We start from the raw sequence: 82784 nt of genomic DNA on the forward strand, positions 1-82784 counted from the left end.
GGTCGTGACCGTATACCAGGCCTCCGGGTCCACCGGCTCTCCGTTTGACAGGCGCACATCGCTGATTTCAGCCTTTCCCCCATATGCATTTTCCTCCACAGGCTCATAGGTAATGGTATAGGTAAAGCCGGAGGGTATCACCATGCCGCCGAACACGCCGGACTGGTCCGACCGCACTGCGTCAGTCAGGTTGTTGGTGGAAAGAATGGATATCAGGTTGGCGCCCTTGCAGCGCACGGTAATAACATGGTTGTTCAGACCATAGAGCATGGATGTGGCCAAATCAGACTCTGTTATCTCCCCTGCCTCCAGCTCCGCTGTCAGGGTGCCTGCATTGATGGCTGCCAGGTCTGCGCCTGTGTACTGGCGCAGGGCATCGGCCAGCAGGTTCCCCAGGGCTGATTCATTGGAACGTGAAAATATGCGCACATAATTGTACGCCTTATCTGTTTTTCCTATGACATGGTCCGGCACCTGGTAACGGTTTTTTCCTGTGGTGCGGTACTCCTCCAGTGCATCCAGCATCCCTTCGGTGCCGCCGACTTTCATGTAGGAGCTGGCTCCCTCCAGACCGGCATAATACTTCTGGCCGCACAGGTAATGGCGCAGGGCAAAGGTAAACAAATCTGAACCGTAAAACTGGTACGGGTTCTTTACAATGGAATTTTCCGTAAGGCACTGGTAAAACTCAGGATGGGTATCCTGAAAATAATCGTATTTTAATGTGTCATCCCGGCGGTAATAGGTGGTTGCGCCCACCGGAACCGTAGCACTGTAATATTCCGGCGCAAACTCCGTGGAGGCCACATATTCCAGATACAGGCGGCAGGCCTTTAGGACAGCCTCGTCTGTGATGTTCGCATTGATTCCCAGGTACCAGTCTCCATTGGTGGCCAGCCAGCGGTCCTCCTTTGTGCGGCCCATATAGGGTATGAATACAAAATCCCGGGCAGGCACCCATACCTGCCTGCCGTTCTTTTCAATTTTATAGCTTGGGACACCGTTCACATCCTTTATTTTTTCCTCAAAATGCATTGCGTAATCAACGTAGCTCACTGAGCACATGACTGCGTTTCCCCGAACCACTTCCCGCAGGTTCTGTTTGCTGCTCATCAGGAAGTCGCCGTTCTGGTACAGCCCAAGGCCTTCCAGCTCCTCAATCCCCCTGAGAACACGGGCAAAGGCCGGATTTTCAAAGGATACCTCCGCCGGATTATTCCGGTACCGGTTCAGCCACTGCACATATTCACTGTCCGTGTAAGCATCCAGCAGAAAGGGCATGGCCACCACTGCCGCAGCGTCATTGTAAAGCATCCCGAACGCATAGGCCCGCACCCCTGTCTCCTCCCTCTGCGCCTGAATCTGGCGGCAGAGTTCCATGAACTCCTCCTGGGTCCGGGGCATGCTGTATCCCAAATCCGTCAACAGCTGCTGATTCACCATCAGCCCTGAGATGTATCCGTTGCCCACAGGCAGCGCATACACCTTCCCCCCTACCTCTGCATCATTCAGGGCGCTAATCATGTAATTCTTCAAAAACGGTTCCGATGTCAAATCCTTCAGATAACCGCTCTGGACATAGGTATAATAATCCTGTGTATAGAGGATTTCCGGTCCCCCTCCGCTGCGCACGGCTGACAGCTGGGCATTTTCCATCTTAGGTCCGATTTCATAGGTGCTTTCTATTTTCACATCCGGCATGGTGCGGTGGATATATGCCTCAGCCTGCTCCGTATTGATGTTCTCACCCATGGTATTGTACACGTGAAGCACCACCGGCTCCTCAGCCGGCGCAGACCCGCTCTGCTGCTTCTTATCCTCTGTGGCCGCAGTATCGCCCGGAGCCCCGCATCCGGTTGCAGCCCATATCAGCAGCAGTCCCAGAAGCAGCCCGATTCCCACCTGTTTCTTCATAATCCTTCTCCCTCTTTCCCGGGTATTTTGTCCATCGCCATGGCAGCCCAGGGACCCATCCCCCATCCGGCTCCCCAGGCCGCCCCTTAGCCCAGCAGGCCCCGCAGCTCCTCCATATTGATTGGCTTTGTCAGAACAGCTCCGAATCCTGCCCTGGCTGCCTCCGCCCGCACCTCATCCTCGCTGCTGGATGTAAATGCAAAGATTGGAATGGTTCCCGCGCTATTCTTGCGGCTGCCCCGGATAGCTGCCGCTGCCTCAAAACCGTTCATGACCGGCATATGCAAATCCAGCAGAATGGCGTCATATGTGCCGTCCATAGCATCAACATATGCCTCCAGGGCCTGGCGTCCGTTCTCCACGGCGTCCACCTGCTGGCCGTCCGCCCGTATCAGCTCCACTGCAATTTCCCGGTTCAGTTCATTGTCCTCTGCCAGCAGCAGCCGCAGACAGCGTCCCTCGCGCCGTACCCGCGCAATCTCCTTTGCCAGGATTGTGAAATCAATTGGCTTTGGAACAAAGCCGTTCATCCCTGCCTCAAGAGTCTCCCTGCGGTCCTCCTCAAAGGCATTGGCTGTCAGTGCGATAATGGGTATGGCTGCTGCCTGCGGGTGGCTGCTTCTCCGTATCCTGCGGGCTGCATCCAGCCCTCCCAGAACAGGCATCTGCAAATCCATGAGAATCACATCGTATGTATGCTCAGGAGCTTCCAGAAAACGGCTGCATCCCTCTTCCCCGTCCCTGGCGGTATCCACCTCTGCTCCCATAAGTCCTGAGAGCATTTCCACTGCGATTTCCAGATTGACTGCATTGTCCTCCACCACCAGCAGATGCATGCCCTTTAATACTCCGGCCAGCCCGCCGGACGTGTTCTCGCTCTGCCCCAGCATTCCGGTGATTTTCCGGTACAGGTTCATCCTGAACAGCGGCAGGCTGATTGTATGGTTAAATCCCTTCTGTCTAAGTTCCTCAGACAGTTCCTGCTCATCCGGTTTCAGTCCCAGCAGCAAAAGGGTGCTGCCGCCCAAATCCCGCCTCAGTCCTTCTCCGGTTAATGCCTGGTCAAAACGCAGCATCTTATAGGGAAGAAATACCAGGGAAAACGGATGCCCTGCCGCCCTTTTCCCGGCTGCCAGGGACACTGCTGCCTGATAGTCTGTCTTCCAGGCTCCGTCCACACCGATTTCCTCCAGCTTTCTCACTGCATCCCGGCATTTTACCTCGCTGCCCGGCTCGCCGATAACCAGCATGGCGCAGCCGGCTGCCAGCGGCACATGGCGGCTGCCCAGACGGATGGAAAGCTCAATGGTAAAGGTGGTGCCCTCACCCGGCTCGCTTTCCACGCGGATGGTGCCTCCCATCAGGTCCACAATGCGCTTGGTGATGGCCATGCCCAGGCCCGTGCCCTGGATTCCCTGGCTGTAGGAATTCTGGTCCCGCGAGAACATATCGAAAATCCGGCTCATATATTCCGGGCTCATACCCACGCCCGTATCGCTTACCTGAAACACGTAGCGGGCAAATGCAGGCTCCGGCGACTGCACTTCCGTGATATCCAGACGGATTTCCCCGTCCTTCGGCGTAAACTTTACGGCATTGCCCAGCACATTGGTAAGCACCTGGCCTAAGCGCACCGTGTCGCCGCACAGCAGTTCATGGGTGATATTCCAGACATTGACGTCAAAATGCTGGCTGCGCACACTTGTCTGGGACTGGGTCACCGTGACCACGCCGGACAGCCATTCGCCCAGCTCAAACTCAGTCTCGGCCAGCTGCATTTTGCCGGATTCAATTTTAGACATATCCAGCACATCGTTAATCAGCCCCAGCAGCAGCTTGGAGGAATTGGCGATTTTCTGAAGGCATTCCGTTACCTTCTTGCTGTCCTCCGGTGAATACAGAGCCAGGTTGGTCAGGCCGATTACAGCGTTCAGGGGCGTACGGATATCATGGCTCATGCTTGCCAGGAACGTGCTCTTGGCGGCATTGGCCCGCGCCTCGCTCTCCAGCGCCTCCTCCAGACGCCTGCGGGACTGTACCCGTTCCGTGATATCCTCCAGCGTCAGGGTGATAAAGCGCTGGCTGCTGTCCTGTTCCGCAATCAGATAGGCATTAAGGGACAGCACGATATCCTTGCGGGTGTCGGGGCGGGTAAAGCGCAGCTTCAGGCTGCCGCTGGCACACTCCCCCTTACGGATTCGGCTGATAAGGTCCAGAACCGCCTGGCGGTCGCTGTCATTGATACAGCATAAAAACTTTTCTTCTATGACATTTTCAAATGCATCCTCAATCCCCAGAACCTGGTCCGTATTGCGGGACGCATACTCAATGGCCCCGCTTGTACTGTCTGCAATGACAATGACATTGGGCACATAATGGGTCATAAGGGTGAAAATCCGGTCGCGGCGCACAGCTTCCCTGGATGCGTTGGCCCGCACCACAAATACCAGCATGATTACTATCACCAGAAACATACCCAGCATCAGCGCAATGATGAACACGGTCAGATGGATGGTTTCCTGGTTAATCTGCACTGCATCTGCCGTAATGTGGTCATAGGAAACACAGGAGATAAAATCCCATCCGGTTCCCGGAACCGGCGCATACACAAGCTCATACCGGGAATCCCCGAAATAAATCTCGGCGCTGCCGCTTTTATCGTTCCTGAAATCCCACAGCACCCTGTCACAGTCCGTCCTGCCCTGGTCATCCGGAGTAAAGAATCCTGCATTTTTAGGATTTTCCTCAAAATATGTAAACAGATTTAGGGATTCCCCCAGCTCCTGGTTTACATGGGTGCGGGAGAGAATCAGACCCGAATCAGTGGTAATCATATAGGACGCATTGTCCCCAAAGGTGGTGGAATCATAGAGGGACCGGAAGGAATCCTGGCTGTAGATGCCAATCAGTATGACTGAGCCCGTACGGCAGGAAAATGCAACCACATCCTTGCCGGAAGCGCTGAACGGGTCTGATATAAAGCTGATTGCCTCCCCGTCCGGACTGGTCAGGCAGTCCACATATGCCTGGCTGGAATACAGGTTGATGGGTTTCACAGCCGTTCCCTCGCTGTACACGCCGCGGCCGGATTCATTCAGCAGCACACAGTAATCGAATACGGACACCCTGTTAAAATCCCGGATATAACTGCGGTCCTCCTCACTGAGTCCGTCCATGGAGTCAAAGCCGTTCTCCTTCAAATCTTCGGACATGCCGATTCCCAGCACGCGTATCTCATGCTGGCAGTGATTGAATCCTTCTGTTGTTTTGGAAATCAGGGTATTGGTTGTCTCCTTCAGCGCAGAGATATTGGAATTAATGATACGGTCATAGATGTCTCTGCGGTATCCTTCCAGAAAATAAGACAATGACAGGTAAAATACAATCGCGAGAGCGATGCAGACCGCTATGGTCGCAGGCAGAGAAAACTTATGTTTTTTTCGTATCTGTTTCATCTGCCGTACCTCGCTTTTCCGGAAACCACATGACTTTGAATAGCTTTAACTATTATTATATTATTGAGCGGCCCATTTGTCAATTTCACAAAACAGAGCCTCCCGCCGGCCGCATACTGCTTCATACTGCATAAAACGGAAAACAGACCTGTGAAGAAAAAGCCTGTTCTCCACGGGTCTGTTTTTGCTGCTCTTATATTTCTACAGCGACTTCACGGCTGCCACAACATTCTCAACCGTAAATCCGAATTTCTTAAAGAGCTGTCCGGCCGGTGCGCTGGCGCCAAAGCCTTTCATGGTCACTGTGGTTCCGTCAAGGCCCACATATCTGCCCCAGCCGAAATCGCCCAGTGCCTCTACTGCAACTCTCTTTCTCACTGCCTTTGGAAGGACCTTCTCCTTGTAGTCCTCAGGCTGCTCCTCGAATACATCCATGCTCGGCATGCTGACAACGCGTACATCCACGCCCTCTTTTGCCAGTTCAGCCTTTGCACCCACTGCCAGTTCCACCTCGGAACCAGTGGCAATGATGATGGCATCCGGAACTTCCTTCGCGGAATCCTCCAGGATGTAGGCGCCCTTTAACGCCTCCTTGCTGGAGCCGGCCAGCTGGGGCAGGTTCTGCCTTGTGAGCACCAGGGCCGTGGGCGTCTTCCTGGAGGACACGGCGCTGTACCATGCGGCTGCTGTCTCCGTGGCGTCGGCCGGACGGTATACATGGAAATTAGGCATGGCGCGCAGCATGGCCAGCTGCTCGATAGGCTCATGGGTAGGTCCGTCCTCTCCCACGCCGATGCTGTCATGGGTAAACACAAAGGTAAGGGGCACGCCCATAAGCGCGGACAGCCTTGCCATTGGCTTTGTATAATCACTGAACACAAAGAAGGTGGACACGAACGCCCTCAGGCCGCCGTGAAGCATGAGGCCGTTTCCGATGGCGGACATGGCCAGCTCGCGCACACCGAAGTGCAGGTTGCGCCCGGCGTAATTGTCCTTGGAGAAATCTCCCATGTCAGCCATGTAGGTCTTGGTGGACGGAGCCAGGTCCGCTGCGCCTCCAATCAGGTTGGGCATCAGGTTCTTAAGCTTCTGAAGCTGCTTGCCCGACAGACTTCTGGTTGCATCCGGCTTGTCCTCAAATGCCCAATAGTCTTCGCTGTCATAAACATCATCAGCCAGATTCGGATTATAGAATTTATCCCATAATTCCTTCATTTCCGGATATTTTCCGCAGTATTCGGCAAATAATGCATTCCATTTTTCCTCTGCCCCGGCGCCTCTCTCAGCGTATGCCTTATAATTGGCATATACCTCATCCGGTACATAGAACGGCTCCATGGACGGCCAGTTCAGGAATTCCTTCATGGCCTTTACATTGTCTTCACCCAGGGGCTCGCCGTGAGCGCTGGCCCTGCCCTGCTTGGCGGGACAGCCGTAGCCAATCTGGGTCTTTACCGTGATAAAGGACGGACGGGAGGTATCTGCCTTTGCCTCCTCAATGGCCTTGCCGATGGCATCCAGGTCATTGCCGTCCTCAACTGTAATCAGCTGGAATCCGAAGGCTTCCATGCGCTTCTGTACGTTCTCTGTAAACGCGATATCCGTGCTTCCCTCAATGGAAATACGGTTGGAATCATAAAATACAATAAGCTTGCCCAGTCCCAGGGTGCCTGCCAGGGAGAATGCCTCGGAGGAAATTCCCTCCATCATGCAGCCGTCGCCGCCCAGCACATAGGTATAGTGGTCAACAACAGGATATCCGTCCTTATTAAACACAGCTGCCAGATGGGACTCGGCCATAGCCATGCCCACTGCCATGCCCATACCTGCGCCCAGCGGGCCTGTGGTGGCCTCAACGCCTGCTGTATGGCCGTACTCCGGATGTCCCGGTGTCAGGGAATCCATCTGACGGAAATTCATCATATCCTCTTTTGTAAGGCCGTAGCCGAAAAGATGAAGCAGGGAATACAGCAATGTGGAGCCATGGCCTCCTGAAAGGATAAAACGGTCCCTGTTCTCCCATCCTGGATTCTCAGGATTATGGTTCATATGTTTTGCCCACAGCTCAAAGGACATGGCTGCGGCTCCCAAAGGAAGACCTGGGTGGCCTGATTTGGCTTTCTGTACAGCATCTGCTGCCAGAACGCGGATTGCATTGACTGACATTGTATCAATCTGATTCATAGTTCCCTCCATTCCGGTGCCCCCAAGGGGGCCCACGCATCATAGATGTTATTTTTTTACCAACTGCCCTTTATTATACCAATTCCATCCATACAGGGCAATACTTTTTCTCGCAAAAATCAGTGCAACATTTTGCGTTTCTATGCGTTATTTTGCAAATTTAAAAACAATTGTTATAAAAAGATTATAATTTAAACACATTTTCATCACATTTTAATTTTAAAACTGTTTGATGAATATGTTTATAAAAAACTGACAGGAGGACACAATCAGTGATTGAAGTAAAAAATCTTGTGAAAGATTACGGCGGCCATCTGGCAGTGGACCATTTAAGTTTCCGGGTGGAAGACGGCCAGATATACGGCTTCCTGGGCCCCAACGGCGCCGGCAAGTCCACTACCATGAATATCATGACCGGTTATCTGGGCGCCACTGAGGGCCAGGTCTTCATAGACGGCCACGACATACTGGAGGAACCAGAAGCCGCAAAAAAACGCATTGGGTATCTGCCGGAGATTCCGCCCCTGTATATGGACATGACAGTGAATGAATACCTGGAGTTTGCGGCCTGTCTGAAAAAGCTTCCCAAAGCAGAACAGAAGGGGGCTATACAGGAGGTAATGGAACTGGTCAAAATCACGGACGTCCGGAAACGCCTGATTCGGAACCTGTCCAAGGGTTACCGCCAGCGGGTGGGAATGGCCCAGGCTATTTTGGGTAAGCCCTCTGTCATTATCCTGGATGAGCCCACCGTTGGTCTGGACCCCAAACAAATCATAGAGATACGGGACATGATTAAGAGCCTGGGCAAGAAACACACCGTTATCCTGAGTTCCCACATCCTGTCCGAGGTGAGCGCTGTGTGCGACCATATCATGATTATTGCCAATGGAAAGCTGCTTGCCAGCGATACCCCTGAAAACCTGGAACAGCGTTTAAAAGGCGCGGCCGGGCTGGAGCTGGTTGTAAAAGGCAGCAGGGAGGCGCTGCAGCCTGTGCTGGAGGAAATTCAGGGACTGGCGGCAGAGAGAATTGAGACGGGAAATGAGGACGGCACCTGTGTTGTGAATCTGCAGTTTACCGGTGACAGGGCAGCGGAAACGGATATCCGCGAAACCATTTTTTATACCCTGGCCCGCCGCCGGCTTCCTATTCTGTCCATGGTTCCCTCCAGAGCATCTCTTGAGGAAATATTCCTGGAACTGACAGAGGATTTAACAGAAAATACCGAAAACCAGGACAGCATTGCCACCAACAGCTGCCCAGACCAATGAAAGAAGGAGGATTCCCAATGAGAGCCATCTATAAGCGGGAGCTGAAATCCTATTTCTGCTCCATGACAGGCTACGTATTCATTGCTTTCATGACCACGTTCATGGGCATTTATTTCATGGTTTACAATATGATTAACGGTTACCCCTATTTTTCTTATACGCTTAATTCCATACTGATGATACTGATGATTGCGGTGCCGATTCTGACCATGCGGAGCATGTCGGACGAACACAGGACCCGGACAGACCAGCTGCTGCTGACCTCCCCGGTATCTGTGTGGGGTATTGTCATGGGAAAATTCCTTTCCATGGTCACTATTTTTGCCATACCAATGGCCATTGCCTGTCTATGCCCCCTTATCATCCGGAGCGCCGGGACCGCTTACCTGACCGAAGACTATGCATCCATACTGGTCTTCTTCCTTTTGGGATGTGTCTATATTGCCATCGGGCTTTTCATCTCCTCCCTTACGGAAAGCCAGCTCATAGCCGCGGCAGGAACCTTCGGCATCCTGCTCCTCAGCATTCTCTGGCCAGGGCTCCTGAACTTCATACCAGTAAGTGCAGCCGGTTCTCTGGCCGGCTTTCTCATCCTGTGGTCCCTGGTATGTTTCATCCTGTACCGGCTTACCGGCCATATTCCGCTTTCACTGGGCCTGGAGGCAGCCGGAGCAGCAGTTCTTGCGGGAATCTATTTTGTAAAGCAGAGCCTGTTTGAACGGGCCCTGACCGGACTACTGGGAAAAATCGTCCTGACAGACGTATTTGACGGCATTGTAAGCAGCCATATGCTGGATGTCAGCGGCCTTGTCTATTACCTCAGCGCAGCCGGTATATTGCTGTTCCTGACTGTTCAGTCAATTGAGAAAAGAAGATGGAGTTGAATCATATGACCAGAAAATGTAAAAAAGGCAGCTATATGGCATTGTTCACCCTTGTGGTCATTGCCGCTGTCATTGTATTGAACCTGATTGTGGGAAAGCTTCCTGCCAAATATCTGAAGCGGGACTTAAGCTCCGGCAAGATTCTCACCCTGGGGGATACCACCCGTGACATCGCCGCACAGCTGGACAGAGATGTAACCATCCACATTGTGGCTGATCCCAACACAGTGGATGAGCGGATTACATCCTTTGTAAATCTGTATAAAGACCTCTCCCCCCGCATTTCAGTGGAGAACAACGACCCGGTGCTTCACCCGGATGTGCTTACCTCCCTGGACACGGAGCCGGGAAGCCTGGTTGTATCCTGTGAATCCACCGGGAAAAAGACCTCTGTTTCGTTTGATGATATCATCCAGTTTGACCCCATGGTTTACTACCAGTACGGGCAAATCAAGGAGACAGCCTTTGACGGCGAAGGGCAGATTACCAGCGCCATCCGCTATGTCACAAGCGATACGGCTGCCGCCGTATATGCACTGACCGGGCACGGAGAAGCCCCGCTCCCCTCAGCCGTAACAGACGCCATGGACAAATCCGGCATGAACGTGACTGAGCTGAACCTGCTCACCCAGGGATTTATTCCTCAGGACTGCAGCCTTCTCATCATGAACGCCCCCGGTAAGGACATATCCGCGGATGAAAAGGAAATGCTGACCGATTACCTGAAAAACGGAGGCCGCATGATGCTTCTGGCAGGCTGCACCCAGGATACCCTGGTCAACCTGACTGAATTCTGCTCCCAGTACGGAATGGATCTTAAAAACGGATTCGTGGCAGACCCGGCTCCCCAGCATTTTTACAACAACAATCCCTTTAATGTCATTCCGGATTATGATTTTGCCAGCAGCCTCCTTACGGGAATCGATTCCTCCGCGGCAGCCCTTCTGGTTCAGCCCTCGGGCATGACCATACAGGAAAATCCCCCGGAGGACATTACAGTCCAGCCCTTCCTGACCACCTCGGACTCCGCGTTTTTGGTGGACCCCGTCACCCAGGAAAAGACCCAGGGCGCCTATGTGCTGGGAGCCACTGCCACGGAAACCGTAAACCAGGAAGAGGGGACCGCCTCCATGCTTACCGTTATCACAGCGCCCGGCATGATTGATGACTCCATCCTGTCACGTTTCCCCAGCATCACCAACCTTCCCCTGTTCATAAATGCCGCTGCCAACGGACTGCCCGGCGTAACACCCCTGTCCATTCCCGGCAAAAGCCTGGATATTACCTATAATATGATAACATCCGCCGGACTGTGGAGCGCGCTGTTCATCATCGTCATACCGGTCGTTTTCCTGATTGCAGGATTTGTAATCTGGATGAAGCGCCGGAAGCTTTAAGCTGAGGAGGTTATATCATGAAGAAACATGTAAGGCCAATGGTTCCCGCTCTGGGAGCCCTGGTCCTTCTCTGCGCCGCCTATGGCTTCATCACCTGGCAGCAGGGAAGGAGTGCAAAGGCAAAAGAACCCGGACCGGAAGACACTGCGGTATATATGACCGACCTTCCGGGGCTCTCGGCCCTGTCCTGGAAAACAGATGATAAAAGCCTGTCCTTTACCCAGGAAAACGGCACCTGGTACTATAAAGGGGATGATGACTGCCCTATCCGCCAATATCCCCTGACCACCCTGGCAGATACCCTGTCCCACTTAAAGGCAGAGCGGAAGCTGGAAGGCGCGGATTCCCCGGAGTCATATGGTCTGGATCATCCTTCCGTGAGGTTTGACACCGTATCCTCCGACGGTTCTTCCCGTTCCATCCTGTTGGGCAGCCAGGTCCCGGGGACCGGCAGTGAAAGCGCAGGCAATGCCCGGACGCCTGCCCGGTACTATGCCGCTGTGGAAGGGGACAGCCGGATTTATATCATAGGCAGCTATCTGGCCGACACAGCAGGCAAGGGACTTTACGATTTTGTGGAAACAGAAACCCTTCCCCATGTGTCAGGCGCGGATATCCGGGAAATAACAATATCCAGGGATGGGCAGACCAGCCGGTTCTGTAAGAAGACAGCGGACGATTCAGGCAATACCGCCTGGTACAGGAACTCCTGCGAAGACGAGGCCAGCCGTCTGGATGACAACGGCGCCCTTAATAATCTTGCGGATGCCATAAGCGGGCTGTCCTTCCAATCCTGTGTATCGTACAAGGCCAGTGATGAAGAATTAGGAAGCTTCGGCCTGTCTGCGCCGCAGATGACCCTTTCATGGACCTATGAAAGCGGAGACATAAACGGAACTGTATCATTGATGATTGGAAGCCCCGATGAAGATGGAAAGGGCTATTATACCAGAAAAGACGATTCATATGCCGTTAACCTGATATCTAAGGATGAAGCAGAACGTTGTCTGAACGCTGTCTATCCATAGTAGTGTGAATCAAATACAAAGTTGCATTAAATTGCGAAAGGGAAACAGCACTGCTATTCTGCCTGCTGTTTCCCTTTTCGCTATCATATCTATTTTATTTCAATTCCGGCTCTGAAATATATATATCTATGCCCCTTCCTTGCGCTCCCCTGCCCCCTGGTCATGGAGCACAAAGTGGTTCTTCTGGAAATCCAGTATGCCTTCCGCCCGCATCTTACCCAGCTCACTGGACATGGCGCTCCGGTCCACGCAGAGATATTCAGCCAGTTCCTGGCGGTTATGGGGTATGTCGAAATCCCTTCCCCCTTTTGCCATGGCCTGCTCCGACAGATAGGACAGGAGCTTTTCCCTGGTGGTTCTGCGGCACACATGCTCCAGCTTGTTTTCCAGCTTGACATTATGCTCCGACACCAGACGCAGCATGTTGTGAATGAACCTGGTATGAAAATCACAGGCCAGGGGACAGAATGTAATCATCCGCTGGTAATTGAGAAACAATGCCTCGCATCCGCCTTCCGCCACCACGCTCACCGGCAGTACCGGCGTCCTGGCGCAGGAATAGGACTGGCCAAAGAGTTCCCCTTCCTTTATATGGTATATGTGTTCCTGATGTCCCCAGAAGTTTTCCTGGACAACACATGCCTTTCCCCTCAGCAGTACCAGCACCTTATTGACCGATTCCCCCATGCGGAAGATGTACTCTCCATCCTCATAGAGCACCTGCTCAGAGGCACAGCATTTTAACAGGGTATAGAGCTCATCATCATTGATACCGTAAAATAGCGGAGATTTTTTCACAAGAGGCAGCCATTCCTCCATATTCGCCCTTCTTTCCGTTGCATTTACAACTCATTTGCTGTAAATATTATATATTCAAGAGATTTTTCCGTCAAGAGGGATTTTATGTGAGATTAAATCTCATTCATTACCGCTGGCTGTCATCCATTTCCAGCTGCTTTTTATATATCCCAATGACTTTCTGCATGGCCTCCTGTCCGGGAGCTCCTATGGTAAGGCGTTTCTCCACGCAGGTTTTCATGCTGATGGCCTCATATACATCCTCCTCAAACACCGGACTGATGGCCTTGTACTCTTCCAGGCTGAGATTATCCAGGGCAATTCCCTTGTCAATGCATGTAAGGACCAGCTGTCCCACAATGCCGTGTGCATCCCTGAAAGGCACTCCCTTGTTCACCAGATAATCCGCTGCATCCGTGGCATTGGTAAAGCCGTTTTTAGCACTGGCCTCCATTACCTCCCGGCGGAAGCTCATGGAGGAAATCATGCCAGTAAACAGGGCCAGGCATCCCTTTACCGTATCAATAGCGTCAAAGGTAAGTTCCTTATCCTCCTGCATGTCCTTATTGTAAGCCAGGGGAATCCCCTTCATCGTGGTCAGCATGGACACCAGGGCGCCGTATACACGCCCGCTCTTGCCGCGAATCAGCTCCGCAATATCCGGATTCTTTTTCTGCGGCATAATGGAACTTCCCGTGCTGTAGGAATCATCAATCTCCACAAACCGGTACTCATTGGTATTCCATATTATGATTTCCTCGCAGAACCGGGACAGGTGCATGGAAATGGTGGAAAGGGCACTGAGAAGCTCAATGAGGTAATCCCTGTCAGCCACTGAATCCATGGAATTAAGGGTTGGCCCGTCAAAGCCCAGCAGCTGCGCCGTGTATTCCCGGTCCAGAGGATAGGTGGTGCCTGCCAGTGCGCCTGAGCCCAGAGGGCAGTAATTCATGCGCCTGCGTATATCCTTAAGGCGTGAACGGTCCCTGGAGAACATCTCAAAGTATGCCCCCATATGGTGGGCCAGGGTAATGGGCTGGGCCTTCTGCAGATGGGTAAAGCCAGGCATAAAAGTATCTGTATTCTTTTCCATGACTGTCAGCAGCTCTTCCAGCAGTTCTTTTACCAGCGCTTCAATGGCGTCAATTTCATCCCTGGTATAGAGCTTCATATCCAGAGCCACCTGGTCGTTGCGGCTGCGCCCTGTATGGAGGCGCTTTCCCGCTTCGCCAATCCGTTCAGTCAGGGTTCCCTCCACAAAGGAGTGGATATCCTCATATCCGGAATCGGATGATATAGTCAACGTCCCATTATCCAGGTCTTCCAGAATGCTTTCCAATCCGCGGATAATATCATCTCTGTCCTGTTCCGTCAGTATTCCCTGCTTTGCCAGCATCTTTACATGGGCAATGCTGCCCCTGATATCCTGACGGTAGAACTTCTGGTCAAAGGAAAGGGATTCATTAAAATTGTGTACCAGCTGATTGGTTTCTTTCGTAAAACGTCCGCCCCATAATTTCATGGCTGTTATCTCCTTATTTCTGATTTTCTTTTGTCCTGTTTTCCTGTTTGCTGCTTTCTTTTTTCTGCCGCTTTCTATTTTCCTTATGGCTCTTACTTATGCTGTATCCGCTTAACGCACCGCTCTTTTTCTTCCTCCGGCTGATTCCGGCCAGCACCGCGGCTCCCAGGACAGCTGCGCTGATTCCGGTAATCCAGGCCCCGTACTTAAGGCCCTCCGGTTCATAGGAAAAACTGATTCGGTGGGTTCCTTCGCTGATATCCACTGCCAGGAATGTGTCAAACATTTTCCTGGGCGCTGCCGGCTTTCCGTCCACCAGGATACTCCATCCCTTATCATAGGGAATACTGGTATACATAACGCCTGCTGCGTCCGCCGTAATGCTGCCTGACAGTTCTGTATCCGTCCACCTGGAAAGCACCAGGGGATTCTGATTCATTTTCCCGTAAACAGCTTCCAGGGCCTGTGGATTAAAGCGCCACACCTCTGCCTGCAGGGTTGGGCTGCCCTCATCCCCTGCCTCCAGATGCACCTGCGCATCCTTGTTGATACGGCCCAGTTCCATGAAATAGCCCCGGTCCACATTGTCAAAGCTTTCTGTCTGCTCGCCGATTACAGCCGTGACCTCCTTCACCTTTTTATTGGTCACATACACATAGTAATCGCCTGTTTCCTCGGCTGTAAATGTAAGTTTCTTTCCCTCTGTAACGCTTTCGTTGGGCAGAAGCACATGCTCTGTATCCAGCACATCGCATAAATCGTTCTGGACATGGGCCGGATTCCCTGAATCCAAAATCCAGTTTCCTTCCACATCCCGGGGCAGCATGAATGCCACGGGAAGGGTGAATTTATTCTCGTACAGCCACATGCTTCCTTTTCTTGCGGACAACTCCCTCAGTCCGTCGGAAGGCTGCTGGTCCCCGTATATGCCGTAGCGCACGGACAACAGGCTGTCCACCAATGGAGTGCTTCCCGTGATGCTGTAAGCATTGGTAGAACTCTCACACCCCATCCTGCGGAAGAAATCCGACAGGGATGCATTGGCAGTGGATGAGAACAGGGATACAGATGGGAAATTCATCCAGGCACCGTCATTCTTTGTCTTTCTGTCTGTCTTTTCCACACGGTAAAAGCTTTCCGCCTTTATATTCCACACCAGTTCTTCCACATCCTGGTTATCCTTAACATAGGATGTCCTGCTGGTGGTGGGAATACTGGTCACTGCAGTATTCACAGCCGCCTCAATGGCAACCAGGGCCAGGGCCGTGAGAAGAATGGCGTCCAGACTCCATTTTCCCTTGTGGTACTGATAAACCAGTCCGCCATACATGGCAATGAATAAAATTGCCACATAGAATACGGAAAAATGGTACTGTTCCGGATTATTCACCAGCTTTTCAGCCAGCAGCACAAAGGTAACAGCTCCCCAGAACGCCAGGCATATATGCTTCCATGGCGTATTCTCCAGATGGATGTAGGCATGGTAACACATAAACAGCATCAGTGCTATATAAATGAAGGACTGCCGGCAGGGAAGGCTGTTGGGATAGTGAAACCCATGCCAGATAAAATTCAGCACATTAACGGAAAAGCTGGCGTAAAACAGAATCAGCATGGTGCAGTACACTGCTTTTTCCCTGAACGTAATCTTCTTACTGCCCAGATAGAGCAGGAAGAACATGAGCACTGCCACACCGCAGTATATATTAGGCCAGTGGTCCAGACCTATTTCGGTTCCCACATTTCCTATGTGGCGGGCAATCATGTCAAAAATGGAAAAATAGGAGGAAAATGTCTTGGGAAAGTCAAAATCCCCTGATGCAGTGACCTGCAGCGCATAAATCTCCGGCAGAAGCACCACCGCGGCAAGACCGCCTGCCAGCAGGGAATAAAAGGCAAACCGCAGCCCGGTTCCCATGAATTCCCCAAAGCTTTTCGGTGGATTGAGTATCATCTGCGCAATCACATAGATGACCATGAAAATGCAAATCATGATGGATATATAGTAATTGGAAAGGATGGAAAGACCCAGGGTAATGCAGTAGAGTGTCCCTCTTTTCTCCTTTACCAGCTGTTCCAGTCCCAAAAGAATCAGCGGAAACAGCATGATGCAGTCCAGCCACATGATGTTCCAGCTATAGGCAGCCATATATCCGCTGAGGGCATAAAAAATACCGAAAAAGCCCACGCCGAAATTCTTGACTCCAAAGTGCTTTTTCAGATACCATGAAAAGCTGAGTCCGGACAGTCCTGTTTTAAGGACAATCAGTATGGTCATGAACTCAATGATGAACTTTTTGGGGCATAGTATAAGGAGCCAGTTCACCGGGCTTGCCAGGTAATAGGCATAAAGCGCCGAAAAATTCACCCCCATGCCGATATCCCAGCTGTAAAGCAGGCTTCCGCCGTGGGTCAGCTTATACTGGAACTCTGAAAAAAACGGCGCATACTGATGATACATATCTGTCCTGAGAAAACATTCTTCCCCAAAGGGAAAGATACCTCTCTGGGCAAATATAATAATCATGGCAACCACCGGGACAAAAAATGCTGCCACCAGACCGTCCGAAGGCTTTAATAACCGAAGTCCGCGCCTGTTTCCTGTCCGTGACATCCCTGTCTTTCTCTCATCGTACTGCTGCCTGTCCTGTCCGGCAGTCTCATTCTCTTCTTCCATTCCGTATTCGTCTTCCTCTGATGTATATTCGTCTGATGCATAATCATCTGATGCGTAATTATCCGATGCGTATCCTCCGGGACTATACTCTCCGTGATTATGCTCTCCGTGACTATATTCTCCTGAAGCATATCTCGCTGAGGCAAATTCCGCCGGCCTGTCATTCACCGGAACACATCCCCGGGAGGCAGCCGCCTCAGATGCGGCCTCTCCGAATAGATATTCCTCCAGCGTACATTCTTCCGGCAAACATCCCCCCGCGCCGCGGGACCTGAGGTCTCCCCTGTCCTCCCTGCGGGAATCTGTCCTGCCGGAATCCGCCCCATATGTTTTCTTATCCTCTGATGTCTTTTTATCCCCGTCGGGAACCGGCTCCTCTGAGAGCGCTTCCTCCCTGGTTTTATCCTGCATGGTCGGTTCTGGCTGCACAAGCTTCAGAATTGCGTCAAGCTCCCGTTCAACCCGTTCTATCTCTTCACGTTCCATCACAGTCACCTTTCTCTATTCAGGCTTATTCTTGAATATCCAGAGTTTGCTGAAAATATAGTTCAGTACCATGTTGATGACAGAGGATGTGAACTTGCAGAACAGCTCATACAGCATTCCCCTGTCACCGCCTAATTTTACCATGACAACCATAAGCACCCAGGTAACTGCCCCTGAGAATGCCCTGGCAGCTACAAATGCTCCCACCTCCTTCACAAGGTAGGAAGGTCTTAGATTGTAATTGCGGAACACAATCAGCTTGTTCACCACATAGGCAAACAGCACAGCCGCCAGCCATGACATGGCCTGGGACAGGCCCACGCCAATCTCAATCTGCCTCAGCAGGGCATATACGGCAAAGTCCACTGCCGTGGTAAGGAACCCGCATATAATGTAGCTTACCGTCTCATAGTTAACACATTTTTCCCATATTTTACGTAACATCTTCTGCTCCTGCTTTGTTCCAGAGTGTACGCAGACCGGCCCTGGAGCAATAATCCCTTCTATTATATGGTAGCATCATGGAATTGTAAAGAACAAACCATTATCTGTACAGGAAATCCTCCGCCCCCCTGGTATAATGGAGTTCCCCGTCATCCGTGAGAAATATGCCGTAGATGCGGTCCATGGACTCTATGAGCCTGGTTCCCTCCTCCAGCCCCAGGGCAAAGCAGGTGGTGCTCAGCCCGTCCCCGTCCACTGACCTGGGTGAAATGATGGATACCTGGGTCAGACCGTTTTCATAGGGATATCCGGTGGCCGGGTCCAGTATGTGATGATAGTTGACGCCATCCTCCACAAAATGACGCTCGTATACACCGGAGGAAACCACAGACATACCGTCTATCTTCAGCGCTGCCACTGTCTCCGTATGGGTTGCATAGGGTCTTTGAAGCCCTATCTTAAAGGGACTGCCGTCCGGGCGTTTTCCCACGCAGAGCACATTACCGCCCAGGTTAATGACCGCGCTTTTCACTCCCTGTTCCTCCAGGTACGCCTTCATCTGGTCTGCTATGAAACCCTTGGCTATGGCTCCCAGGTCAATGGTGGTATCGTCGTTGAGGAAGGTGACCTGGTTCCCATCCAGAATCACATTCTTATATCCCACTTTTTTTAAATCCGCCTCAATTTCCTCCCTGGGAGGTACATGGGGCGTTTCACCGGTAAAATCCCAAAGGGAACTTAAGGGCTCTATGGTAATGTCAAAGGCCCCCCGGGACACACGGCAGTACTCCAGCCCCTCCGCCAGAACCTGGGCTGTTTTCTCCGATACGGTAATGGTTCTCTCCCCCGGTCTGCGGTGGTTCATTTTATAAATCTCACTGCCCTCCAGAGTCTTGCTGAGCAGTTTCTCATAGTCGGAGCACAGAGCCATGCAGCCGTCCAGTATGGTCTGGTCTTCTGAATCATATAAGGTTACAGTTACAAATGTGTTCAACAAAAAAGACGACCTGGTGACAGGATCCGCAACTTTCTTGCTGCATCCTGCCAGCCAAGCCGTGCACACGATAATCAAACCTGCTGTTATTATTGTCTTTAATCCTGTATTTTTCATGCCTTACATTCTAGCACCCGTCCCTGTAAAAGTCAAGGCAGGAGGCTTTAGGCATTGGTTTCTTCCATATACTCATCCATTACAGCGTCCAGAATCTTCTTAATAGTCTCAGGCGCCCTGCCTCCCACCGGAGTACCGTCAATCTCATTGGCAGCCACACACAGTTTGGTGGATGATGTCACCAGAACCTCGTCCGCATCCATCATCTCCTTCAGGGTATAGGGAGTCTCACTTACCGGAATCTCCAGTTTCTTGCAAATGCGAATCAGATGGGCCCTTGCAATACCCGGAAGTATCAGGTTGTCGGCAGGGGCTGTGTAGAGAATGCCGTCCTTTAGGATATGGCAGTTGCTGTGGGCGCATTCTGTTACACGGTCGCCTCTGTGGAATACTGCTTCCTGGCATCCTGCCTCTTTTGCCTTCTGGGCAGCCATAACGCTGGGCAGCAGGTTCAGGGTTTTGATGTTGCAGTGGAAGAAACGGGTATCCTCCTGGGTGAGCAGGCGAATCTTCTTATACAGGTCCGGTGTTCCCATGGGCTTTAGCATAACCCAGAGATTGGCCGGTACGTTATCCGGGAATTCATGGGTCCTGACAGCAGTGCCGCGGGTTACCTGGAAGTAAATGAACAAATCCCCTGTATCCATCTTATTGACCAGGTCCTGAAGCAGGGCCTTCAGCTCTGCCTTTGTACAGGGCACCTGAATCTTGATAAGGCCCGCGCTGTTGAAGAAGCGGTCAATGTGCTCGTCGATTGCGAAAATCTTGTAATTGCGGCAGGGACCTGCATCGTATACGCCGTCCCCAAACCAGCACACCCTGTCATTCATGGGAACACTCATGTTCTCCAGTTCGTCGTACTTTCCATTATAATAGCCAAGCGTTTTCATATATGTAATCTCCTTTTTAATAATAATTCTCATTGAAACATGAAGCTAAAACCGCTTTTTCTCTTCTTCCGGTATGGCGGAATACATGTTTTTGATTTCCTTCAGCACGAAATGGGTCCTGGTGGCTGATACACCGGGTATGCTCTTGATGGTGCGGTGGATACGCTCCAGCTCATCGGAGGAGGCGCATGATATCTTCAGCACAAAGTCATAATCCCCGGTCAGATAGTAACAGTCCAGGATATTGGGATGGTCCATGATGACCTCGGTAAAGGAATCGTGGAACCTGGGATGCTCCAGGCTGATTTCCATCAGGGCCGTGACATCGTTGCCCAGGGCCTTGGCATCCACTCTTACCGTATAGCCCTTGATGATGCCGGACTCTTCCATCTTCTTGATGCGGTCCAGGACGGCTGATACGGACAGGTGAATGGCCTTGCTGATGTCTGAGGCTGTCTCCCTTCCGTTCTCTTTTAGGATATTCAGTATTTTATAGTCAAGTTTATCCATCTTGTCCCCCTGTTATTTTAGCTTTTCAAATATAGTTTCGTAGTATATACTGGTAGGTGGATAGAATGCATTGTCCCCGAATCATCGGCGGCACAGGCTTTGCTTTCCGGCAGGAGCCTTCTCAATGCCTGCGTGGACATTATAACACAAATCATCCAGGAGTTGTACTATGAATCTCTCTTATTTGAAATATGCGGTAGAAGTGGAAAAAACTGGGTCCATCACAAAGGCGGCTCAGAATTTTTATATGAATCAGCCCCATCTGAGTAAAATCATCCGTGAACTGGAACGGGACCTGGGATGCGATATCTTCGACAGAACCAGCCGCGGCATGGTTCCCACCAAAAAGGGCGAGGAATTCCTGCGCTATGCAAGGGCAATCCTGGTGCAGGAGGAACAGATAGAGGCTCTCTGCGTAAAGAACGGCGAAAAGGCCCTGGAGGTGAATCTCTGTGTTCCCAGAGCCACCTATATTTCCTACGCCTTCTCTGAATTCCTTAAGCATATGGACACCTGTCCCTCCGTCAATGTGCATTACATGGAAACCAACTCCAGGGATACTATCCGGGGCGTGTCCGGCAAGACCTTTGATGTGGGCATCATACGCTGTCAGTCCCTGTATGAATCCTATTATATGAAGCTTCTCCAGGATGAGAACCTGGAGTGGAAGGAGCTGTGGCAGTTTTCCTGTAATGTTCTTATGTCCCCCAGCCACCCCCTGGCTTCCAGGAACGGGCTGACTTATCTGGATTTTACGGATTACATTGAAATCGTCCAGGGGGACATCCAGAACCCGTCCTTTACCTTTGAGGCCCAGGACGCCTCTGCCACCGGCGGCAACTCCAAGAAAACCGTTTCCATCTATGACAGGGGCAGCCAGTTTGAGCTGCTGCGCCAGCTGCCCGGTTCCTACATGTGGACCTCCCCGGTCCCCTGCGGCTGCCTCACCACCTCGGGCCTGATTCAAAAAACCTGCAGTTATCCCGGCAACCTCCACAAGGACCTGCTGATTTACAGGAACGGCTACCGTTTTTCCAAGGAAGAGGAGGAATTCCTCCGGTGCCTCTCACGTATGATAAGCCGGCTCTCTGACTGATTATCAGTGATTTGCCTCATTCCTTCCATATATATATTCTATAAGCCCGTCAGCCTCTCACATTGCAGCGGCTGACGGGCTTATAGTATGTGATAACCGGTGTAATCCGGCTTATTATCTAAGGAAATACTCTGTTTCCGGAAAACGCCCTTTATTTCCTATTATATAAGGCAGTCTCCCATATTACCATGACCCGGAAAGAATCCTGGCCAGCTCACTGTCCTCGTTCAGTATAACGGTCTTATTATCCCCTTTCAGGGAAGCCTTCAGGGCATCCAGGGAGCGCACATAATTATAGAAGTCAGCCTTTGCCTCGTCATTGTAGGCATCGCTTAATATCTGCATGTACCTGGCCTCGCCCTCTGCCTTGATTTTTTCCGCCTCCGCATTGGCCTTTGCAATGGTTTCCTTTACTGTCTTGTCTGTCTCGTTCTTAATCAGGGAGGACTGATAATCGCCGTCAGCCGTGTACTGGGCAGCAATGTTGTTTCGCTCGGATATCATTCTCTGGTATACAGACTCCTTATTGGAGTCGGGAAGGTCCAGCTTCTTTGTCTCCACCGCATAAATGTGGATGCCGTAGGAATCCATGGCGTTGCCAATGTTCTCCGTAATGGTCCTGGCCAGGTTCCCGTCCCGGCCGGATATGATATCCGCCTGGTTGGTGGATGAGAGCACATTCTTAATAGAGTTATATACCACATTTCCCAGCCTGACCTCAGCTTTTTCCTTGCTGGCGTTCAGGGAGGCCAGATATTTCACCGGGTCGTTGATATCCCATATAACAAAGGAATCAACGGTCATCACCTTTTTATCCTTTGTGGTGACATCGCTTGGGTACAGGTCGGATATCATTTTATATTTGGGTATTTTCTGCACAGACTGCAGGAAGGGGACCCTGAGGGAGGGACCTGCCGAATCCTCCACCCTGACTACTTTTCCGAACTGGATAATCAGGGAGTACTCATTGGATTTGGTAACCACCAGCGGATTAAAGATGGTGACAGCCAGGAGCACGATAACCAGTATTCCCATGTTTCTCATAAATTTCGTCAATGTCTTCATTACTGTCCGCCTCCGTTCTGGTCATTGTTTTCATCCGTATCATCCTGGTCATAGGCGCCGGACTGGCTGCTTTGGCTGCCTGAACCCTCCTGGCTGGCCTGGTTTGCCTGGTTTGTCTGATTATCCTGGCTGCTGTAGGAACCCTGTGAACCGGTGCCGGTCTGGGGTCCGGTGACAAAGGAATCCAGAGGAAGCATGGTCTGGGTCCCGTCTGAGCCGTTTATGATAACCTTTAAACCCGGCAGGATATCCTCCATGGTTTCATAGAACATTCTCTTCTTTGTGATAAGCGGATACTTTGCATATTCCTGGTACATATCGTTGAACCTGGATACCTGGCCCTCTGCCTCGCTGATTCTCTGCTGGCGGTAGGCTTCCGCATCCCTGGCAGCTTTATCGGCCTTTGCGTTGGCTGCCGGAAGCTGCTGGGACTGGTACTTCCTGGCCTCATTGATTTTGGTATCCATACCCTGCTTGGCATCCTCCACTGCCTTAAATGCATTGTTCACTGCATCCGTTGGAGGCTGCGCGTCCTGGATGGTCACATTGTTGATGCCCAGGCCGATGTCCTCCTGCTCCAGGCGCTCAGACAGCAGCGCCTTGACCTTTGCCTGAATCTCGGATTTTCCGGTGGTTATTACCTCGTCCACGCTGTAGGAGCCGACGGTATCCCTTATATAGGACTGGGCCAGGTTCTTTAAAATAGGAATGGCCGTGTCGCTGTGGATGTATGCTTTAATTGGGTCCACAATCTGATATTCAATATAAAAATCCACATTCACAAAGTTAAAATCCTTGGTTATCATCTCTGACTCGGACGTAACCGAAACAGGATTGTTCTCGCTGTCCGCATGATTCTGCGCATTGTAGTCCGGGTCGTATCCAATGGGCATACCCTTTATTTCCTTGGACATCTTATGTACCTTCTGTATGAAGGGCACCTTGAACTTGGGTCCTGAGGTAGTTACGCTGCTGGGACGTCCGAAGGTGGTCAGCACTGCCATCTCATTTTCAGACAGGGTGTAGAACGAATCAAAGGCCGCTATTGCCAGGACAGCCACCACAATGGCTATCTTTATGGGACGGAGCATCTTCTTCATCCTCTTATTGCTTTCTTCCCCGTTGTCAAATACTACTTCCGGTCCCTGTTTATTGCTGCCTCCTCCAGGTCCCACGAACTTCTTACCCATGAAAAAATTCATCCGGTATTCCCCTTTCTCAGTCATTTTAGAGAAGTATACCATAAGTTTCACATACCGGATAGCATTTACCCTGAGTTTCCAATAATTTTATAATTCCTTTAGGGAGATGCCGGAAAAGGAATACCGGTATTCCTTTTTCATACCTACCCATTCCCGGTCAATGGTGTTAAGATATAATCGTTAAAGAAATAACACACTGACACAATATTTTACATATAATGGGAGGTATTATCATGAGATTTACACTGCCAAGAGATTTGTACCATGGAAAAGATGCACTGGATGCCCTGAAGACCCTGACCGGCAGAAAAGCCATTGTGGTTGTGGGCGGCGGCTCCATGAAACGTTTTGGTTTTCTGGACAAGGTGGTTGATTACCTGAAGGAAGCCGGCATGGAAGTTAAATTATTCGAAGGCGTTGAGCCTGACCCATCTGTAGATACAGTCATGAAGGGCGCTGCTGCCATGCAGGAATTTGAGCCTGACTGGATTGTGGCAGTAGGCGGCGGTTCTCCCATTGATGCAGCAAAGGCAATGTGGGCATTTTACGAATACCCGGAGACATCCTTTGAGGACCTGATTACGCCATTCAACTTCCCAACCCTGCGTACCAAAGCTAAATTCTGTGCGATTTCCTCCACATCAGGAACAGCAACCGAGGTTACCGCATTTTCCGTTATTACTGATTATAAGAAAGGCATCAAATATCCTCTGGCCGACTTCAACATCACACCGGATGTGGCTATTGTGGACCCTGCCCTGGCTGAAACCATGCCCAAGAAGCTGACAGCCCATACAGGAATGGATGCCATGACCCACGCAATTGAGGCTTATGTCTCAACCCTTCACTGCGAGTATACGGACCCGTTAGCTCTCCATGCCATCGAGATGATTAACGAGTATCTGATACCTTCTTATAACGGGGACATGGAAGCCCGTGATAAGATGCACGATGCACAGTGTCTGGCCGGAATGGCGTTCTCCAATGCTTTGCTTGGAATCGTACACTCCATGGCCCATAAGACAGGTGCTGCATATTCCGGCGGTCACATTGTTCACGGTTGTGCTAATGCAATGTACCTCCCCAAGGTTATTAAATATAACTCCAAAGAACCTGAGGCCGCCGCCAGATATGCTAAGATTGCCAAATTCATCAGCCTTCCCGGCACCACGGACGAGGAACTGACCGATGCCCTTATTGCCCGTCTCTTAGAGATGAACAAGGCTCTGGACATCCCCGCCTGTATAAAGGATTACGAGGGCGGAATCATTGATGAGAAGGAATTCATGGATAAGCTTCCACAGGTTGCCGAACTGGCTGTAGGCGATGCCTGCACCGGGTCCAATCCAAGGGCCATCACCCCCAAGGTTATGGAACAGCTGCTGAAATGCTGCTACTATGACGAGGAAGTGAACTTTTAAAAAGCCCCCTTTTGTGTTAATACACTCCATATAAACGGTTTGTTTTTACTGCCCGAAAAGGGTGGGAAAGAATTCGTCTTTCCCACCCTTTTCATTTTGCCGCCTTTACGCTGCCAGAAGCTGTTCCATATAGCGCAGATATCCGCACAGTCCTGTGATGATGAATATTTCCAGAAAGCTGGTGATAAAGCCTGCTTCCAGGAGGAAGAGGACGGAGCAGGCTGCCATCATCCACAAAATTCCCCACGCCCTGCGAAAGCGCATCCGGTCACGGGCGCTGAGAAAGCGGAGGAAACCAATGATGCTGAAGGCCAGAAGCACAGGCGAAAAAAATGCCAGCAGCACATGGAGGTCTGCCTTTAAGGGATATTCCTCCGGCATGTAGGGAATCATAACTGCCATAAGAAGAAAGGCTGCCGCGGTATACATGAGCGTCCTTCCTCCCGGATTCCTGTATCTTCCTATGTGAAAAAGATAACGGACATACACACAGTAATAGATGCCGGTGGCAAATCCCCACACTGCAAACAGCAGCTTATTGCCGGTCCGGTTGCCCAGGACAGACAGGTTGGTACCGGTCCAGCTGTCAAAGGATGCCAGGAATATGGTTACGCCGGGAATCAGATAAATCGTGAAGAGGTCGTATTTTCCTTTAAACCGTATGTTCCGGCCCCACATGGTCCTGCCCCCTTTATCAGATGGTCCCTGCCCTTAAATCTGTCCCGGACCTCCTTATACATGGATATCCGGGACAATGAGGAAGGGAGCGCACGCATCTTTTTCCGATGCGCCGCTCCCTATCATTATCTGATAAAGTGGTGATTTTTACACTTGAATCATTTTCCTTGGAAGGTATCTGCCCTCCAATTATGCCATTGTTTTTAAAAGCTTTTCCACTGAGGAAAGCTTCACGCAAAGGGTGAACAGTTCGGCAGCCATAATCAAATCCCCTAATGTGGGATAGGTGGGGGCGATACGGATGTTGCAGTCATGCGGGTCCTTTCCATATGGATAGGTGGCTCCGGCCGATGTCATGACCACGCCTGCCTTCTTGCACCTGGCCACGATATCCTTTGCGCAGCCTTCCATGGAATCAAAGGAGATAAAGTATCCGCCCTTTGGTTTTGTCCACTGTCCGATTCCCAGCCCTTCCAGCTCCCGTCCCAATATTTCCTCCACTGCCTCGAATTTGGGGCGGATAATGTCTGCATGTTTTCTCATATGCTCTACCATACCATGGATATCCTTAAAGAAACGGGCATGGCGCAGCTGATTTACCTTGTCGTGGCCAATGGTCTGGTTCTTTAACTGGGCCTTGATGTCCTCCAGGTTATTGTGGGAGGTGGCAATGGCCGCAATACCGGAACCAGGGAAGCTGATTTTGGAGGTGGAAGCAAATTTATAAACCAGGTCCGGATTTCCAGCCCTCTTACACTCTGCCAGAATCTCAATCAGATGGTCCTGGTCGTGGTCATACAGGTGATGTACGCCGTAAGCATTATCCCAGAATATACGGAAGTCCGAGGCAGCCGGTTTCAGCCTTGCAAAACGGCGGACCGTCTCGTCTGAATAGGAATAGCCCTGGGGATTGGAGTACTTGGGCACGCACCAGATTCCCTTGATGGAATCATCGGAAGCCACCAGTTCCTCCACCATATCCATATCTGGTCCATCCTCAGACATGGGCACGTTAATCATCTCAATGCCGAAGTATTCGGTGATAGCGAAATGGCGGTCATATCCGGGAACCGGGCAGAGAAATTTCACCTTATCCAGCTTGCACCAGGGTGTGCATCCCATGATTCCGTGGGTCATGGCCCTGGACACGGTATCGTACATAACGTTCAGGCTGGAGTTGCCGTAAATGATAATGGTGGAAGGGTTCACCTCCATCATATCTGCCAGCAGTACCTTGGCCTCGTCTATACCTGTCAGCACGCCGTAATTGCGGCAGTCCGTTCCGTCCTCGCAGGTCAGGTCACTGGCGCTGTTCAGTACGTCCATCATACCCATGGAAAGGTCCAGCTGTTCCACACATGGCTTACCCCTGGACATATCCAGCTTCAGGTCCTTTGCCTGAAACTCCCGGTACTGTGCTTTCAGGTCCTGGCGCAGTGAAAGCAGTTCTTCTTTTGTCATCTCTGCATATGGCTTCATAATATCCTCCTGGCTCACTATATTTTCTATAAAATGTGTCCGTCAGGCAGACATCTGTCAGCCACCGGTCAACATTTTTGTACATTGTACTAAAGCATACACCAATTGAAGCATTCCGTCAATACAAAATTTTCTTATATTGTCAAAAGATATGCTTATGTCTTTTTCCTTCTGCCTCTATCCCTGCTTATACGTCTCTGCTTGTTCATCCCTGCCTAAACATCCCTGCCTAAACGTCCTTACCGGCAAGCAGCTCCTTCACAAGCTTATTTACCATGGCCGGGTCCGCCTTTCCCTTCATGGCCTTCATAGTCCGGCCCACCAGAAATCCCATGGCCTTTTCCTTGCCGTTCCTGTAATCCTCCACGGACTGCGGATTCGCTGCCATTACCGCCTCCGCGGTGCTGCGCAGGGTTCCTTCGTCCGTTACCACCTTAAGGCCCTTTTCCTCCACATACTTCCCAGGGTCAATATCGTGCCTGAATATCTCCTCAAACACAGTCCTGGCAACTGTTCTGTTAATGGTGTTTTTCTCCACCATACCGATAAGGGCAGCCAGATGGGCGGGCGAAAATCTCATGTCCTCCGGGTCCATTTCCTGCTCCTTCATCAGACGCATGGCCTCCACCATAAGCCAGTTGGATACCTCCTTGGGCTGTCCGCTCAGCCGCGTGGTCTCCTCAAAGATATCCGCCATGTGCTTAGAGCTGGTGAGCAGCCTGGCGTCATATTCAGGAAGTCCGTATTCCTCTCTGTAGCGGATGATTTTCTCTGTGCGCAGCTCCGGCTGGCGGGCCTTTACCCGGGCAATCCATTCATCGCTTATGACCACCGGCGCCAGGTCTGGGTCAGGAAAATACCTGTAATCCTGGGCATCCTCCTTGGAGCGCATGGCCTTGGAACTTTCCTTGTTGTCATCCCAGCGCCGCGTCTCCTGGATTACCTTCTTTCCCTCTTCCAGCAGCTCAATCTGGCGCCTGCGCTCCCCCTCGATGGCCCTGGCGATGGCCTTAAAGGAGTTCAGGTTTTTCATCTCTGTCCTGGTGCCAAACGAAGGCGCACCTGCCTCCCTTACGGACAGGTTCACATCCACCCTCATGGAGCCTTCCTGGAGCTTGCAGTCAGAGGCCCCCAGGTACTGGATAATCAGCCTCAGCTTCTCCAGATACGCTATGACTTCCTCGGCGCTGCGCATATCCGGCTCCGATACAATCTCAATCAGAGGAACACCGCTGCGGTTGTAATCCACCAGGGAACAGTCCTCCCACTCATCGTGAATCAGCTTGCCTGCATCCTCCTCCATATGGATTTCGTGGATTCCCACACGTTTCCTGCTGCCGGATTCTGTCTCTATGTCCACCCAGCCGTCATGGCAGATAGGCAGGTAGAGCTGGGATATCTGGTAGTTCTGCGGGTTGTCCGGATAAAAATAATTCTTCCGGTCAAATTTACAGTACTGGTTAATCCGGCAGTTGACAGCCAGCCCCACTGCCAGCGCATACTCCACCACCTGCTTATTCAGCACGGGCAGGGAACCGGGCATACCGGTGCACACAGGACAGGTATGGGTGTTGGGCTCTCCCCCGAAACGGGTGGAACAGCCGCAGAAAATCTTGGTTTTGGTGGCCAGCTCCACATGGACTTCCAGACCTATGACAGTCTCGTACTGTTTACTCATGGCTCATCCTCCTCTCTGCTGTCCCGGTCATGGCGCCGGACAGTACCTCTGCTGTCCCGGCCGTCACAGAAGGCAGCTTCCACTTCCGGGACTGCTCGTAAGCATAGGCGGCCCGTATGATGTTCTTTTCCTTAAAACAGTCCCCTATGAGCTGCAGGCCAATGGGAAGCCCTTTTGAATCCAGGCCGCAGGGAAGGCTGATTCCCGGAAGGCCGGCCAGGTTCACGGAAATGGTATAGATATCCCCCAGATACATCTTCAGCGGGTCCCCCAGGGACTGGCCCAGCCGCGGAGCAGTCCCTGGCGCTGCAGGCGCCAGTATTACGTCGTACGATGCAAAGGCCCGGTCAAATTCCTTCTTAATCAGCGCCTTGGTGCGGAGGGCCTTCAGATAATATGCGTCATAGTAGCCGGAACTCAGCACAAAGGAGCCCAACATGATGCGGCGCTTCACCTCCGGGCCAAATCCCTGGGAACGGCTTTTCTTGTACATGCTGTGAAGGTCCTCGTACTCCGGCGCACGGTACCCGTACTTTACCCCGTCAAACCGCGACAGGTTGGAACTGGCTTCTGCGGAGGCAATGACATAGTAAGCAGGTATGGCATATTCCACCAGCTTAAGGTCAAAGGTTTCCACCACAGCCCCCATTTCCCCCAGTACCCCGGCTGCTTCCAGCACAGCGTCCCTTACCTCCTGGTCCAGACCCTGGCCAAAGTAGGATTCCGGTATGCCGATGCGCATTCCCTTTACATCCGATGACAGGGCCGAAGTAAAACCGCAGTCCCCGCGCTCCATGGACGTGCTGTCCTTTGGGTCGTGGGAGGCCAGGACCTCCAGAATTGCAGCGCAGTCCGACACGTCCTTTGCCACAGGCCCAATCTGGTCCAGAGAAGAACCATAGGCAATGAGCCCATACCTGGACACGGTACCGTAGGTGGGCTTGATTCCCGTGACACCGCAGAAGGCGCTGGGCTGGCGTATGGAACCGCCTGTATCGGACCCCAGGGCATAAAAGCATTCCCCGGCAGCCACCGCTGCACAGGAACCGCCGGAGGAGCCCCCCGGCACATGCTCCGTGTTCCAGGGATTCCTGGTAACCCCGAAGGCAGATGTCTCCGTGGTGCTTCCCATGGCAAATTCATCCATGTTGGTCTTTCCCAGGATGACGGCTCCTGCCTGTTCCAGATTGGCCACGGCCTGGGCCGTATAGGTTGGAACAAAATGTTCCAGTATCCTGGAGCTGCAGGTGGTGCGCATTCCTTCCGTGCACATGTTATCCTTGATGGCCACAGGCACACCCGCCAGGGGGCCGGTCAGCCTTCCTGCCTCAATTTCCGCCTGGACCTTTCCGGCCCGTTCCATGGTCCTCTCTTCGTCCACAGTCACGTAGGCGTGAATGGATGGCTCCACGGCTTTCATCCGTGCCAGGGATGCTTCTGCGGCCTGAACCGCGGTGATTTCCCCTGACTGAATCCTTCTTCCCAGCTCCAGGGCTGTCATATCCAATATGCTCATGCTCCCATTCCTCCTACTCTACGGTCTTGGGCACTTTAAATGCTCCGTCCTTGTGCCGGGGTGCGTTGGACAGGATGCGCTCCCTCTCATCCCCATTTGTTACTATATCCTCACGGAACACGTTATTTAACGGAAATACGTGGGACATGGGCTCCACTCCCTGTGTGTCCAGTTCATTGAGCTTATCTATATAATCCAGCATCCTTCCCATATCCTTCTTTGCTTCCTCCTTTTCCTCCGGAGAAAGTTCCAGCTTAGCCAGGATGCCCGCGTATTCTATTGTCTGGTCGCTTATTTTGTTTGCCATGATTTTCTGCTCCTCTCAGTCATATTCCTGTTCCTATGGCTCCAGCCTGTTCACATCCCTTGGGAACAATGCGGCTTCCCTGACATTCTGCTCATCCAGAAGCCTCATGGTAAGGCGTTCCAGGCCAATGCCCAGTCCGCCGTGGGGCGGCATACCGTATTTGAAAATCATCAGATAGGAAGCAATATCCTCTGGATTCATGCCCCGCTTCTCCATCTTGGCTGTTATTTCCTTGTAATCGTGAATCCTCTGTCCGCCCGTGGTCACCTCCAGTCCGCGGAACAAAAGGTCAAAACTCAGTGTGAATTTGGGGTCTGCCGGGTCATCCATTGCGTAGAACGGCCGCTTTTTAGACGGATAATGGGTAACAAACACAAAATCGCTGCCGTACTCTTCCCGGAAATACCGCCCTATGAGCAGTTCCTCCTCCGGCTCCAAATCATAGGGATTGCGTATCCTCCTGTCATACCTGCGGGACACAAGCTCCTTGGCCTGGTCAAAGCGGACAGCGGGAATCCGTCCCACCTCCGGCAGGGTCACTCCCAGCATATCCAGCTCCTGTTTATACTCCTGCTCCAGCAGCCTCATAACATGCTGGAGCATTCCTGTCTCCATATCCATCACATCCCGGAAACTGTCAATATATCCCATCTCAAAATCCAGGCTTGTATATTCGTTGAGATGGCGGGTGGTATTATGCTTTTCAGCGCGGAACACCGGGGCTGCCTCAAATACCCTGTCGTACACTCCCACCATGGTCTGCTTATAGAACTGGGGACTCTGTCCCAGCTCCGCCTTCTTATTAAAATACTCCAGCTTAAAAACATTGGAGCCGCCCTCTGCCCCTCTTGCCACGATTTTGGGGGTACGTATCTCCGTAAAGCCCTGTCCGGCAAGATAATCCCTGAATCCTCTTACAATACCCTCCTGAATCTTGAATTTGGCCCGTTCCCGCACATTGCGCAGGGAAATGGGACGCAGGGAGAGCTTTGTCTCCAGGGACGTGTTTAACTTCCATTTGCTGACAGCCAGGGGAAGGGGCTCTGCCGGCTGGGACAGCACCTGTATTTCCTTCAGCCGTATCTCAAATCCATGGGGTGCCCGTTCCTCGGCCCTTAGAGTCCCCCTCACCTCCACGGCGCTCTCTTCCTTCAATTCCCTGATATCAAAATCCGTAACCCCTGCCTCGTACACGCACTGCACCAGTCCCTGGGACTTGCGCAGAATGACGAAAGCCACCTCCCCCATATGGCGTATGGTGTGAACCGCTCCGTTCATCCGTATATCCCTGCCCTCATAATCCCCTGCAAGCACTTCCCTGATATCCAGGACCTTCTTCTCCTTAACTCCGCTGATAAATTCCATGGCACTCTCTCCTCGCTATGAGCACTTGACATCTGTGTTTTAAGATGTCTAGTGCGATGCATATCACTGGCACTTGGCAGGCGTATTTTGACTGCCTAGTGCAGTGATTCGCTATGAGCACTTGACATCTGTGTTTCGGTTCCGGTTCATTCTCTTCTCCATGGACACAAGCCGGCTGTCTGGCCCACAAACAAAAAAACGCCCCGGAACACAGTAACTGCATTCCGGGACGGGATTTACTTCAGACATTTCCCGCGGTACCACCCGCATTGAGACCTGGTCCCGTATCACACTGCCATACGTTTCCAGCTCTCCTCTCTATGTACGTAACGTGTACAACGGATATACCTACTATCAGCCGCGTCCTGCCCGGCAGCCTCCGGTTCAGTCCCTGACCGCTTCGATATACCAGCTCCAGAGTGTTCCCTTAGCCCAGTCCTGCCTGGCGGCGCTCTCAGTCGGTGACGCCCCCTTCCTGTCACATTTCTCAGGCCAGAGTCTCTTTCATTGCTGTTGATTATTTATTTACTAAAATAGTACATCGCGGATTCAAAGTCAAGGGCAAATATTTCTCCGGGAAGAATTTTAGATAATTTAACCATAAATTCATACATGTCTGAATATTTATTGTAACAATTGAAAGTGTCAGCCGCCGTCCTATGGCAGGGCCGGAAAACAGGACATGATAGGTCAATGGGTGTCATAGTTTTGCTCTCTCCCTCATAAAATGCTATATGGAAATTACTATACACATAAAGGAGCTCATGATGTTATCCATCCATGATTTTCATTATTCCTCCGATGTACCCTATCCGCCCATCAAGGCTGAATCCGGAAATCCGGCCTATGCAAGGGTGATGTTGGACAACATAGGCGGAAGCAATTCAGAGATGTCCGCCATATCTCTCTATATCTTCAACCAGCTGATTACCGGGTACAATCCCGATATCAGCGCCGTATTTCACAAGGTCAGTATTGTGGAAATGCATCACCTGGAAATATTCGGAACATTGGCGCAGCAGCTGGGGGAGGAACCGCGGCTGTGGACACAGCACGGATGCAAGAAGATATACTGGTCCCCCAGCTACAACCAGTATCCCGAAGACCTGGGGGCACTGATGCGCAATGTCATTGACGGTGAAAAGGCAGCCATCAGCAAATATCAGCACCAGATTTCCTACATACGGGATGAAAATATCACAGAGAATTTACGGCGCATTATTTTGGATGAACGGCTGCACGTGGAGATTTTTGAAAAGGTCTACGGAGCGTATTGTTCCTGAACAGCCTTACGCATGGCGTATATTCGTATACTCCGATATCTCCCTGCTGATGGTGCACAAATCGTCCACATCCATGTGGTGAATGTCGTCATGCCCTGTAATCCTGGCAAATGTCTTAATCTCTTCCAGGGATACCCTGAGGAAATTAGCCACTCTCTGCGCAGCTGCGTCCTCCCTTAAGCGGCTGCGCAGCTTTGCGTCCTGGGTTGCCACTCCTACGGGGCACATACCTGTGCCGCATATGCGGTACTGCTGGCAGGCTGCTGCCATCAATGCAGCGGATGCAACCGCAACCGCGTCCGCTCCCATGGCCAGCGCCTTTGCAAAATCAGAGGATACCCGCAGACCGCCTGTTACCACCAGCTGGGCGTCGCACCCCGCCTGGTCCAGATATTTCCTGGCCCTGTAAAGGGCATAAACCGTGGGCACGCTGGTGGAGTCCCTGATAATCCTGGGACTGGCACCGGTTGCGCCTCCCCTTCCGTCTATGGTAATGAAATCCGGTCCCCCATAGACGCAGAATTCCAAATCCTTCTCAATCCTTCCCGCTGCTATCTTAATGCCAATGGGCCGTCCCCCGGACACAAAACGCAGTCTGTCCACCAGGGCTTTCAAATCCTCTTTGGTATCAATGCCTGGAAAACGCGACGGGCTGATAACATCCTGGCCCAGAGGTTTATTCCTTATGGCGGCAATCTCCGGCGTCACCTTGCCTCCCGGAAGATGGCCGCCCATACCGGGCTTTGTGCCCTGTCCGATTTTTATCTCTATGGCGTCCGCATCCCTCAGGTTCTGGTCAGTGACACTATACTGGTTGGGCACGTATTCAAATATATACTTATAGGCTGCTGCTTTTTCCTCCGGCAGTATGCCTCCCTCGCCGGAGCACATGGCGGTGCGGACCATGGCGCTTCCCCTGGACAGCGCTGTCTTTGCCTCCCTGGAAAGAGCTCCAAAGGACATGTGGGAAATATAAACAGGATGGTCCAGGACCATGGGCTTGGCCGCATGTTTTCCTATAATGGTTTCGGTCTTTACCGGGGCATGTTCATCCAATGGCATGGGATTCAGCTGGGCGCCCAGAAACAGGATATCGTCCCAGCCCGGCATGGGCATCTGTGTTCCCATGGCAGCAATGATGGACTGTCCCTTCACCGCCATCTCGTGAATCTCGTCCATATAGCGGGCATCGGTCTGGGTCCTGGCATACTCCGGGTCATAGGCCTCTGCCTCGCCCGTACCGGCGCCGCAGCCTTCACATTTTTCCTGAGCCTCTTCCTTTTTGGCCGGCGCCTCCATCCCCTTCCCATTCTCCGGGTTCCTGTCTCCGTCCTCAGTCTTCACCAGCTTGTCAGCCGTGACCATGCACACGGGACAGACCTTTAAATCAGATACCGGCACCCCCTCCTTTTCCTCGTCATAAATAGAACCACAAAATCTGCAACGGTATACTGCCATTCTGTTTCCCCCTTCTCTTGGTTTACCTTTAATAATAGTAATTATTACTATTTTAAATATAGCACAAACACACTGCAATGTCCAGTGTTTTATACCTTCATATATCATTGACTTACCTGTATAAATAATGTTACAATATCTTTCATGCACAAACGAGAAAGGAAGTCGCTATACAATGTCCCAAGAAAACAAGATGGGTGTCATGCCCATTAATAAACTGCTGATATCCATGTCCCTGCCCATGATTATCTCTATGCTGGTACAGGCCCTGTACAATATCGTGGACAGCGTGTTTGTATCCATGATTAACCAGGCTGCCCTGACCGCAGTATCCATGGCATTTCCCATCCAGAACCTGCTGATTGCGGTGTCTGCCGGTACCTGTGTGGGTGTCAACGCCCTGCTGTCCCGTTCCCTGGGGGAGAAAAATCCCAAGGCTGCCAACCTGGCTGCTGTCAACGGGCTGTTCCTGGCCTTCTTAAGCTTCCTGGCCTTTGCAGTCTTCGGCCTGTTCGGCGCCAGGCTGTTCTTTGAAAGCCAGACAACCAATCCGGTCATCATTGAATACGGCGTACAGTATCTTCAGATTGTCTGCCTCTTCAGTTTCGGGCTCTTTGGGGAAATGATGTTTGAAAGGATTCTCCAGTCCACAGGCCAGACCTTTTACTGTATGATTACACAGGGCACCGGCGCCATCATCAATATCATACTGGACCCCATTCTTATCTTCGGCCTGTTCGGAGTGCCTGCGATGGGAATTCAGGGTGCTGCAGCAGCCACTGTATTCGGCCAGATTGTGGCCATGTTCCTGGCCCTTGCACTGAACCATACCAAAAACAAGGATGTGCGCATCAGTTTCAGGGGATTTACCCCTAACCGGAAGACTATTTCTGTTATCTACCAGGTGGGCGTGCCCTCCATCATCATGCAGTCCATCAGCTCTGTCATGACCTTTGGAATGAACAAGATTCTGATTGGATTTTCTGAGACAGCCGTCGCTGTATTCGGAGTGTATTTCAAGCTTCAGAGCTTTATCTTCATGCCGATATTCGGACTGAACAACGGTATGATACCCATTGTAGCCTATAACTACGGGGCGCGCAGCAAAAAGCGCATCATGGAGACGGTCCGCCTGAGCATCGGCATTGCAGTCGGCATCATGCTCGCCGGACTGTTGGTGTTCCATCTCATGACGCCCCAGCTGCTGCTGCTCTTCCAGGCAGACGAGGAAATGCTGTCCATCGGCGTCCCCGCACTCCGCATCATCAGCCTCAGCTTCCTGTTTGCAGGTTACTGCATCATCGTAGGCTCTGTATTCCAGGCCCTGGGCAACGGCGTATACAGCCTGATTATATCCGTGGCCAGACAGCTGGTATGTATCCTCCCCCTGGCCTGGTTCTTTGCCCAATCCTTTGGGCTGCACGCAGTGTGGTTCTCCCTGCCTCTGGCTGAAATCACCTCCGTGGTGCTCAGTTCCGTCCTGTTCCGCAAGATTTATCTGGATAAGATAAAGCCCCTGGGACAGCCTGCCGCCTGACGGCGGCCGGATGAGCCATATGATTGCGGATGCTGATTTAAGTCCGCATGCTGATTTAAATCCATATAACTCACAGACAAAAAGCGGGCTGTCCGGGAATGTAAACTGTTCCCGGACGGCCCGTCTCTCTGCTGTGCTGCTGTGTTTCTTAATCTTGTACTTCCATTTTATTCCCTACTCTGCCGCATAATTCAGTCTTACCGTAATATTGGCAGTCTTGTACCTGGAGCTGGTATCCAGGTACCCGTCGTAGCTGTAGGATTCCGACCCGGAATTCTTGGCCGTAATCTGGAACACGCCCAAGGTGGCGCTTAACAGCTTGCCTGCCTTTGCTCCTGAGCCGGCGGACATGATGTCGATGCGCTCCTTTGCATTAGCAGTGGCCTTTTCAATCAGGTCCAGCTTTACCTCATCCAGCTTGGTGTAATAATATTCCGGCAGATTGGACTCAAACTCCACTCCTGATTCAATCAGCTTGGTGATGTCCCTGGAGATATTCTCCACCTTGTCAATATCGTAGGATGATACCGTCAGGCTCTGAGTCAGGTCATATCCCTCCGGCTCATCTCCCAGGTACCTGCCCTCATCGTCGTATCGGGACGTATAGGTCTGGGAAATATTCACGGAGCTGAATATCATCTCATCCTCCGCCACCTGGTTTTCCTCCAGATACCGCCTTACCAGTTCCGCATCCTTTTTGATAATGGCATAGGCATCCTTTGGCGTGTTCCCATGAACCGAAAAGCTGCCTCTCCACACTATCAGGTCCGATTCAAAATCACAGCTGGCTGAACCGGTTGCAGTGATTCCGCTTCCTCCGCCGCTCTTCTTATAATTCACCAGTCCGCCGGTAAAGATGCTGACGCAGATAATGGCTCCAATTGTGGCAATAAGCGCGATAAGCACGGACCTGCCCTGGGCCGGGAAACCTGCCCTTTCCTTTTTCTCCTTGTTCTCTTCCAATCCCTCACAAACCTCCTTTGACATGTTCTTACAAACCTGCGCGCCCTGCGCAGGATGTGATGGTCTTAGTATAGCACGTAAGAGTTGAAAGAGACCTAACGGCTTTCTTAATATTTACGGTCAAAATAGGGGCTTCATCATACCTATATCAAGGCATCCAGCCGTTTAAGGGCTTCAATGTATATCACCATGGCATTGGTAAGGTTCTCAATCCTCACACACTCATCGGGCTGGTGGCCTCCGCCGTGTCCGGGAGGGCAGGGCTTTTTCTGTCCCCTGATACCCGGTCCAAAGGCAACTGCATTAGGCAGCTTCCTGGCATAGGTGCCTCCGCCCATGGAGTAGGCTTTGTCCTCTGTCCCCAGCACCTGGCTGCACAGGGCGGTCAGCTCCTTTACCACCGGGCTTTCCGGGTCAATGACACAGGGCGGGTTATCCCGGCTCCAGTCCAGTATCCAGCCGTATTGCCTGGCTGCTGCGCTCATCTGCTCCACCAGGGATGCCGCATCCGCTGTTACCGGATAGCGGATATTGAAATTCTGGATGAACCTTCCCCTTTCTGTCCGGGCCATGCCTCCCACCAGGGTAAGCCTGCCGGACAGGGAATCCTCAAACCGGAGGTTCATTCCTTCCCCATAATAATCCGCAAATCCCTGGTCCAGAAACCGGAAGCAGGTCCTTTCCTCTTCTGTCAGAAAGGGAGCTCCTGCCAGCATATGGGCCAGCTTCACGGCCGCACTGTCAGACCCCTCAGGAAAGGCAGCGTGGGCAGTCTTTCCTGAGGCCTTTACCAGGATGCCGCCATTGTCCGACACTGTAAAATCCTGCCGGTTCTCCAGGCTGTCCACATAGGCCCTGACCGTCTCACAGGCAACCTGGTCCAGGTATACCCGGGCCTCTGCCGGAACTGCATTGGATGCCACCCCGGCGGAAAACATGGCCCCATGGCCCTCCGGAATCCCGCATGAAAATTCCCCTTCCAGAATTCCCTTTTCCCCGTAGCAGACAGGAAAGGAAGCGTCCGGCGTAAAAGAGAACTCCGGAGTAGGATAATGGGAGGTGTAGTACTCAATATCCTCCATCCCCCGTTCCTCACTGCATCCCAGATACAGCCGTATGGTGTGCTCCAGCCGTATTCCCTGCTCCTTCAGATATTTCATGCTGTAGAGCGCGGCAGCGGCAGGCCCCTTGTTGTCCGCACTTCCCCGGCCGTACAGCCACCCGTCCTTCACCACGGGTACGTAGGGGTCTGTACTCCATCCGTTTCCCTCATGCACCACATCCAGATGGACGAACATGCCGATTTCCTTCCCCGTCCTGCCCGGCATAAGGATGCTTCCGCAGTGGTAGCCATGGTTTTCCGTCTCAAATCCCATGCTCCGTCCAATCTCCAGGGCCCTGTCCAATACCAAGGCGCAGCCCTCCCCGTAGGGATGTTCCCCTGTTCCCGGTTCGCTGACACTGCGGATTTTCATTAGCTCCATGGCAGTATCCAGCATATTGTCTCTCTGGTCCAATACCCATTCTTTTACATCCATATTCTTACTTCCCTCTATTTGTGGCCGTTCGGACGGCGCGTTTATTCGTCATACAGATGACAGGCCACAAAATGCCTGTCCCCCACATCCTTTAATTCCGGCACCTGGGTGCGGCATTTTTCCGTGGCATAACGGCATCTGGTGTGGAACCGGCATCCCTGGGGCGGATTAAAGGGGCTGGGTACATCCCCCTCCAGGTGGATTTTATTGTACTGGATATCCATATCAGGAATGGGGATGGCTGAAAGAAGGGCCTGGGTGTAGGGATGCCTTGCATCCTCATACAGCGCCTTCTTGTCCGCAATTTCCATTACATTTCCCAGATACATGACCATGATGCGGTCACAGATATACCGCACCACGCTCAGGTCATGGGAAATGAACAGATAGGTCAAATCCAGCTCCTTCTGAAGGTCCATCATCAGGTTCAGCACCTGGGCCCGGACCGACACATCCAGGGCCGATACCGGCTCGTCGCACACCACAAATCTGGGATTCAGCACCAACGCCCTGGCAATGACGATTCTCTGGCGCTGTCCGCCTGAAAACTCATGGGGATAGCGGTTCATGAATTCCAGCGGAAGTCCCACCTTATCCATGATTTGGATTACCCTGGCCTCCTTTTCCTCCTTTGTTCCCATGGCAAATACATCCAATGGGGCACAAATCAGTTCCCTGACCGTCATACGCGGATTCAGGGAGGAATAGGGGTCCTGGAAAATGATTTGGAGTTCCCTGCGCATCTGGCGCATCTCTTCCTTGCCGTATCCTGCCAGATTGTTTCCCCGGTAAACCACCTGCCCCTCCGTTGGTTCGTGAAGACGCAGAATGGTCCTGCCCAGGGTGGACTTGCCGCAGCCCGACTCTCCCACCACTCCCAGTGTCTCCCCGTACTCCATGGAAAAGCTGACGCCGTCCAGGGCCTTTACCGCCCTTGGCTCCTTTCCCCTTCGTCTCTTGCCGGAGAAAAAGTATTTCTTTAAATCTTTGACTTCCAGGATTGTCTCATTGCTGCTCATGCCTTTTCCTCCTTAAGATTCTCATACTTCCAGCAGCTCACCTTGTGTCCGTCATCCGTGATATACACCGGCGGCTGGTGCTCCCTGCATTTGTCCATGGAATAGAGACAGCGGGCGCAGAACCTGCACCCCTTTGGCATCCTGTCCAGGGACGGCACCGTACCGTCAATGGAGAACAGGCGGTCCGAATCCTTGTCAAGGCGGGGTATGGAAGCTAAAAGGCCCTGTGTATAAGGATGCATGGCCTCCTTGAATATCTGTCTGGCACTGCCGTACTCCATAACCTTGCCGGCGTACATGACCATGATGTAGTCGGCCATCTCAGCCACCACGCCCATGTCATGGGTGATAAGAATGATGGAAGCATTGATTTTCTTCTTAAGCTCCACCATCAGGTCGATAATCTGGGCCTGGATGGTAACGTCCAGCGCAGTGGTGGGCTCGTCTGCAATCAGAAGGGAGGGATTGCATGACAGCGCCATGGCAATCATGACCCTCTGCCTCATTCCCCCTGACAGCTGATGGGGGAATTCCTTCAGCCTCTGCTCCGGAGAAGAGACACCAACCTTTGTAAGGATATCCAGGGCCTGCCTTTTAATCTCATCCTTAGAAAGGCTGCTGTGTACGGAGATGGTTTCCTCCAGCTGTCTTCCAATGGTGAGCACAGGATTCAGGGATGTCATGGAGTCCTGGAATATCATGGATATCTCCCTGCCTCTTATCCGGCACATCTCCTTATTCCCTTTTTTGGCAATATCCTCGCCCTTATAAAGGATTTCACCGCCTGCCACAGAACCCACTGCATGGGGCAGCAGCTGCAGGATGGACAGGGAAGTGACGCTCTTGCCGCAGCCGGATTCCCCGACAATGCCCAGGGTGTCTCCCTCGTTTACGGAAAAGCTCACATCGTCCACGGCAGTCACAGTCCCCCTTTTGGTCCTGAACTGTGTCTTTAAATGTTTAACCTCTAATAATGGCTGTGCCATATTCTACCTCCTTTGCAGGGCCGGCACCGGGAATATCCCGGTGCCTGTGCTGCGTAATGACTATTCTACATGCCATTCCCAGACGGAACGGTTCAAAAGGCTGTAATCCTCAAAGCATACATTGGAGATTTTCTTGTTGTAGGCAACCAGGTCTTTCTGGAAATAAAGCCATACAAAGGGGCACTGCTCCCTGAGCATCATCTGGTATTCATCGTAGAATGGCTTTCTCTCCTCAAAGCTGAACTGGTTCAGGCCCTTTCTTCCCACCTCGCCCAGGGACGGGTCCTCATTCTGGGAAAAGTTGTTCAGATGGCCAGGTGTCACGTTCATCACGCTCTCGCCCGGGTCCGGTGAACCGCCGGAGCCAATCAGCGCAAAGTCATACTCGCCTTTCCTTGCTGTGGACAGCAGGGTTGGGTGGTCTGTGGTGATGATTTCCACGTTAATGCCAATCTTGGCAAGGTCCTGCTGAATCATGGGAGCTGATTTTTCACGCACCTCGTTGCCCTTTGACACGTTGAGACGGTAGGTCTTGCTGGTATCAAATCCGGCGTCCTCCACCATCTGTTTTGCCTTGTCCACGTCATAAGGGATGGGAAGAAGCGCTTCATTGAAATATCTGTGGCTTGGAGCCAGGGGACCGGGAGCCGGTACGCCTTCGCCCTTCATCAGGTTATTGACCAGGGCGTCGCGGTTAATGGCCATGTTCACTGCCTGGCGTACTTCCTGGGGAATATTCTTGGTGTTGCAGGAAAGATACTGGTAACCCAGGGATTCCACTGCCTCTGTGGTCAGGTTCTCCTGCTGCTGCGCCATATCCCAGTCATTCAGCGGAATATTTCCGATACCAGCGCCTGCCACAATATCAATCTCCCCGTTCATCAGGCCGGACAGCAGATTGGATGCAGGTACAATTTTAACCACAAAACGGTCAAATTCAGGGGCATTTATGTAGTAATCCTTATTGGCTGTGAATTCCACGCGCTCGCCGGATATCTCGGACTCATAGATACATGGGCCGGAACCAATGGGAGCCTTCCAGAAATCAGCTGCCAGCATGTCCCCTGCAGGAATATCCTCCAGGCAGTGCTTCGGCAGGATGTAAAAATCGCGGAACATAATGTCCAGCATATAATCCAGGTTGGTGGGGTCCTTAAGCGTAAATTCCACGGTGTTGGCGTCAATGGCCTTCACGCCGAACTCCTCTCCCTCCACGCGGATTCCGTCCTCTGTACCTGCAAAGGGAGCTACCTTGGAACGGCGGGCCACGCTGATGTCAGGGTCGGACATGAGCATTGCTGTGTATACCACATCGTCTGCTGTCACAGGCTGGCCGTCATGCCACTTGGCGTTCTTGTTCAGGTTAAATGTAATCTTGGTATGAGTCTCATCATCCATGGACCAGGAGTCCGCCAGACGCGGCTTAAAAGAGCCGTCTGCCTTTACCACTATCAGCTTGTCAAAAATCAGTTCCAGCACAGCGTCCGTGTTGGCGTTGGTGGTATTAAAGGGAATCAGGGTATCCCATGGCGCCGTCATGGCCATGGTCACAATTTTCTGCTCCTGGCCGGCCGTATTCTCCTGGGCATTTCCCTCTGCCTTTGCATCCCCGCCCTCTGCGGCTGTTCCTGCTGCGGTTGCTGCAGGCGCCTTGGTATCGCTGGGCGCTGAAGGTGCTGAACAGCCGGACAGCGCCATCATAAGGCACAGGGCAAGAGCTGTCATTTTTGTTGAACGTTTTCTCATTACTATATCCTCCTTTTTAATTCAAGCCTTTGCGGCGTTGATTTTCAACTTATTACTCCAAATTTATTTGATGACCATCTTGGTATCCAGGGCATCCCTGGCCCCGTCTCCCAGGAAATTGATGCAGAGCACGGTAATCAGCAGGGCCAGGCCAGGCGGAAACCAGAGCCACGGTCTCTGGGAAAGCACGCTGATGGACTGGGCATCATAGAGGATGTTTCCCCAGGATGCCTGCGGCGCCTGGACTCCCATTCCCAGAAAGCTCAGGGCTGATTCCGTAATAATGGCCTGGGCTGCACGGAATGTAAAGGAAATAAGCACCGGTGCAAATGTATTGGGCAGTATGTATTTTGTCAGAATGGTGCCGTCCTTTGTGCCGATGGCCCTGGCCGCCTCCACATAATCCTGTTCCCTGGCCGAAAGCACATTTCCGTAAATAAGCCTTGCAAACTTGGGCCAGCCCAGGACGCCGATAACTATGGTAACCGTTGCCACAGAGGGCCCCAGCACGGATACCAGCACCAGAATCAGCACCATGGCCGGAAATGACATGAACACATCCGCGCAGCGCATAATCAGCGTCTCGGCAATTCCCCTGTAATAACCTGCCAAAAGTCCCAGAGGCACGCCCACCGCCATGCTGATAACCGCGGATATGATACCCACGCTCAGGGATACCCGTCCTCCGTAAATAAACCTGGCAAAGATGTCCCTGCCGATGTCGTCTGTCCCCAGCAGATGCAGGGCGCTGGGCGCAGAGCCAAACATCACCTCGTAATCCGATGTATAGGGGTCCAGATGAAGTATGTAGGGCAGGGCAATAACCAGTATGATTTCCAAAGTCAGTACAAAGGCGCTTATCATGGCCGGTTTATGGGCGCAAAATCTCTGAAGTACGTCATGAAAATAAGAATTTGCCGGAATATCCTTTAATCTTTCATCCTGTTTCATGTTCTCACCTTCCTTCTTCTTAGTCATAACGTATCCTGGGATCCAGCAGTCCGTACACCAGGTCCACCAGCAGGTTGCCCAAAAGTACCACAATGGCAATCACCACCGTGATGCCCATAATAACAGGATAGTCCCTGGCATTGATGGACTGGACCATCAGGCTTCCCAGACCGGGCCAGCCGAATATCTGCTCTGTGACCACTGCCCCGCCTATGAGGAAGGGAATCTGCATGCCGAACCAGGATACCAGAGGAATCCATGCATTGCGCAGCGCATGGCGCACCAGCACCGACGGTTCATGAAGCCCCTTTGCCCTGGCCGTGCGCACATAATCATCCTGGAGTACTTCCAGCATGGAGCCTCTGCACTGGCGTATCAGGCTTCCAATCTGCTGGATGGCCAGAACCACGGCCGGAAGCACCAGGTGGTGGAAGAACATGGGCCAGGTCCTGACTCCGGAGGTGTCGTACATACCGGAGGTGGGAAACAGCTTCACCTTGATGCAGAAGAAGTAAATCAGCACCAGTCCCGCAAAAAAGTTGGGCATAGCGGACCCGATGAATGACAGTCCCGACGAAATATAATCCCAGCCTGAGTAGGGCTTATAAGCCGACATGATTCCCAGCGGCAGGGCAATGATGATGGTCAGGGCCATAGCGCTTCCCGTAAGAATCAGCGTGGGGCCTATCCGCTCCAGTATCATATCCAGCACCTGTCCGTTGGTCCGGATGGACATTCCCATGTTTCCCTGGAGCAGCTGCACCAGCCATCTGATATACTGGATGATGACAGGCTGGTCCAGCCCCAGTTCCCTGCTCTTCCTTGCCATCTCCTCTGCCGTGGCATAGGGGTCGTTAAACAGGATTTCCAAGGGCGAGCTGGGCGCCAGGGAAGCCACCACATACACCAGGATGGTGATGCCTAAGAAGGTAGGGATTGCTGTCAACAGCCGTTTCGCAATGTACCTGTATCGTTCCATCTGCATATCCTCCTCATTTCAAATTTTGATGCGGCAGTTCAGGCAGGCGTCCAGGAAAATGCCCTTTCTGAACTGCTGCATTTTGAAAAATCCGTTGCCAAATTTTTTATATTGGCCTATTATAATATTAAAAGCGATTCTCTCCCTCCGCTTATTCCAATGCAAAAGGAGCCATACATGGACAACCAGCCACCGAAATTATCACTAAAGGACACCGTATACCAGCAGTTAATTGAACTAATCTGCCAGGGCCAAATAAAACCGGATACCCTGTTCACGGAAAACCAGATGATATCCTACTTCAAGGTCAGCAAATCCCCTGTCCGGGAAGCCTTAATCCAGCTCTGCCATGAAAATGTGCTGAAAAGCATTCCCAGATGCGGCTATCAGGTGACTTCCATCAGCAGCAAGAATGTCCGGGATGTGACGGAGCTGCGTCTCTACCTGGAACTGTCCAGCCTCCCCAAGGTCATGAAGAACATCACCCTGGCCGACATCGGGGAACTGAAGCGCCAAAACCAGGTGCGCCTGGTAAATCCGGAAAAAAAGGATTTGTGGATAGCCTGGCGCAACAATTACCAGTTTCACATGACAGTGGTGCGCCTGGCAGGCAACGAGCAGGTAAACAATGCCATGGAACAGGCCATGACCACCTACCGCCGGGCCTATGCGCAGCTGTACACCCTGAAGAAGGATGTGATTGCCGCCAACAAGGCCAGTTACCACGACTTTTTTGTGGACAGTCTGGAACGGCATGACATGTTCTCCGCCCATGAATACCTGAAAAAGGATATCCTGTTCATGGAAGACGAACTGCTGGGTACCGGCATCACGACCTGACGGATGCCGGATGTACGCCGGCTTTATGCCGGATGTATGCCGCTGAATTGCCGGCCTTAGTTCTGCTCCAGTTTCTCCACCGAGTCCACCACACACTTAATGCGGTCATAGGCAATTTCTGTCGGAAGGGTGCAGTCAGAGCCAACGATGAACGGCCTCCCCTTCATTTCCTCCAGGACCTCCCTGGTATGCTGAAGGATTTCCTCCTCTGTTCCGGTTACCAGGACTCCGTGCCTGTCCGGGAACCCGCCCAGGATGATGCTGTCACTGAAAAGCCCGGCGCCCTTGGTAAGGCTGTAATCATTTCCGTAAATCCCCCAGTTTACAATGGCCGGATGCAAATCCTTATAACGGTTAAAGTCAATATTGCTCTTGCATATATGTAACACATTGAAATCCGTGCTCTTTTTGATGTGGTCGTACACCATTTTCTCGTATGGGGCCACGAATTCCTCAAATTCCTCATCTGTAAAGAAATTCCGCTCCCCTCCCAGGGCCGCATAAAAGATTCCCTCCGCGCCAGCTTCCAGGGAACAGTCTGAAAATTCCATAAGGGTTTCCGCCACTGTCCTGAACACATGTTTCATCTCAGCCGGACGTTCCCTGCAAAATAAGGTAAGCTGATATCCCATGCTGGTATAATTGCCTGCAAACCCTGTTTCATGGAAGGTGGAGGCAATAAGGCCGTGGATGGTAGACATAATGGGATACTCTCCCTTCGCCTTGTCGGCAATCCTCTTGATAATTTCCATCTGGTCCTGGAAAATGGCGTCCTTTCTGGAAAATCCCCTGAACTTGCTGATGTCTCCCAGACGCTCAATTTTTGTATTCCCATCATATAGGATATTTTCATTCATGATTTTCAGGATATCCGTATCCGTTGCCTTCATAAAGTCCAGATGGGCCTCAATGGCTTTCTCACCATGATGCATGTCTTCCGGAAAATGAAGCCAGAATCCTACAGGTGTCCTGTCCACTGGTTTTCCTTCCAATACATTTCTGATACGTTCCCTCTTTGTCATGGTTTCCATTTTGTTACTTCCTTTCCCTTTTTGATGCATGTATGTATCAATTATTCTCTCCGTTGATATTATCAATAATATTATCAGTTAAGACATATGTCAAGTATATTTTGTATTATTTGGACATTATTAATAAATTAATTCATGAATTTTGTACATATATTCTAAACTTAATATGTTTTATAATATTATCAGCAAAGGGATTATTTTCGAATGTGAGAAAGGGAATTTTATGGATATCTACAACCAGCGTATTGCAAAAGCAAGAAATTTAATGAAGGACACCGGCCTCTCCCTGTTGGTTATCACGCCTTCCTCTGACCTTATGTACCTGACAGGCTACTCAAAACCAGCCACGGACCGTCTGACTGCCCTGCTCCTTACTGAGCATGACTCCTATTTCCTGTGTCCCGCCATGGAGAAAAACTATCTGGAGGAGGTGGTCTGCCAGGCTGAACCCATTCTCTGGGAAGACAGCGGGGACCCGTTTGTAAAAATGGTTTCCGCCCTGTCCGCTGTTGGCATTTCCAAAAAATCCTACATAAAAGCAGCCGTTGGAAACAGGATGCTCAGCAGCTCCCTTCTCCGGCTCATGGAACTGTATCCCGGCATTCTGTGGAGCAATGCGGACCGTGTCCTGATTCCCCTGAGAAAAGTCAAGGCGCCGGAAGAGATTGATATGATTAGGAAAGCACAGGATATGGCAGAAAGGGCGTTTACCAGGCTTCTGGAGCATGGCCTGGAAGGAAAGACGGAACGTCAGCTGTCAGAGCAGCTCATGAAGCTGCGTTTGGAAGAGGGCTTTGACGCAGTGGGGCCCGGCCTGATTGCCAGCGGACCGGGCAGCGCCTCCCCCCATCCTGTGCTGTCAGATAATAGGATACAGGCAGGAGACACGGTAATGTTTGATTTTGGCGGGACCTATAAGGGATACCACGCAGATATGACCAGAACCTGCGCAGTTGGATATGCATCCGATGAATTTAAAGAAGTGTATTCCATTGTCTTAAAAGCCCACATGGCTGTCCTGAGGACAGCCGCCCCGGGTACGGCCTGCCGGGATATGGACCTGGCCGGGCGCAGGGTCATTGACCAGGCCGGCTACGGTGCATTCTTCACCCACCGTCTGGGACACGGCATTGGACTGGATATCCATGAGCCGCCCTTTGCCTCGGCCGGCGGGGAAGGTGTACTGGAAACCGGAAATGTGATTTCCAACGAGCCGGGCATATATCTGCCGGGACGTTTTGGCATCCGTATAGAGGATTTAATTGTGATTACTGATAAGGGCTGCGAATCCCTGAATACCATGACAAAGGAGCTGATGATTGTGTGACGCGAATGCTATTCCCCTTTTTTCCACGCCTTGATTTCCTCCAGACGCTCCTTTATCGGTTCCTCCGCCCCCTGGTCCGTGGGATGGTAATATTCCCTTCCGGCCAGTGAATCCGGCAGGCACTGCATCCGCGCCAGTTTTTCCTTTGTATCGTGGGCATATACGTAGCCGTCACCGTAATGCAGGTCCCTCATCAGCCCGGTGGGGGCATTGCGTATGGTAAGGGGAACCGGCTCAGACAGCATGTCCTGGGCATCTGTCCTGGCGGATTCATAGGCCGTATAGGCAGAGTTGGACTTGGGCGCCATGGACAGGTAAATCACGGTGTGGCTGAGATGTACATTGCATTCAGGCATTCCCAGGAAATGACATGCCTGGTAAGCAGACACCGCCAGCGTCAGCGCCTGGCTGTCCGCCATACCTATGTCCTCGCTGGCAAAACGGACCAGCCTGCGGGCCACATACAGCGGGTCCTCCCCTGCCTCCAGCATACGCGCCAGCCAGTAAACAGCTGCATCCGGGTCGGAATTGCGCATGGACTTGTGGAGTGCGGATATAAGGTTATAGTGTTCTTCCCCCTTCTTATCGTACAAAAGGCTCTTTTTACCGATACACTGCTTCAGCACATCCTCTGTAACCGTGGTCTTATCCGGGCTGATTACCCCGTTTGTCACTGCCATCTCCAGCGTATTCAGGGCGGTCCTGGCATCCCCGTCTGCAAACCCGGCAATCATATCAACCATATCATCCGTGATTTCCACATTCAGATAGCCCAGTCCTTTTGTGCTCGTCAGCGCCATCTTAATAAGGCGGGCCAGGTCGTCCTGCGTCAATGCCTGGAGCACAAACACCCTGCACCGTGACAAAAGGGCGCTGTTTATCTCAAAAGAGGGATTCTCCGTGGTGGCCCCTATCAGTATAATGCTTCCTTTTTCCACATAAGGCAGGAACGCATCCTGCTGTGCCTTGTTGAAGCGGTGTATCTCGTCCACAAATACAAGGGTCTTGATTCCCATTCTCCGGCTGTTTTCAGCCCGGGCCATGACCTCCTTAATTTCTTTGATGCCGCTGGTAACAGCGCTGAAATTGATGAACTGGGCATTGGTCCGTTTGGCTATGATTCCGGCCAGGGTGGTCTTGCCCACACCGGGAGGTCCCCAGAAAATCATAGACGGAATTTTGTCCTGCTCTATGAGCTGGCGCAGCAGCTTCCCCCTTCCCAAAAGATGTTCCTGCCCCACAAATCCGTCCAGGTCATCCGGGCGCAGTCTGCTGGCCAGGGGATTGTATACTTCTCTGTCGTCGAATAATGACATCTGTTCCATCACCTTTTACCCCTCCTTTCAGAAATGGGTTGTGCTGTAATTGTAATGAATATAAATAAATTGGATACGATTACGTTTCACTCTGATTTTACTGCATTTCCCAATCATCCGGAATATTCTCCGTTCCCCACTTGCAAAGCGACTGCAGAATCGGCATCATACTCTGCCCTATTGCAGAAAGTGAATATTCAACCTTGGGCGGAACCTGCGGATATTCGGTACGAATGATAATTCCGCTGGTTTCCAGTTCTTTTAATTGGCTGCTCAGCATTTTATGCGTCACGCTTCCCAATGCGCGTTTTAATTCGCTGTATCGGAGAACCTCCTTTTTCCATAGCCAAAACAGAATATGCATTTTCCATTTTCCGTTAATTAATGAAATGGCATATGCAAATGGTTTTACATTTACCTCTTTACAAAAATCCTTATCTCCCGCCACCTTAACTCTCCTTTTAGATAGTATCTATCAAAAATGTGTGTTCTTTCTTTTTTACTATAACACAGTATAATAATATTACACAATATCAAATTTGCAGGAGGCAATTTTTATGAGTTTAATGAACACACCGATAAAAATAAAAAAGATTGAACTAAAGAATCGTCTGGTGATGCCGCCCATGGCAACCGCTAAAGCTGACCAGACAGGCCAGGCAACAGAGAAGCTTTGCCAATATTATGACGAAAAATCCAGAGGCGGATATATTGGTTTGATTATCGCAGAACATTGTTTTGTAAATCAGGAGGGAAAAGCCGGCAACAGCCAGCTGTCTGTTTCTGAAGATGATGATATAGAGGGATTGAAAAAAATAGCAGCTGTTATTCACAATAACGATACACCCGTCTTTGCGCAAATCAGCCATGCCGGCGGAGCGACCCAAACAGCAATAACCGGTTGCAGGCTTTTAAGCGCAAGTTCCATACAAATACCCGGGATTAAAACACATGATATGCTGCCCAGTGAAATGACGCAACGCGATATTGATAAAGTGGTGAATGATTTTGCAAAGGCAGCATTAAGAGTGAAAAAAGCCGGGTTCGACGGTGTGGAAATACACTCGGCGCATGGATACCTGTTGAATCAATTTTTTTCTCCGTTAACAAATAAAAGGCTGGATCAATATACAGGAAATACACTTCAGGGCAGAATCAGACTTCATTTAGAAATTATCAGGGCTGTCCGTAAGCAAGTAGGCAGTTCCTATCCCATCGCTTTACGTCTTGGAGCTTGTGACTATATAGAGGGAGGGATAACCATCCGGGACAGTGTATCTGCCTGCCAGGAATTTGAAAAAGCCGGTGTTGATTTATTAGATATTTCAGGTGGTTTCTGCTCATATATAAATCCAACAGTAAAACAGCAGGGATATTTTAGTGAACTTTCTGCTCCCATAAAAAATGCCGTCCGCATTCCTGTTATCCTTACAGGAGGCATTACAGAAGCAGAGACAGCGGAAAGGCTGCTGCAAACAGGAAAAGCAGATATGATAGGTATTGGACGCGCCATTTTAAAAAACTCCCACTGGGCAAAGCAGGCAGCTTTGGCCTTAAACCAGAGCGGCCTATAGAGAGCAGGTTAAGATTGATAGTCAGCAATTTATAGTGTATTCTATAAGAAAGAGGCTGGAATTTAGTTTTGAAAGGAGGAATTGAATATGACAACATCTAATATAAAGGTTATTATCCAATGCGATATCCATAAAGTATGGGAAACCGTATTAGCAGTTGAGCGTTATCACACATGGAGAAGTGATGTGAGCAGAACAGAATTGATAGATGGAAAGCAGTTTATAGAATATTCCCCCAATGGCTACCCAACAACCTTTACGGTTACTGTGGTTGAACCGTTCAGACGTTGGGAGCTTGATGTGGAAAACAGCCATACAAAAGGTCACTGGGCTGTTGTATTTGCGTCCAAAACCAGTGCGTCCAATGGCAATGAAACAGAAATCGACTTTACAGCGTGTGTAACAGCGAAAAAACTTTCAATGAGACCCATTGGTAAAAGCGTATTTGAACAAACATATTTGAAAAAAGCGCAGACGCAATTTATAACAGATTTAAAGAAATTTCTCAATTGACAACTTTCAGTTTTGTATAATATCTAAATAGTGAATGACCAGGTCGTGTTTGAAGATTGCTTTTACGTCAGATGCGAGGCTCACTTTGCAGGATATTTGGTCCCGGTGAAGGAGGCGTAATGGGCTGTTCCGACTGAACTTAAGCCAAATATATCGCAAAGCGGGGTGTACTTTATCCTAAAGTGGTCCTAAGGCGGGTACCTCTGGCGGATTCCTTAGGACAGACAATGAACTTCCAAATATGCCCTGATTATTAAGTATGAAGTTAGTACTTTTATATTATGCGTAACATAGAATACCTGATTTAAGGATATTAAATTAAAATACCATTTTTCAGAATGGATTTGAGGGGGCTTTCATATGAAAACGATAGATGACAAACTGCTTGTATTATCTGACATCGGACAGGAATTTAACAGCGCAGGGGTCACCTGGGCCGTGGGCGCCTCTCTATTGCTGTATCTCAATGGAAAAACAGATGATTTTCATGATATCGACCTTCTGATATCAGAAAAAGACGTCCCCCGTGTAAAAGAACTTATGCAGCAATTCGGCGCCCTGTCTCCAAAAAATCCAAATGCGCGGTATAAAACAAGGCACTTCCTTGAATATACGATAGATGGCGTGGATATTGACATAATGGCTGGATTTGTTATCGTTCATGACGGAATTGACCACGACTGTTCTCTGGACCCTGATACAATTACATCGTCGGCCATGGTAAATAATGTCTCAATTCCCCTGCATTCATTAGATGAATGGTGTAAGTATTATGAATGGATGGGGCGTCCGGATAAAGCTGCTATGGCTAAATAAATGACAGAGGAATAACCGCGGAGGATGGCGTCAGGCAGGGATGGGGTTAATGTTGGGGAAGCTGTATTCCTTTGCGTGGTGATAAGGTTCTGATGGTAATTGGCTTATTACAAAAAATTGTAAATCTACTGCTCTTCTTATTTCGATTTGCGAGGCCCTTGCGGGCCTCGACGCTCCAACGGCTGGAGGAGGTACAGACCGAGATTTCAACCCACAAGGCCCTCGCGGGCCTCGACCTATAAAAAGTTTATGGAGGAGTATATGGGGAGGATTTCAACCCACAAGGCCCTCGCGGGCCTCGACAGCAAATCTGCCTAACATTCCCTCCATCATTTTGTGTATTTTTCACTTTCCCTCCTCAATTCCGCCCTTCGCTCCTTCTGCCACAGCCCACACATCCATCCATCTCCCCGGACTTTCCGGTGCGAATCTCCCGGACATTTCATGTCCGCCTGGCATTCGCACCTGCCTAAAAGGACTTTAATCCCGTAAAGCTATACACTATTTATACAGCACATAATCCTTCATTTCACGCATATATCCTGCAGTCTGCAATACATCAGCTGCCTCATCCGGATACTCTTTCAAAACAATCCTCTTTTGCTCCGGATATATGGCTCCCTGCTTAAATGCGCGGACAAATTCTGTTATCACTTCCTCCATATCATTAGTATTATAAACGCGGAGCACCCTGCCCTGGCGTTCCATTACGGCCGCCGGCTTTCCTGCCTTCAGAGCCACTGCGGTTCCGGCCACTGCCAGAAATCCACATTCATCCGGAAACTCCAGGACTTTTCCCCACACCAGGTCAGGGTCTGTTCCGTTTAGCCACACTGTATGGTTATCCGGCTCCCTCAATGCACCTGTCACGGCATCATAATCCTCGCTGCGGACAAATTGGGCTCCTGACATTCCTGCCACAAAATAGCCCCTTCTTATGCGACCCGTATATTCCCAGATACGCAGAACCTCCAATGCCTGCGCCCAGCTCCACTCCCATTTATTTCCATCCGTTTTTAAGGTATAGGGTGACTCCCATACTGCCTGTACCGATTTCCGGAAGGTTTCACGGCATAAAATCATGTTTTCATCAAAAAACAGCTGCAGCCACTCCTCCGGCCCATATTTCCTTACCGGCCTTACAATGTCCCACCTCCCGGCCGACAAAGCCATGACCCTGGTATTTACCCGCTGCCTGACAGCAGCTTTCTTCACCTTATCCTGGTTCTGCCATTGTCTTACAGGCACAAAGCTGTCCGCACATACCAGGCCCTTTTCAGCCAGGCTTAACAGTACTTCCTGGGCGCTGCTTTCCTGTGGTATCTTTGTAAGGAATTTAAGAAAACTGGCTCCTCTGCGTTTTAACTCCTGGTACATGAGGAGCTCATCCCCTTTAAGCTCATCCCCTTTAAGCGCAGCCCCTGTTCGCTCATCTCCTTTGTCCTCTTCTTCCTCTGCTCCGGCAGACTCCCAATCTATGTCCTCATAACTGCAAAAACAGAGGTTTCCTTCCGGTGTCATTCTCCAGAAATAATCCCCCTGGGCCAGCAGGCGGTCCAGAAGGCTGCCTCCGTAGCGCTCCACCCTCCTGGCAAAATAAACATTTTCCCAGAAACGGACAGGGAATGGTTTTCTGCATCCTTTTGCCATTGCTTCCCTTAGCTGTTCTTCTGCCGGAGCATGTATCACTGCCCTGGAAGCCATCAGCGCGGCGTAATGGGAAGCCGGCTGCGTAACTGTCTGGCTGCGCAGGCTGCGGATATGCCCTTCTCTGGCACGTTCATAGAGTTTCTCATGATAATAGACGCCCTTGTCTTCCACTGTGCTCCCGGAACAGCACATTTTTTCCAAAAGCCTCTCTGCCATTTCTTCAGACAAAAAATACCGTTCCCTTATATCTTCCGCTGTCTGTCCGCCCCGGTAGTAAAGCATCCGACGGATGATATGCATTCCAGCCTCCTGGTCCTGCTGCTGCAATGCCCTCATATACTCGTCTTCATGCTCTGCCGCTATCCAGATTCCCGGCTCCACATAGCAGGCCAGGCCCTGTCTGGCCAGGGTATCCAGCCAATCAGCCGGTATATCCAGCTCTCCTGCTTCCAAATCCCCTTCCATCATGAGAAGAGAATGAAGCTCCTCCTCATTTTCCGGCATCTTTCTCCTTGCCCATCCTTTGGACAATTCCTCAGCCGTGGGCTTAAGAAGCGCCTTCTTCAAGTCATCCTGCACGGCCTGGCGGATTTTAGGAGTCACCGGAGAGTACTCGTACATCTCTTCTGCCTCTGCCTGCCACTGGAAGGGCAGAGACATGGGAGAGGGCACATCCAGCCAGATTTCCCTGACTGTAATAAGACCGGAACGAATCTTTGCCAGAATTTCCATCACTCCCCCAATGTCCCACTGGTGTTCCAGACATTCCCGTTTTGTCTCTCGAATCAGGGGATGGTCCGGCTGGTCCATCAGGGAGCTTAACAGTTCCGTACTCTTAAGGCGCTGCATCCAAAGGGGCTGACGCCCGCCCCGTTTCATGCCCATCATTAACGCCCGGGCTGCATTGTAGCGGAATGTCATGCCGAACAGAGGCGTATCAGGCAGGATTGCTTCCAGCACCGGACGAACCTGGTCCGGGTTAACTTGATACAGGAGTCCCTCCGGCAGCTGCTCCCTGCCGTAAGGATACAGCAGAAATCCATCCTCCTCATCCACACTTCCCACATCCATCCCCATGGTGTGGCGTATCATATGACGCAGGACCAGGGACAGCGGGCCATTTACCCGTCTGCCAAACAAAGCATGGACCATGACCTGGTGGTTTCCCGCGCTGTCTTTAAAATGTTCCACCACTATGGTCCTGTGGTCAGGAAGCCCCTCCGTGGCCTGAATCTGCCGTTTTATAAAGCCGGACGCATTGGCCGACGCCGGCTCGTCCAGTCCCAGTTTTCCCAGGGCCTTTTCCAGTTCCCCGGCGCGGCTAGCCATTTCCAGCTCTGCGAATATCCGGCCGAAGGCAAGGCTGGTCCTGAGGTCCCTGCCCTTTGTCTCCCCTTTCCAAAACGGAAGTCTGGCTCCCTCTGCCGGAGCCTGGGTCACAATGACTGAGTCCTTATCCTGGCGGACCACACGCCAGCCAAAGGACCCCAGCATGAACCGGTCCCCGATTCTGGACTCATAGACAAACTCTTCGTCCAGCTCTCCCAGCTTCACCCCATCCTCTGTTTTAGCTGCATACATCCCTTTATCCGGTATGGTGCCCCCTGCTGCCGTGGCCAGCATACGGCTGTAAACATCCCCTGACACCCGGCCATGAATCCGGTCATACAGAATCCTTGGACGCACCGGTATTTCCCGGTTGTGCTCATAGTCTCCTGCCAGCATGGCAAGGACATCCTCCACATCCTTTCTGGTTACCTGGTAAAATGGATAAGCCCGTTCCAGCACTTCCATCACATCATCAATGCTGTAACTTTCTCCGGAAGCCATGGATACCAGATGCTGGGCCAGTACATCAAGGCACAGGCGCGGAGGATTTGCCCGTTCCACACCTCCATGGCGGGCCACCTCTGCCGTCATACCGCAATATACGGCCTCAGGCGCGGTCCTGGGATACATGTACATAACGCTGACCCTGCCCGGATTATGTCCTGCCCGGCCCAGCCGCTGCATGGTGCTGGATATGGTACGGGGACATCCGACCTGCAATACCTGTTCCACATCCCCCACGTCAATGCCCAGTTCCATGGACGACGTGGCGCATAACAGCCTCAGTCTTCCCTCTCTTAAATCCCGTTCCACTTCATCCCGCTGTTCCTTTGACAGACTGCCATGGTGAACCCTGGCAAATCCATCCCCGCCCAGCAGATTCACATAATAAGCCAGTTTTTCCACGTAACGCCTTCCCTCAGAAAATGCAATCACGCTCTTACAGCTCAGACACTGACGGTATACCGCCATGCCCAGTTCTTCCCATACCGGGTCCTTCCTTCTTCCCACGGCAGGAGCCGTGCCAATGACCTGGATTTCCACCTGCTTATCCATGGCCGGGGCACAAATGGCTGCAGGTTCCGGTGACAGGTAGGAGGCTGCAAGCTCCAACGGTTCAATGGTGGCCGACAGTCCAATCCGCTGGAGCCTGTGTCCGCAGAGCTTATCCAGCCTGGCCACAGACAGCATCAGATGCGCTCCCCTCTTGGTATCAATAAGGGCGTGAAGCTCGTCCAATATGATTGCCTTTGCAGTCTTTAATACCTGACGGCCGGATTTGGATGTCAGCATGAGATACAGGGATTCCGGTGTGATAATCAATATATGCGGCGGATGCTTTACCATCCTCTGACGCTCCTTCTGAGGCGTATCCCCAGTGCGGATGGCTGCCTGAATCTCCTTTATGGATTGCGTGCCGGCACTGCCTCCCAATGCGCCGGAATCATCTGCCACACCGGATTCCGCCTCAATCCCCTCCAAAGGTTTACGGAGGTTTTCCCTGATATCCCCTGCCAGAGACTTAAGGGGAGAGACATAAATCACGTATAGTTCTTCCCTGAGCTCCCCCTTCTCCGCCAGTCTGCCCAACTGGTCAATGAACACCAGGAACGCGGAGAGCGTCTTGCCTGTACCGGTAGGCGCGCTGACCAGCACATGCTTTTTATCGGCAATGGCAGGCCATGCTTCTTTCTGTATTTTTGTAGGTTCTCCGAATGTTTTCCGAAACCAGCTTTCAGTAGCAGGCAGGAATTGTTTAAGAGTATCCTTTTGCATATAATCCTCCATGCAGGCGGCTACGTGTCATTTCTGTTGTCTGGATTCTTACCCGGAAAACTCCGGGTATTCATATTATTATACCATTCTCCTCTTCCGCCTGTCTATGGCCTGCATGCCGGTTCCGTCTATCATTTACACGGCATCCTCTCCCCGCTGTCACTTACATGATATCCCCGCCCTTCTCCATGCTATTTCCAAATTTTTATTTTCCACCTGCACAGGTTCCCTTCACCTCAAACTTATTATATAATATGTTCATATCAACCATAAAACAAATCAAAGCGCACTGGAAAACAGCTCAGATAAAGCACTGGAAAGGAACAGACATGGACAAACGGAAAACCGGCATTTTTCTTCTCATATTCCTGCTTGGGCTCATATCCGGCTTTACACTATCCAGCGCAGTCAGAGGACATGGCATTGCAGATACTTCTGCAGCGCATGACGCCTCTGAAGCACATGACGTTTCCGAAACACATAATGTCTCTGAAGCACATAATGCCTCCGAAACACATAATGTCTCCGGTTCCCCTGTCCCTCAGGCCCTGGTGACCTCCGGCTGCTCCTATCCCGAATGGGACAAACATACAACCTATACAGGCGGGGACAAGGCTGTCTATAGCGGTAAAATATACAAAGCCAGGTGGTGGACCCTGGGAGAGATTCCCGGGCAGGCCGATGTATGGGAATACACACCGGAAATGCCCGCCCAGCCGGAAGCCGTGCGCAAAGCCTCAACATCCTCCGCAAAAATAGTGGGCTATTACCCTTCCTGGAAATCCTACCAGCCCCAAAAACTGCAGATGGATGTGCTGACCCACATCGCCTATGCATTTGCCATTCCCACATCCGACGGCAGACTGCTTCCTCTGGAAAACCCGGAAACAGCAATCCGGCTGATAGAATACGCCCACAAAAACCAGGTGAAAGTCCTATTGGCCGTGGGAGGATGGAGCCATAACGGGACCGAACTGGAGCCTGTATTTGTAAACGCCACATCCACCAGTGAAAAAACAAGACAGCTGGGCGATGAAATCCTGGCCATGTGCAGCCAATACGGATTTGACGGAGTGGACATGGACTGGGAACATCCCAGGATGGACGGCAGCTCCAAGGACCAATACCAGGAGCTGATTCTTTATCTGGCTGATAAACTCCATGCACAGGACAAGCTTCTGACCAGCGCTGTCATCAGCGGCGTCAGCGCGGACGGCAATATCTGCTACGATGCAGCTGCCCACAGCGATGCCGTGCTGGAGGCAGTGGACTGGATTCATGTCATGGCCTATGACGGCGGTGACGGTGAGCGCCATTCTTCCTATGAATTTGCAGTGAACTGTGCCGCCTACTGGCGCGGCGCACGAAAGATGCCTGCCGATAAAGTGGTGCTGGGCGTTCCCTTCTACAGCCGCCCCGGCTGGGCCGGATATGAGGATATTCTGGCGGCAGACCCTGATGCCTGGAGCAAAGACCACGCCCTGGTCAACGGGGTGGATGCTTTTTACAACGGCATTTCCACCATGGAAAAAAAGGCCGCGTATGCCAGGGAAAACCTGGGAGGAATCATGATATGGGAACTGACCCAGGACACGGACAATTCTGACAAAAGCCTGCTGTCAGCCATTAAAAGAGGAATGCAGTAACCCATCTGAAGACGTACAGACCAGCAAAAAGGGCTGCCCATACACATGCGGCAGCCCATTCCATACAGCCATCTTTCTACGCCAGCGGGTTATAAGGACATTTTTCCTTCAGGCACTGTTGGTTCCGTCCATACAATCCGCACACTATCTTTCCGGGACGCTCCATCCGTATCCCGAATTTCTCCTCCACAAAATCAATTGCCTGCAATATGGCTGTGTAGGAATCCCGTTTGCAGCATCTGGGACCGCCTGTTTTGGCAATGGCTGCAAGACTTCTGGATGTCATTTCATTGCAAAGCCCCCACGCTTCCCCGCTTAAGGGAGATGCTCCGGTAATCAGACTGATGAAAATGCCTGTACTTACTGCTGCCCCGCAGGTCCCCCACAGTCCGCAGATGCCACCCGGGACCTGTGCTCCCCTGTTTCTCATCTCTTCCAAAGCCCCATCCAAATCCAGCTCTCCCCCTGACTTCTTATAGGCAGCCAACAGCGCGGAGCCAACCAGCACATGATGTTCCGGACCGTGCATATAGATATGGGGGGACAGGATGATTTTCTTCATGATTGCCACCGGGTCCCTGCTGGCTGTATGCCTGCATATATCTTCAATCACCCGCAGTCCAATCTGTTCATGACAGCTGTCACAGATAAAATGTCCGTTCACGCACCTGGCATTGCTCATAAACTTCCTGCGGCAGTAAGTACATTCCATCTCAATCTGAGTTTTAAGATATTCCAAAGGCGCACCGCATACCAGACACCCCGCCGCCTGCTCTTCCACTGTCCCTTCTTCCGCTGTCCCTTCTTCCGCTGCCTGTTCTTCCGTTACCTGTTCTTCCACTGCCTGCTCTTCCGCTGCCTGTTCTTCCGCTGCCTGCTCTTCCGCTGCCTGTTCTTCCGTTACCTGTTCTTCCACTGCCTGCTCTTCCGTTATCTGCTCTTCCGTTACCCATTCTTCCATTATCATATCCTCCGATTAACCAATCAATTTCTTAATCCGGCCATCTTAAACCCATTTTACAAGTCATATACCCATAAGATAACTCCATCCCAGTATACCATAAACCATGGTCCTGTTAAATCCCAAAAAAAGCATAAACCGATCCTTTCCGGAACCGGTTTACACTCTTTTCCTCATTGTTTCATATATTCTACAATGGTTTCCCTTATCATCCCTCTGTTTTCTACTCCCTGCCCAGGGTAGCCCCTGACCGGGCCGTATTCACCAGGCGGGCGTACCGGCCCAGAAGGCCCTTTTCCTTTGGCCGTGTGACGGCCTTCCACTCCCTGCGTCTGGCTTCCAGCTCCTCGTCGCTGACCTCCAGATGGAGATAATCCTTATACAAATCCACGGTTATCCTGTCCCCGTCCTTTACCAGGGCAATGGGACCGCCCTCCGCCGCCTCAGGACACAGATAGCCGATGCTTAAACCGCCGCTGGCCCCTGAGAAACGTCCGTCAGTGATGACCGCTGTGTTGGGAATTCCCTTGATGATTTCCGTAATCCGGTGCAGTTCCTTCATGCCCGGACCGCCCTTAGGCCCTTCATAGCGTACAATGACAGCATCGCCTTCCTTTATCTCCTTTGCCCGGAATGCAGCATAGCACTCATCCTCGCCCTCAAATACCCTGGCCGTGCCCTTAAAACGCCGCACTTCCATAGGCACCGCCGATGTCTTTACCAGCGCGCCCTGGGGCGCCAGATTGCCGTAGAGCACCTGAATTCCGTCCGCCCTGGATACAGGCTCATCCATGGACTTTATGACTTCCCTGTCTCCCTGAACCGTGCGCGCAAGAACCTGCCCCAGCGTCTCCCCTGTCACGGTCAGCACATCCTTATGCAGCACAGACTCCAGCTCCTTCATCACAGCCGGTATTCCGCCCGCACAGTGCAGGTCTACCACAGTCCTGTTTCCGTTGGGTACAATGGAACAGAGTACCGGTGTGGCGGTGGTAATCTTTGAGAAATCATCCCAGTCCAGGGAAATCCCCAGCTCTGCCGCCAGCGCCGGAAGATGAATCAGGGCATTCAGGGACCCTCCGATGGCGGATAGAAGGGTAATGGTATTCTCCAGCGCCTCCCGGGTCATAATCTGGCTGGGACGAATCTGTTTCTCCACCATATTCATTACAGCCCGCCCTGACTCCCTTGCGCTGAAACGGCGCATACTGGTGCTGGAAGGAATCAGGCTTCCTCCCGGCAGCATCATTCCCAGGGATTCGCAGAGGGCGCCCATGGTATTGGCGGTTCCCAGGAAGGGACAGATTCCGGGGCCGGTATAATACTTGAGCGTTCCCTCAATCAGCTGCCGTTCAGTTATCTCGCCCCGCAGGAACTGCTGGCGCAGCTCCTTGGACTCATTGGGTTTTATCTGGGCGTAGCAGGGACCGGCTGTGACGATAACGGACGGAAGGTCAATCCTTGCCGCTGCATTCAGCATTCCCGGTACGATTTTATCGCAGGAGCCCATATACACCACTCCGTCAAACACTCCCTCGCCCACCACCATGGCCTCAATGGAATCCGTGATGATTTCCCTGTGGGGCAGACAGTAGCGCATACCGGAGTGCCCCTGGGCAATGCCGTCGCACATGGCCACCGTGTTGAACTCAATGGGTTCGCCGCCGGCTTCCAGGATTCCCTTTTTAACTTCCTCCGCCAGCTGTTTTAAAGGTTCATGTCCCGGACATATCTCATTCCAGCTGTTGGCAATGGCAATAAGGGGCTTGTGGTCCAGGGAATCAACGGAAACACCTGCCGATGCCAGATGGGCCTTGGATATAGCCTTCTGGAACGGCTCCAATTTATCAATTGCTCGCAACATCATTTCCTCCTGCTAAAACTGCTTTCTTCTTGTTATACCGGTTCATGAACACCCATACGGCAGCCATAACCGCAATCAGCACCGGCACGGAGATAAACGGCCTCTTGATAAATGCCTCGTATACCAGAAAGCTTACCGTAAGGCTGGTAGCTGCAAAGGATGTAATCATGCCCTCTCCCAGGTCCAGTCCCACGGACGTGGCCAGCTGGGTCAGAACCGGTGCCGTGGCCGTACCTGCCAGCAGGATAGCTCCTGTACATACCAGACCCATGATGATGTTCTTAAACAGATTTCCTCTGGTGATTGCAACCACCAGTGCCACACGGAAGGTTACAACTGCCAGGTCTGCAAAGGGAAGCACGCGGTTTCCCGGAAGCACGGCTGCCATAAGAATGGTCAGCGGAATAACAATCAGGGACGTGGTGATAACATCCGGATTTCCCACTACAACCGCTGCATCCAGGCCAATGAGGAATTTCCTGCCCTTGAACTTCTCCTGGGTGAACTTCTTGGCCGCCTCTGAGATAGGCATAAGTCCCTCCATGAAAAGGGAGGTCATCTTGGGAATCAGTACCATGACAGCCGCCATGTTCACACCCAGGGCCATGATGTCAGCCACTGAATACTTGGCCAGAATACCGATGACGCATCCAAGCACCAGTCCCATGATGGTGGGTTCCCCAAAGAAACCCAGATATTTTTTCGCATCCTTGATTTCAAAATTAATCTTGTTGATTCCGGGTATCTTATCCAACAGCCAGTTAAGCGGAGCTGCAATGATAATGGAGGACAGGGCCGACATGGTTGGAAGGGATACGCCCGGAATGCCGAAGTAATCCTCCACCAGAGGCGCGGTCCAGTCTGACAGCTTGAATGTGATGATAGCCATGATAACGGTTGCACCGATTCCCATTGCCACATTCTTCGTCACAAAATAAACCATGATTCCTACAATTGCCATATGATGATAATTCCAGATATCCACATCCAGGGTATCGGTGGCCTTCAGTACCAGCATGACGATGTTGGTGGCCAGGATACAGAAAATAAGGATGGCAATAATGGGTGATGACCAGGTAACTGCTGCAATGGCTCCCCAGCCCACATCCAGAATATCCAGCTTAATGCCGAAATTCTGCACCATGGCCTGGGCTGCAGGTCCCAGATTGCTCTTCATCATGTTGATGACCAGGTTGATACCTGCAAAGCCAATGCCGATGGTAAGGCCGCTTCTGAATGCCTTTGACAATTTTACACGGAAAATAAGCCCTATGATGGTAATGATGATTGGAAGCATGACCACTGCGCCTGCGTCCAGAATCGTATTGAATATATTATAAAGTATCTGCATATGATTAATCTCCCCTAAGATTTCATTTGTCTTTCATAGCCAGTGACGGTCTTCCTGAACCCTTTTTTATTTCAGATGGGACAGAATCTCATCCAGCGTTGCGTCCTCGTTGATTCCTGTGAGCAGGGAAATGGCGCCTACCACCGGGATATCCACATTGCCGCCTGTAAACTTTCCGGTGGTAACCAGCAAATCAAAATCCTCTGCCTTGGATTCCACTTCCAGAAGCTTGCACTGGGTTACGGATACCGGAATTCCGTTATCTTCACATTTTTCCCTGATTTTGGTTGCCACTACGGTTGATGTTGCGATTCCATTTCCACATGCCACTAATATACGTTTCATTTTGAATTCTCCTTTGATAATCTGATTTTTAGTTTTCATTTTCCAACAGATACTGCTTGATTATTTGATGGATGGTGTCAGGCTGTCCTGCCTCCACGATGAACTTCACATCCTCCTGGTTCTGTATCAGCTTCACGATTCTCTGAAGCATCTCAATATGTCCATGGGCCTCTGTCAGGGCCAGCATAATAACCAGGCTTACCGGCACGTCATTGTCCGGTTCATCCATGGCCCGGAAAGGGGCCGGTGTCTTAAGCACAGCCACGCAGATGGCTGCCTCGTTCACATGGCAGATATCCGCATGGGGAATGGCCACATTGATTCCCCCTGTCTTAAGGCCCGTGGGGAAGGACTGCTCCCGTTCCAGAATGGCCTTTTTGTATGTATCCTTTACAATGCCTTTTTCACAAAGATAATCTGTCATGGCGGACAGGACTTCCCGGTCCGTCATAGGTTTATCAAATTCCAGAATCAATGATTCATTAAATGCAATAGAGCTCATGATTCTTTTTCCTCCATACTCTTCATTTTCTCTTCCATGGCTGCTATGGAACTGCGGATTCCCTCTTCATTCTCATTCAGAATGTCCTCCTTCCGGAAGATGCCTGAACCGATTCCCGCAAATGACGCCCCTGCTGCAAAGTACTCAGCCACATTTGCGGTTCCGATGCCCCCTACGACCATCAGCGGCATTTTACCCAGGGGCGCCTGGATATCTGTCACGTATTTGCTTCCCAGCCTGCCGGCAGGAAATATTTTCACGATGTCAGCCCCATCCAGAAAACTCTGCCTGATTTCCGAAGGTGAAAAAGCACCCGGCACAGACACCACGCCCCGTTCCCGGCACAGGTCCAATATACGTTTTTCAAATACCGTAGGCGACAATAAAAAGGCTGCACCTGCATCAATAGCCTCCACGGCTTCTTCATAGGTAAGGACCGTGCCGGCTCCCACCATGATTTGTCCTCCGAATTCCTGGCTGATTTTCCGTATGGATTCCAGGGCTCCCGGAGTGTTCATGGTAATTTCAACGGAGCCTAAGCAGGTCCCGGCCAGGTTCTTGACAACCGTGCGGGTCTGTGAATAGGTATAGCCTCTTAAGATTACTGTCACTTTCGGAAATTTCTCTATATTCATCATTCTCGCTCCTTTCTGACATTATATAAAGCAAGAATGATGCCAACTAATTGACTGATTTTGTATTTTTACATAAAAGATTCCGGATTTCTTCCCGTGTCCGGCTGGCGCGTATGGCAGAAACCATGGATTCATCAGAAATAATCTGATACAGCTGTTCAAAATATTTTTTGGAATCCTCCTGAATCGCCAGCACAAAAATAACATCCACCGTGTTGACCCCATCCCACAAAACGGGTTTGTCTAATTTTGTAACGGAAATGACTGGTTTTGTAACCAAACCCGGGTCGCCGTGGGGGATGGCAATTCCCTGGCTGAGACGGGTGGTCATCATTCCCTCCCGCTTGTAGACGCTGAGCAGGAATTCCTGCCTGACAAAGCCTTCCTCCGCCATGTGTCCCACTGCCTGGTCTATAATCTGGTCCTTAAACTCCGCCTCTGTCCTTATATAGATATGGTCCAGGGAAATGACCTCCGACAGCTGGTTTTCCTCAAACATGGCGCTCCGCTTCAATATGCTGCGGAGCTGCCGGATGCCCTCGGGGCTGTAAATCCGGCTTACGGATATAAAGGGATATGCCTCTGAATCCGGATTGATGGTGCCCACTATGGCCAATATCTCATATTCCTTTTCCGTATTTGCAATGATGCGCTCAATGCTGGAGTCCTCAATATAGCCCCTGGTCACTACAACAGTCCCGGCCAGATTGCTTTTCAGCCGTTCCGTCAGATGCTCCTTCAGTTTCACCGCAGCTCCCTGGCCCGTTATGCACAGGCACAGAATCGCCTTTTTCCTGGCCTCTGTCTGCTCCCTGTTTCCGGTGAGCTTAATCCTGTCCAGCTCGTCCGCTATCTCGTTCAGGGATTCATCCGTCCACATGGTCTTGCGCACCGCCTCCACCACCATCATGGTGTCTGTGCGTGACAGCACGCGGACCTGCATACCTGTCTCCTCCCGAATCTTTTGTCCCACATTCAGGAGGGACCCCATATCCGCCAGGACAATGCAGCCTTTTCCCTGGTTAATGCGCCTGGCCATATCCACTGTCTTTTCCGCCATCTGGGCCGGCGTATCCCACAGGTTCATGTCCACGCCAACTGCATGTTCCGTACCCATGATGGCGTTGGCGACCTGGGCCATTCCGCTGGCAACCGGCCCATGGGACACCACCAGCACAGCAATTCTTCCCTCCTGGGCCGTGTCTTTTTTCCTGAATTTTCTGAAGTACATGGCCAGAAAGCCCTTCTCCTCCTCAGGCAGGGACAGATAATACTTTTTCTGTATTTCATCCACAGCATAGCAGGCTGCCTCATAATCCTCATGGTACTGCTGGCGTATGTTCTCCATGCCGGGATACACCATGCGTCCATGGCCCCGCATCCGCTCCATGGCCATGTTCAGATGAATGGCCAGTGGAAACACCACCTGTTCCTCCAGCCCCGGAAGCCGTTTCCTGGCCAGCTGGCAGATATCCCTTGTCATACGCAGGATGTCATCCCCCACAATGGAGGCTATCTCGTCCTCCCGGATACCTGACTTCTGGAATTCATGGATATTGCGCTGGAACCTGGACTCTATCTCATCGGTCAGCTGGACTTCAATGTCCTGGTCCCTCAGACCGGACCTTAACAGCTGGTCATATTTTTCCTCCAGGGATTCATATATGTTAAAGCCCTCCAGAAATGCTTCGGCCCTGGGTTCCCCCGCATGTTCCCCGGAATCATCGGGAAATACATAGCAGTCGTCCGGACACAGCTCCCTTATCTCCTTGGTAATCCGGTCAGGCACATACCCTTTTCTCAGGTTCTCGGTCAGGCTTCCGAACGAAACCGTAATCCGGCCGTCCTTCCTGGCCCGGCCTTCCAGAAACGCCTTGGCGCAGCACACCTGGATATCTGATTTCAGCTGTCCCACATTGCCGGGACAGTCACCGGACAGCAGACACCAAAGGGCCTGCTGCCTGATTTTTATCTGCTTCCCCAGACGTCTGGATTCCCACTGGAAAAAACGCAGGATAAACTGCAGCTTCTCTCCCGCAGAACGGTCCTTCAGGGGCGGAATCTCTATGACCATGGGAATCCTGCGCCTGAAGGTCAGGAGCAGGGAGCTCTGGGGATTTTCCGTGGTCGCGGCAATGACCATCACATGGCTCTCCCGCTGGGTATCCACTTCCCCCAAACGTCTGAACCTCCCTTTATCCATCAGGTAAAACAGGATTTCCTGGCCCTCCGGCGGAAGCCTGTGCACCTCGTCCAGAAACAGGATTCCCCCGTTGCACAGCTCCACCACTCCCTTTTTATTGTCGGCAGCCCCTGTGAAGGCTCCCTTGCTGTATCCGAAGAGCTGGGCCAGAAGAAGCTGGGGATTATCCGCATAATCCGCACAGTTAAATTCAAAATACGGGGCATCCTTTCCGAAATTCTCAGTGCCGCAGGCATACTCATGCATGAGTTCGGCCAGAAAGCTCTTTCCCACGCCGGAAGGACCGTATATCAGGCAGTGGAGCCCTCTGGGAGGGTACAGCACTGCTGCCTGGGCGCGGGTAATCTGTGTCTTCATGCTTCCGTCAAATCCCACAAAGGCGCTGAATGCAGTTGCCCGGTCATCCTCCCATGCGGATTCCGCATGTTCCCCATATTCCGGCGACGGGTCTGTGTTTTCCTTGTCCCGGCAGACACCGGAAGGAGTCCATATCCCCAAAAGTTCTTCCCGCAGCTTACCCGCGGCGTATTTTCCTATCTTATAGCCAGCATCCTCCAGCATCCTGGTAAGCCCCCGGTCCGACAGGTCCGGATGTTCCGTGAGAATCCGCTTCATATCTTCAAATATGACCGGTTTCCTCCGCTTCCTGGAATCAGGGATATGGTGTTCCCGGCGTACTGTGGTCACATCCTCCCTGAATACCTGCAGGCGGGACGCTATTTCCTCGTCTGTCAGGGGATTCTTACTGTCCTCATCTTTTATGATTTGCAATATCTGTTCTTCCATGCGCGCACTCCCCTATACAATCGTGTGGCCTATGCCAATGGTTATTATCATACCATCTTTTGATATGATTTACCACATGGCAATCCAATTGGTACAACACCCCTGCATCCCCTATCCGTTCCTGCATTGCAGCGCCCGCTACCGAAAGCCGCTTACACAGTGCCGGGCCAGACATTCCTCCAAAAATTCCACACAATACTGCTCCAGATGCTTCAGCCCTTCCTTTTCTATGGGAAAATGGCCGGCTCCCTTTAACAGCTTCATCTCCTTACTGCAATTCAGCCGGTCAAAAAACAGCCTGCTGAGACCGGCATCCGTCCATCTGTCATTTTCCGGGTGCACCAGAAGCACCGGACACCTGCGGAAACGCTCCGGCTCCGGGTGGATGTCGGGATTCAAAAGCGTGTGCAGAAATGCTACCGGCACTCTTGCTCCGGAAGCCCGCCTGTCTTTCATCAGCACCTCCGCCAGTTCCTCATGATTTACAATTGCCTTCATATTCCCCACCCACTTCATAGGCACTTTTACAAAGCCCAATCTTGCGGATGCTTTTGTTATGGCTCTCAGGCCGTGGTCTGCCATCCATCTGGAACCGGCCGTGCTTTTACGGACCGTCGGATTTCTCTGGTCCAGAAGACAGGTGGCTATGACGCCCTGAATCCCGGGCAGACCGGATGCAGTCTGATATGCCAGGATTCCCCCTGCGCTCAGACCAAACAAAAAGGTGGGGCTTATCTCCCTGGTCTGATAATACATGACTATCTCGGCCGCGCAGTCCACCCAGTCCTGGTACACCACCGTTCCATAGTACTCCGTCATCCCATAGAGGGGAAGGTCCGGGCATATTACCTCGTATCCCTGCTTCATGAGAGGCACCGCTATGAACGACAGAAGCCTTCCGTTCCCTCCCACGCCGTGAAACAGTATGATTCGCGCCTTTGGTTCCTTTACCCTGTAATGGTCTATATGTATGCCAAACCTGCCAATACCCACAAAATATTCATCCGGCAGACAGGCCTCTGTCAGGCGGTTTTCCTCCGGCAGGTATTCCTGCACTTTCTTCCAGTATCCATCTTTTCCGTAATACATGTGTGTCCCTCCGCTTTGCGTCATTGCTATTTTTAAACCATGGGCCGGATGGGGTATTGCTGCAACGCAAAAAGACATAGCCTGCAATCTTGTATAAGATGCAGGTTATGCCCTAAATCTGCCGGTGCATAATCCTATTTTATTATGGTTGCAATCCTGGTTTCCGTCGCTGTCAGCGTCGTCCATCCCTATTCCAAGCTCCTTTTGCCAATCCCTGATACAGCTTTATAAAACAGCCGTATAAAAAATAGTCTGAATGCAGATGCCTCTACATTATGCAGCATTATACGAAATAGGCAATGGATTGTCAATGTTATACTCTGAATCTTAACAAAATTTTAATTCTATGTTTGATTCCCATGCTGATGTCCGCCATTTTCCGGACCTAAAACCACTTTTTTGTTTCCCTACAGATAATGAGGCGTCTTTGGCGTCAGCACCTCACAGCCGTCCTCTGTTATCAGCACCATGTCCTCAATATTAAATCCGTTGACTCCCCGTATATAACAGGGAACCTCCATGGCCAGGACCATGCCCGGCTCCAGAAGCCGCTTTGTGGAGGCATTGATATATGGTTCCTCTGCCGTGGCAGGCCCCAGGCTGATGCTGTGGCCGCAGTGGCCCCTTCTGTAACAGGGATACTGTTCTTTTACATACTCATAGGCAGTCCGGAACAATTCACAGATGGGAAGTCCGGGCTTTGCAGCCGCAATCATCCTTCTCTGCCCCTCATACAGACGGTCCTTCAGCCGGAACAGCTCCGGGGCAGCATCCTTCATGACCCAGGCCCTGGATGTATCTGTGGTATAAAAATCAAACTCCGCATTGACCCCGGCGTCATACTTGACCACATGGGTGCTCTCTATGACCCCATCCTCCGGAAGCGTAAGCCTGGCTCCCGAGGGCCCGGTGGAGAACATGGACCATGGGCTGGGTACGCAGATACCGGAGGAGATGACCGACTGCCTGAAGCAGTCCGACATTTCCTTCTCCCTTACCCCCGGCTGCACCATGCGGCTCACCTGGTAAAAGCCCTGGTCCGCAATCCCGCACAGGGTACGGAACATCTGTATCTCATCCTCCGCCTTCACGCTTCTGGCCAGCACGAACATAGACGATATATCCACAAACCGTACTTCCGGAAATGCCTCTTTAAGCTGCCTGAAATAGGGCACATTCAGATACTCAAGCTCCACGCCCAGCGTTTTGTCAGCCAGGTCCATGTCCTTTACCATCTTCTTCAGCATATCAAAGGAGGATTCCATCACCGGTTTATCAACAGTCTTTCCGGCACCTGTGATTTCATCCCATGTCTTTACTCCCACCCAGGTATCATAGGGGCGCACCACAAACTCCGGGGCGTCCTTCCCCAGGCTTTCCTTCTGTTCCCTTACACGCTTTTCAAATGTAAGTTCTTCATAATCCATGGTAGTGAGCTGGGTTGCCGCCCCGTCATCCGCAGACATGACTGCCAGTGCAAAGCCGGGCTGCCGGGAAACCGTGTGCTGGTGTCCTGCAAACCCTGTCACATAGTGGAAATTTTCCGGAGATGACACAATCGCGCCGTCCAGGCCCCTTTCCCGGAGCATTGCCTTAATCCGGCGCTCCTTTGGTTTTATGACTACCTTCTCAAATTTCATTCTTCTGCGCTCCTAACTGCAGGTGGATGCTGGTTAAGCTACCGGCCCATTTTCCTGTCCACAGCTGCCTTTAACTGTCCCAATGCCCTTTCGATGGTCGCCCTCGGACACGCGATATTCATGCGCATATAGCCGTCTCCCTCCGGTCCGAATCCCCGTCCGTCGTTTAAGGCAAGTCCTGCTTCCTCCACCATAAATGCCTGAAGCTCATCCCCTGTAAGGCCCAGTCCCCGGCAGTCCAGCCACAGCAGATACGTGCTCTCCGGCTTCCGGAAATGAATCTCCGGTATGTTCTCCTTCAGGTAGCTCCATGTATAATCAATATTTCCCTCCAGGTAATCCAGAAGCTGCTCCAGCCATTCCCCGCCTTTCCTGAATGCGGTTTCCACTGCCACCAGGCTGAAGCAGTTGTTGCGGTGCACGTCCATGCCAAACCAGAATTTCTCATACCTGTCCTTCATCTCATGGTTCGGGAAAAACAGGGTGGCTGCCTGAAGCCCCGCCAGGTTAAAGGTCTTGGTGGCCGAGGTGCAGGTGATGGTGATGCCGGCAATCTCCCTGGAAATCCCCGCCATAACCGTGTGGCAGTGGCCGTACAGCATCAGGTCCGAATGAATCTCATCCGAGATAATCGGAATCTTGTATCTGAGGCATATGTCCCCCACCTTCTCCAGCTCCTCCTTTGTCCAGGAGCGTCCCACCGGGTTGTGGGGATTGCACATGATTAAAAGGCCGGGCCTGCGCTTTGCAGCTTCCTCAAAGGCTTCGTAATCAATTTCATAATACCCGTCCTGCTCCTTTAAGGAAACCGTCAGCGGCGTTCTGCCGCTGTTCACAACGGAATCATGGAACTCAGAGTAAACCGGGGTAAAATACAGCACCTCCTGGCCCGGCTCCGTGAATTCACGGACAATGGTACAGATGGCCGGGATAACGCCCAGCGCAAAGGCTGCCAGGCTCTTGTCAAATACATGGCCGTTGCGTTCCTCCTGCCACTGGCACACCGCTTCATAATAGGAAGCAGGACGGGTGGTATAACCGAATATGCCCTGCCTGTTCCTCTCCTCCATGGCGTCCATGATGGGCTGCGCCGTCTTCAGGTCCATATCCGCAATCCACATGGGAATCAGGCCGTCCCTGCCGAATTTCCTGGCGCACTCATCGTATTTTGCAGAGAAATTACGGCTGCGGTCCACGGGTTCATCAAAATTATATTTCAATTGGTTCATCCTCCTTTTTTACAATTCACACCTGCTGAAATGGCCAGGGGGAGCCCCCTCCCGGACCGCCCGTGCCGGCCGGCCGCAGGGAAGGAATGCTCCCCCTTATATTCTGGGGCCTGTCTGAATATTCATTATGGCCTGGAGCCTGTCTGAACATTCATTCCAGCCAATGCACGCCCTAGTTCTTCAGTCTTGGGTCCAGAGCGTCCCTCAGGCCGTCGCCCACCAGATTCAGGGACAGGGCAATGGTTGCAATGGTCAGTCCCGGGAACAGGACGCCCCACACGGAATAGCGCATGTACTCCTTTGCATCCGAAAGCATGGAGCCCAGTTCCGGAGCCGGAGGCTGCTGGCCCAGCCCCAGATAGCTGAGGGCCGCCGTATTCAGAATCTGCGCCGCCACAGCCATGGTGGCCTGTACTATAATTGTTCCCACTGCGTTGGGTAATATGTGCCTTACTATAATGAATACCGGGGAACAGCCGTATGCCTTGGCAGCCTCTATGTACTCCATGTCCACGATATTAAATACCGCGGAACGGACCACCCTTGTAAACCCCGGCACCTGGGAAATAATCAGCGCCAGAATCAGGTTGCGGATACCGGCTCCCAGGGACGCTGCTATGGCAATGGCCAGAAGCAGTGTGGGAATGCCCATGAACACGTCCAGTATACGCATCAGCACCGTGTCCACCTTGCCGCCGTAATAAGCCACTATGGAGCCCAGAAGGCAGGCAATCAGGCAGGCCACTGCTGTGGATACAATGCCCACGGTCAGGGACACCCTGGCTCCGAAAAGCACGCGGGCAAAGATATCGCGGCCGTAATCATCTGTTCCAAATAAATGGTGCAGGGAAGGTCCCAGGAACCTGGCATCGTAATTCTGTGTAATGGCATCCGCCTCATAGTCGCAGATAACCGACGCAAAGGCTGCCAGCAGAACCACGGTTACGATGATGACAAAGCCAACCATGGCCAGCTTGCTTCTGCGGAAGCGTTTCCATATTTCAGCCACACGGCTCTGTTTCTTCCTGTCTTTCTTAACTGCATCAGGCTGCAGGTTGTCGTTTGGCACGTCTAACACCTCCTACATATTTGGCTTTGATTCTGGGGTCAATGTATGCATATAAAATATCCACAATCAGGATGATTACCACATTGAGGGCTGCCAGGAACAGGATGCAGGCCGTTGTCTGGGGTATGTCCTTGGACCGGATGGACGTGATGGTAAGGGAGCCCAGTCCCGGTATTCCGAATATGGATTCCACCAGCACGGTGCCTCCCAGCAGGTAGCCGAATTCATTACCAATGACCGTGATAACCGGCAGCAGCGCATTTCTGAGCGCGTGCTTGTAGATAACAGTGTGTTCCGATGCGCCCTTTGCCCGCCCAGTCCTTACATAGTCCTGGCGTATGGTCTCCAGCATGTTGGAACGGGTCAGCCTCAGTATGCTGGCTGCCGTGGCCATGGCCAGGGTCACCACGGGCATGATGAAATGCTTCATGGTGACCACGCCTGTAAAGGTAGAGGGCAGAAGGCCCAGCTTCAGTGAAAACAGCATGACAAACATCATTGCCAGCCAGAACTGGGGCACCGCGGCAAAAAACATGGCGGATATGGTACTGATAAAATCCAGGCCCGAATATTGCCGCACCGCCGATATGACGCCGATGGGAACACCTATCATCACTGCCAGGCAGATAGAAAGCACACCTATGCGGAATGTCACGCCAAAACGGGAAAAGATTTCATCAAATACAGGCTGACGGGTTCTGTAGGAGGTACCAAAGTCCCCGTGAAGGGCATCCTCCAGATAGTGTACATACCTCACCACAAACGGGTCGTTCATCCCCAATTCTTCATTTAACTTATCAATCTGCTCTTTTGTTGCCGATGTTCCCAGGATAGCAGACGCAGGGTCACCTGGCGTAAAGGACATGATACCATATACGATGAACGACACGCCCAGCAATACCGGAATCATCAGCAGCAACCTTTTCAAAACATATTTAATCATAGATATGCTTCCTTTCAGATATCGGTAGTTCAGACACCCGGCTTAAAACCCACCGGCCTTAATTCCAATGCATATCGCGAAGGGTTGAGAAACCGGAATCATAGGACCTGTCTACCGTGACTCCCTTATTGTATGCACATGTAACCACACGGTCATAAATCGGGATAATAATTGTATCTTCGTACAGCTTCTTCTCTATAACAGAGTATATATCCTTTCTCTGCTCCGGGTCCTGACATACGGAACCGTCCTCAAATGCCTTGTCAACCTCCGCCTCATTGAGCCTGGAGAAATTATATCCGCCAATGGCGCTGGACATAAATACAGTGCTCCAGAAGTCCACATCCGGGTCCATGGTCTGTACGATGGTGGACATGGCGAAATTACCGGACTTCATGTCGGAAACCCATGTATTGGCCTCCAGCTGCTCCACGGAAATATTCACGCCTATCTGTTTCAACTCTTCCTGGTAGACAACGCCAATCTTCTTATAGTTTTCATAGCCAACCACAAAGGGGATTTCCTCTCCATTGTAATCTGTCTTTGCCAGATACTCTTTTGCCTTGTCCAGATTGAACTCAGGCGTTGTGTACTTGCCGGAGTAACCCGCTGTCCTCTCATCCCATAACAGGCTGGACACCTTGGCAACGCCGTCCATACCCACTTCCACGATGTGTTCCCTGTTGGTGGCATAGGCCAGGGCCATACGGAAGTTGGGGTCATTTAAGAAAGGAGCTTCCAGATTCATGACAATATACCCGCTTCCCATGGTTGGATTCAAGTCAAGGACCAGGTCCTGGCTGCTCTGCAGTTCCTGCACAGCGATTGGAGGAATGGTGTATGTCATATCAATCTCGCCTGTCTGAAGTGCTGTAAGGGCTGTCTCCGGATTGGTCAGCACTACAAAGTTGGCTTCCTTAATCTGGGGCAGGGCATCGTGGTACTCGTCAAAACGCTCCAGGACAACCTGGGAGCCTGAATCCCACTGTTTGAATTTATAAGGCCCTGTGCCTACCGGCATCTGCCTGATGTTGTCGCCGGCCTCATTTACCGCCTTCTCATTCATGATACAGACCGTGGAGGCCACTGCTGTCAGGAACGGCACATATGGCTGGTCCAGAACGATTTTCACTGTCAGGTCATCCACTGCTTCAGCCTTGACGATGTTCTTTGTGAAATTGGACATCTCGCTGGAATCCTTTGCCCGCATCATGGAGAAAACCACGTCGCCTGCTGTCAGGGTTTCCCCATTGTGGAATTTTACGCCTTCCTTCAGATTGAAGGTATACTCTGTGCCGTCCTCGCTGATGCTGTAATCCTTACACAATACATTTTCATAATTGCCGTCATAATAGCGCAGCAGGCAGTCAAAGATGTTGCTGTACACCACCTTGTCCAGGTCCATGCCGCTGTTATAGGGGTCAAATCCCGCAAAGTCGGAATAGACGGCAATCTTGATGGTGTCCTTTCCGCTTTCCTGGGTGCCTGCATCCGCCGCTTTCTCGGTTCCTGCGCCTGCACCTCCCCCTGAACTGCTCCCTGAACCTCCTCCGCATCCGGCTATGGTACCGGCTGCCATTGCGCACACTAAAAGCATGCTGATTAGTTTCTTCTTCATCTGTTTACCTCCCTTATTTTAATTAAATAATACACATGCAACCTGGTGGTTCTCTGAAACATTTTTCAAAGGAATATCATGACCCATGCATTTTTCCGTTGCCCTTGGACATCTCGGCGCAAAACGGCAGCCCGGAGCCGGGTCAATGGGACTCACGATTTCTCCTTTTATGCTCTGTCTTTTCCTGTTCCTGCCCTGAAGCCTGGGTACCGGTATGGAATCCAAAAGCGCCTGGGTATAGGGGTGAAGCGGGTTCTTGAACAATTCCCTGCTGGAAGCCTTCTCAATGCACTGGCCCAGGTACATGACCATGATTTCATTGGAAATATGCTTTACCACAGACAGGTTATGGGTAATGAACATATATGTAAGCCCCCTCTGCTCCTGTAAATCCATCAGCAGATTCAGTATCTGCGCCTGGATGGAAACGTCCAGGGCCGATACCGGCTCGTCACAGACAATGAACTTGGGATTCAGGGACAAAGCCCTGGCAATCCCGATACGCTGGCGCCTCCCCCCGTCCAGCTCATGGGGATATGCATTGTACAGGCGGGAAGCCAGTCCCACCGTGTCCATCAGCTCCGCCACCCGCTTTTCCACTTCGGATTTCTTCCGGCAGATTTTATTTACCATCATGGGCTGCCCTATGGTCTCGCTGACCGTCATACGCGGATTCAGGGACGCATACGGGTCCTGGAAAATAATCTGCATATCCGTGCGCAGGTTCTGCATATCCTTTCTGCCGCACTTTAATATATCCTTTCCGTCAAAGAGTATCTGCCCTGAATTCGGCTCCGACAGCCTCAGAATGGTCCTGCCCAGGGTAGACTTGCCGCACCCTGACTCCCCCACCACTCCCAGGGTTTGTCCCTGCAGAATCTGCATGTTCACATCATCCACTGCGTGGAGTTCACCGGCAGGCGTATGGAAATACTTTTTCAAAGATTTCGTCTCAAGTAAAATTTTATTATCAGACATGCCAATTTCTCCTTATACCTTGTCCTGCCATCCTGGTTTGATGCCGGAATACGGCGGACAGACGGCGGGAATGAATTATCAAACGCGTTCCTGGCCATCCTGGTACAGGTGGCACCGAATCATATGGGTTCCCTCCACGCATTCAGGCGGCTGGGCACTCTTACATATATCCATGCATTTGGGGCACCGTGGATGAAACTTGCAGCCCCGGGGCAAATCCGTGGGGTCAGGCATCAGCCCTTCAATGGGGTTGAGTCTCCTGCTCTCCACCTCCAAATCCGGTATGGAACCAAAAAGTCCCTCCGTATAAGGATGTCTGTTCTTTCCTTCATATATATCTGCCGCTGTGCCGTACTCAATGATTTCCCCGGCATACATGATTGCCACCTTGTCGCATATCTCAGCCACGATTCCCAGGTCATGAGTAATCAGGATGATGGAAGTATTGATTTTCTCCTTCAATTCCTGCATCATGTCCAGTATCTGCGCCTGAATCGTCACATCCAGCGCCGTGGTAGGCTCATCGGCCAGCAAAAGCTCAGGCTTACAGGCAAGGGCCATGGCTATGACCACGCGCTGCTTCATGCCCCCGGAAAACTGATGGGGATAATCCTTTTTACGGCTCTCCACAATTCCCACCAGCTTAAGCATTTCCTCAATCCGTTCCTGCTTTTCCTCAGGCGTCAAATCCATGTGGAGTTCCAGGGCCTCCCCAATCTGGTTTCCCACTGTAAGCACCGGATTCAGGCTGGTCATGGGGTCCTGGAAAATCATGGATATCTTTTCTCCCCGGACCTTCCGCATGTCCTCCTCGGCTGCTTTGACCAAATCCTCCCCGTTAAACATGATTTCCCCGCCGGTAATTCTCCCCGACACCTTTGGCAGAAGGCGCATAAGGGACAGCGCCAGGGTGGTCTTACCTGCACCGGTCTCCCCCACCAGGCCAATCGTCTCCCCCTTATTCAGGGTAAGGGATACGTGATTGACTGCTTTGACAATGTCCTCGTCCGTCGTGTACTCCACGCTCAGGTCCTTAATTTCCAACAGCTTTTCTTCCATAATCCAGCTCCATTCTGTTTTTATCTTAATTAAAGCCCTAGCACAACGCTGTACTAGTGAAGATAATCCTTTAACATGTTCATGGACTGCTCATTGATTCTGTCCCACATCTCATACACCGGAATCTTCCAGTCACACTGCCGGACCTTCTCCGTCAAATGAGGGCTTGCACAGATAACCGATGCCTTTTGGGCGATTTTCTTCCACTCGCTCCTTTTATCCTCGTAATAGACTTCCACATCCAGGTCAGGGCACATTCTGTGAATCAGGTTCACAAAGCCGTCCGCGGACTCCTCCTTTTTACAGATAACCGCTGCCACAGAACCTGCTTCCAGGGATTGCAGCGCATCCATCACATCCGGGGCAACCTCCACCGTCATACCGTAAATAATAGGCTGGTAGCTCCTGGCTATGCTTCTCACCTGGGCATACTGAAAGTAGGTGGTAATGATTGCATCCAGGTGCTCTATCTGGTCCCGGTGCTCCTCCAGGTAATCCCGCAGCTGGTCCAGGTGGACCTCCTCAACCTGCACATCCGCCTCCCTGGCAATCTGCATGGCGAAACGGTGGCCGATATTCTTATCCTCATAAACAAAAATCACACTTTTTTTCTTGCTCTCCTCAATCTCCTTCAGGACCTTGTCCACAATGCTGCGGACCTCTTCCACAGACAGCTGGTAGTAGATGGCATTCTTAATGGATGTGACCAGCTCCTCCTCCAGCTTTTTCTTATCCATGGACTCGGTCTGCACAATGGTTCCTATATGCGGTCTGGTAACCACCAGCTCCTGCTGCTCCAGACGCTTATAAGCATTGCGCACCGTATTAATGCTGATTCCCAGCTCATCAGCCAGTACGCGGATGGGAGGAAGCTTTTCCGTCCACCGCACCTCGCCGGTAAAAATGCTCCATCTGATATTCCTCACCAACTGGTCCGTGTATGGGATTTTAGAGTCCTTGTTGATTTTCCACACTTCGGCATATTGAATCATAGATATTCCAATTGTCCTTTCTTCCTGTTGGGCAACATATATAATGTTTGATTGTTTGTTTCTATTGTTACTATTGTTTCTATCACAATGTCAATATAGCATACTTTTTAGGCTTTGTAAATATGTACATATTTTAGAATATATCGGTATATTTTTATGCATTATTTACATTTTTCGGCGTTTGATAACTTTATTTGATTGGTATCAATGTTATTTTGGCTGTTTGTTTGGTATAATTAAAAAATGACGTACGTTCTCTCCACTTATCATTTCAGACTGAAGTGGGGCGAAAAAGGTATACGGACCGATGATGCGCATGCGCCAGCGGTTTTGACAGGGCGGACAAAAAGCAAACACCGGGAGATAATAAACAAACACCGGGAAATAACGGCCCCGTCATCCGGGCCTCCCGGTGTTCTTCCCTGCAGCTGTAATGGATTACCGCCCTGTTTTTAAGGACAGCATCCTGTCTTTCCATCTGGGGAGTATACGTCTTTATTTCCTCTCCAATCTGCTCCAGATACATCTGGTCATCATCACAGACAGCCACCTGCAGTCTATCCATGGGATGAATCCCCCTTATTGTTGTGTCCATGGGGCAGGACAATGGTTGCGGCTGATGCAGCCCGTCTTAATCCCATGTTCTCCATATCTCCGGCTGATATCCGATTGTGGCCTTTTTGCCGTTTCTGACAATAGGTGTCTTGAGCACCTTCTGGTTTTCCAGAACCTTTTCATCCCGGTCCTCAGCAGCAATGTACCTGATGAGTGCCAGCGCATCCTTATCTTTGCAGTCAGCATTCAGCATAGCGTCCAGACCGCCCACGGCCTGTTTCACACTGGTGTACTCTCCTTTGCTCATGCCTTTTTCCTTTAAATCTATTAGTTGGTATTTGATGTTCCGCTCCTTGAAGTAGCGTTCGGCTTTCTTTGTGCCAAAACATTTTTTGGTTCCGAAGATTTGTATGTTCATTGGGTCGTCCTCCGTTTATGATTAAAAGTTTCATAGTTCCATTATGTAGCAGCATCTCGGCGGCCTGAATTAATAAAATACTTCCGGAAATCACTGTACCTTAAACTGATTCGGAGCTTTGCCGTATTTCTTTTTAAATTCCTTTGCAAAGTAACTCATATCGTTGAATCCACAGCTATAGGCCACCTCGGATACGGAAGAATTATGTTCTAATGCTAATGCCGCTTTCTCCAGTCTGTAGTTTTTTGTATACTTTATGGGACTTATACCAAGCGTCATTCTAAAGCATCGCAGCACTTCACTTGTGCTGACCATGGCATAATCAGCTATCTGCCTGATTGTGATTTTATCTGCATAATGAAGATGTATATATGCCAGCATCATTTTCAAACGTTCTTCCTGCCTTATAGAGTTCTTTTCACGCGCATTTACATGCTTTGGTTTGTTCGCGATGATGATACTAATAAGCTTTGACAGTTCATATCGGACATCTATCTCATATCCTTTTGGTTCATCTGCGCACTGCTGCCATGCTTTTAATATCAATGCATTCATTTCCCTATCTGTTTCCGATTCCATACCGATTTTTACATAACACAAATTCTGTTTATCGGATATAAATGGCCTTGTGTAGTTCTGCCAAAAAACACTGTTCTCCCTGCCTCCCGTGACAGAGGGTTCCCAGCAAATACATTTTAATCTGCATTCTTTATTTGAGTTTGCCGATATGCCATGGAGGATTCCGGAATTGATTATAATACTTTCATGTTCTGACAACGTTACTGACTCAACACCAACCATGACCTTTATATCGCCAGAAACAACAGCAAATGCCTCAATTTCATCATGCCAATGCAACGGTACCGGCATTCTGCTCACATTATCCAAAAAGCAGGCTATTGGAAATAAAGAAGAGCCTGTTTGCATAATTTCTTTTCCATTTTTGTCTAATACCGCCTCTGTATTACAGGCAGATAATGCCATAGAATCTCCACCTTTTAACTATATTGGTCATTTTGTCATATTATTTGACTATAACAAACTAACAGGATTGTAAAAATGCTTATATAATCATAGTACAGCAATTAATATTATACTGTCAAGGAGAACTGTCGTGAAAAAACGCTATCAAAAAACACTTATTGCATGTTACCTGGGTTTTATTACTCAGGCCATTGCCGCTAATTTTGCTCCGCTTCTTTTTATTACCTTTCATAAGACCTATCATATCCCTCTGGGAAAAATTGCACTTATCTCTACTTTCTTTTATTTTACACAGTTGGTGGTGGATTTGGCATGCGCCAAGTTCGTAGACAAAATAGGATATAGGACCAGCGTCGTTTTATCGGAGATAGCTTCTGCAGCGGGCCTCGCAGGCCTTGCGGTCCTGCCTTCTGTCCTGTCAAATCCATTCATTGGCATCATTCTGTGTACGATTGTTTATGCGATAGGAAGCGGTCTTATTGAAGTTTTAGTCAGTCCCATTGTTGAAGCTTGTCCTTTTGAGAACAAAGAAGGAACTATGAGTTTACTGCACTCCTTCTATTGTTGGGGAGCCGTATGTGTGATTTTAGTATCAACCATTTTCTTTGCCGTATTTGGACTGGACAACTGGAAAATTCTTGCCTGCATTTGGGCTTTAGTACCGCTTTACAATATATACAATTTTGCAACCTGCCCAATCGAAACACTGGTAGAAGAGGGTAAAAGCATGACAATGAAAGAACTGTTTCAAAACAAGCTTTTCTGGATACTCTCACTTCTTATGGTCTGTGCCGGCGCTTCAGAGATTGCCATGGCCCAGTGGGCATCAGCCTTCGCAGAAAGCGCACTGGGTGTTTCAAAAAGCATGGGCGACATAGCCGGCCCGGGGTGCTTCGCAGTTTTAATGGGTACCAGCAGGGTTTTCTATGGAAAATACGGAGAGAAAATAGAATTAAAGAAATTTATGGTTATATCAGGAGCACTGTGTCTATTCTGCTATTTATTAGCCGGATTATCAAATTCCCCTGCTCTTGGCCTGGCCGGCTGTGCTATCTGTGGTTTTTCCGTGGGAATCATGTGGCCAGGTTCCATCAGCATTTCATCAAAGACAATGCCTCTTGGAGGCACAGCCCTGTTTGCCCTTCTTGCATTATCCGGTGATTTAGGCGGTTCATTAGGACCAGGCTTTATCGGGATGATTTCACAAAATGCTGGTAATAATTTGAAAACCGGCATTTTAGCCGGAGTCTGTTTTCCTATTGTACTGCTCATATGCGTATTCTACCTAATGAAGCGTGAGCGTAAATAACTGGGCTATTTGGGGATGAGCTATTTGGGAATGAGCTATTTGGAACTGGGCGATTTGGAACCGGGCAATTTAGAACCGGGCAATATAGAACCGGGAGGATTCTATGAAAATCGAATATGTGACACTGTATGTGAACAATCTGGAATTCATTAAGGAATTTTTTATCAAATATTTTGGCGCCAGTATTGAAAAAACTTTAAATGTTGCATTTGATGCAAAAGCATATATTTTATCATTCGATGAAGGCTGTATGCTTGAAATAATGACCCATCCCCATAGGAAGGATACGGAAAAATTTTTTCGTAGAACTGGCTTTAACCGTCTTGTGATAAATGTCGGCTCCCAAAAAAAGTTATGGGATATTTCGGACCAATTACAGGCCGATGGATATGACTTAATCAGCTCCCCACATGATACATGCAACGGATATTATGGTTGCTGTGTAATTGATTCTGAAAATAATTTGATAGAATTGGTAATATAACCCAGATGAAAATTCATTAAATAAAATATGGTTTAATCCTGTAAAAACAATATAAAAATTCAGATTAATACTCGTTTCTGCCTGTATAATTTCTTCTTGCGTCATAGGTCGCGAACCATTTTCATCAGGAAAAGTAGGTTGTTTACGCTTATGAAAAAGATTTGAAAGCAAGTGCCATATTTAATATTAAGGCATAGTCTATCATTTTAGAATACACGCATTCTTTAAATAGCATCAATTCTCTAAATGAGTCATTATTGGGAGCATATTGAATTATTCCCTCCAGGAATCCAAGATTTTGGTGGGTATCATTTAATAAGGCGATTAATTCATCATCCATTGTATAAAAATCGCCTGACATCTACGGGGATGGAGTAAACGAATAATAGGTAAATCCAGACTGAGCATTTTCTTTATGACCGATATATTCTCCTGTGTATGGGATTATTGTGCTTACCTCTATATGTCTATATGAAGTATTTAATTAAGTATATCATATATTTTGAGATACAGAAAGAATAATCTCCTATTTTAATTCAGAATAATAGATAATAATGAAATATAAATACTATATTAGTTTCCACGACCTAGCCATTCCCACGCCTCATTGCTTATCGAAATGGGATTCAATATTTTGATGGTATCACAGCGTTTGGGCCACGATAAAGTGGAAACCACCTGGCGGACATATGCGCATCTATATCCGGATAAGGAAAAAATGCTGGCCACCCAACTGGATACTGCCAAAATACACGGAATTGCCGGAAACCTGTCAGTTGAGGAGCAGCTACTTAAATTTATGCAGCAGTTTCAAAAGTACGTCACGGAGCAGCCCGCACTTATTGATATCAGCCAGGAAGAGATATACCGATGGAATCCGGAAACCAAAGAGAAGGTTTTAGTCACCCAGGAAGAATTTGAGACAAAAGCTGAGTTAGACGAAAATATAGAGGCCGCCTTGGCTGTTACAGAAATCTTCCAGGACGGTTACCTGGAAATCTGTGGCTTGGTGTATTGTCTTGCCGTTACTGTTCAGAGGTATCATAAATCAGTATCGGCAAAGTGACGAAATTTAAAATTTAAGAAATAGCGTATTTTGTGGCTATGTCTA

General features: G+C 50.9%; 67 protein-coding genes (1 of these 67 only partly in view). 17 read left to right on the forward strand and 50 right to left on the reverse strand.

Annotated features, from left to right (window positions below; translation table 11 throughout):
• From FGS84_RS22170 to tkt, 3 genes are all read right to left on the reverse strand, one after another.
• Positions 1-1914: the 5' portion of an extracellular solute-binding protein gene (locus FGS84_RS22170; protein ID WP_138310493.1), read on the reverse strand. It extends 348 nt beyond the left edge of the window; 1914 of the gene's 2262 nt are visible here — the first part of the coding sequence; it begins with the start codon at positions 1912-1914; the stop codon falls past the left edge of the window.
• An 86-nt stretch (positions 1915-2000) separates the two neighbouring features.
• Positions 2001-5369 (reverse strand): response regulator, encoded by a 3369-nt coding sequence (locus tag FGS84_RS22175; RefSeq protein WP_138310494.1) that lies wholly within the window; start codon positions 5367-5369, stop codon positions 2001-2003.
• Between the two features lie 201 nt (positions 5370-5570).
• Positions 5571-7553 carry a transketolase gene (gene tkt, locus FGS84_RS22180; RefSeq protein WP_138310495.1) on the reverse strand — a complete coding sequence of 661 codons (1983 nt, stop codon included), beginning with the start codon at positions 7551-7553 and terminating at the stop codon, positions 5571-5573.
• Positions 7554-7825: 272 nt separating this feature from the next.
• On the opposite strand from tkt, the gene FGS84_RS22185 reads away from it, so the two are divergent.
• The 4 genes from FGS84_RS22185 to FGS84_RS22200 are packed head-to-tail and all read left to right on the forward strand — an operon-like array spanning position 7826 to position 12136.
• Positions 7826-8827 (forward strand): ABC transporter ATP-binding protein, encoded by a 1002-nt coding sequence (locus FGS84_RS22185; RefSeq protein WP_138310496.1) that lies wholly within the window; start codon positions 7826-7828, stop codon positions 8825-8827.
• Positions 8828-8844: 17 nt separating this feature from the next.
• Entirely contained in the window at positions 8845-9711 is an 867-nt protein-coding gene (locus FGS84_RS22190) for an ABC transporter permease (protein ID WP_138310497.1), read from the forward strand.
• 5 nt (positions 9712-9716) lie between these two features.
• Positions 9717-11108, forward strand: coding sequence for a Gldg family protein (locus FGS84_RS22195; protein ID WP_138310498.1), 1392 nt, complete (start codon positions 9717-9719; stop codon positions 11106-11108).
• A gap of 17 nt (positions 11109-11125) precedes the next feature.
• Positions 11126-12136, forward strand: a complete 1011-nt coding sequence (locus FGS84_RS22200) for a DUF4340 domain-containing protein (protein WP_138310499.1) — start codon at positions 11126-11128, stop codon at positions 12134-12136.
• A gap of 126 nt (positions 12137-12262) precedes the next feature.
• On the opposite strand, the gene FGS84_RS22205 is transcribed toward FGS84_RS22200, so the two are convergent.
• The 7 genes from FGS84_RS22205 to FGS84_RS22235 all read right to left on the reverse strand — a co-directional run bounded on the left by FGS84_RS22205 (position 12263) and on the right by FGS84_RS22235 (position 20574).
• Positions 12263-12955 (reverse strand): Crp/Fnr family transcriptional regulator, encoded by a 693-nt coding sequence (locus tag FGS84_RS22205; RefSeq protein ID WP_138310500.1) that lies wholly within the window; start codon positions 12953-12955, stop codon positions 12263-12265.
• Between the two features lie 106 nt (positions 12956-13061).
• A complete protein-coding gene (gene argH / locus FGS84_RS22210; RefSeq protein WP_138310501.1) occupies positions 13062-14456 on the reverse strand; it encodes an argininosuccinate lyase in 1395 nt (464 codons plus the stop codon).
• A gap of 13 nt (positions 14457-14469) precedes the next feature.
• Entirely contained in the window at positions 14470-17619 is a 3150-nt protein-coding gene (locus FGS84_RS22215) for a YfhO family protein (protein WP_138310502.1), read from the reverse strand.
• A gap of 15 nt (positions 17620-17634) precedes the next feature.
• Positions 17635-18063 carry a GtrA family protein gene (locus FGS84_RS22220; protein WP_138310503.1) on the reverse strand — a complete coding sequence of 143 codons (429 nt, stop codon included), beginning with the start codon at positions 18061-18063 and terminating at the stop codon, positions 17635-17637.
• Between the two features lie 100 nt (positions 18064-18163).
• On the reverse strand, positions 18164-19174 hold the full coding sequence (locus FGS84_RS22225; protein ID WP_207739982.1) for an FAD:protein FMN transferase: 1011 nt from the start codon (positions 19172-19174) through the stop codon (positions 18164-18166).
• A 47-nt stretch (positions 19175-19221) separates the two neighbouring features.
• Complete coding sequence (locus tag FGS84_RS22230; RefSeq protein WP_138310504.1) at positions 19222-20064, reverse strand: aminotransferase class IV; 843 nt, start codon at positions 20062-20064, stop codon at positions 19222-19224.
• A gap of 45 nt (positions 20065-20109) precedes the next feature.
• Positions 20110-20574 carry an Lrp/AsnC family transcriptional regulator gene (locus FGS84_RS22235; protein WP_002568474.1) on the reverse strand — a complete coding sequence of 155 codons (465 nt, stop codon included), beginning with the start codon at positions 20572-20574 and terminating at the stop codon, positions 20110-20112.
• A 169-nt stretch (positions 20575-20743) separates the two neighbouring features.
• Between FGS84_RS22235 and FGS84_RS22240 the strand changes: the two genes are divergently transcribed.
• On the forward strand, positions 20744-21670 hold the full coding sequence (locus tag FGS84_RS22240; protein WP_138310505.1) for a LysR family transcriptional regulator: 927 nt from the start codon (positions 20744-20746) through the stop codon (positions 21668-21670).
• A gap of 183 nt (positions 21671-21853) precedes the next feature.
• Here the strand turns inward: FGS84_RS22240 and FGS84_RS22245 are convergent, their stop codons facing one another.
• Positions 21854-22735, reverse strand: a complete 882-nt coding sequence (locus FGS84_RS22245) for a protease modulator HflC (RefSeq protein ID WP_138310506.1) — start codon at positions 22733-22735, stop codon at positions 21854-21856.
• Positions 22735-23937, reverse strand: a complete 1203-nt coding sequence (gene hflK / locus FGS84_RS22250; RefSeq protein WP_138310507.1) for an FtsH protease activity modulator HflK — start codon at positions 23935-23937, stop codon at positions 22735-22737. The genes FGS84_RS22245 and hflK overlap by 1 nt, the downstream gene beginning before the upstream one ends.
• Positions 23938-24167: 230 nt before the next feature.
• Here hflK and FGS84_RS22255 point away from each other — a divergent pair, with 230 nt between their 5' ends.
• On the forward strand, positions 24168-25358 hold the full coding sequence (locus tag FGS84_RS22255; RefSeq protein WP_195469886.1) for an iron-containing alcohol dehydrogenase: 1191 nt from the start codon (positions 24168-24170) through the stop codon (positions 25356-25358).
• Between the two features lie 105 nt (positions 25359-25463).
• Here FGS84_RS22255 and FGS84_RS22260 read toward each other — a convergent pair whose 3' ends face one another.
• The 6 genes from FGS84_RS22260 to aspS form a co-directional block, all read right to left on the reverse strand.
• The gene (locus FGS84_RS22260) at positions 25464-26036 is read right to left on the reverse strand and encodes a hypothetical protein (RefSeq protein ID WP_138310509.1); all 573 of its coding nucleotides are present in this window, start codon (positions 26034-26036) and stop codon (positions 25464-25466) included.
• 189 nt (positions 26037-26225) lie between these two features.
• On the reverse strand, positions 26226-27515 hold the full coding sequence (locus tag FGS84_RS22265) for an aminotransferase (RefSeq protein WP_138310510.1): 1290 nt from the start codon (positions 27513-27515) through the stop codon (positions 26226-26228).
• Positions 27516-27744: 229 nt separating this feature from the next.
• Positions 27745-29193, reverse strand: coding sequence for an Asp-tRNA(Asn)/Glu-tRNA(Gln) amidotransferase subunit GatB (gene gatB, locus FGS84_RS22270; RefSeq protein WP_138310511.1), 1449 nt, complete (start codon positions 29191-29193; stop codon positions 27745-27747).
• The gene (gene gatA / locus FGS84_RS22275; protein ID WP_138310512.1) at positions 29186-30709 is read right to left on the reverse strand and encodes an Asp-tRNA(Asn)/Glu-tRNA(Gln) amidotransferase subunit GatA; all 1524 of its coding nucleotides are present in this window, start codon (positions 30707-30709) and stop codon (positions 29186-29188) included. The genes gatB and gatA overlap by 8 nt, the downstream gene beginning before the upstream one ends.
• Before the next feature lie 13 nt (positions 30710-30722).
• Positions 30723-31016: an Asp-tRNA(Asn)/Glu-tRNA(Gln) amidotransferase subunit GatC gene (gene gatC / locus FGS84_RS22280; protein ID WP_138310513.1), complete on the reverse strand. Its 294-nt coding sequence runs from the start codon at positions 31014-31016 to the stop codon at positions 30723-30725.
• A 33-nt stretch (positions 31017-31049) separates the two neighbouring features.
• A complete protein-coding gene (gene aspS, locus FGS84_RS22285; protein WP_138310514.1) occupies positions 31050-32381 on the reverse strand; it encodes an aspartate--tRNA(Asn) ligase in 1332 nt (443 codons plus the stop codon).
• A 734-nt stretch (positions 32382-33115) separates the two neighbouring features.
• Between aspS and FGS84_RS22295 the strand changes: the two genes are divergently transcribed.
• Positions 33116-33664 carry a ferritin family protein gene (locus tag FGS84_RS22295; RefSeq protein ID WP_347563869.1) on the forward strand — a complete coding sequence of 183 codons (549 nt, stop codon included), beginning with the start codon at positions 33116-33118 and terminating at the stop codon, positions 33662-33664.
• A 6-nt stretch (positions 33665-33670) separates the two neighbouring features.
• Here FGS84_RS22295 and FGS84_RS22300 read toward each other — a convergent pair whose 3' ends face one another.
• Positions 33671-35122, reverse strand: coding sequence for a glutamate synthase-related protein (locus FGS84_RS22300; RefSeq protein WP_138310516.1), 1452 nt, complete (start codon positions 35120-35122; stop codon positions 33671-33673).
• A 175-nt stretch (positions 35123-35297) separates the two neighbouring features.
• Between FGS84_RS22300 and FGS84_RS22305 the strand changes: the two genes are divergently transcribed.
• Positions 35298-36659 carry an MATE family efflux transporter gene (locus FGS84_RS22305; protein WP_138310517.1) on the forward strand — a complete coding sequence of 454 codons (1362 nt, stop codon included), beginning with the start codon at positions 35298-35300 and terminating at the stop codon, positions 36657-36659.
• A gap of 174 nt (positions 36660-36833) precedes the next feature.
• On the opposite strand, the gene FGS84_RS22310 is transcribed toward FGS84_RS22305, so the two are convergent.
• From FGS84_RS22310 to FGS84_RS22340, 7 genes are all read right to left on the reverse strand, one after another.
• The gene (locus FGS84_RS22310) at positions 36834-37622 is read right to left on the reverse strand and encodes an SIMPL domain-containing protein (protein ID WP_138310518.1); all 789 of its coding nucleotides are present in this window, start codon (positions 37620-37622) and stop codon (positions 36834-36836) included.
• Positions 37623-37765: 143 nt separating this feature from the next.
• Complete coding sequence (locus FGS84_RS22315) at positions 37766-39160, reverse strand: Sapep family Mn(2+)-dependent dipeptidase (RefSeq protein ID WP_138310519.1); 1395 nt, start codon at positions 39158-39160, stop codon at positions 37766-37768.
• A 41-nt stretch (positions 39161-39201) separates the two neighbouring features.
• Entirely contained in the window at positions 39202-40179 is a 978-nt protein-coding gene (locus FGS84_RS22320) for a dipeptide ABC transporter ATP-binding protein (protein ID WP_138310520.1), read from the reverse strand.
• On the reverse strand, positions 40176-41165 hold the full coding sequence (locus FGS84_RS22325) for an ABC transporter ATP-binding protein (RefSeq protein WP_138310521.1): 990 nt from the start codon (positions 41163-41165) through the stop codon (positions 40176-40178). The genes FGS84_RS22320 and FGS84_RS22325 overlap by 4 nt, the downstream gene beginning before the upstream one ends.
• 60 nt (positions 41166-41225) lie before the next feature.
• Complete coding sequence (locus tag FGS84_RS22330; protein WP_138310522.1) at positions 41226-42911, reverse strand: peptide ABC transporter substrate-binding protein; 1686 nt, start codon at positions 42909-42911, stop codon at positions 41226-41228.
• Between the two features lie 63 nt (positions 42912-42974).
• Positions 42975-43889, reverse strand: coding sequence for an ABC transporter permease (locus FGS84_RS22335; RefSeq protein ID WP_138310523.1), 915 nt, complete (start codon positions 43887-43889; stop codon positions 42975-42977).
• Positions 43882-44841: an ABC transporter permease gene (locus FGS84_RS22340; RefSeq protein WP_138310524.1), complete on the reverse strand. Its 960-nt coding sequence runs from the start codon at positions 44839-44841 to the stop codon at positions 43882-43884. The genes FGS84_RS22335 and FGS84_RS22340 overlap by 8 nt, the downstream gene beginning before the upstream one ends.
• Positions 44842-45018: 177 nt before the next feature.
• Here FGS84_RS22340 and FGS84_RS22345 point away from each other — a divergent pair, with 177 nt between their 5' ends.
• Positions 45019-45681 (forward strand): GntR family transcriptional regulator, encoded by a 663-nt coding sequence (locus tag FGS84_RS22345; protein ID WP_138310525.1) that lies wholly within the window; start codon positions 45019-45021, stop codon positions 45679-45681.
• Between the two features lie 56 nt (positions 45682-45737).
• Here FGS84_RS22345 and FGS84_RS22350 read toward each other — a convergent pair whose 3' ends face one another.
• Positions 45738-46712, reverse strand: coding sequence for a uroporphyrinogen decarboxylase family protein (locus FGS84_RS22350; protein ID WP_138310526.1), 975 nt, complete (start codon positions 46710-46712; stop codon positions 45738-45740).
• A gap of 223 nt (positions 46713-46935) precedes the next feature.
• On the opposite strand from FGS84_RS22350, the gene FGS84_RS22355 reads away from it, so the two are divergent.
• Positions 46936-48039: a Xaa-Pro peptidase family protein gene (locus FGS84_RS22355; protein WP_138310527.1), complete on the forward strand. Its 1104-nt coding sequence runs from the start codon at positions 46936-46938 to the stop codon at positions 48037-48039.
• Between the two features lie 8 nt (positions 48040-48047).
• Here the strand turns inward: FGS84_RS22355 and FGS84_RS22360 are convergent, their stop codons facing one another.
• Positions 48048-49364: a replication-associated recombination protein A gene (locus FGS84_RS22360; RefSeq protein ID WP_138310555.1), complete on the reverse strand. Its 1317-nt coding sequence runs from the start codon at positions 49362-49364 to the stop codon at positions 48048-48050.
• An 88-nt stretch (positions 49365-49452) separates the two neighbouring features.
• A complete protein-coding gene (locus FGS84_RS22365; RefSeq protein ID WP_227146101.1) occupies positions 49453-49803 on the reverse strand; it encodes a helix-turn-helix domain-containing protein in 351 nt (116 codons plus the stop codon).
• 109 nt (positions 49804-49912) lie between these two features.
• On the opposite strand from FGS84_RS22365, the gene FGS84_RS22370 reads away from it, so the two are divergent.
• The 3 genes from FGS84_RS22370 to FGS84_RS31020 all read left to right on the forward strand — a co-directional run bounded on the left by FGS84_RS22370 (position 49913) and on the right by FGS84_RS31020 (position 52258).
• On the forward strand, positions 49913-50929 hold the full coding sequence (locus tag FGS84_RS22370) for an NADH:flavin oxidoreductase (RefSeq protein ID WP_138310528.1): 1017 nt from the start codon (positions 49913-49915) through the stop codon (positions 50927-50929).
• 87 nt (positions 50930-51016) lie between these two features.
• Entirely contained in the window at positions 51017-51442 is a 426-nt protein-coding gene (locus FGS84_RS22375; protein ID WP_138310529.1) for an SRPBCC family protein, read from the forward strand.
• Between the two features lie 360 nt (positions 51443-51802).
• Positions 51803-52258, forward strand: coding sequence for a hypothetical protein (locus tag FGS84_RS31020; protein WP_171042697.1), 456 nt, complete (start codon positions 51803-51805; stop codon positions 52256-52258).
• 501 nt (positions 52259-52759) lie between these two features.
• On the opposite strand, the gene FGS84_RS22385 is transcribed toward FGS84_RS31020, so the two are convergent.
• The gene (locus tag FGS84_RS22385) at positions 52760-57013 is read right to left on the reverse strand and encodes a DEAD/DEAH box helicase (protein WP_138310530.1); all 4254 of its coding nucleotides are present in this window, start codon (positions 57011-57013) and stop codon (positions 52760-52762) included.
• 329 nt (positions 57014-57342) lie between these two features.
• On the opposite strand from FGS84_RS22385, the gene FGS84_RS22390 reads away from it, so the two are divergent.
• Positions 57343-58659 (forward strand): glycosyl hydrolase family 18 protein, encoded by a 1317-nt coding sequence (locus FGS84_RS22390; protein WP_138310531.1) that lies wholly within the window; start codon positions 57343-57345, stop codon positions 58657-58659.
• A 76-nt stretch (positions 58660-58735) separates the two neighbouring features.
• On the opposite strand, the gene FGS84_RS22395 is transcribed toward FGS84_RS22390, so the two are convergent.
• The 19 genes from FGS84_RS22395 to FGS84_RS22485 all read right to left on the reverse strand — a co-directional run bounded on the left by FGS84_RS22395 (position 58736) and on the right by FGS84_RS22485 (position 79880).
• Complete coding sequence (locus tag FGS84_RS22395; protein WP_347563870.1) at positions 58736-59620, reverse strand: DUF5714 domain-containing protein; 885 nt, start codon at positions 59618-59620, stop codon at positions 58736-58738.
• A gap of 223 nt (positions 59621-59843) precedes the next feature.
• Positions 59844-61487 (reverse strand): dihydroxy-acid dehydratase, encoded by a 1644-nt coding sequence (gene ilvD, locus FGS84_RS22400; protein WP_243130040.1) that lies wholly within the window; start codon positions 61485-61487, stop codon positions 59844-59846.
• Positions 61468-62835: a PTS transporter subunit IIC gene (locus FGS84_RS22405; RefSeq protein ID WP_138310532.1), complete on the reverse strand. Its 1368-nt coding sequence runs from the start codon at positions 62833-62835 to the stop codon at positions 61468-61470. The genes ilvD and FGS84_RS22405 overlap by 20 nt, the downstream gene beginning before the upstream one ends.
• A gap of 66 nt (positions 62836-62901) precedes the next feature.
• The gene (locus FGS84_RS22410; RefSeq protein WP_138310533.1) at positions 62902-63180 is read right to left on the reverse strand and encodes a PTS sugar transporter subunit IIB; all 279 of its coding nucleotides are present in this window, start codon (positions 63178-63180) and stop codon (positions 62902-62904) included.
• 28 nt (positions 63181-63208) lie between these two features.
• Positions 63209-63682 carry a PTS sugar transporter subunit IIA gene (locus FGS84_RS22415; protein ID WP_138310534.1) on the reverse strand — a complete coding sequence of 158 codons (474 nt, stop codon included), beginning with the start codon at positions 63680-63682 and terminating at the stop codon, positions 63209-63211.
• Positions 63679-64320, reverse strand: coding sequence for a bifunctional 4-hydroxy-2-oxoglutarate aldolase/2-dehydro-3-deoxy-phosphogluconate aldolase (locus tag FGS84_RS22420; protein WP_330641015.1), 642 nt, complete (start codon positions 64318-64320; stop codon positions 63679-63681). Before FGS84_RS22420 ends, FGS84_RS22415 begins: the two co-directional genes overlap by 4 nt.
• Before the next feature lie 43 nt (positions 64321-64363).
• Positions 64364-67306 (reverse strand): sigma 54-interacting transcriptional regulator, encoded by a 2943-nt coding sequence (locus FGS84_RS22425; protein WP_138310535.1) that lies wholly within the window; start codon positions 67304-67306, stop codon positions 64364-64366.
• 138 nt (positions 67307-67444) lie between these two features.
• Positions 67445-68395, reverse strand: coding sequence for an alpha/beta hydrolase (locus tag FGS84_RS22430; RefSeq protein ID WP_138310536.1), 951 nt, complete (start codon positions 68393-68395; stop codon positions 67445-67447).
• A gap of 407 nt (positions 68396-68802) precedes the next feature.
• Positions 68803-70035: a Xaa-Pro peptidase family protein gene (locus FGS84_RS22435; protein WP_138310537.1), complete on the reverse strand. Its 1233-nt coding sequence runs from the start codon at positions 70033-70035 to the stop codon at positions 68803-68805.
• Positions 70036-70073: 38 nt separating this feature from the next.
• Positions 70074-71255 carry a MalY/PatB family protein gene (locus FGS84_RS22440; RefSeq protein ID WP_138310538.1) on the reverse strand — a complete coding sequence of 394 codons (1182 nt, stop codon included), beginning with the start codon at positions 71253-71255 and terminating at the stop codon, positions 70074-70076.
• A 181-nt stretch (positions 71256-71436) separates the two neighbouring features.
• Positions 71437-72333 carry an ABC transporter permease gene (locus FGS84_RS22445; protein WP_138310539.1) on the reverse strand — a complete coding sequence of 299 codons (897 nt, stop codon included), beginning with the start codon at positions 72331-72333 and terminating at the stop codon, positions 71437-71439.
• On the reverse strand, positions 72308-73276 hold the full coding sequence (locus tag FGS84_RS22450) for an ABC transporter permease (protein WP_138310540.1): 969 nt from the start codon (positions 73274-73276) through the stop codon (positions 72308-72310). Before FGS84_RS22450 ends, FGS84_RS22445 begins: the two co-directional genes overlap by 26 nt.
• Before the next feature lie 58 nt (positions 73277-73334).
• Complete coding sequence (locus FGS84_RS22455) at positions 73335-74894, reverse strand: ABC transporter substrate-binding protein (protein ID WP_138310541.1); 1560 nt, start codon at positions 74892-74894, stop codon at positions 73335-73337.
• 18 nt (positions 74895-74912) lie between these two features.
• Entirely contained in the window at positions 74913-75872 is a 960-nt protein-coding gene (locus FGS84_RS22460) for an oligopeptide/dipeptide ABC transporter ATP-binding protein (protein ID WP_138310542.1), read from the reverse strand.
• A 78-nt stretch (positions 75873-75950) separates the two neighbouring features.
• Positions 75951-76931, reverse strand: a complete 981-nt coding sequence (locus FGS84_RS22465) for an ABC transporter ATP-binding protein (RefSeq protein WP_138310543.1) — start codon at positions 76929-76931, stop codon at positions 75951-75953.
• Between the two features lie 53 nt (positions 76932-76984).
• The gene (locus tag FGS84_RS22470; RefSeq protein ID WP_138310544.1) at positions 76985-77923 is read right to left on the reverse strand and encodes a GntR family transcriptional regulator; all 939 of its coding nucleotides are present in this window, start codon (positions 77921-77923) and stop codon (positions 76985-76987) included.
• A gap of 271 nt (positions 77924-78194) precedes the next feature.
• Positions 78195-78488, reverse strand: a complete 294-nt coding sequence (locus FGS84_RS22475) for a hypothetical protein (RefSeq protein WP_138310545.1) — start codon at positions 78486-78488, stop codon at positions 78195-78197.
• Between the two features lie 66 nt (positions 78489-78554).
• Positions 78555-78896 carry an ArsC/Spx/MgsR family protein gene (locus FGS84_RS22480; protein WP_138310546.1) on the reverse strand — a complete coding sequence of 114 codons (342 nt, stop codon included), beginning with the start codon at positions 78894-78896 and terminating at the stop codon, positions 78555-78557.
• Between the two features lie 90 nt (positions 78897-78986).
• On the reverse strand, positions 78987-79880 hold the full coding sequence (locus FGS84_RS22485) for an AraC family transcriptional regulator (RefSeq protein ID WP_138310547.1): 894 nt from the start codon (positions 79878-79880) through the stop codon (positions 78987-78989).
• Positions 79881-80010: 130 nt separating this feature from the next.
• Between FGS84_RS22485 and FGS84_RS22490 the strand changes: the two genes are divergently transcribed.
• Together FGS84_RS22490 and FGS84_RS22495 are read left to right on the forward strand one after the other, a co-directional pair.
• The gene (locus tag FGS84_RS22490) at positions 80011-81189 is read left to right on the forward strand and encodes an MFS transporter (RefSeq protein ID WP_138310548.1); all 1179 of its coding nucleotides are present in this window, start codon (positions 80011-80013) and stop codon (positions 81187-81189) included.
• Between the two features lie 103 nt (positions 81190-81292).
• Positions 81293-81673, forward strand: a complete 381-nt coding sequence (locus tag FGS84_RS22495) for a VOC family protein (protein ID WP_138310549.1) — start codon at positions 81293-81295, stop codon at positions 81671-81673.
• Between the two features lie 148 nt (positions 81674-81821).
• Here the strand turns inward: FGS84_RS22495 and FGS84_RS22500 are convergent, their stop codons facing one another.
• The gene (locus tag FGS84_RS22500) at positions 81822-82013 is read right to left on the reverse strand and encodes a hypothetical protein (protein WP_138310550.1); all 192 of its coding nucleotides are present in this window, start codon (positions 82011-82013) and stop codon (positions 81822-81824) included.
• A 279-nt stretch (positions 82014-82292) separates the two neighbouring features.
• Between FGS84_RS22500 and FGS84_RS32010 the strand changes: the two genes are divergently transcribed.
• The gene (locus FGS84_RS32010; protein WP_138310551.1) at positions 82293-82739 is read left to right on the forward strand and encodes a hypothetical protein; all 447 of its coding nucleotides are present in this window, start codon (positions 82293-82295) and stop codon (positions 82737-82739) included.
• Positions 82740-82784: the final 45 nt, after the last annotated feature.

It is taken from the genome of Clostridium sp. 1001271st1 H5 (genome assembly GCF_005845215.1).
Lineage (GTDB): Bacteria > Bacillota > Clostridia > Lachnospirales > Lachnospiraceae > Enterocloster.

What these genes read in the sequence shown, in the direction of transcription:
- FGS84_RS22460 (WP_138310542.1), bottom strand. Translation starts at nt 75,872, where the DNA reads ATGTCTGATAATAAAATTTTACTTGAGACGAAATCTTTGAAAAAGTAT.
- FGS84_RS22385 (WP_138310530.1), bottom strand. Translation starts at nt 57,013, where the DNA reads ATGCAAAAGGATACTCTTAAACAATTCCTGCCTGCTACTGAAAGCTGG.
- FGS84_RS22320 (WP_138310520.1), bottom strand. Translation starts at nt 40,179, where the DNA reads ATGAGCAGCAATGAGACAATCCTGGAAGTCAAAGATTTAAAGAAATAC.
- FGS84_RS22485 (WP_138310547.1), bottom strand. Translation starts at nt 79,880, where the DNA reads ATGGCATTATCTGCCTGTAATACAGAGGCGGTATTAGACAAAAATGGA.
- tkt (WP_138310495.1), bottom strand. Translation starts at nt 7,553, where the DNA reads ATGAATCAGATTGATACAATGTCAGTCAATGCAATCCGCGTTCTGGCA.
- FGS84_RS22220 (WP_138310503.1), bottom strand. Translation starts at nt 18,063, where the DNA reads ATGTTACGTAAAATATGGGAAAAATGTGTTAACTATGAGACGGTAAGC.
- FGS84_RS22450 (WP_138310540.1), bottom strand. Translation starts at nt 73,276, where the DNA reads ATGATTAAATATGTTTTGAAAAGGTTGCTGCTGATGATTCCGGTATTG.
- argH (WP_138310501.1), bottom strand. Translation starts at nt 14,456, where the DNA reads ATGAAATTATGGGGCGGACGTTTTACGAAAGAAACCAATCAGCTGGTA.
- FGS84_RS22375 (WP_138310529.1), top strand. Translation starts at nt 51,017, where the DNA reads ATGACAACATCTAATATAAAGGTTATTATCCAATGCGATATCCATAAA.
- FGS84_RS22465 (WP_138310543.1), bottom strand. Translation starts at nt 76,931, where the DNA reads ATGGAAGAAAAGCTGTTGGAAATTAAGGACCTGAGCGTGGAGTACACG.
- FGS84_RS22325 (WP_138310521.1), bottom strand. Translation starts at nt 41,165, where the DNA reads ATGGCACAGCCATTATTAGAGGTTAAACATTTAAAGACACAGTTCAGG.
- FGS84_RS22470 (WP_138310544.1), bottom strand. Translation starts at nt 77,923, where the DNA reads ATGATTCAATATGCCGAAGTGTGGAAAATCAACAAGGACTCTAAAATC.
- FGS84_RS22390 (WP_138310531.1), top strand. Translation starts at nt 57,343, where the DNA reads ATGGACAAACGGAAAACCGGCATTTTTCTTCTCATATTCCTGCTTGGG.
- FGS84_RS22205 (WP_138310500.1), bottom strand. Translation starts at nt 12,955, where the DNA reads ATGGAGGAATGGCTGCCTCTTGTGAAAAAATCTCCGCTATTTTACGGT.
- gatA (WP_138310512.1), bottom strand. Translation starts at nt 30,709, where the DNA reads ATGAGCATATTGGATATGACAGCCCTGGAGCTGGGAAGAAGGATTCAG.
- FGS84_RS22435 (WP_138310537.1), bottom strand. Translation starts at nt 70,035, where the DNA reads ATGAAATTTGAGAAGGTAGTCATAAAACCAAAGGAGCGCCGGATTAAG.
- FGS84_RS22195 (WP_138310498.1), top strand. Translation starts at nt 9,717, where the DNA reads ATGACCAGAAAATGTAAAAAAGGCAGCTATATGGCATTGTTCACCCTT.
- FGS84_RS22500 (WP_138310550.1), bottom strand. Translation starts at nt 82,013, where the DNA reads ATGGATGATGAATTAATCGCCTTATTAAATGATACCCACCAAAATCTT.
- FGS84_RS22235 (WP_002568474.1), bottom strand. Translation starts at nt 20,574, where the DNA reads ATGGATAAACTTGACTATAAAATACTGAATATCCTAAAAGAGAACGGA.
- FGS84_RS22405 (WP_138310532.1), bottom strand. Translation starts at nt 62,835, where the DNA reads ATGCAGATACTTTATAATATATTCAATACGATTCTGGACGCAGGCGCA.
- FGS84_RS22225 (WP_207739982.1), bottom strand. Translation starts at nt 19,174, where the DNA reads ATGAAAAATACAGGATTAAAGACAATAATAACAGCAGGTTTGATTATC.
- FGS84_RS22305 (WP_138310517.1), top strand. Translation starts at nt 35,298, where the DNA reads ATGTCCCAAGAAAACAAGATGGGTGTCATGCCCATTAATAAACTGCTG.
- FGS84_RS22315 (WP_138310519.1), bottom strand. Translation starts at nt 39,160, where the DNA reads ATGGATGTAAAAGAATGGGTATTGGACCAGAGAGACAATATGCTGGAT.
- gatC (WP_138310513.1), bottom strand. Translation starts at nt 31,016, where the DNA reads ATGGCAAACAAAATAAGCGACCAGACAATAGAATACGCGGGCATCCTG.
- FGS84_RS22295 (WP_347563869.1), top strand. Translation starts at nt 33,116, where the DNA reads ATGGAAATTACTATACACATAAAGGAGCTCATGATGTTATCCATCCAT.
- FGS84_RS22410 (WP_138310533.1), bottom strand. Translation starts at nt 63,180, where the DNA reads ATGAAACGTATATTAGTGGCATGTGGAAATGGAATCGCAACATCAACC.
- FGS84_RS22415 (WP_138310534.1), bottom strand. Translation starts at nt 63,682, where the DNA reads ATGAGCTCTATTGCATTTAATGAATCATTGATTCTGGAATTTGATAAA.
- FGS84_RS22215 (WP_138310502.1), bottom strand. Translation starts at nt 17,619, where the DNA reads ATGGAACGTGAAGAGATAGAACGGGTTGAACGGGAGCTTGACGCAATT.
- FGS84_RS22265 (WP_138310510.1), bottom strand. Translation starts at nt 27,515, where the DNA reads ATGAAGCCATATGCAGAGATGACAAAAGAAGAACTGCTTTCACTGCGC.
- FGS84_RS22455 (WP_138310541.1), bottom strand. Translation starts at nt 74,894, where the DNA reads ATGAAGAAGAAACTAATCAGCATGCTTTTAGTGTGCGCAATGGCAGCC.
- FGS84_RS22175 (WP_138310494.1), bottom strand. Translation starts at nt 5,369, where the DNA reads ATGAAACAGATACGAAAAAAACATAAGTTTTCTCTGCCTGCGACCATA.
- FGS84_RS22330 (WP_138310522.1), bottom strand. Translation starts at nt 42,911, where the DNA reads ATGAGAAAACGTTCAACAAAAATGACAGCTCTTGCCCTGTGCCTTATG.
- FGS84_RS22200 (WP_138310499.1), top strand. Translation starts at nt 11,126, where the DNA reads ATGAAGAAACATGTAAGGCCAATGGTTCCCGCTCTGGGAGCCCTGGTC.
- hflK (WP_138310507.1), bottom strand. Translation starts at nt 23,937, where the DNA reads ATGAATTTTTTCATGGGTAAGAAGTTCGTGGGACCTGGAGGAGGCAGC.
- aspS (WP_138310514.1), bottom strand. Translation starts at nt 32,381, where the DNA reads ATGGAATTTATCAGCGGAGTTAAGGAGAAGAAGGTCCTGGATATCAGG.
- FGS84_RS22360 (WP_138310555.1), bottom strand. Translation starts at nt 49,364, where the DNA reads ATGGAACAGATGTCATTATTCGACGACAGAGAAGTATACAATCCCCTG.
- FGS84_RS22300 (WP_138310516.1), bottom strand. Translation starts at nt 35,122, where the DNA reads ATGGCAGTATACCGTTGCAGATTTTGTGGTTCTATTTATGACGAGGAA.
- FGS84_RS22495 (WP_138310549.1), top strand. Translation starts at nt 81,293, where the DNA reads ATGAAAATCGAATATGTGACACTGTATGTGAACAATCTGGAATTCATT.
- FGS84_RS22355 (WP_138310527.1), top strand. Translation starts at nt 46,936, where the DNA reads ATGGATATCTACAACCAGCGTATTGCAAAAGCAAGAAATTTAATGAAG.
- FGS84_RS22370 (WP_138310528.1), top strand. Translation starts at nt 49,913, where the DNA reads ATGAGTTTAATGAACACACCGATAAAAATAAAAAAGATTGAACTAAAG.
- FGS84_RS22395 (WP_347563870.1), bottom strand. Translation starts at nt 59,620, where the DNA reads ATGGAAGAATGGGTAACGGAAGAGCAGATAACGGAAGAGCAGGCAGTG.
- FGS84_RS22475 (WP_138310545.1), bottom strand. Translation starts at nt 78,488, where the DNA reads ATGGATAGACTGCAGGTGGCTGTCTGTGATGATGACCAGATGTATCTG.
- FGS84_RS22260 (WP_138310509.1), bottom strand. Translation starts at nt 26,036, where the DNA reads ATGTGGGGCCGGAACATACGGTTTAAAGGAAAATACGACCTCTTCACG.
- FGS84_RS22430 (WP_138310536.1), bottom strand. Translation starts at nt 68,395, where the DNA reads ATGTATTACGGAAAAGATGGATACTGGAAGAAAGTGCAGGAATACCTG.
- FGS84_RS22230 (WP_138310504.1), bottom strand. Translation starts at nt 20,064, where the DNA reads ATGAAAACGCTTGGCTATTATAATGGAAAGTACGACGAACTGGAGAAC.
- FGS84_RS22345 (WP_138310525.1), top strand. Translation starts at nt 45,019, where the DNA reads ATGGACAACCAGCCACCGAAATTATCACTAAAGGACACCGTATACCAG.
- gatB (WP_138310511.1), bottom strand. Translation starts at nt 29,193, where the DNA reads ATGAGTAAACAGTACGAGACTGTCATAGGTCTGGAAGTCCATGTGGAG.
- FGS84_RS22480 (WP_138310546.1), bottom strand. Translation starts at nt 78,896, where the DNA reads ATGAACATACAAATCTTCGGAACCAAAAAATGTTTTGGCACAAAGAAA.
- FGS84_RS22350 (WP_138310526.1), bottom strand. Translation starts at nt 46,712, where the DNA reads ATGGAAACCATGACAAAGAGGGAACGTATCAGAAATGTATTGGAAGGA.
- FGS84_RS22420 (WP_330641015.1), bottom strand. Translation starts at nt 64,320, where the DNA reads ATGATGAATATAGAGAAATTTCCGAAAGTGACAGTAATCTTAAGAGGC.
- ilvD (WP_243130040.1), bottom strand. Translation starts at nt 61,487, where the DNA reads ATGATGTTGCGAGCAATTGATAAATTGGAGCCGTTCCAGAAGGCTATA.
- FGS84_RS22245 (WP_138310506.1), bottom strand. Translation starts at nt 22,735, where the DNA reads ATGAAGACATTGACGAAATTTATGAGAAACATGGGAATACTGGTTATC.
- FGS84_RS32010 (WP_138310551.1), top strand. Translation starts at nt 82,293, where the DNA reads ATGGGATTCAATATTTTGATGGTATCACAGCGTTTGGGCCACGATAAA.
- FGS84_RS22190 (WP_138310497.1), top strand. Translation starts at nt 8,845, where the DNA reads ATGAGAGCCATCTATAAGCGGGAGCTGAAATCCTATTTCTGCTCCATG.
- FGS84_RS31020 (WP_171042697.1), top strand. Translation starts at nt 51,803, where the DNA reads ATGAAAACGATAGATGACAAACTGCTTGTATTATCTGACATCGGACAG.
- FGS84_RS22240 (WP_138310505.1), top strand. Translation starts at nt 20,744, where the DNA reads ATGAATCTCTCTTATTTGAAATATGCGGTAGAAGTGGAAAAAACTGGG.
- FGS84_RS22335 (WP_138310523.1), bottom strand. Translation starts at nt 43,889, where the DNA reads ATGACTAAGAAGAAGGAAGGTGAGAACATGAAACAGGATGAAAGATTA.
- FGS84_RS22425 (WP_138310535.1), bottom strand. Translation starts at nt 67,306, where the DNA reads ATGGAAGAACAGATATTGCAAATCATAAAAGATGAGGACAGTAAGAAT.
- FGS84_RS22340 (WP_138310524.1), bottom strand. Translation starts at nt 44,841, where the DNA reads ATGGAACGATACAGGTACATTGCGAAACGGCTGTTGACAGCAATCCCT.